Annotated in this window: 89 protein-coding genes, 1 tRNA gene and 2 pseudogenes (2 of these 92 running past the window's edge); 41 read left to right on the top strand and 51 right to left on the bottom strand. The window is 63.5% G+C overall.

What is annotated here, in order from left to right; translation table 11 throughout:
- A protein-coding gene (locus ACSQ3L_RS03060) for a methionine ABC transporter permease (RefSeq protein WP_436158591.1) crosses the window boundary here: on the top strand, positions 1–396 show its 3' portion. It extends 261 nt beyond the left edge of the window; only the last 396 of its 657 coding nucleotides appear in the window; its start codon lies off the left edge, out of view; its stop codon occupies positions 394–396.
- Between the two features lie 187 nt (positions 397–583).
- Here the strand turns inward: ACSQ3L_RS03060 and ACSQ3L_RS03055 are convergent, their stop codons facing one another.
- Complete coding sequence (locus ACSQ3L_RS03055; protein ID WP_436158590.1) at positions 584–790, bottom strand: hypothetical protein; 207 nt, start codon at positions 788–790, stop codon at positions 584–586.
- Between the two features lie 119 nt (positions 791–909).
- On the opposite strand from ACSQ3L_RS03055, the gene ACSQ3L_RS03050 reads away from it, so the two are divergent.
- Positions 910–2,814, top strand: coding sequence for a BTAD domain-containing putative transcriptional regulator (locus ACSQ3L_RS03050; RefSeq protein WP_436158589.1), 1,905 nt, complete (start codon positions 910–912; stop codon positions 2,812–2,814).
- Between the two features lie 243 nt (positions 2,815–3,057).
- Here the strand turns inward: ACSQ3L_RS03050 and ACSQ3L_RS03045 are convergent, their stop codons facing one another.
- Together ACSQ3L_RS03045 and ACSQ3L_RS03040 are read right to left on the bottom strand one after the other, a co-directional pair.
- A complete protein-coding gene (locus ACSQ3L_RS03045) occupies positions 3,058–4,800 on the bottom strand; it encodes a hydantoinase B/oxoprolinase family protein (protein WP_436158588.1) in 1,743 nt (580 codons plus the stop codon).
- Between the two features lies 1 nt (position 4,801).
- Positions 4,802–6,886, bottom strand: a complete 2,085-nt coding sequence (locus ACSQ3L_RS03040; RefSeq protein WP_436158587.1) for a hydantoinase/oxoprolinase family protein — start codon at positions 6,884–6,886, stop codon at positions 4,802–4,804.
- Positions 6,887–7,106: 220 nt separating this feature from the next.
- Here ACSQ3L_RS03040 and ACSQ3L_RS03035 point away from each other — a divergent pair, with 220 nt between their 5' ends.
- The 5 genes from ACSQ3L_RS03035 to ACSQ3L_RS03015 all read left to right on the top strand — a co-directional run bounded on the left by ACSQ3L_RS03035 (position 7,107) and on the right by ACSQ3L_RS03015 (position 13,574).
- The gene (locus tag ACSQ3L_RS03035) at positions 7,107–7,934 is read left to right on the top strand and encodes a ferredoxin--NADP reductase (protein ID WP_436158586.1); all 828 of its coding nucleotides are present in this window, start codon (positions 7,107–7,109) and stop codon (positions 7,932–7,934) included.
- Positions 7,935–8,088: 154 nt separating this feature from the next.
- Positions 8,089–9,138, top strand: coding sequence for a deoxyribose-phosphate aldolase (deoC, locus tag ACSQ3L_RS03030; protein WP_436158585.1), 1,050 nt, complete (start codon positions 8,089–8,091; stop codon positions 9,136–9,138).
- A gap of 71 nt (positions 9,139–9,209) precedes the next feature.
- Entirely contained in the window at positions 9,210–11,582 is a 2,373-nt protein-coding gene (locus tag ACSQ3L_RS03025) for an aldehyde dehydrogenase family protein (protein ID WP_436158584.1), read from the top strand.
- A gap of 192 nt (positions 11,583–11,774) precedes the next feature.
- On the top strand, positions 11,775–12,506 hold the full coding sequence (locus tag ACSQ3L_RS03020; RefSeq protein WP_436158583.1) for an SDR family oxidoreductase: 732 nt from the start codon (positions 11,775–11,777) through the stop codon (positions 12,504–12,506).
- A gap of 222 nt (positions 12,507–12,728) precedes the next feature.
- Entirely contained in the window at positions 12,729–13,574 is an 846-nt protein-coding gene (locus tag ACSQ3L_RS03015) for a fumarylacetoacetate hydrolase family protein (RefSeq protein ID WP_436158582.1), read from the top strand.
- A gap of 157 nt (positions 13,575–13,731) precedes the next feature.
- Here ACSQ3L_RS03015 and ACSQ3L_RS03010 read toward each other — a convergent pair whose 3' ends face one another.
- From ACSQ3L_RS03010 to ACSQ3L_RS02985, 6 genes are all read right to left on the bottom strand, one after another.
- On the bottom strand, positions 13,732–14,730 hold the full coding sequence (locus ACSQ3L_RS03010) for an ABC transporter ATP-binding protein (protein ID WP_436158581.1): 999 nt from the start codon (positions 14,728–14,730) through the stop codon (positions 13,732–13,734).
- A gap of 226 nt (positions 14,731–14,956) precedes the next feature.
- Entirely contained in the window at positions 14,957–16,018 is a 1,062-nt protein-coding gene (locus tag ACSQ3L_RS03005; protein ID WP_436158580.1) for a Gfo/Idh/MocA family protein, read from the bottom strand.
- Between the two features lie 88 nt (positions 16,019–16,106).
- Positions 16,107–16,946 carry a carbohydrate ABC transporter permease gene (locus ACSQ3L_RS03000; protein WP_436158579.1) on the bottom strand — a complete coding sequence of 280 codons (840 nt, stop codon included), beginning with the start codon at positions 16,944–16,946 and terminating at the stop codon, positions 16,107–16,109.
- 223 nt (positions 16,947–17,169) lie between these two features.
- The gene (locus ACSQ3L_RS02995; RefSeq protein WP_436158578.1) at positions 17,170–18,099 is read right to left on the bottom strand and encodes a carbohydrate ABC transporter permease; all 930 of its coding nucleotides are present in this window, start codon (positions 18,097–18,099) and stop codon (positions 17,170–17,172) included.
- 246 nt (positions 18,100–18,345) lie between these two features.
- Complete coding sequence (locus ACSQ3L_RS02990; protein WP_436158577.1) at positions 18,346–19,605, bottom strand: ABC transporter substrate-binding protein; 1,260 nt, start codon at positions 19,603–19,605, stop codon at positions 18,346–18,348.
- Between the two features lie 2 nt (positions 19,606–19,607).
- Positions 19,608–20,567: an N-acetylmuramic acid 6-phosphate etherase gene (locus ACSQ3L_RS02985; RefSeq protein ID WP_436158576.1), complete on the bottom strand. Its 960-nt coding sequence runs from the start codon at positions 20,565–20,567 to the stop codon at positions 19,608–19,610.
- A 198-nt stretch (positions 20,568–20,765) separates the two neighbouring features.
- Here ACSQ3L_RS02985 and ACSQ3L_RS02980 point away from each other — a divergent pair, with 198 nt between their 5' ends.
- From ACSQ3L_RS02980 to ACSQ3L_RS02960, 5 genes are all read left to right on the top strand, one after another.
- Positions 20,766–21,647, top strand: a complete 882-nt coding sequence (locus tag ACSQ3L_RS02980) for a BadF/BadG/BcrA/BcrD ATPase family protein (protein WP_436158575.1) — start codon at positions 20,766–20,768, stop codon at positions 21,645–21,647.
- Positions 21,644–22,426 (top strand): GntR family transcriptional regulator, encoded by a 783-nt coding sequence (locus tag ACSQ3L_RS02975; protein ID WP_027040192.1) that lies wholly within the window; start codon positions 21,644–21,646, stop codon positions 22,424–22,426. The genes ACSQ3L_RS02980 and ACSQ3L_RS02975 overlap by 4 nt, the downstream gene beginning before the upstream one ends.
- On the top strand, positions 22,423–23,475 hold the full coding sequence (locus ACSQ3L_RS02970) for an SIS domain-containing protein (protein ID WP_436158574.1): 1,053 nt from the start codon (positions 22,423–22,425) through the stop codon (positions 23,473–23,475). The genes ACSQ3L_RS02975 and ACSQ3L_RS02970 overlap by 4 nt, the downstream gene beginning before the upstream one ends.
- Positions 23,472–24,650, top strand: a complete 1,179-nt coding sequence (gene nagA, locus ACSQ3L_RS02965; RefSeq protein WP_436158573.1) for an N-acetylglucosamine-6-phosphate deacetylase — start codon at positions 23,472–23,474, stop codon at positions 24,648–24,650. Before ACSQ3L_RS02970 ends, nagA begins: the two co-directional genes overlap by 4 nt.
- Before the next feature lie 162 nt (positions 24,651–24,812).
- Positions 24,813–25,448 (top strand): class I SAM-dependent methyltransferase, encoded by a 636-nt coding sequence (locus tag ACSQ3L_RS02960; RefSeq protein ID WP_436158572.1) that lies wholly within the window; start codon positions 24,813–24,815, stop codon positions 25,446–25,448.
- A 301-nt stretch (positions 25,449–25,749) separates the two neighbouring features.
- Here the strand turns inward: ACSQ3L_RS02960 and ACSQ3L_RS02955 are convergent, their stop codons facing one another.
- From ACSQ3L_RS02955 to ACSQ3L_RS02935, 5 genes are all read right to left on the bottom strand, one after another.
- The gene (locus ACSQ3L_RS02955) at positions 25,750–27,267 is read right to left on the bottom strand and encodes a malonate--CoA ligase (protein ID WP_436158571.1); all 1,518 of its coding nucleotides are present in this window, start codon (positions 27,265–27,267) and stop codon (positions 25,750–25,752) included.
- Between the two features lie 180 nt (positions 27,268–27,447).
- On the bottom strand, positions 27,448–28,194 hold the full coding sequence (locus tag ACSQ3L_RS02950; protein ID WP_436158570.1) for a GntR family transcriptional regulator: 747 nt from the start codon (positions 28,192–28,194) through the stop codon (positions 27,448–27,450).
- 407 nt (positions 28,195–28,601) lie between these two features.
- Positions 28,602–29,279 (bottom strand): ribulose-phosphate 3-epimerase, encoded by a 678-nt coding sequence (gene rpe, locus ACSQ3L_RS02945; RefSeq protein WP_436158569.1) that lies wholly within the window; start codon positions 29,277–29,279, stop codon positions 28,602–28,604.
- Between the two features lie 221 nt (positions 29,280–29,500).
- A complete protein-coding gene (locus ACSQ3L_RS02940) occupies positions 29,501–33,352 on the bottom strand; it encodes a hypothetical protein (protein ID WP_436158568.1) in 3,852 nt (1,283 codons plus the stop codon).
- A 10-nt stretch (positions 33,353–33,362) separates the two neighbouring features.
- A complete protein-coding gene (locus ACSQ3L_RS02935) occupies positions 33,363–35,300 on the bottom strand; it encodes a hypothetical protein (protein WP_436158567.1) in 1,938 nt (645 codons plus the stop codon).
- 489 nt (positions 35,301–35,789) lie between these two features.
- Between ACSQ3L_RS02935 and dnaK the strand changes: the two genes are divergently transcribed.
- From dnaK to ACSQ3L_RS02905, 6 genes are all read left to right on the top strand, one after another.
- Positions 35,790–37,706 carry a molecular chaperone DnaK gene (gene dnaK, locus ACSQ3L_RS02930; protein WP_109667494.1) on the top strand — a complete coding sequence of 639 codons (1,917 nt, stop codon included), beginning with the start codon at positions 35,790–35,792 and terminating at the stop codon, positions 37,704–37,706.
- Between the two features lie 213 nt (positions 37,707–37,919).
- Positions 37,920–39,050: a molecular chaperone DnaJ gene (gene dnaJ, locus ACSQ3L_RS02925; protein ID WP_436158566.1), complete on the top strand. Its 1,131-nt coding sequence runs from the start codon at positions 37,920–37,922 to the stop codon at positions 39,048–39,050.
- 169 nt (positions 39,051–39,219) lie between these two features.
- Positions 39,220–39,825 (top strand): phospholipid N-methyltransferase PmtA, encoded by a 606-nt coding sequence (gene pmtA / locus ACSQ3L_RS02920; protein ID WP_292185745.1) that lies wholly within the window; start codon positions 39,220–39,222, stop codon positions 39,823–39,825.
- Between the two features lie 316 nt (positions 39,826–40,141).
- Positions 40,142–40,738, top strand: a complete 597-nt coding sequence (locus ACSQ3L_RS02915) for an NADPH-dependent FMN reductase (RefSeq protein ID WP_436158565.1) — start codon at positions 40,142–40,144, stop codon at positions 40,736–40,738.
- A complete protein-coding gene (gene pyrF / locus ACSQ3L_RS02910; protein WP_436158564.1) occupies positions 40,735–41,448 on the top strand; it encodes an orotidine-5'-phosphate decarboxylase in 714 nt (237 codons plus the stop codon). Before ACSQ3L_RS02915 ends, pyrF begins: the two co-directional genes overlap by 4 nt.
- An 18-nt stretch (positions 41,449–41,466) precedes the next feature.
- A complete protein-coding gene (locus ACSQ3L_RS02905) occupies positions 41,467–41,754 on the top strand; it encodes a DUF1330 domain-containing protein (RefSeq protein WP_436158563.1) in 288 nt (95 codons plus the stop codon).
- Positions 41,755–42,075: 321 nt separating this feature from the next.
- Here ACSQ3L_RS02905 and ACSQ3L_RS02900 read toward each other — a convergent pair whose 3' ends face one another.
- The gene (locus ACSQ3L_RS02900; RefSeq protein ID WP_436158213.1) at positions 42,076–43,098 is read right to left on the bottom strand and encodes an IS110 family transposase; all 1,023 of its coding nucleotides are present in this window, start codon (positions 43,096–43,098) and stop codon (positions 42,076–42,078) included.
- Positions 43,099–43,365: 267 nt separating this feature from the next.
- Between ACSQ3L_RS02900 and ACSQ3L_RS02895 the strand changes: the two genes are divergently transcribed.
- Genes ACSQ3L_RS02895 through ACSQ3L_RS02885 form a run of 3 tightly spaced genes read left to right on the top strand, consistent with a single transcriptional unit; the run spans position 43,366 to position 44,601 of the window.
- Entirely contained in the window at positions 43,366–43,686 is a 321-nt protein-coding gene (locus tag ACSQ3L_RS02895) for an ArsR/SmtB family transcription factor (RefSeq protein ID WP_436158562.1), read from the top strand.
- Positions 43,683–44,147 carry an SRPBCC family protein gene (locus ACSQ3L_RS02890; RefSeq protein WP_436158561.1) on the top strand — a complete coding sequence of 155 codons (465 nt, stop codon included), beginning with the start codon at positions 43,683–43,685 and terminating at the stop codon, positions 44,145–44,147. Before ACSQ3L_RS02895 ends, ACSQ3L_RS02890 begins: the two co-directional genes overlap by 4 nt.
- 43 nt (positions 44,148–44,190) lie before the next feature.
- A complete protein-coding gene (locus tag ACSQ3L_RS02885; RefSeq protein WP_436158560.1) occupies positions 44,191–44,601 on the top strand; it encodes a GFA family protein in 411 nt (136 codons plus the stop codon).
- A 43-nt stretch (positions 44,602–44,644) separates the two neighbouring features.
- Here ACSQ3L_RS02885 and ACSQ3L_RS02880 read toward each other — a convergent pair whose 3' ends face one another.
- The 7 genes from ACSQ3L_RS02880 to ACSQ3L_RS02850 form a co-directional block, all read right to left on the bottom strand.
- A complete protein-coding gene (locus ACSQ3L_RS02880) occupies positions 44,645–45,718 on the bottom strand; it encodes a D-alanine:D-lactate ligase-like protein (RefSeq protein ID WP_436158559.1) in 1,074 nt (357 codons plus the stop codon).
- Between the two features lie 122 nt (positions 45,719–45,840).
- Positions 45,841–46,722, bottom strand: coding sequence for an SMP-30/gluconolactonase/LRE family protein (locus ACSQ3L_RS02875; protein WP_436158558.1), 882 nt, complete (start codon positions 46,720–46,722; stop codon positions 45,841–45,843).
- Positions 46,722–47,363, bottom strand: a complete 642-nt coding sequence (locus ACSQ3L_RS02870; RefSeq protein ID WP_436158557.1) for a 2-dehydro-3-deoxy-6-phosphogalactonate aldolase — start codon at positions 47,361–47,363, stop codon at positions 46,722–46,724. The genes ACSQ3L_RS02875 and ACSQ3L_RS02870 overlap by 1 nt, the downstream gene beginning before the upstream one ends.
- Positions 47,360–48,301: a 2-dehydro-3-deoxygalactonokinase gene (locus ACSQ3L_RS02865; RefSeq protein ID WP_436158556.1), complete on the bottom strand. Its 942-nt coding sequence runs from the start codon at positions 48,299–48,301 to the stop codon at positions 47,360–47,362. The genes ACSQ3L_RS02870 and ACSQ3L_RS02865 overlap by 4 nt, the downstream gene beginning before the upstream one ends.
- A complete protein-coding gene (locus ACSQ3L_RS02860) occupies positions 48,298–49,065 on the bottom strand; it encodes an SDR family NAD(P)-dependent oxidoreductase (RefSeq protein WP_436158555.1) in 768 nt (255 codons plus the stop codon). Before ACSQ3L_RS02860 ends, ACSQ3L_RS02865 begins: the two co-directional genes overlap by 4 nt.
- Positions 49,066–49,219: 154 nt before the next feature.
- Positions 49,220–50,569: a putative bifunctional diguanylate cyclase/phosphodiesterase gene (locus tag ACSQ3L_RS02855; protein WP_436158554.1), complete on the bottom strand. Its 1,350-nt coding sequence runs from the start codon at positions 50,567–50,569 to the stop codon at positions 49,220–49,222.
- A gap of 147 nt (positions 50,570–50,716) precedes the next feature.
- Positions 50,717–52,516: a GtrA family protein gene (locus tag ACSQ3L_RS02850; RefSeq protein ID WP_436158553.1), complete on the bottom strand. Its 1,800-nt coding sequence runs from the start codon at positions 52,514–52,516 to the stop codon at positions 50,717–50,719.
- A gap of 161 nt (positions 52,517–52,677) precedes the next feature.
- On the opposite strand from ACSQ3L_RS02850, the gene ACSQ3L_RS02845 reads away from it, so the two are divergent.
- From ACSQ3L_RS02845 to ACSQ3L_RS02825, 5 genes are all read left to right on the top strand, one after another.
- Complete coding sequence (locus ACSQ3L_RS02845; protein ID WP_436158552.1) at positions 52,678–53,679, top strand: glycosyltransferase; 1,002 nt, start codon at positions 52,678–52,680, stop codon at positions 53,677–53,679.
- A 3-nt stretch (positions 53,680–53,682) separates the two neighbouring features.
- Positions 53,683–54,057 carry a GtrA family protein gene (locus ACSQ3L_RS02840; RefSeq protein WP_436158551.1) on the top strand — a complete coding sequence of 125 codons (375 nt, stop codon included), beginning with the start codon at positions 53,683–53,685 and terminating at the stop codon, positions 54,055–54,057.
- Positions 54,058–54,128: 71 nt separating this feature from the next.
- On the top strand, positions 54,129–55,073 hold the full coding sequence (gshB, locus tag ACSQ3L_RS02835; protein WP_436158550.1) for a glutathione synthase: 945 nt from the start codon (positions 54,129–54,131) through the stop codon (positions 55,071–55,073).
- Positions 55,074–55,255: 182 nt separating this feature from the next.
- Positions 55,256–56,788, top strand: a complete 1,533-nt coding sequence (locus tag ACSQ3L_RS02830; protein ID WP_436158549.1) for a YifB family Mg chelatase-like AAA ATPase — start codon at positions 55,256–55,258, stop codon at positions 56,786–56,788.
- Positions 56,789–57,079: 291 nt separating this feature from the next.
- Positions 57,080–57,619, top strand: coding sequence for a DnaJ domain-containing protein (locus tag ACSQ3L_RS02825; RefSeq protein WP_436158548.1), 540 nt, complete (start codon positions 57,080–57,082; stop codon positions 57,617–57,619).
- A gap of 43 nt (positions 57,620–57,662) precedes the next feature.
- Here ACSQ3L_RS02825 and ACSQ3L_RS02820 read toward each other — a convergent pair whose 3' ends face one another.
- From ACSQ3L_RS02820 to ureC, 10 genes are all read right to left on the bottom strand, one after another.
- The gene (locus ACSQ3L_RS02820; RefSeq protein WP_436158547.1) at positions 57,663–59,831 is read right to left on the bottom strand and encodes a malate synthase G; all 2,169 of its coding nucleotides are present in this window, start codon (positions 59,829–59,831) and stop codon (positions 57,663–57,665) included.
- A 218-nt stretch (positions 59,832–60,049) separates the two neighbouring features.
- The gene (locus ACSQ3L_RS02815; RefSeq protein ID WP_436158546.1) at positions 60,050–60,817 is read right to left on the bottom strand and encodes a class II aldolase and adducin N-terminal domain-containing protein; all 768 of its coding nucleotides are present in this window, start codon (positions 60,815–60,817) and stop codon (positions 60,050–60,052) included.
- Positions 60,818–60,898: 81 nt separating this feature from the next.
- Positions 60,899–61,543 (bottom strand): urease accessory protein UreG, encoded by a 645-nt coding sequence (ureG, locus tag ACSQ3L_RS02810; protein WP_436158545.1) that lies wholly within the window; start codon positions 61,541–61,543, stop codon positions 60,899–60,901.
- Positions 61,540–61,980: a DUF3995 domain-containing protein gene (locus ACSQ3L_RS02805; RefSeq protein ID WP_436158544.1), complete on the bottom strand. Its 441-nt coding sequence runs from the start codon at positions 61,978–61,980 to the stop codon at positions 61,540–61,542. Before ACSQ3L_RS02805 ends, ureG begins: the two co-directional genes overlap by 4 nt.
- On the bottom strand, positions 61,977–62,648 hold the full coding sequence (locus ACSQ3L_RS02800; protein ID WP_436158543.1) for an urease accessory protein UreF: 672 nt from the start codon (positions 62,646–62,648) through the stop codon (positions 61,977–61,979). The genes ACSQ3L_RS02805 and ACSQ3L_RS02800 overlap by 4 nt, the downstream gene beginning before the upstream one ends.
- The gene (locus ACSQ3L_RS02795; RefSeq protein WP_436158542.1) at positions 62,641–63,234 is read right to left on the bottom strand and encodes an urease accessory protein UreE; all 594 of its coding nucleotides are present in this window, start codon (positions 63,232–63,234) and stop codon (positions 62,641–62,643) included. The genes ACSQ3L_RS02800 and ACSQ3L_RS02795 overlap by 8 nt, the downstream gene beginning before the upstream one ends.
- The gene (locus ACSQ3L_RS02790) at positions 63,231–63,836 is read right to left on the bottom strand and encodes a glutathione S-transferase family protein (RefSeq protein ID WP_436158541.1); all 606 of its coding nucleotides are present in this window, start codon (positions 63,834–63,836) and stop codon (positions 63,231–63,233) included. The genes ACSQ3L_RS02795 and ACSQ3L_RS02790 overlap by 4 nt, the downstream gene beginning before the upstream one ends.
- Before the next feature lie 44 nt (positions 63,837–63,880).
- The gene (locus ACSQ3L_RS02785; RefSeq protein ID WP_436158540.1) at positions 63,881–64,474 is read right to left on the bottom strand and encodes a hypothetical protein; all 594 of its coding nucleotides are present in this window, start codon (positions 64,472–64,474) and stop codon (positions 63,881–63,883) included.
- Between the two features lie 54 nt (positions 64,475–64,528).
- On the bottom strand, positions 64,529–65,017 hold the full coding sequence (locus ACSQ3L_RS02780; protein WP_436158539.1) for a DUF29 domain-containing protein: 489 nt from the start codon (positions 65,015–65,017) through the stop codon (positions 64,529–64,531).
- Between the two features lie 198 nt (positions 65,018–65,215).
- On the bottom strand, positions 65,216–66,928 hold the full coding sequence (gene ureC, locus ACSQ3L_RS02775; protein WP_436158538.1) for an urease subunit alpha: 1,713 nt from the start codon (positions 66,926–66,928) through the stop codon (positions 65,216–65,218).
- 176 nt (positions 66,929–67,104) lie between these two features.
- On the opposite strand from ureC, the gene ACSQ3L_RS02770 reads away from it, so the two are divergent.
- The gene (locus tag ACSQ3L_RS02770; protein WP_436158537.1) at positions 67,105–67,479 is read left to right on the top strand and encodes a hypothetical protein; all 375 of its coding nucleotides are present in this window, start codon (positions 67,105–67,107) and stop codon (positions 67,477–67,479) included.
- Positions 67,480–67,593: 114 nt separating this feature from the next.
- Positions 67,594–68,091 carry a hypothetical protein gene (locus tag ACSQ3L_RS02765; RefSeq protein ID WP_436158536.1) on the top strand — a complete coding sequence of 166 codons (498 nt, stop codon included), beginning with the start codon at positions 67,594–67,596 and terminating at the stop codon, positions 68,089–68,091.
- Positions 68,092–68,105: 14 nt separating this feature from the next.
- Here the strand turns inward: ACSQ3L_RS02765 and ACSQ3L_RS02760 are convergent, their stop codons facing one another.
- From ACSQ3L_RS02760 to ACSQ3L_RS02740, 5 genes are read right to left on the bottom strand one after another with little or no spacing between them, the layout of a single operon-like run.
- Positions 68,106–68,411: an urease subunit beta gene (locus tag ACSQ3L_RS02760; RefSeq protein ID WP_436158535.1), complete on the bottom strand. Its 306-nt coding sequence runs from the start codon at positions 68,409–68,411 to the stop codon at positions 68,106–68,108.
- Between the two features lie 8 nt (positions 68,412–68,419).
- On the bottom strand, positions 68,420–69,007 hold the full coding sequence (locus ACSQ3L_RS02755) for a HupE/UreJ family protein (protein WP_436158534.1): 588 nt from the start codon (positions 69,005–69,007) through the stop codon (positions 68,420–68,422).
- A gap of 32 nt (positions 69,008–69,039) precedes the next feature.
- On the bottom strand, positions 69,040–69,294 hold the full coding sequence (locus tag ACSQ3L_RS02750; protein ID WP_436158533.1) for a DUF1272 domain-containing protein: 255 nt from the start codon (positions 69,292–69,294) through the stop codon (positions 69,040–69,042).
- Between the two features lie 10 nt (positions 69,295–69,304).
- Positions 69,305–69,607 carry an urease subunit gamma gene (locus tag ACSQ3L_RS02745; RefSeq protein WP_095203050.1) on the bottom strand — a complete coding sequence of 101 codons (303 nt, stop codon included), beginning with the start codon at positions 69,605–69,607 and terminating at the stop codon, positions 69,305–69,307.
- Between the two features lie 28 nt (positions 69,608–69,635).
- Entirely contained in the window at positions 69,636–70,481 is an 846-nt protein-coding gene (locus ACSQ3L_RS02740; RefSeq protein WP_436158532.1) for an urease accessory protein UreD, read from the bottom strand.
- Positions 70,482–70,694: 213 nt separating this feature from the next.
- Here ACSQ3L_RS02740 and ACSQ3L_RS02735 point away from each other — a divergent pair, with 213 nt between their 5' ends.
- The 3 genes from ACSQ3L_RS02735 (at position 70,695) to ACSQ3L_RS02725 (ending at position 73,025) form a co-directional block, all read left to right on the top strand.
- Positions 70,695–70,949 (top strand): acyl carrier protein, encoded by a 255-nt coding sequence (locus ACSQ3L_RS02735; protein WP_023760236.1) that lies wholly within the window; start codon positions 70,695–70,697, stop codon positions 70,947–70,949.
- Positions 70,950–70,954: 5 nt separating this feature from the next.
- The gene (locus ACSQ3L_RS02730) at positions 70,955–72,163 is read left to right on the top strand and encodes a beta-ketoacyl-[acyl-carrier-protein] synthase family protein (RefSeq protein WP_436158531.1); all 1,209 of its coding nucleotides are present in this window, start codon (positions 70,955–70,957) and stop codon (positions 72,161–72,163) included.
- A 157-nt stretch (positions 72,164–72,320) separates the two neighbouring features.
- A complete protein-coding gene (locus ACSQ3L_RS02725) occupies positions 72,321–73,025 on the top strand; it encodes a glutathione S-transferase family protein (protein WP_436158530.1) in 705 nt (234 codons plus the stop codon).
- Between the two features lie 23 nt (positions 73,026–73,048).
- Here the strand turns inward: ACSQ3L_RS02725 and ACSQ3L_RS02720 are convergent, their stop codons facing one another.
- The 4 genes from ACSQ3L_RS02720 to ACSQ3L_RS02705 all read right to left on the bottom strand — a co-directional run bounded on the left by ACSQ3L_RS02720 (position 73,049) and on the right by ACSQ3L_RS02705 (position 77,359).
- Positions 73,049–73,396, bottom strand: a complete 348-nt coding sequence (locus ACSQ3L_RS02720) for a hypothetical protein (protein ID WP_436158529.1) — start codon at positions 73,394–73,396, stop codon at positions 73,049–73,051.
- A gap of 86 nt (positions 73,397–73,482) precedes the next feature.
- Positions 73,483–74,103, bottom strand: coding sequence for a nucleoside triphosphate hydrolase (locus tag ACSQ3L_RS02715; RefSeq protein ID WP_436158528.1), 621 nt, complete (start codon positions 74,101–74,103; stop codon positions 73,483–73,485).
- 111 nt (positions 74,104–74,214) lie between these two features.
- Positions 74,215–75,315: a hypothetical protein gene (locus tag ACSQ3L_RS02710; RefSeq protein WP_436158527.1), complete on the bottom strand. Its 1,101-nt coding sequence runs from the start codon at positions 75,313–75,315 to the stop codon at positions 74,215–74,217.
- 229 nt (positions 75,316–75,544) lie between these two features.
- Complete coding sequence (locus tag ACSQ3L_RS02705) at positions 75,545–77,359, bottom strand: methyl-accepting chemotaxis protein (protein WP_436158526.1); 1,815 nt, start codon at positions 77,357–77,359, stop codon at positions 75,545–75,547.
- Between the two features lie 421 nt (positions 77,360–77,780).
- On the opposite strand from ACSQ3L_RS02705, the gene ACSQ3L_RS02700 reads away from it, so the two are divergent.
- From ACSQ3L_RS02700 to ACSQ3L_RS02690, 3 genes are all read left to right on the top strand, one after another.
- The gene (locus ACSQ3L_RS02700) at positions 77,781–78,668 is read left to right on the top strand and encodes a D-alanyl-D-alanine carboxypeptidase family protein (RefSeq protein WP_436158525.1); all 888 of its coding nucleotides are present in this window, start codon (positions 77,781–77,783) and stop codon (positions 78,666–78,668) included.
- A 451-nt stretch (positions 78,669–79,119) separates the two neighbouring features.
- Complete coding sequence (locus tag ACSQ3L_RS02695; protein ID WP_436158524.1) at positions 79,120–80,046, top strand: DUF1003 domain-containing protein; 927 nt, start codon at positions 79,120–79,122, stop codon at positions 80,044–80,046.
- A 257-nt stretch (positions 80,047–80,303) separates the two neighbouring features.
- Positions 80,304–80,380 (top strand) — tRNA-Arg (locus ACSQ3L_RS02690).
- A gap of 489 nt (positions 80,381–80,869) precedes the next feature.
- Here ACSQ3L_RS02690 and ACSQ3L_RS02685 read toward each other — a convergent pair.
- Positions 80,870–81,022, bottom strand: a pseudogene (locus ACSQ3L_RS02685) (GMC oxidoreductase); the annotation flags it as partial.
- Positions 81,023–81,744: 722 nt separating this feature from the next.
- Here ACSQ3L_RS02685 and ACSQ3L_RS02680 point away from each other — a divergent pair.
- Together ACSQ3L_RS02680 and ACSQ3L_RS02675 are read left to right on the top strand one after the other, a co-directional pair.
- Entirely contained in the window at positions 81,745–82,326 is a 582-nt protein-coding gene (locus ACSQ3L_RS02680) for a UbiX family flavin prenyltransferase (RefSeq protein ID WP_436158523.1), read from the top strand.
- Positions 82,296–83,840 carry a UbiD family decarboxylase gene (locus tag ACSQ3L_RS02675; protein ID WP_436158522.1) on the top strand — a complete coding sequence of 515 codons (1,545 nt, stop codon included), beginning with the start codon at positions 82,296–82,298 and terminating at the stop codon, positions 83,838–83,840. The genes ACSQ3L_RS02680 and ACSQ3L_RS02675 overlap by 31 nt, the downstream gene beginning before the upstream one ends.
- A gap of 143 nt (positions 83,841–83,983) precedes the next feature.
- On the opposite strand, the gene ACSQ3L_RS02670 is transcribed toward ACSQ3L_RS02675, so the two are convergent.
- From ACSQ3L_RS02670 to ACSQ3L_RS02650, 5 genes are all read right to left on the bottom strand, one after another.
- Positions 83,984–85,126: a DUF2306 domain-containing protein gene (locus ACSQ3L_RS02670; RefSeq protein ID WP_436158521.1), complete on the bottom strand. Its 1,143-nt coding sequence runs from the start codon at positions 85,124–85,126 to the stop codon at positions 83,984–83,986.
- Between the two features lie 103 nt (positions 85,127–85,229).
- Entirely contained in the window at positions 85,230–92,285 is a 7,056-nt protein-coding gene (locus ACSQ3L_RS02665) for a hypothetical protein (RefSeq protein WP_436158520.1), read from the bottom strand.
- A gap of 362 nt (positions 92,286–92,647) precedes the next feature.
- Complete coding sequence (locus ACSQ3L_RS02660; RefSeq protein ID WP_436158519.1) at positions 92,648–93,871, bottom strand: MFS transporter; 1,224 nt, start codon at positions 93,869–93,871, stop codon at positions 92,648–92,650.
- The gene (locus ACSQ3L_RS02655; RefSeq protein ID WP_436158518.1) at positions 93,868–96,945 is read right to left on the bottom strand and encodes a hypothetical protein; all 3,078 of its coding nucleotides are present in this window, start codon (positions 96,943–96,945) and stop codon (positions 93,868–93,870) included. The genes ACSQ3L_RS02660 and ACSQ3L_RS02655 overlap by 4 nt, the downstream gene beginning before the upstream one ends.
- Positions 96,946–97,116, bottom strand: coding sequence for a hypothetical protein (locus ACSQ3L_RS02650; RefSeq protein ID WP_436158517.1), 171 nt, complete (start codon positions 97,114–97,116; stop codon positions 96,946–96,948).
- 1,638 nt (positions 97,117–98,754) lie between these two features.
- Between ACSQ3L_RS02650 and ACSQ3L_RS02645 the strand changes: the two genes are divergently transcribed.
- The 4 genes from ACSQ3L_RS02645 to ACSQ3L_RS02630 all read left to right on the top strand — a co-directional run bounded on the left by ACSQ3L_RS02645 (position 98,755) and on the right by ACSQ3L_RS02630 (position 113,573).
- Positions 98,755–100,920: a type I secretion system permease/ATPase gene (locus ACSQ3L_RS02645; RefSeq protein WP_436158516.1), complete on the top strand. Its 2,166-nt coding sequence runs from the start codon at positions 98,755–98,757 to the stop codon at positions 100,918–100,920.
- A gap of 3 nt (positions 100,921–100,923) precedes the next feature.
- Positions 100,924–102,369, top strand: a complete 1,446-nt coding sequence (locus tag ACSQ3L_RS02640; RefSeq protein ID WP_436158515.1) for an HlyD family type I secretion periplasmic adaptor subunit — start codon at positions 100,924–100,926, stop codon at positions 102,367–102,369.
- Positions 102,370–102,396: 27 nt separating this feature from the next.
- Positions 102,397–103,107, top strand: a complete 711-nt coding sequence (locus tag ACSQ3L_RS02635) for a hypothetical protein (RefSeq protein WP_436158514.1) — start codon at positions 102,397–102,399, stop codon at positions 103,105–103,107.
- Between the two features lie 1,154 nt (positions 103,108–104,261).
- The gene (locus ACSQ3L_RS02630) at positions 104,262–113,573 is read left to right on the top strand and encodes a calcium-binding protein (protein WP_436158513.1); all 9,312 of its coding nucleotides are present in this window, start codon (positions 104,262–104,264) and stop codon (positions 113,571–113,573) included.
- Between the two features lie 165 nt (positions 113,574–113,738).
- Here ACSQ3L_RS02630 and tnpB read toward each other — a convergent pair whose 3' ends face one another.
- The 3 genes and pseudogenes from tnpB to ACSQ3L_RS02615 all read right to left on the bottom strand — a co-directional run bounded on the left by tnpB (position 113,739) and on the right by ACSQ3L_RS02615 (position 114,925).
- Positions 113,739–114,092, bottom strand: a complete 354-nt coding sequence (gene tnpB / locus ACSQ3L_RS02625; RefSeq protein ID WP_436158512.1) for an IS66 family insertion sequence element accessory protein TnpB — start codon at positions 114,090–114,092, stop codon at positions 113,739–113,741.
- Between the two features lie 220 nt (positions 114,093–114,312).
- Positions 114,313–114,417, bottom strand: a pseudogene (locus tag ACSQ3L_RS02620) (IS66 family insertion sequence element accessory protein TnpA); the annotation flags it as partial.
- 193 nt (positions 114,418–114,610) lie between these two features.
- Positions 114,611–114,925 carry a hypothetical protein gene (locus ACSQ3L_RS02615; RefSeq protein WP_436163373.1) on the bottom strand — a complete coding sequence of 105 codons (315 nt, stop codon included), beginning with the start codon at positions 114,923–114,925 and terminating at the stop codon, positions 114,611–114,613.
- Here ACSQ3L_RS02615 and ACSQ3L_RS02610 point away from each other — a divergent pair.
- Positions 114,854–115,045, top strand: a complete 192-nt coding sequence (locus ACSQ3L_RS02610; RefSeq protein ID WP_436163569.1) for a hypothetical protein — start codon at positions 114,854–114,856, stop codon at positions 115,043–115,045. The two genes, ACSQ3L_RS02615 and ACSQ3L_RS02610, sit on opposite strands and share 72 nt — an antisense overlap.
- Here the strand turns inward: ACSQ3L_RS02610 and ACSQ3L_RS02605 are convergent.
- A protein-coding gene (locus ACSQ3L_RS02605; RefSeq protein ID WP_436158511.1) for a CBS domain-containing protein crosses the window boundary here: on the bottom strand, positions 115,017–115,343 show its 3' portion. Its footprint extends 96 nt past the window's final position; 327 of the gene's 423 nt are visible here — the last part of the coding sequence; its start codon lies off the right edge, out of view; its stop codon occupies positions 115,017–115,019. The genes ACSQ3L_RS02610 and ACSQ3L_RS02605 overlap by 29 nt on opposite strands.

The following is a 115,343-nucleotide window of genomic DNA, read 5'->3' as shown; positions in this document are numbered from 1 at the left end:
GGCACATGGGCGGCCATCGTGCCGCTGTCGATCGCCGCCACGCCCTATTATGCGCGCATCGCCGAAGTGTCGCTGCGCGAGGTCGACCACGGCCTGATCGAAGCGGCGCGCGCCATGGGCGGCAACCGCTGGACCATCATCCGCGAGGTGCTGGTGCCCGAAGCGCTGCCCGGCATCGTCGCCGGCTTCACGGTGACGCTGGTGACGCTGATCGGCGCCTCGGCCATGGCCGGCGCCATCGGTGCCGGCGGCCTCGGCGACCTCGCCATCCGCTACGGCTACCAGCGTTTCGAGACGTCGGTGATGATCGCCGTGGTCATCGTGCTGATCATCCTGGTCTGCGGCATTCAATGGGTGGGGGACAGGCTGGTGGCGCGGCTGGATCGGCGAGGGTGATAAGCCGGCTCATCGCGCCGCCGCGTCGGATCGGCCGAGGCCTCCCCGCCTTCGTCATCCACGGCGGAGCAGCCGCGAAGCGGCGTCGCGGAGACCCGAGGATGACGAAGCACAGGGGGTTTCCGCCAATCACCAACGCATGCGTTCCGGGACGTAACACCCGCGTCGCGACGCTGGGGCGAAAAGTTCAGTAATTGCCGACGTCGTCGTCGGGGCGATGCTCGGGAGTATTCTCCCCGAGGCCGGTCGCCGCGCCGTAGGCCTTCCAGGTGGCGGAGGCGTATGCCTCTGTTATGTCGTACAGGAACCGGCCCAGACGGAACTTCGGCCACTTCAGCGGTTTCTTCTTGAGGGCCTCGCCTGCCTTTCCCAGAACCTCTGTGACGACTGACATTGGTGTTTCCTCTCAGATGTTGTTTAGTTGCGAGAGGCACCATCGAATTCGGGGCGTGAGACGGCTGTGAAAAGCCTCGTGAAAATCGCGGAAAAAACAGAAATTCCGAGCAAACCGCGATGAGCTTGGCGCGGCTCGATCTCCTGGGTGGTTTTCACCTGACGTTCCCGCAGGGGAAAACGTTGGAGGTGCCCGCCAAGAAGAATAGGGCACTTCTGGGCATTCTCGCCGTAGCGCCGAACCAGGAGGCGACGCGTTATAAGCTGGCTGCTCTTCTCTGGAGCGATCGAGGTGAGGACCAGGCAAGGGACAGTCTGCGGCAGGCCCTGGCCGCTATCCGCAAGGGCTTTGCCGAACTGGAAACCGATGCCCTGGCCCTGATCGGGGATCGTATCGCGCTCAATCCGAAATTCTTCACCATCGACGTGGTGGAATTCGTGACTGTAAGCGGGAGCCGTGACGTGGCCGAGCTTCGACAGGCCGCCACCCTCTATACCGGACCTTTTCTTGATGGGTTGAGCACGTCCGACAACGCTTTCGAGGATTGGCTGCGTGAAGTCCGCACCGACCTGTCCTTGCGCGCGATCGATCTGTTCCAGCGCCTGGCTGAATCGGTGAGCGGCACCGAGCGTGTTGCCATTGCCGAACGGCTGGTTGCTCTCGATCCGCTGCGAGAGCCATCGCATGTCGCACTGATGCAGGCACATATCGCCCTGGGTCAGACCGCTCTCGCCATCAAGCAGTATGAGGCGTGCAAGCTGTTGCTGCAGCGCGAACTGAACCTGAAGCCCGGTGACGAGCTTCAGCTATTGCGGCAGACCATCGACGAGCTGTCCAAGCCGCAAACTGGCGACGCATCAAGCCACAGGCCCGTCATTGCAGTTCTTCCGTTCGAGAATATGAGCGGCGACCCCAGCCAGGCGTATTTCAGTGACGGGATCACCGAGGACATCATCACCGAACTGGGCCGATTTGGGGAACTTCGTCTCATAGCCCGCAATTCCTCCCTTGTTCTCAAGGACAGGCTTGCTGACGCTGCCACCATCGCGAAGCAGTTGTCCGTCGATTACCTGCTTCAGGGCAGCATCCGCCGTGCGGGAAACAGGGTCAGGATCTCGTCGCAACTCGTGGAGGCCAGATCCGGCAATCAAATCTGGGCCGATCGATTTGATCGCGAGCTGACGGATATTTTTGAACTCCAGGACGAGATCGCCAGAAGTGTCGCGATCACCGTTGTCGGCACGATCCGAACTTCGGCCGTTGAGAAAATCCGGCGCCTTCCCATCTCCCAGCTCGATGCCTACGATCTGTATCTCCAGGCTCGTGTCCGCATGACTCGCTACGACACCGTGCTGGAAGCAGAGCCCTATCTTGTCAGAGCGATTGAACTCGACCCGACCGTCGCCACGACCCATGCAATGATGGCGATCGTACTCACGGCCAAATGGCTGCTTGAGGGGGACGGAGACACGCTCAAGACCGCTCTCGCCCACGGTCGCCGTGCTCTGAAACTTGGACCGAAACAGGTATGGAGCCATATGGCGATGGGTCATGCGCTCATCTTCACGGGTCAGTTGGACGAGGCGCTGCTCCATCTCGAACAGGCTGTGAATCTCAATCCGAACGAAAGCCGAGCGAGAGCGATACGGGGCTTGTGCTGGAGCTATCTCGGTCGGCATGAGGAAGCTTTGGCCGATCTGGACGTCTGTATCGCCCGTGACCCCCTAAATTACGATTGGTTCTGGGATCTACGCGGACAGGTTCTCCTGGTTCTCGGACGGTATCCTGAGGCGATAGCTTCCTACCGGAATCTCAATTCCTATGCATTTTGGGCACATGCGTTTCTAGCGGTCTGTCATTGGAGAATGGGTGACGAGCAACTCGCCGCTAACGCTGCCAGACAGTGTCTGGCGGCAAGGCCCGGTGCGACCGTAAGCACCATCTTGATCGATCCGTATCGCAACCCGAAAATCCTGGAGGATCTTCGGAGAGACTTGCTTGCTGTCGGCATACCCGATGGATGAATATCAGCCTTCCGCGACGATGTTCGGTACGAGAGGCCGTGCTAACCGCATAGCCTGGCCCCGCGCGGGTCGGCTTGCCGTCGATCTCGATGCTGAACTCGGTGCCAATCGCGGTGTCAGGCGGTTGACGGAGCCGGTCACTTAGCATGAAATGCTTCGGCCCCAGCCGGAACACGGTGAGGTCGTCCATGCGCTGCGGCGATCACGGCGCGGCGAGCGGATCAAGCCGTGCAACTGGCAGAGTTAGCCGGCGCGCTGCTTGTCAGTCGCCGCGCGGTCGACGGCCAACTCCCCTGGTGAGAGGACAACGCCAAACTTTTCGCTGGCTTCCTCCGGCGTATAATATCCTAGCGCCACGTCGCGCTGCACTTGATCGGCGTCCCGCTCACGCGGATCGCCGTAGCCGCCGCCGCCCGGCGTGCCGACGCGCACGCGGTCGCCGGCCTTCAGCGCGATATCCTGCTCCTTGGAGAGGTGCGGCGGCACATGTTCCTCGCCGTTGCGGAAGACGGTGACGGTGTTGACGGCGCCATCGCTGCCGCCGAGCGCGCCTTGCGGGCCGAAACGGCCGTGGTCCATGACGAAGGAGGCGCGAGCATCGCCGCGCAGGATCTCGACCTCGTAGGCGAGGCCGAAACCGCCGCGATGCTTGCCGGCGCCGCCGGAGCCTTCGCGCAGGGCGTAGTGTCGGTAGAGCACCGGGAATGCCTGTTCCATGATCTCGACCGGTGGCGACTTGGAGATGCCGATGGTCGAGCAGCCATTGGTCAGGCCGTCATGGCCTGAATTGCCGCCATAGCCGCCACCGGAGATCTGGTACATGACGTAATCGCGGCCGCGCGCCGGATCGTTGCCGCCGAGCGCGAAATTGCCGCTAGAGCCGGCGGGGGCCGCCGTCACCTTCTCCGGCAGCGCCTGAACCATCGCCGCGAACACCGCCTCGGCGATGCGCTGCGACACTTCCGCCGCGCAGCCCGAGACGGGGCGCGGATATTTGGCGTCGAGGAAAGTGCCTTCCGGACGCTTGACGATCAGCGGCTCGAAAGCGCCGGCACTGATCGGCACATCGGGGAAAATGTGGCGCATGGCGAGATAGACCGAGGACAGGGTCGTCGCCAGCACGCTGTTCATCGGTCCGGCGCAGGGCTTCGACGAGCCGGTGAAATCGAAGGTCAGCGTATCGCCCTGCTTGTCGACGGCGAGCGCTATGGTCAGCGGCTCGTTGACCACTCCGTCGGAATCGACAAAAGCTTTGGAACGGTAGGTGCCGTCTGGAATGGCCGCTATGTTGGCGCGCATCTGCTCGGCGGCGCGGCGACGCAGTTCGGCGATCGCCTCGACAACAGTTTCGTCACCGTAACGATCCAGGATTCCGTTGAGCCGGTCCTGGCCGATCAGCAGTGCCGCTGCTTGCGCCCTGATGTCGCCGATGCGCTGGTCGGCAACGCGGATGTTGGAGCAGATGATGGCGTAGATCTCCGGATCAAGCACGCCCTTCTTGAACAATTTGACCGGCGGCAGCCGCAGGCCTTCCTGCTCGACCGCCGTCGCCGAAGCGGAAAACCCGCCCGGCACCGAGCCGCCAATGTCGGGCCAGTGGCCGGTGTTGGACAGCCAGCAGAAAATCTTGCCATTGCGGTAGATCGGCATGGCGAAGCGCACATCCATCAGATGCGTGCCGCCGAGGTAGGGGTCGTTGACGATGTAGATGTCGCCCGGCTCGGGGGCCAGGCAGCGGCCGTCGGCGATCATCTCGATCACCGTCCTGGTCGAATATTGCATGACGCCGACGAACACCGGCAGGCCTTGGCTGCCTTGTGCGATCAGGGAACCATCGACGGCCGAATAGATGCCGTCGGAACGGTCGTTGGCCTCGGCGATGACAGGCGAGAAAGCGGCGCGAGAGAAAGTAAGGTCCATCTCGTCGCAGACCTGCTGCAGGGCCGCTTGGAGGACCGAAAGGGTGATGGCGTCGAGCTTTTGCATCTCAGGCCTCGCCGATGTCGATGATGATGTTGCCGTCGGCGTCGCAGCGTGCGCGGTCGCCGGGTTCGAGCACGGTGGTGGCGTCCATCTGTTCGAGGATCGCCGGGCCTTCGATGATTGCGTCGAGCGGCAGTTTTTCGCGTGCGTATACCGGCGTGTCGTGCCAGCGTCCGCTGTACCAGACCGGCCGGATTTCGCGCCGCGCCTCGTCGAGCGTTGTCGCGCGCCCCGCCGGGTCGATCAGCTGGAACAGGTCGATCGCCGGGCGCACGCCAGTCACCGAAGTGTTGAGGTTAACGAGGTTGGCGCGGATTTCGGGCAGCTCGACCTTGAAGCGGGCGAAGTAGGCCTTTTCGAAAAGCTGCTGCAGCGTTGCCCGCGTCACCGAAGACGATGGCAGCGGCACGTTGATGATGTGGGTCTGGCCGACGAACTGCATGTCGGCGGAATGCGTGACGCGGATCGTCTCCGGCTTCACCGCTTCCTTGCCGATCAGCTCCTTGCCTTCGTTTCGGTGCCGTTCCAATACAGCGTGAAGCTGGGCTTCATCGAGTATTGCGACCGGCTGATTGATGGTGTTGACGAAGTCGTGGCGCAGATCGGCGACGACGCAGCCGAGCGCGTTGGTGATGCCGGGCCGCGCCGGCACCAGCACTTTGGGCAGGCCAAGCTCGCGCGCCAGCGCCGTGGCATGCAGCGGACCGGCGCCGCCGAAGGCGAACAGCGCGAAATCGCGCGGATCATGGCCGCGCGACACCGAGACCATGCGGATAGCGCCGGCCATCTTCATGTTGCCGAGCCGCAGCACCGCACCCGCCGCCTCGACACCGGACAGGCCTGTCGCCTTGCCGATCTTCTCCTCGAAAATGCCGGTAACGCGCTCTGATGTGACCGGGTTTTCGACCGCCAGCAGCTTCTTCGGCGCCAGCCGGCCAAGCACCAGATTGGCGTCGGTGATGGTCGGCTCCAGACCTCCGCGCCCGTAACAGATCGGGCCGGGATTGGCGCCCGCACTTTCCGGGCCGATCTGGATCAGGCCGGCGGCATCGACACGGGCGATCGAGCCGCCGCCGGCGCCAACCGTGTGCACCGCTACCATCGGCACATGAATCGGCATCGCATATTCGATCTCGATCTCATTCGAGACAGCCGGCTCGGCGTTGCGGATCAGCGCCACGTCGGTCGAGGTGCCGCCCATGTCGTAGGTGACGAGGTTTTCGAAGCCGGCGCGCTTTCCGGTATAGGCGGCGGCGATAACGCCGGAGGCCGGACCGGACATCACCGTCTTGGCCGATTCACGTGTGACGAAACGGGCCGAGATCATGCCGCCATTGCCGTTCATGATCAGGAAGTCGCGGGCATAGCCTTTTGCGCCCAATTCCGTGCGTAGCCGCTCGACGTAGCGCTCTAGGATCGGCTGCACGGAGGCGTTGACCGAGGCAGTGACGCCGCGCTCGAATTCGCGCGCTTCCGACAGCAGTGCGTGGCCTACCGTGATGTAGCCGTTCGGCCAGAGCTCGGCGGCGATTTCGGCCGCACGCCGCTCATGTGCCGGGTTGGCGTAGGAATGCAGGAAATGGATGACGAGGGATTCGCAACCGGCCGCGATCAGCGTCTTCACGGCGTCTCGCATTTCGGCCTCGTCGAGCGGCGTGCGTATGGCGCCCGACGCTTCGACACGCTCCGAGACTTCGAGCCTGAGATTGCGCGGGATGATCGGCACGAAGCTGCCGGTCATGCCATAGGCCTGCGGCCGCGTGCGCCGGCCAAGCTCGATCACGTCGCGAAAGCCGCGCGTGGTGATCATGCCGGTTTTGGCCAGCCGGCGTTCGAGCACCGCATTGGTGGTGGTGGTCGTGCCATGCACGATGAGGTCGATGCCGTCGATCGGAAATTCGGTGGCGCCGAGTGCCGAAACGACACCGAAGGCCTGGTTGTCGACCGTGGTCGGAGTCTTGGCCAGATACACCCGGCCACCGTCGCGTCCATCGATCAGGAGCAGGTCGGTGAAAGTGCCGCCGACATCGATACCGGCGACGACATTTCCCGAGGAATTGCGCGCTTGCGCCGAAAAATTCTCTTTCATCGTCGAAACCCGAAATGCGCGAACTACGGATATATGTCAGTTTGGAAAGCTGTTTTAAGGTAGCACCTTGACGCAAATATCGTTTGTATACTAATAAATTCCCGACACAAGAGCTTCCCGCTTTGGAGTGTGCGGACAGCACGCTGGGACCTGAATGGTTCGAGCGCGCAGGTGAAAGTTTGGCGCCCGCATCCGCAGCTGGGCCAGAAGGTTGGATTTGATGAACACCACATCCGCTCTCAACACCATCGGCGCCCGCCCGCTGCAATTCCCGATTCCGGCTAACGTCTATGCCGAAACCGTCGTCTCGGTGAAGCACTACACCGACCGGCTGTTCTCGTTCCGCATCACCCGTCCGCAGTCGCTGCACTTCCGCTCCGGCGAGTTCGTCATGATCGGCCTGCCCAATGCCGAGAAGCCGGTGTATCGCGCCTATTCCGTAGCGAGCCCGGCCTGGGACGAGGAGCTGGAATTCTTCTCGATCAAGGTGCCGGACGGCCCGCTGACCTCGGAACTGCAGAAGATCCAGGTCGGCGACACCGTCATCATGCGCCAGAAGTCGACCGGCACTCTGGTGGTCGACGCGCTGACCCCGGCCATGCGGCTGTTCATGATCTCGACCGGCACCGGCATCGCGCCCTTCGCCAGCCTGCTGCGCGATCCCGACACCTATGAGAAGTTCGAGCAGGTGATCCTGACCCATACCTGCCGCGACAATGCCGAACTGACCTACGGCCAGGAACTGGTCGCGGCGCTCGAAAGTGATCCGCTGATCGGCGAGCTGACCGGCGGCCGCGTCACGCTCTACAACTCCACGACTCGCGAAGAGTCGGTGCGCATGGGCCGCATCACCGCGCTGATCGGCTCCGGCAAGTTCTACAGCGATCTCGGCATCGACAAGCTCAATCCCGAGAGCGACCGCATCATGATCTGCGGCTCGATGCACATGCTGAAGGACGTCAAGGAGCTGGCCGAAAGCCTCGGCTTCGAGGAAGGCTCGCTCAGCCATCCGGCGACTTTCGTGGTCGAGCGCGCCTTCGTCGGCTGAGGCCTTCGCCTCCGCTCAGAAGTCGGGTTTTGACCTTTCGGTCAAAAAACAAGCTGCTTTCGCAGCCTTTTTCAGCTAAGAGCGCCCTAAGGACTCGTGAAGTACGACTTCGCGGGCTATCTTCGGCACACGTCGCTGAATGAAAGGGCAGGAGATGAGCAGCACAATCCGCGAAGCCGATGTCGGCTCGTCCAAGGTGACGCCTCTACCCTCGCGCGCCGCCGCCAACGCAGCCGTTCCACCGGACCATCGGATCGCGCGCAATCCGGGCATGAAGCTCGACCTCGGCTTCATGGAATCGGTGCGCAGCGTCAACCGCTCGGCGCTGGAGCGCCGCGTCGCCAGCCTGACCAAGCGGCGCTCGATCAAGGCCGACAACCAGGCGGCCTGGCTGTTGCGCGCCGTCGCCTGCATGGATTTGACGACGCTGAATTCCAACGACACCGAGGAACGCGTGCGCCGGCTCTGCGCCAAGGCGATCAATCCGTTCCGCCGCGACATCGTCGAGGGCCTCGGCATAGCTGGCGAGACCATCCGCCCGGCCGCGGTCTGCGTCTATCATCCCTTCGTCGCCACCGCCGTCGATGCCGTGCGCGGCACCGGCATCCATGTCGCCGCCGTCTCCACCGCCTTTCCGCACGGCCTTGCGCCGTTGTCGACGCGCCTGCAGGAGATCGAGGCCTCGGTGCGCGACGGTGCCGACGAGATCGACGTCGTCATTCCGCGCGGGCTGGTATTCGCAGCCAAATGGCGGGAGCTTTACAACGAGATCGTCTCAATGCGCGCCGCCTGCGGTGACGCGCATCTGAAGGTCATCCTCGGCACCGGCGACCTCGCCACGCTGCGCAACGTCATGCTGGCCTCGATGGTGGCGATGATGGCGGGCGCGGATTTCATCAAGACTTCGACCGGCAAGGAAAGCGTCAATGCGACGCTGCCCGTCGGCCTCGCCATGGTGCGCGCCATCAGGGCCTATTTCGAGGAAACCGGCTATCTCATCGGCTTCAAGCCGGCCGGCGGCATTTCGACCGCGAAAGCCTCGCTCGACTGGCTTGTGCTGATGAAGGAAGAGCTCGGCCGGCCGTGGCTGGAGCCCGAGCTGTTCCGCTTCGGTGCGTCGAGCTTGCTCACCGACATCGAGCGCCAGCTCGAGCACCATCTGACCGGTCACTATTCGGCCAATCATCGCCACGCGATGGCTTGAGAGATCTACTCACCCCGATCGGCCATGCCGATCGACCCTCCCCACAAGTGGGAGGGTGAAGGAGGCGCCCAATGAACATTCTCGACCGTTATCACGCCATGGAGTACGGCCCGGCGCCGGAAGCCCGCAACGAGGCCGATGCGTGGCTTGCCGCGCGCGACTTTTCCAAGGCTCTATTCATCGACGGTGCCTGGAAAGCAGCGTCCGGCGGCAAGACGTTCGAGACCAGTGAGCCTTCATCCGGCAAGCTGCTGGCGAAATTGTCCGACGCCAGTGCCGCCGACATCGATGCGGCGGTTGCGGCCGCCGCCAAGGCGCTGCCGAAGTGGTCGGCAGCCTCAGGCTATCAGCGCGCCAAGGTGCTTTATGCCATAGGCCGCGCCATGCAGCGGCATCAGCGCCTGTTCGCGGTGCTTGAGACAATCGACAATGGCAAGCCGATCCGCGAAAGCCGCGATATCGACGTGCCGCTGGCGATCCGCCATTTCATCCATCATGCTGGCTGGGCTCAGGCAATGGACAAGGATTTCCCCGGCCACAAGGGTGTCGGCGTCGTCGGCCAGATCATCCCGTGGAATTTCCCGCTGCTGATGCTGGCCTGGAAAATCGCGCCGGCGCTCGCTGCCGGCTGCACCGTCGTGCTGAAGCCGGCCGAGTTCACGCCGCTGACATCAATCCTGTTCGCCGAGATCTGCGAACGCGCCGGCGTGCCGAAAGGCGTCGTCAATATCGTCCAGGGCGGGCCTGAAGCGGGCGTCGCCATCGTCAACCATCCCGGCGTCCAGAAGATCGCCTTCACCGGTTCTTCCGAGGTCGGCAAGATCATCCGGAAAGCCACGGCCGGCTCGGGCAAGAAATTGTCGTTGGAACTCGGCGGCAAGTCCGCTTTCATCGTCTTCGAGGATGCCGATCTCGACAGCGCGGTCGAAGGCCTGGTCGACGGCATCTGGTTCAACCAGGGTCAGGTCTGCTGCGCCGGTTCGCGACTGCTGGTGCAGGAAGGCATCGCCGATGCCCTGATCGCCAAGGTCAAGACGCGGATGAGCCGGCTGCGCGTCGGCAGCCCGCTCGACAAGAACACCGATATCGGCCCGCTGGTCGACTTGACTCAGCTTGACCGGGTCAAGGGTCTGGTGGCCGAAGGCGCCAGACAGGGCGCCATCTGCTGGCAGCCGGACGCGGCACTCCCGTCCTCCGGCTACTATCATCTGCCGACGCTCGCCACCGGTGTTTCGCCGGCTAATATCTTGGCGCAGGAAGAGGTGTTCGGCCCCGTTCTGGCGACCATGACCTTCCGCAACACCGAGGAAGCGATCGAACTCGCCAACAACACGCGCTATGGCCTCGCCGCCTCGGTGTGGAGCGAGAACATCAACCTTGCTCTTCATGTCGCGCCGCAATTGAAGGCCGGCGTGGTCTGGGTCAACGGCACCAACATGTTCGACGCCGCCTGTGGCTTCGGCGGCTACCGCGAGAGCGGTTTCGGCCGTGAGGGCGGGCGCGAGGGCATGTTCGAATATCTCGCGGCGAAGCTGCCGCTCGGCCCGGTCATCAAGCCGGCGACGATCTCGGCGCAGCCCGTCGAGCAGGCCGACGGCTCAGCAATCGACCGCACGGCAAAGTTGTTCATCGGCGGCAAGCAGGTACGGCCGGACGGCAACTATTCGATTGCCGTCCCCACTGCGAAGGGCAAGCTTGCCGGCGAGGTCGGTCTTGGCAGCCGCAAGGATATCCGCGATGCCGTCTCTGCCGCCCGCGCTTGCAAGGGTTGGCCGGAGGCGACCGCCTATAACAGGTCCCAGGTGCTCTATTATCTGGCCGAAAATCTTTCCGGCCGCGCCGACGAATTCTCGGCACGTCTTGTCCAGCTCACAGGCGTCACAGCCAAGGCCGCACGGGAAGAAGTGGAACAGTCCATAGAGCGCCTCTTCCTCTATGCCGGCCTTGCCGACAAGTTCGAGGGCCGCGTGCACCAGCCACCGGCGCGTGCCGTGACACTGGCGCTGCACGAGCCGGTCGGCGTTGTCGGCATCGTAGCACCCGATGCCTCGCCGCTGCTTGGCCTGATCTCGCTGGTCGCACCGGCGCTGGCCATGGGCAACACGGTGGTCGCGGTGCCGTCGGAACGCTATCCGCTGCTGGCCACCGATCTCTACCAGGTCATCGAATATTCCGACATTCCGGCCGGCGCCATCAACATCGTCACCGGTCGCAGCGCCGAACTTGCCGGCGTGCTGGCCAAGCATGACGATGTCGACGGGCTCTGGGTGTTCGCCGATGCCGAGACCTGCGCGAAGGCGGAAGCCGAGTCCATCGGCAACCTCAAGCGCGTCTGGAGCGGCAATGGCCGCGGCCTCGACTGGGCGTCCGACGAGGCCGCCGGCGACGCCTTCTTGCGCCGGACCGTCGAGGTCAAGAATGTCTGGGTGCCCTACGGCGATTGAGCCCAAATGGCTATCGCGCTCGTGATGGGTGTTCGGACTTGACGCCCGGACTTATGTTCTTTAACGAGAAAAAACATTTTTATCTGTGAACTGGCAACGGCGCAGGCCGCATGATCGCGCTTGACTGGCACATGACGCCTTGGCCAGCCGCCGGTAGATGCGGATGACCCAGGCGGGACGAGGAGAAACAGCATGGCGGATCTGGCAGGCAAGGTCGTAGTCGTCACGGCGGCGGCGCAAGGCATCGGCAGAGCGAGCGCGCTGGCCTTCGCCGAGGCAGGCGCTGTCGTCCACGCCACCGACATCAACGAGACGCTGCTGGCGGAACTCGCCAAAACATCAGGCATCAAGACCCGCAAGCTGGACGTGCTCAACGACGAGGCCGTCAACGCCGCCTTTGCCGAGATCGGTGTCGTCGATGTGCTGTTCAATTGCGCCGGCTTCGTCCATTCGGGCTCGATCCTCGAGATGAAGGACGGCGATCTCGATTTCGCGCTGAACCTCAATGTCCGTGCCATGATCCGCACCAGCCGAGCGGTGCTGCCTGGCATGCTGGAACGCGGCGACGGATCGATCATCAACATGGCGTCGCTGGCCAGTTCGACCAAGGGCGTGCCCAACCGCTTCGTCTACGGCCTGACCAAGGCCGCCGTCATCGGCCTGACCAAGGCGATCGCCGCCGACTATGTCGGCAAGGGCATACGCTGCAACGCCATTTGTCCGGGCACGGTCGAGAGCCCGTCGCTTCAGGACCGCATGCATGCGCAAGGCGACTACGATGCCGCCCGCGCCGCCTTCATCGCACGCCAGCCGATGGGCCGGCTCGGCACGCCGGAGGAAATCGCCGATCTCGCCGTCTATCTGGCCGGCGCCACCTATACGTCCGGACAGGCCTACAATATCGACGGCGGTTGGTCGATCTGATCGCCGGGTCGGAATGATCTCGTGCGAGCGGGATGATCGGATCCTTTCCCGGCAGAGGGGATCGAAGAGTCTGAAAATCCCGCTCCCCTTCTGCCTTGTAGGGTAACCACGCTTGTCCGGGATGAGGTCGATGAGTAGGGTCCGCCGGTTCCTCGAAGGAGCAATCGCCCCGGCGGAAAGTTTGCAAAAGGCCACGAGGCCGCAATCAGGAGAAGGATTTAAATGAAACTGCTGCGCTATGGCGAGGTGGGGAGCGAACGTCCCGGCCTGCTCGATGCGGATGGAACGATCCGTGATCTGTCCGCTCACGTCACCGACATCGGCGGCAAGGCCCTCGATCCGGCATCGCTGGCAGCACTGGCCAAGCTCGATCCGAAGTCGCTGCCGGCGGTTTCCGGCAAACCGCGCCTCGGCGCCTGCGTTACCGGCACCGGCAAGTTCATCTGCATCGGCCTCAACTATTCAGACCACGCCGCCGAAACCGGCGCCACCGTGCCGCCAGAGCCGATCATCTTCATGAAGGCAAGCTCGGCCATTGTCGGGCCGGACGACGACGTGCTGATCCCGCGCGGCTCGGAGAAGACCGACTGGGAAGTCGAGCTGGCCGTGATCATCGGCAAGACGGCGAAATATGTCAGCGAGGCCGACGCACTCGACTATGTCGCCGGCTATAGCGTTGCCCACGACGTCTCCGAACGCGCCTTCCAGGCCGAGCGACAGGGCCAGTGGACCAAGGGCAAGTCCTGCGACACGTTCGGCCCGACCGGCCCATGGCTGGTGACCAAGGACGAGGTAGCCGACCCGCAGAACCTCAAAATGTGGCTGACGGTCAACGGCAAGACGATGCAGAACGGCTCGACCAAGACCATGGTCTATGGCGTCGCCTATCTGGTTTCCTACCTCAGCCAGTTCATGTCGCTGCACCCCGGCGACATCATCTCCACCGGCACGCCACCCGGCGTCGGCCTCGGCATGAAGCCGCCGGTGTTCTTGAAGGCCGGCGATGTGGTGGAATTGGGCATTGAAGGCTTGGGCCAGCAGAAGCAGACGTTCAAGGCTGACGTGTAAATCTGCAAGGTTGCGCTGCCCCCTCATCCGGCCGCTTCGCGGCCACCTTCTCCCCGCTGGGGAGAAGAGGTGAGCGGCGCTGATAATCTCCTCTCCCCTCGGGGAGAGGTCAGCCGAGCGAAGCGGAGGCTGGGTGAGGGGGCTGCGCCGTCAGCCCCTACTTCAGCACCTTCCCATCCGCACCAAACCGATAGGTCTTCGCCGGATCCGGCGTCGCATAAAGCGTCGCCCCCGGCTCGGCATCATAAACACCGAAAATCCGCACCGTGATCAGCCCGGCCTTCTCGCAGTCGAGATAGAGATTGGTGTCGGCGCCGAGATGCTCGGCGTGCACCACCGTGCCCTTCCAGGCGCCGGATTTCGGATCGACGGTCAAATGTTCCGGCCGCACGCCGATGGTCTTGGCGGTTTCGTCGAGGCGGGCGCCGTCGACGAAATTCATCTTCGGCGAGCCGATGAAGCCGGCAACGAACTCGTTTGCCGGCGAATTGTAGAGCTCCATCGGGCCACCGATCTGCTCGATTTTCCCTGCGTTCAGCACGACGATCTTGTCGGCCAGCGTCATCGCCTCGACCTGGTCGTGGGTGACGTAGATCATTGTCGCCTTCAACCGGCGGTGCAGCTGCGCGATTTCCAGCCTTGTGTTGACACGCAGAGCGGCGTCGAGGTTCGACAAGGGTTCGTCGAACAGAAACAGCTTGGGCTCGCGCACCACGGCGCGGCCGATGGCGACGCGCTGGCGCTGGCCGCCGGAGAGTTCGGCCGGCCTTCTTTCGAGATAGGGCTCTAGCGACAGCATCGACGAGGCGATGCCGATACGACGCTCGATCTCGGCTGCCGGCGTGCCGGCCTGCTTGAGGCCGAGGCCCATATTGTTCTTCACCGTCAGGTGCGGGTAGAGCGCATAGGTCTGGAACACCATGGCAATGCCACGCTTGGCCGGCGGCGTCGCCGAGACATCCGCGCCGTCGATCACGACGCGGCCCGAGGTCGAATCCTCCAATCCGGCGATGACCCGAAGCAAGGTCGACTTGCCACAGCCGGACGGCCCGACGAAGACGACGAACTCGCCGTCGTTCACTTCGAGGTTGATGCCCTTTAGCACCTCGACCGGCCCGAAGGCCTTCTTCACATTCTCGATGTTCAGCGAGCCCACGGCAGTCCTCCAAATTGGAATGTAGGCGCGAATGCGCCCCCCTCTGGCCTGCCGGCCATCTCCCCCTCAAGGGGGGAGATCGGCAGCTTAGAGGCCTCGCGCCGCTTTGCAGCGCTAATGATTGGCGAAGACAGGACCGGCATCTAATCTCCCCCTTTGAGGGGGAGATGGCCGGCAGGCCAGAGGGGGGCGCCGTAGAACGCCACCGCTGACGACAATTGCCTGGTCACAATCGCACCGCCTTTCCACTGCGCACGCTCTCGTCGGCGGCAAGGCAGACGGCGAGCGACTTGACCGCGTCGTCCATGTGTTTGGTGAGGTCGAGATCCTCGCGGATCGCTTTCAGCACAAAGGCCTGTTCGAAGTCGCAGAGGTCCTGATGGCCGGGTTCGCCCGCCATCGACAGCATCTCGTCGGCCTTGGTGAACTTCCCGTCCGCACTGGTCGCCGCACTGTGCAGGCGGATGGTCGAGGTTTTGGTGTGGGTGTCAATGTCGTCCGACTTCACACCTTCCTTCATGACGATCGAGACGCAGCCATTGGGCGAGATGACGTCCTTCACGAAGAAGGCGGTTTCCGAGATCATCGGCCCCCAGCCGGCTTCGTACCAACCAACCGACCCGTCGTCGAACAGCACCTGCAAATGGCCGTAATTGTACATCGACGGCGCCACCTCGTCGGTCAGCCGCACGCCCATGCCGCGCACCTCGACCGGTTTGGCGTCGGTGATTTGCAGCATGACGTCGAGATAATGCACGCCGCAGTCGACGATCGGCGACGTCGTCTGCATCAACTGCTTGTGCGTCTCCCAGGTGTGGCCGGAGGATTGCTGGTTGAGGTTCATGCGGAAGACGTAGGGGCCGCCAAGCTTGCGCGCCTCGGCGATCAGCCTGATCCAGGACGGGTGATGGCGCAGGATGTAGCCGATCACCAGTTTCTTGCCGTTGGCCTTGGCGGCCGCGACGACGCGCTTGGCATCGGCCACCGTCGTTGCCAACGGCTTTTCGACGAAGACGTGGCAGCCAGCCTCGAAGGCCTTCACCGCATAATCGGCATGGCTGTCCGAATAGGTGGCGATGCAGGCGACATCGGGTTTTTCGTCACGCAAAGTCTCATCGAAGGAGCGCCTGATGCCGTAGCCCGACAGCCCTTCCGGCAGCGGCACGTCGGAGCGGTTGATGAGTGCTGCTATCTGGAAGCCCGGATTGGTGTGATAGGCCAGCGCATGGCTGCGGCCCATATTGCCGAGGCCGGCGACGACAACGCGGAGTGGGGTTTGCGAACTCACTTAGCGACTCCAGCTATCCGAATTGCACCCGTCGAGGTCGCAGCGCCGGGTGGGGTGAAGGCTCCAACAGAGATTTGTAGGTCCCCGCTCACTTGACGGCTCCGGAGGTGATGCCGCGGATCAGCTGCCGCGAGAAGATGACGTAGAGGATCAGCACCGGCATGATCGCCAGCGACAGTGCGGCCAGGATGGCATTCCAATTGGTGACGAACTGGCCGAGGAAGAGCTGCGCGCCGAGCGTCACCGTCTTGGTTTCTTCCGACGGCGCCAGGATCAGCGGGAACCACAGATCGTTCCAGATCGGGATCATGGTGAAGACGGCGACGGTTGCCATCGATGGCTGTACCAGTGGCAGCACCAGCCGGAAGAAGATGGTGTATTCCGACAGCCCGTCGATACGGCCGGCATTCTTCAGATCGTCGGACACCTGCTTCATGAATTCCGACAGGATGAAGACGGCAAGCGGCAGGCCTTGCGCGGTGTAGACCAGGATCAGCGCCGTCAGCGTGTTGACCAGCCCGCTCGCCACCATCAATTGCAGGATGGCGACGGTGCCGAGGCGGATTGGAATCATGATGCCGAGCGCCAGATAGAGGCCCATCAGCGAATTGCCGCGAAAGCGGTATTCGGACAGCGCGAAGGCGGCCATGGCGCCGAACAAAAGCACGAAGAACAGCGAGGCGACGGTGACGACGAGGCTGTTCTGGAAATAATGGATGAAGTCGCCCTGGCCGATGACGGTGGTGTAGCCGATCAGGTCGAAGGTTTTGGGCGTCGGCGGTGTCAGCGGCGCGCCGAAGATGCCCGCGCGGGATTTAAACGAATTCATGATCACCAGGATCACCGGAAACAGCGCGATCGCCGTGTAGGTCAACAGGATCGCGTGGGCGCCGATGGTGCGGGGCACGGAACGGGTGGCGGTGCTCATTGGGAGGTCTCCTGACGCAGGCTTCCAAGGAACGGCGCCCAGGCACCCCCCTCTGTCCTGCCGGACATCTCCCCCGCAAGGGGGGAGATTGGCTGCGTTGGCCTTGCCGCCCATCTTGCAACGTCGGCGATTGGCGAAAGCAGTAGCGACATCTGATCTCCCCCCTTGAGGGGGAGATGGCCGGCAGGACAGAGGGGGGTGTTCAGGCTCGACATCTCGCCCCTCAGAACTGGTAGCGACGCAGGCGCGTCTGCACGAGGAAGAGATAGACGCAGACGCCGCCGAGGATGATCAGGAACATCATCGTGGCGATCGCCGCGCCCATGTTGGGGTCGCCGACCTGCAACTGGAAGCCGAAGAAGGCGCGGTAGAGGAAGGTGCCGAGAATGTCGGTCGAATAGTTCGGCCCGGCGAGTGCCCCTTGGGCGGTGTAGATCAGGTCGAAGGCGTTGAAATTGCCGACGAAGGTGAGGATCGAGATGATGCCGATCGACGGCAGGATCAGCGGCAGCTTGATCTTCCAGAACTGCGACAGGCCGGTGATGCCGTCGCATTCGGCGGCCTCGATCACCTCTTCGGGGATCGACAGCAGCGCGGCATAGATCAGCATCATCGGAATGCCGACGAACTGCCACACCGAGATCAGGCTGAGTGCGGTGAGCGCATATTGCTCCTTGCCGAGCCACGGCGTGAACAGGCTTTTCAGGCCGACGAGATCCATCAGATGCGGCGCCACGCCCCACAGCGGGGACAGGATCAGCTTCCAGGCGAAACCGACGATGACGAAGGACAGGATGGTCGGCACGAAGATCGCCGTGCGGTAGAAGGCCGCGAATCTGAGTTTCGGACTGGACAGAAGGGCGGCCAGCATGACGCCGATCGGGTTCTGCACCAGCATGTGGATGATGAAGAACCAGACATTGTTCCTCAGCGCGTTCCAGAAGCCCACGGACCAGTTGGGGTCGCCGAACAGCATGCGGAAGTTTTCCAGCCCGACGAAGACCTGGTGCTGCTCGATGTTGCGGAACAGCGACAGCTGCAGCGTGCCGGCGAGCGGCAGGATCATGATCGCCGTGTAGACGAGCACGGCCGGCGCCAGGAAGATGCCGATGTGCCAGCGGAACGGTCTTTTCGGTCTGATATCTGCGGCCATGAGTTCGGTCCCCGCCGTCTCTCGGTTCCAAAGGGTATCGATCTAGATGATGCCTCGATGCACGGCCCGAACATTCCTGCCCGATGCGGCAAGAACAAAGGCCTGCGACTGATCAGCTAGCCTTCCCCGAAGAGAGGGTAAGGCCGGGAGGCGGTGCCGACAATCGCAATCTGAATAGGCGAACTCTGAATGAGGTAGTCCGGAACCGGCCAGGCCTGCGCCCGGCCGGCTCCGTTGCCTGAGCTCTTACTTGGCCGGCTTGTACCAGCTGTCGAGACCGGTCTGCAGCTTCTTGGCCGCGACTTCCGGCGTATCGGTGCCGTTGATGACGTTGGCCGATTCAACCCAGGTCTCGTTTTCGAGGTTCGGCGTGCCGCGCGACAGGATCTGGTAGGTCGAGCGGATCGTCGACTTGCACTTGCCGCGCCAGGAGACGAATTCCTGCGCCAGCGGGTCTTCCATCTTCACCGGCGCGGAATTCAGGCTGAAGAAGCCTGGCAGCGCGTTGGCGTAGATGGTGGCGAAGTCCGGCGAGGCGACCCAGGACAGGAAGGTCTTGGCTGCATCGGCGTTCTTCGAAGCCGCATTCAGGCCCATGCCGATATCGGTATGGTCGGAAATGTAGCAGGTGTCGCCGGCCTTCTCGACCGGCGGCGGGAAGGCGCCCATCTTGAACTGCGCCTGGGTGTTGAACAGGCCGATTTCCCACGAGCCGGCCGGGTAGATGGCGGCGCGGCCGAGCGTGAACAGGTTCTGGCTGTCCGGATAGGTCTGGGCTTCAAAGCCGTCGCCCAGATAAGGCTTCCACTTTGCCAGTTCCTCATACGGCGCGACCCAGTCCTTGTCGGTCAGCTTCTGATCGCCCTTGATCAGCGCCGCGCGGCCGTCCTCGCCCTTCCAGTAGTTGGGGCCGATGTTCTGGTAGCCCATGGTCGCGGCTTCCCAGAGGTCCTTGGTGCCCATCGCCATCGGGATGTAGGTGCCGTCGGCCTTGATCTTGTCGAGCGCGGCGAAGAACTCGTCGCGGGTCTCCGGCACCTTGATGCCGAGCTTGTCGAAGGCGTCCTTGTTGTAGATGAAGCCGTGGATGACCGAGGCCATCGGCACGCAGAAGCTCGCCTTGCCGTCGTCGGTCTGCCAGGCGGACTTGGCCACCGGCGAGAAGTTCTCCATGCCGGGCAGCGCCGAGAGGTCGGCGAGGTTGCCCTTCTTGAACAGCTCAAGCGACTTGTCGAACGGGCGGCAGGTGATCAGGTCGCCCGCCGAGCCGGCGGCGAGCTTGGCGCCGAGTGCGGCGTCATACTCGGTCGGCGCCGATGGCGCGAACACCACTTTGATGCCCGGGTTCTTGGCTTCGAAAGCCGGAATCAGCTTGTCCTTCCAGATGGCAAGGTCGTCACCGCGCCAGCTTTCAATGTTAAGCGTTACGTCGTCGGCATAGGCAACCCCGGCGGAGCCGAGAATGCTGGTGCCCAGAAGCAGTGCCGTCAGTAGTTTCGTTGTCATGCTCAGTCTCCCTGTTGACCTTTTTCAGGCTCGGTTTTGATGAGAACGGAGGCTTTTGACCTCTTGCTCCCCTCTATAGCGGAAAGGGCCGGCCGCAGCTTCTGGCCGGCCTCTTCCAGTATCTTCCGCGCCGCGTCGGCGCTGTCGGCGCCGGCGGCAAGCAGAATGGCGGTCTTGACCGCGCCGCCGCTCTTCTCGAGCAGGCGGGCCGCTTCGTCCGTGCCGCGCCCGCTGACGGCGGCGACGATGCGCGCCGCGCGGTCGCGCAGCTTGATGTTGTCGGCCGTCAAATTGACCATGTAGCCGTCATGCACATGGCCGAGATGGACCGCGGTCAGCGTCGACAGCATGTTGAGCGCGATCTTCTGGGCGGTGCCGGCGCCCATGCGCGTCGAGCCGGCGATCAGCTCCGGCGGTGTTTCGAGCAGGATGGCGACGTCGGCCAGACGCAACAGCAGCGAGTTGCCGTTGTTGGCAATAGCGATTGTGGCGGCGCCCTGAAGCCGCGCGTCCTCGATGGCCCGCACCGCATAGGGCGTCGTGCCGCTGGCGGAAATGGCGATCAGGCAGTCGCCCTTGCCGAGGCCGGCCTTGGCGACCGCTGCCGCGGCCTCCTCGGTATCGTCTTCGGGTCCACCGGCCAGTGTGCGGAAGGCGTCGTCGCCGCCGGCGATCAGGATGGCGATGCGGTCGCGGTGAATGCCGAAGGTGCCCGGTAGCTCCAGCGCGTCGGCCAGCGCCATCAGGCCGGAGCTGCCGGCCGCTGCGTAAGCGAGCTTGCCGCCGCTGTTCAGCCTGCCGGCGATGATCTCGGCCGCCCTGGCGATGGACGGAATGGCCTGGCGCACGACCCTGGCGGCTTCGATCTGCGCATCGGCCAAATAGGAAAGGATGGCGTCCGGGGCCTGGATATCCAGCCCCTCGGCATTCTGGTGAAGCGCTTCGGTGCGCGTTTCGGCCATCCCAGTCCCTCCAATACCAGAACAATACCAAAAAAATACCACTTGTCCACACGCATTAACGAATTCGCTGACCGGAAAACGCTAAGCCGGCGAAATGCCTAGATTTTTCAATAAAATACGGCTTAATCTTTTTGAAACGGAAATTAACCCTTGGCTATTGGTATTTTATTGGTATTATCCGCCCGGAGGAGAAATTACGTGAATTTCGTGCTCGGCATAGATGGCGGCGGCACCAGCTGCAGGGCCGCCCTGGCAACAGCGGATGGCACGGTCGTTGGCCGCGCCAAGAGCGGCGCCGCCAACATCCGCACCGACCTGACCGGCGCCCGCTCGAACATCGTCGAGGCCGCCAGGCAGGCGTTCATCGCCGCCGGGCAGGATGCGGAACTGATCCCGCAAACACCGGCCATTCTCGGCCTTGCCGGCGCCAATGTCGGCACCTACCGGCAGCAGCTCGAAGCGATCCTGCCGTTCAGCATCAGCCGTGTCGAGACCGATGCCGAAATCGCGCTGGAAGGCGCTGTCGGCTCCGGTGACGGCGCCATGGCGATCCTCGGCACCGGCACCGCCTATATGGCGCGCAAGAACGGCAAGTCGCGCGCCATCGGTGGCTGGGGCTTTCAGGTCGGCGACCAGGGCAGCGGCGCCCGCATCGGCCGCGACCTGCTCGAACAGACACTGCTTGCCTATGACGGCGTCCGCGCCGGCTCGCCGTTGACGCAAAGCATGCTGGCCGTCTTCCGCAACAATCCGGAGGACGTCGTCGAATTCACCACCAATGCCAAGCCAGGCGATTTCGGCGGCTTCGCACCCAAGGTGTTCGAGCATGCCGAGAAGGGCGACAGTGTCGCCAACTGGATCCTGGACAGGGTGGTCGCCGATGTCGAGGCCTCGCTCGGCGCGCTCGATCTCGCGGACGACGCGCCGCTTTGCCTGCTCGGCGGGCTGGCCCCGCTCTACGCGCCGCGCCTCTCGGCGCGCTACCGGGCACTGCTGAAGCCGCCGCTCGACGACGCGCTGGGCGGCGCCGTGCAGATGGCGGTCCGCCTTTTCGCCGGACATGCGGAGGCGGTTCGATGAGCGAGGCCGCCGACCAGATCTTCGCCACGCTGAAACATCAGGCGCAGAGCGGCGCGCCGCTCTATCTGCAGCTTCGCAAGAGCATAGAGGACGCGGTCAATCGCGGCCTGATCGGGCCGGGCGACGCGCTGCCTTCCGAGCGCGACATCGCCACCAAGGCCGATATTTCGCGCGTCACCGTGCGCAAGGCGGTGCAGGATCTGGTCAAGGGCGGCATCCTGGTCCAACGGCACGGTTCCGGCACCTTCGTGGCGCCGCGTATGGAGCGTGTCGAACAGTCGCTGTCGCGGCTGACCTCGTTTACCGAGGACATGGCGCGGCGCGGCATGGCGGTGCGTTCGGCCTGGCTCGATCGCGGCCTTTACGCACCTTCGCCCGACGAGATGATGGTGCTCGGCCTGTCGTCGAGCGAACTGGTGGCGCGCGTGGCGCGCCTGCGTATTGCCAACGACACGCCGCTGGCGATCGAACGTGCCTCGCTGTCGGCCAGCGTGCTGCCCGATCCGGCCGATATCGGCTCCTCGCTCTATGCGGCGCTGGAACTGACCGGCAACCGGCCGGTGCGGGCGGTGCAGCGCATCTCCGCCGCCAATCTCGGCGACAGCGACGCGCGCCTGCTGGAAGTGCCGCCCGGTATTGCCGGCCTGCACATCGAACGCATTTCCTATCTGGCGAGCGGCAAGGTGATCGAATTCACCCGCTCTATCTATCGGGGCGATGCCTATGATTTCGTCGCCGAACTGCGGCTGACAGGGCCAAGCGAAGAGGGCCGACCATGAGTACAGAGCCAATCAAGTCGACGGAGCCGACCCATATGCGGCGCGAGATCGAGGAGATCCCGCAAGCCGTCGCCCGCCTGCTCGATGGCTCCGGCGCAGTGCTGACCGAGGCCGGGCGCGGCATCCGCGAGCGCGACCCGCAGTTCGTCGTCACCGTGGCGCGCGGCTCGTCCGACCACGCCGCCACCTTCATGAAATACGCCGTCGAGCTGACCGCGGGCCTGGCCGTGGCGTCGGTCGGGCCGTCGATCGCCTCGATCTATGGCCGCAAGCTCAGGCTCGCCGGCTCGGCCTGCCTGGCGATCTCGCAATCGGGCAAGAGCCCCGACATCGTCGCCATGGCCGAGACGGCACGGGCCGGTGGCGCACTGACCATCGCCATCACCAACACCGCCGATTCGCCACTGGCGCGTGCCTCGGACTATGCCATCGATATCCTGGCCGGCCCCGAGCGCAGCGTGGCGGCAACCAAGACCTTCATCAATTCCGCCGTCGCCGGTCTCGCTTTGATGGCGCATGCCACCGGCGACGATGCGCTGCTTAAGGCACTCGCCGGCTTGCCGGAGCATTTCCGCAAGGCGATCGAATGCGACTGGATGGGCGTGCTGGCCGAAACGATCGAAAAGCAGAAGTCGCTGTTCATCCTCGGCCGCGGACCGTCGGCGGCGATGGCCAATGAGGCGGCGCTGAAATTCAAGGAAACCTGCGGCATGCATGCCGAGGCTTATAGCGCCGCCGAAGTCATGCACGGCCCGCTGGCGCTGATCGGCCCCGATTTTCCGGTGCTGGCGCTGGCCGCGCGCGACGCGTCCGAACCGTCAATCGCGGAAGCCGCTGACAACCTGGCGGCCAAGGGCGCGCCGGTGTTCGTCACCTCCGCACTAGCCCAGCGCGCCGTGCGCCTGCCGCATGTCGCCACCGGCCATCCGCTGACCGACCCGCTGACGCTGATCGTTTCCTTCTACATGTTCGTCGAGGCCTTTGCCCGCCATCGCGGCCTCGATCCGGACGCGCCGCGCAATCTTCGCAAGGTGACGGAGACCGTATGAGCGACCGTTTTGCCCTGACTGGTGCCCGGATTTTCGACGGCGACGACTGGCATGAAGGCCATGCGCTGGTCGTGCGCGACGGCCTCGTCGAGGCTATTTTGCCGACGAGCGCCATCCCCTCGGATGTCCGCGTCATCGATACCGGCGGCGGCGTGCTGACGCCGGGCTTCGTCGACTTGCAGGTCAATGGCGGTGGCGGCGTCATGCTCAACGACCACCCCGATGTCGTCTCGATCGAAACCATCTGCAGGGCGCATGCGCCCTTCGGCACGACGGCGCTGCTTGCGACACTGATCACCGACACGCCCGGCATCACCGCCGCCGCCGTCGCCGCTGGCGAAGCAGCGGCGCTGCGGAAGGTGCCGGGCTTCCTTGGCCTGCATCTCGAAGGCCCGCACCTGTCGGTCGCCCGCAAGGGTGCGCATGATCCGGCACTGATCCGGCCAATGACGGATGCCGACCAGGTGATGCTGATCGCGGCACGGCAGAAACTGCCGGTGCTGCTCACCACCGTCGCGCCGGAATCCGTCGAACCGGCACGCGTCGCGACACTCGCCAAGGCCGGTATCATCGTCAGCCTCGGCCATTCCGACACCGGCTATGCCACCGCCAGCACCTTCGCCGAAGCCGGCGCGAGCGTGATCACCCATCTGTTCAATGCAATGAGCCAGATCGGCAATCGCGAGCCCGGACTGGCGGGCGCGGCCATCGACATCGGCACCTTGTCCGCCGGGCTCATCGCAGACGGCATCCATGTCGATCCCGCCACCATCAAGATCGCGCTCCGCGCCAAGCAAGGTCCCGGCAAGATCGTGCTGGTCAGCGACGCCATGGCGACGATCGGCACCGACATGACCTCGTTCACGCTCAACGGCCGCACCATCTACCGCAGGGACGGCAGCCTGCGGCTTGCCGACGGAACGCTGGCGGGCGCCGATCTCGATATGATCTCGGCTGTTCGATACATCCATCGGGTTGTCGGGCTGGACCTTTCGGAAGCGCTGCGCATGGCCTCGCTCTATCCGGCGCAGGCGATCGGCCAGTCACACCGGCTCGGGCGCTTCGCCAACGGCACGGCGGCCGATTTTGTCTCGCTGTCGGATGATCTCGACATCAAAAGCGTGTGGATCGGCGGCGAAAGGGTTTTTGCAGCCGTTGCCGGCACTTTGCCCTAGGATCAAAACTCAATCAGCCGACCGCCGGAAATGGCCGAGATGGGCGGGTGCCGCCATTCATCTCGTCGACTGGGAACAAGAAAGTGGCGCCAGATCGAGACACCGGCACTGGACATGGCGAATGTTGCGATCCGTGCTAGAATTGGGCCGTTGGGGGTCTTGATGAACGATACCGACTACGTGCTGGGGCATGCCGAGGCGGAACTGCGCCGTCTCAGTACCCAGGCACGACTGATCGATCCGATCACGCGTCGCTTTCTGGAAGCTGCCGGGATCGCAAAAGGTATGCGCATACTCGATATCGGCAGCGGGGCCGGCGATGTCGCGTTTCTCTGCGGCGAACTCGTCGGGCCGACTGGCGAGGTTGTGGGCACTGACCTTGCCCTTGCAGCTGTCGAACGGGCGGAACTACGCGCCAAGAATGGCGAGTCCGGCAGAATCTCCTTCAGACACGGCGATCCGGCTGAACTGAATTTTGACCAACCCTTCGATGCGATAGTTGGTCGCTACGTCCTTCAATTCATACCCGATCCAGCACAGTCGCTCCGACAGATCGTCCGTCATTTGCGGCCTGGTGGGATTGTCGTATTCCACGAACTTGACTGGGATGGCGCCCGTTCGTCGCCCCCGTCGCCAACATACGATCAGGTATGTGGGTGGCTCAGCCGCACAATCGAAGGGGCGGGAGCGCAGGTGCGCCTTGGTGCGCGACTTGCCTCTTTGTTCGAAGAGGCTGGTTTACCCTCGCCGATCCTGAGGTTGGAGGCGGTCATCTCGTCAGGACCACGGGGCGGTTGACGTTGTGCGCCTCGTGACCGATCTCGTGGAGACACAATTGCCGACCATGGAGAGGTTGGGGATCGTGGCAGCTTCGCAGGTCGAGCCCCCTACACTCGCTGACCGTATCCTTTCGGAGATCGGTGCCGGCGGCACGCTGATGGGGCGATCGGAAATAGGGGCCTGGGCCACCAAGCCGGAGTGAACGCACGCGACCCACAATGTTGGCCCTGGAGAAGTCCATGGATGACGTCGATTGGGAGCGGTGTCGTCGGGCTCTCCATCGCCAGGGCGCTCGCCCTGTCGGGCCGTGAGGTGCTTATTAGCCGGCCTCATAGAGCCCCTTGTAGGTGTCGCGCAGCAGATTCTTCTGCACCTTGCCCATGGTGTTGCGCGGCAATTCGTCGACGAAGATCACCCGTTTCGGGTGCTTGTATTTCGCCACGCGTTCGGCGATGGCACCGAGAATCTCGGCCGCGGTGATCTGCGATGCCGGCGCCCGTACGACGACAGCGGTGACGCCTTCGCCGAAATCCGGATGGGCAACGCCGATGACGGCGCTTTCGCTGACCCCGTCCAGCGCGTCGATCTCGCTTTCGAGTTCCTTCGGATAGATGTTGTAGCCGCCGGAAATGATCAGATCCTTGCCGCGCCCGACGATGTGGACATAGCCGTCGGCGTCGATGATACCGAGATCCCCGGTGATGAAAAACCCATCGGCGCGGAATTCCGCTTTGGTCTTCTCCGGCATGCGCCAATAGCCGCCGAAGACGTTCGGACCTTTGACCTCGATCATGCCGATCTCGCCCTGGGCAAGCGGCCTGCCACTGTCGGGATCGGCGATGCGAAGTGTTACACCTGGCAACGGAAAGCCGACCGTACCGGCGCGCCGCTCGCCCTCATAGGGGTTCGAGGTGTTCATGTTGGTCTCGGTCATGCCATAGCGTTCGAGGATCGCGTGGCCGGTGCGCTCGCGCCAGTCCTTGTGCGTCTCGGCCAGCAGCGGCGCCGAACCGGAAATGAACACACGGATGTTTTTCGCTGCCTCACGGTCCAGCCGATCCTGCTGCAGCAGGCGCACATAGAAGGTCGGCACGCCCATCAGGGCGGTGGCGCGCGGCAGCAGCGAGACGATGCGGGCGGGATCGAACTTCTGCTCGAACAGCATCGAGGCGCCAGCCATCAGGATGACGTTGGTGGCGACGAACAGGCCGTGCGTGTGGAAAATCGGCAGCGCGTGGATCAGCACATCGTCTCCGGTGAAGTGCCAGTGGTCGACCAGCACGCGCGCGTTGGAGGCGAGGTTCTCATGGCTGAGCATGGCGCCTTTGGAGCGGCCGGTCGTTCCCGACGTGTAGAGGATCGCCGCGAGGTCATCCGGCCCGCGCGCCACGTCATGAAAATCGGACGGCAGCCGCGAGGCCTGATCGGTTAGCGATCCCTGGCCATCGCGGCCGAGCGTGACGGTGGTGGCGCCTGATTTTTGCGCCAGCACTTCGATGTCGGCCGCCCTGGCCGGATCGCAGACGACCAGGCGTGGCTCGGCATCACCGAAGAAATACTCCAGCTCGGCCAGCGTGTAGGCGGTGTTGAGCGGCAGGAAGACGGCGCCGGCGCGCAGGCAGGCAAGATAGAGCAGCACCGCTTCCGGGCTCTTTTCGACCTGCACGGCAACGCGGTCACCCGGTTCGACACCCAGTTGCAGGAGTGCATGCGCCAGTTGCGCCGAGCGCGCCAGCATATCGCCATAGGTGAGCGAACGGCCATCATCGGTTTCCATCAGCAGGCACCCTGGCGCCGGCATCCGGGACCGGAACGCATCGAACAGATGATTGCTCATGAAGACTTCCCTGGGTGGCGGAACGGCGGGCCTGCGGATGCGCCTGAAGCAGCATGCATCGGCGGCAAAGCGTTCGCGGTTCCTGGCCGCGCCGTCAAGACCGCGGACAGCGTTTCACGCCTGTCGTGGCAATGCCAAAGGTTGCAAGCAATGGGCGGCAAGAGACCACCGGAGAACCCGCTATCGCCGGGCGCGCCTAGCCCTGCCGGCGACCGCCTCTAATTCTTCGCCCTGGCTGAAGCGTTTCATGCACATGGCGGCGGTCAGCTGATAGTGATTGATCAGCGCCTCGACAGCACCGTCGGCATTGCCGTCCAGGGCACATTCGGCGATCAGGCGGTGCTCGCCGAAATCGTCGCGTTGGGCGCCTTCGACGTCATTGGCCATTTGCCGGTAGCGATAGGCGTGATCGGAAAGCTGGTCGCAGAACCCCACCAGCCATTGCGACCGGCAGGCCGAGATCAGCACCCTATGGAAGATGCGGTGCAGCCGCTCCCAATCCGGATTGAGCGAGACGAGGTTCTGCGGCGAAAGACGTGATGCGCGCCCCAGGCGATGCAGCGCCAGCACGAGTTGCTCTTCCCATTCGGCGGTGCGGTGGGCAATGGATTCGCGAAGCGCCCGCTCTTCGAGCCAGCAGCGGGTGCGCGTCAGTTCTTCGAGCTCTGACGCGCTGACCGGCATGATGAAGAAACCACGCTGGTCGTGGCGGCCGAGAAGCCCCTCCGAGGCGAGGCGATTGAGGGCCTCGCGGACCGGGGAAGCGCCGGCTCCATATTTGGAAACCACCCATTCGACCCGCAGCTTGCTCTCGGCTTCAAGAACACCACCGAGAAGGTCGTCACGCAATTGCTGGTAGACCGTGGTGGCAAGCGTGCTTTTGGGTCCTGCACCGTCGTCGTTCAGATTGGCAGCACCGTATGTCAAAGCGACTCCTTGTTCCCAAAACTTGTCTTGGGCAATTCGAGTCCGAAAGCATTCGCCTTTTCGTACTTGTACCATATATCGCCGGCCATCGCGTGCTCAAGCAGAAGATCACGCTATTGTACTTTAGCACAAAGGAATATACGGCATTCCGGCGTTCGATGCTGCAATTTCGCGCATTCGTCGCAACCTGCGGAAACTTAACATGTTTTGTATGCACGCAGGATCGTCCGTTCTTTGTACGCGCGCAATCATCTGTTCTGCCGTGCGTATAGGCGAGGCAGCGAATCGAATCAGTCGGCACTCCACTTCCGGATCAAAGGACAGAGCGTGGCCTTCATGGGCTGGCCACCGAAGCCGCCAGCCGGCAAGTGAGATCAAGGACGAACGCCGAGGGAGAAGGCAGTGGGTTAGCCGGCTGCGTTGTCGGCTGCCGTCCTGATCGCCTGGATGTTTTGCCGGTAAGCTTCGACGCTGTCGCCTTTGAAGATGGCGGCGCCCGCCACCAGCACGTCGGCCCCGGCGGCGGTGACCAGCGGCGCGGTTTCGGCCGAAACGCCACCGTCGATCTCGATGCGGATCGGCCGATCCCCGATCAGCGCCTTGACCCGCTTCACCTTGTCGACAATCGCCGGAATGAAGGCCTGACCGCCGAAGCCCGGATTGACGGTCATGATCAGGATCAGATCGAGCCGGTCGAGCACATATTCGATCACCGTTTCCGGGGTCGCCGGATTGAGCGACACACCGGCCTTCTTGCCAAGGTTCCTGATGGTCTCCAGCGAGCGGTCGAGATGCGGCCCGGCCTCGGCATGCACCGTCAAGCCGTCGCAGCCGGCCTCGGCAAAAGCGGCCAGATAGGGGTCGGCCGGGGCAATCATCAGATGGCAGTCGAAGAAGGCCTTGGTGCGGTTGCGGATCGCCTTGATCACCGGCGGGCCAAAGGTGATGTTGGGGACAAAGTGCCCATCCATCACATCGAGATGTATCCAGTCGGCGCCGGCCGCCGCCACCGCTTCGACCTCATCGCCGAGCCTGGAAAAATCCGACGCCAGCACCGATGGTGCGATCAAGGTCTTTCTGCTCATAGGTCCGGCCTTTCCGAGCGCCCTTTTCGTCCGGCCACTCTATCGACTGCCTAATGCGCTGTGGGTGACTTGTCGAGGGTACCGGCAACAGCGGCTCCACAGCCTGGGTGACGGTGCGGATATTCGATCGCATTGCAACCATTCCCGCTTGCCCCGGAGCCACGACGGGAAAACCCGCCGGATTGCGCCGGCGGGTTTCTGGTCTCGTGTCGAGCAGATGGTTATTGCTCCTGGAGTTTCAGGATTCTGTCTGGAACCGGATCCTGCTGCTGTTCGACCTGCGGCCTGCGCCGCGGCAGCACCTGCTGCAGCAGCAGGCCCGGGTTGAGCTCCAGCGACGGTTGCCCGCGGACCGGCCGGCAGTTCGGATACCGCCCGATCGTGCCTTCAGGGCAGCGCCGCCTGATGATCGGCTGGCACTGGCCATTGATCATCTGCGAGCCCGGTGCGCATTCCACCTCCTGCCTGGGCCTGCGGCATGCGCCGTTGATCACCTCGGTGCCACGCGGACAGACACACTCGCCGCGCTTGTTGTGGACCTGGCCGCGTATGTCGCACTGCTCCTGCGTCGGCTGCTTGCGCCGGCAGGCATTGCCCTGCACCTCGGTACCCCTCGGGCAGACACAATTGCCGTTGGCGTCGTGGACCTGGCCACGGATGGTGCATTGGTCAGGCTTCGGCTGGATCGGGCGGCAAGCGCCATTGCGCACCTCGGTCCCTCTTGGGCAGACGCAGTCTCCATTCGCGTCGTGGATCTGACCACGGATCGTGCACTGCTCGGGCTTCGGCTGGATCGGGCGGCAGGCGCCATTGCGCACCTCGGTCCCTCTCGGGCAGACGCAATCGCCATCGGCATTGTGGACTTGCCCACGGATCGTGCACTGCTCAGGCTTCGGCCGGATCGGACGGCAGGCATTGTCCCTGACTTCCGTACCCCTGGGGCAGACGCAATCGCCATCCGAATTGTGGACCTGGCCACGGATGGTGCACTGCTCGGGCTTGTCGGTCCTGACGCATTTGCCGTTCTCGAGCCCGGTTCCGCGTGGGCAGACGCAACGTCCGTCCTCGGTGCGGATCTGGCCTTCGAGCAGCACGCAGCGCTTCGGCTGTTCCGGCTTCGGCACGATACCACCGCCCGGCGAGCACTGGCCGTTGCGATAGGTGGTGCCTTCCGGGCAGACGCAGCGCCCGGCGTCGTTCAGGACGAAGCCTGCCGAGCATTGCTTCTTCGTTTCCTGGCTGATGGTGAAGGGATGGCAGGCATAGGCCTTGCCGCGATCGCCCTGCACATTGGCCTGGTCGCCGCCAAGCACGTCACCGCCGCCTTGCACCCGCGTGTCGGGAGAGAGCACCCCGACGCAGTTCTGGCCGCTGACATTGCCCTGCAGATTGGCTAGGCGGCCGCCGTCGGGAATGACAACGGTTACATTGTGCACGCGGCTTTCGCCGGCACCGAGCGTCAAATTGGCAATGCAAGACAGCGGCAAGGTCGCCGGCTCCGGCGAGCAGCCGAAGGGCGGATCGATCGAGGTGATCTCAACGCCTTCCAGCCTGCCGAGACCCTCCACGCCGATCGCATCGCCGATGCGGACCGGCCCGGAGAAGGGGGTCGTCCCGTCATTGGTGATGGTGATCTCGAACGAGCAGGGTTGGCCAAGCCTGCATTCACGGTCGCCGGTCTTTTCGACACGGATGGTCGAAGAGCCGCCGCCCTTGGCGCAGGCCTGGCCGATCGGATAGACGATGTCGTCGCCCGGCGCCGGCCCATAGGAGCCGCGCGCGCAGTTCTCGAACGCGCCATTCGCCGAGACAGTCACGTCGAAGTGGCGGCTAGTTCCAGGTGTCATCACGGCCCCGGGAATCTGGCACGACAGCGCGTTGGCCGGAACCGGTCCGCACGCCCATTCCGCGCCGTCAGGGGTGACGGTCTGGATCTGGACGGGCGCGCCGCCGGCCACCAGCGTGGCGGCATCGTTGACCCGCACCGGACCGGTGGGGGCAGCGGTGCCAAGGCTGATGACGGTGATGCGGCAAGAGATGACCGCGGCACCGGCGAGCGAGCCGTTGCACACCTTGGTGATGCGCAGGGTCGGCTTGCCGCCATTGGGATGACGGAAGCGTTCCTTGGCGCAGGCCTTGTTGTTGGTGAGGTCGTTTTCACCGGGGATGGCCTTAGCCACCGCGCAATTCTCGACCGTGTCCGACTGGTAGCCGGCCGGCATGACCGCCTTGACGACGATCGGGGTCGAGGCGCCCGCAGGCAGCGAAATGCCCGCATTGTCGCAGCGGAACTGGCCGGGGCCATTCGGCCCGCATGTCCAGGGCGGGCTCGGGCCGAAGGTCGAGGTGGCTGGCGCGCCACCCGGATAGCTGTCGATCACCGTCAGCGGCCCATTATAGGTCGATGTGCCGTTGTTGATGATGTCGATCACGAAGTAGCAGATGCCGTCGGCCGTGCAGACCGGGACGCGGGCACGCTTCTTCAGGATCAGGTCGACCTTCTTCTCCACCGGCGGCCGGCAGTCGCGGTCACGGTCGCCACGCCGGCAGATCGGGATCGAGGCACAGCCGCGATCGTTTGACTGGCTGCCGAAAAGCGGCTTGCCGCTGGCGTCGTAATTGTAGGTGGCGCAGTTGCGCAAGACGCTGCCTTGCCAGCCTCCGGCCGGCTTGAAGCCGAGCTTGAGGTCGACGGAGGCCCCCGGGTTGAGCGTGGTCACCGGATAGGTGCACGTCATCGGGGTGGCGCCGGGTACGCAGACCCAGGGCGGATTTGGCCCTGAATCGAGCGTCGAGCCGGCCGGTAGCGTAACCTCGTCGAGCACGATCTTGCCGTGGTAGGCACCGGTGCCGACATTGGTGACCCTGATGGTGAAGTTGCAGCCGCCCCCCATCGTGCAACGCGTCACGTTGGCGCGTTTCTCGACTTTGAGGTCCGGCTCCTTGTCCTTGGGCGGGCACCTCTGGTCACGCGGGATGACGATGTCGATGGTCTGCGTGCAGCAAAGGCCCCAGCCTTCCTCCGGACCGGCATAGGTTTCGATGCCGGTGATGATGAGGTGGATGACGTCGCCGGGCGATGCGCCGACGATCTTCCAGTTGAGCACACCGCCGCCCGCCGGCACCAATTGGGTGTCGGGGATGATGGTGATGCCTGATGTGGTCGTCGAGACCTGCACCCACTTGCCGCCCATCTCCGGGCCGACCGGCATGTGGTAGATGAAGGCGCCGCCGCCGGGCACGCAATCGACCGTGCCGCGTTCCACCTTGAAGCATTCCTTGCCCGGAGGTGGCGGTGGCGGGTTGCATTTGGTAACGTCGATCTTGATCGAGGTCTTCACGCCGGTCTTGAAGTCGCCGTCGTCGGGTTTGCTCGGATCCTGCGACGGTATGATGGTCCCGGTGCCCGGCCCGGCCGTCACCTTGATCACGCCCTGGTTGTCGACAGCAGTCGGCGCGGGAAATGCCGCATGATCGATCTTGGCGGTGATCTTGAAGTTGATGACGCGCTCGTTGGGAGCGCCGACGCCGTCGAGATCGGCAGTGGAGATCCGGAAGTCGGAAACAACTGCCGTATCGTTCGGATTCGACGACGTGCTGATCGTTGCACCCGGCAGTGGTCCGCCGGACGAATCCGTGCCGTCGCCGGACACATTGACATTGACGATCTCAAGGCCGTGCGGAAGCTGGTCCTTGAAGTCGACCCGGACCTTCTTCAGCCTGGCCTCGAGGCTCGGGTCGGCAAGGCCTTGCGGATCGCCGCGCAAGCCGAAGCTCAGCGAATAGACGACGTAGTCGCAGCCTCGTTGAGTGCCTGTCTTGGTGAAGAAGGGTACGACCCGGTCGGGCCTCGGAGTGATGACGCGCGAACTGTCGAGATCGAGCTTCAGCTCCGGGGTGATCGGGGCAGCGTCTTCCGCAAAGCCTTGCACCGGGGTGAACATGGCGACCGCGATACCGGCCGCCATCAGCCAGCGCGCGCCGCGCCTGGCGTATGACAGAGGTTTCATGATCGTCTCCATGACGGATGTTTGAGCGTTCGTTGCGAGTGGGGAGAGTGCGAGATTTTTCATCTTCCCCTCCTCAACGTTCGCAGCTGACGGCTGGGGTTCTGAGCGGCAAAGTCATCTTGCAGCAAGGGTAGTAGCCACCCTTGTCCTTGTCGGACTTCCTGTAGAAGCAGAGCCCGACATCGACTGTGTCGCCCGGATAGTGGCCGGTGATGTCGATCGTGTAGGGCTTGCCGGGCGCATGCGACTGCTGGGTGGTTACCCCGACGCCTGGCGTCCTGGACTGGGCCTTGATCGAATCGCCGCCGAAGCCGGCATGGTCATGGAGATAGAGATCGGCCTCGAGGCCGGAAGGCGTGCAGTAGTACTGGACGTCCTCTACGTCGAGACACGGAGGCAGATTGCCGGGCGGTGGGAAGTCCGGCGGGTAGAAGGGGGGCAAATAGCCGCCCGGGATTTCTTCATAATAGCCGGCGCGGCCCTCGCAGGGGTGCCAGACGGCAACGTCGCCGACATGGCCCTCAACCTCCGGGTCTTCAAAATAGCCGTCGAAGTCGACGAACCAGGAGCCGAAGGGCGGCACATTGTCCGGCTTGACCAGCTCTTTCGGCGTGATCTGCACGCCATGCACGGCCAGCGGTCCACCGGCGGCGAGTTGTTCGGCGAAAGCCGGATTGTCGCGCAGCTTGTCGCCCGTGTTGACCAGCGTCTGCGTGCAGACAGAGGTGTCGAGATTGCCGTCGGCGTCATAGCCATATTGCAGGTCGAGGCCGCCGGCCGACTGCCGGTTGGACTGCGGGAAACCGACCGCATATTCCTGCGGCACTTCGACCCAGACCGATTCCGTTTCCGGATCGTCCGGGTTCTCTCTGAAGTAGCGGATGACCTCGCCTTTGCCGGAATCGGCGAATTGGCTGTAATCGTAACGGTTCTCGACCGGGCCGCGTTGGGCCAGGTACATGAAGCCGCTATTGTCGAAGGCGATGTCGGTGACGGCGTAATCCTTGTCGGCCTTGACCGTCAGTTCCCAGCGCGGGTCGTCGGCAAAAGTGCCGTCGCGGGCAATGCCCACCGACCAGATTTCCGACTTTCCGCCGACCGAATAGTAAAGCCGGCCGCCATGGTAGGAAACGCCCCAGACGCGCCGCTCGTCCTGCGTGTAGCCCCAGCTGTCGGGGTCTTCGCTGTCGAAGGCAGCGCCTTGTATGTCCATCACCGAACCATCGTCGGCGATCGGCGCCAGCCCATGCGCCGGACGGCCGGCAACGCCATGGTCGAAGCTGTCGATCAGCCTGCCGTCGGCATCGATGCGATGGATCAGGCCGGTGTCGAGGTCGGAAGCAAAGAACTGGCGGTGAGTGGCGTCGAAGGTGAGATTGCCGATGCCGGGACCGCTGTTGGTGTCGATGTCGGCGAATTTGGAGACCTGGCCGGTGACGCCGTCGATCTTCCAGACGGTGCCCGGCCCACCACCGTTTTCGGTGCCGAACTGGCCATCCATGAAGGTGGCGCCGGCAGCGCCGCGGCGCTGTCGCTCCGGCCTTCCATCATCGTCGGTATCAGGCGTGACGATGCGGATGCCGTGCAGCGAGCTGGCGCCGGCGTAGAGATTGGGAACGCCTGATGGAACGCCGTCGCGCACGCCGTCATCGTAGGTGACGCCGAACACCTGGCCGATCTGCTCCGCCGTCACCTCGAAAGGCGGCGGCGTGTTGACGAGCTGGCCGGCGGCCGGTCCGCCCAGATGCGAGACGTCGAACACGCGCAAGGTGGCGCGGGTGGTGTCGATGAAGGTTTCGTCGATCGGATCGACGCCGGGCGGCAAGCCCTCGTCGAAATTGGGGATGATGGTGCCGGAAAATCCGGTCACCGCCATCGAGCCGGGATAGATGATCTGGGTTTCCTGCGCCTGCGCGGCGCCACCCAGCCACAGGCCGGCGGCGAGCGCCAACACAGCGCGGCGCAGGCCGCCATCAAGAGACGACACGACCGAGCCGCGGATGCGAGACATGACCCTACCCCCCGTAGTCGACGGGAGAACGTCGGGTCTGGCCGCGCAAATCAGGGCAAGGCGCGGCGGTCCGGCTCGTTCTTCCCTGATCGAATTGTCTGCTTTCCTCAAAATCACGATACGCCTGCTCTTCCGCAGGGTCAACGGAATCAACGGAAAACCCAGCGCATCGACCTCGTCCCGAAGGCGGTGGTCGCGCCGAGCTCCTGTTGTTCCCGGAGACCTGGGAGTCTCTGGGTTGATGGTCATGGGGGCTTCCTTTCCGGGCCGCACCATGCGGCACCTGGGGATTAGTCGCAGGCCGAGGTGGAAAGGTTCATGGAAGCCTTGCGCAGAATGCTTGCGCGCGATGCCGCCTGTTCTTATATACGCGCCAAGCCGTTCGGCGCCGGATTGCCGGTTGCCGGAACGGGATTTCTTGTGAACAGGGGCTTTCGTCGGAACGCCTGTACGGGTCCTGAGAGCCTGCTTAGCGGAGAGACTAGAAAAATGGCAAAAGTAATCGGTATCGATCTCGGCACCACCAACTCGTGTATCGCCATCATGGATGGCAAGGAGCCCAAGGTGATCGAGAATGCGGAAGGCGCGCGCACGACGCCCTCCATCGTCGCCATCTCAGGCGACGACGAACGTCTCGTCGGCCAGCCGGCCAAGCGTCAGGCGGTCACCAATCCTGAAAACACCATCTTCGCGGTCAAGCGCCTGATCGGCCGCCGCTATGACGATCCGGTGACGGAGAAGGACAAGAAGCTTGTCCCCTACAAGATCGTCAAGGGCGACAATGGCGATGCCTGGGTCGAGGCCGGCGGCAGGAAGCAGTCGCCCTCGCAGATCTCGGCCATGATCCTGCAGAAGATGAAGGAAACGGCGGAAGCCTATCTCGGCGAGAAGGTCGAGAAGGCGGTCATCACCGTGCCGGCCTATTTCAACGACGCCCAGCGCCAGGCGACCAAGGACGCCGGCAAGATCGCCGGCCTTGAAGTGCTGCGCATCATCAACGAGCCGACGGCTGCCGCGCTTGCCTACGGTCTCGACAAGAAGGAAGGCAAGACCATTGCCGTCTATGACCTTGGCGGCGGTACGTTCGACATTTCGGTGCTCGAGATTGGCGACGGCGTGTTCGAAGTGAAGTCGACCAATGGCGACACCTTCCTCGGCGGCGAGGATTTCGACATGCGCCTGGTCGAGTACCTGGCGGCCGAGTTCAAGAAGGAACAGGGCATCGACCTGAAGAACGATAAGCTTGCCCTGCAGCGCCTCAAGGAGGCGGCTGAAAAGGCCAAGATCGAGCTGTCGTCCACCACGCAGACCGAAATCAACCTGCCCTTCATCACCGCCGACGCGACCGGGCCGAAGCACCTGACGCTGAAGCTGACGCGCGCCAAGTTCGAACAGTTGGTCGACGACCTGGTTCAGCGCACGATTGCCCCTTGCAAGGCGGCGCTCAAGGATGCCGGCTTGAAAGCCGGCGAAATCGACGAGGTCGTCCTGGTCGGCGGCATGACCCGCATGCCCAAGATCCAGGAGATCGTGAAGCAGTTCTTCGGCAAGGAGCCGCACAAGGGCGTCAATCCCGATGAGGTCGTCGCTCTCGGCGCCGCCATCCAGGCCGGCGTGCTGCAGGGCGACGTCAAGGACGTGCTTTTGCTCGACGTGACGCCGCTGTCGCTCGGCATCGAGACGCTGGGCGGCGTGTTCACCCGGTTGATCGAACGCAACACGACGATCCCGACCAAGAAGAGCCAGGTGTTCTCGACGGCCGAGGATAGTCAGTCGGCCGTGACCATCCGGGTCTTCCAGGGTGAGCGCGAAATGGCAGCCGACAACAAGGCGCTCGGTCAGTTCGACCTGGTCGGCATTCCGCCGGCGCCGCGCGGCGTGCCGCAGATCGAGGTCACCTTCGACATCGACGCCAACGGCATCGTCAACGTTTCGGCCAAGGACAAGGGCACCGGTAAGGAGCACCAGATCCGCATCCAGGCATCGGGTGGCCTTTCGGACGCCGACATCGAGAAGATGGTCAAGGACGCCGAGGCCAATGCAGAGACCGACAAGAAGCGGCGTGCGCTGGTCGAGGCCCGCAACCAGGCCGAGGCGCTGCTGCACTCCTCGGAGAAGTCGCTGAAGGAATATGGCGACAAGGTTTCGGAAACCGAGCGCACGGCGATCTCCGACGCGATCGCGGCGCTGAAGACCGCGACCGAGGGCGATGACGCGGCTGACATCGAGGCCAAGAGCCAAGCGCTTGCCGAGGCTTCGATGAAGCTTGGCCAGGCCATGTACGAGGCTTCGCAGAAGGAAGCGGCGGAAGCCGACGCCAAGGCGGATGCCGCCAAGGACAGTGATGTGGTCGACGCCGATTTCGAGGAAATCGACGAGGACGACGACAAGAAGAAGTCGGCCTGAACCGTTTGACGGCAAGATAATGCTGAAAGCCCGGCGGAAAGCCGGGCTTTTTTGCAACCCTTTGCGAAAAAACGGCGGACCTCGCCGAAAAAATGCGGGCAAACCCGCGTCGACACTGGCATCGCGGTTCCATCGCACCTAAATCGAAGCGTCAGTGCCGGCAAGAGACGCAACAATGCTTCAAGACGTTGAGCATCCGGACAGCGGGAAAAAATGAAAGCTGATTTCTACGAGACGCTGGGCGTCCAAAAAGGCGCCGACGAGAAGGAGCTCAAGAGCGCTTTCCGCAAGCTCGCCATGCAGTTCCATCCCGACCGCAACCCCGGCGATCACTCCTGCGAGCACAAGTTCAAGGAAATCAACGAAGCCTACGAGACGCTGAAGGACCCGCAGAAGCGCGCGGCCTATGACCGTTTCGGCCACGCCGCCTTCGAACAGGGCGGCATGAATGGCGGTGCGCAAGGCTTTGGCGCCGGCGGCTTCGCCGACATCTTCGAGGATATTTTCGGTGACATGATGGGCGGCCGCCAGCGCCGCTCGTCGGGCGGCCGCGAGCGCGGCGCCGACCTGCGCTACAACATGGAAATCTCGCTGGAAGAGGCTTTTGCCGGCAAGACCGCGCAAATCCGCGTGCCGGCGTCGATCTCCTGCTCGGAATGCTCGGGGAACGGCGCCAAGCCCGGCACCCAGCCCGTCACTTGCTCGATGTGCAACGGCCACGGCAAGGTGCGCGCCACGCAAGGCTTCTTCTCGATCGAACGCACCTGCCCGCAATGCCAGGGGCGTGGCCAGACAATCAAGGATCCGTGCCCGAAATGCGCTGGCCAGGGCCGCGTCACCGAGGAGCGTTCGCTGTCGGTCAATATTCCTGCCGGCATCGAGGACGGCACCCGCATCCGCCTCGCCAATGAAGGCGAAGCCGGCCTGCGCGGCGGGCCGTCGGGCGACCTCTATATTTTCCTGGCGGTCAAGCCGCACGAGTTCTTCCAACGCGACGGCGCCGACCTCTATTGCAAGGTGCCGATCTCGATGACGACAGCCGCCCTTGGCGGTTCCTTCGAGGTAACGACGCTGGACGGCACGCAGACCAAGGTGAAGGTGCCGGAAGGCACCCAGAACGGACGCCAGTTCCGCCTCAAGGGCAAGGGCATGCCGGTGCTGCGCCAGCCCAATGTCGGCGACCTCTACATCCAGACCGCGGTCGAGACGCCGCAGAACCTGAGCCGCCGCCAGCGCGAACTGCTGGAGGAGTTCGAACAGCTCTCCTCGCAGGACAATTCGCCCCAATCGAGCGGCTTTTTCACCCGCATGAAGGACTTTTTCGAGTCTTTCGGCGAGCGTTGATGCACTTTGGGTCCGCGGAGACCGATTTGCGCCGCGAAAGTCATTGAACCGCGTCACTCCTTGAGACGCGACGAAAATTATCTTATCCACGACATGCGTCCGGCCGCGCCTTGCCTAGCACCGCTCAGATGCTAAGTAACTTTGCGGGGGAACGCTGAGGAGAGCTTGCATGACACGTGGCCCTGGACTGCGGAAGGCGCTTGTCGAAAAGTTCGACGACGAGCTCAAATTCTTCAAGGGCTGGATCGACAAGCCGAAGACGGTCGGCTCGATCGTGCCGACCAGTTCGATCACCGCGCGCAAGATGGCCTCGATCGTCAACCCGAAATCCGGCCTGCCGGTGCTCGAGGTCGGCCCCGGCACCGGCGTCATCACCCGCGCCATCCTGGCCCAGGGCGTGCGGCCCGAAAATCTCTACGCGGTCGAGTATTCCACGGATTTCGTGCGCCATTTGCGGCGGCTCTATCCCGGCGTCAACGTCATCGAGGGCGATGCCTTCAACCTCAACGCCACGCTTGGCGACAAGAGCGGGATGATCTTCGATTCCGTTGTTTCCGGCGTGCCGCTGCTCAACTTTCCGGTGGCCCAGCGCATCGCCTATATCGAGAGCCTGCTCGACCGGATCCCGGCTGGCCGGCCGATCGTGCAGCTGACCTATGGCCCGATGTCGCCGATCCCGGCTGGCCGCGGCGACTACACGGTCAAGCATTTCGATTTCATCTTCCGCAACATCCCGCCGACGCAACTTTGGATTTACCGGCGCGAGGCGCATTAATCCTCCGCGCGGATCGTTCGCGGATCGCCAGTAATCGCCGCATACCTCGGCATTTGGCGTAAACATCCATGGCTTCGTCATCCACGGGCGGAGCAAGGAGCGTAGCGACGCGGCGCAGACCCGAGGATCCATGCCGCGACTTCCGAGTGCGCGCCACGGTGCAGAATTCTGTTCCGCTGCACTCTACGGCCAAGGTCACGGAATGGATCCCAGGGTCTCCGCGACGGAGCTTCGCTCCTGCTTCGCCCGGGGATGACGAAGTGGGCGTTGATTTGAGCCGTTCTTGCCTGTACCTGTCCGGGAACAAGGGTGGCCAATGGCAGTGATCCCGAAAATCCTCGTCTTCGCCGGCTCGGTGCGCAGCGGCGCCTATAGCGGCAGGACGGCCGACGTGGCGCAGAAGGAACTTGCGATGCAAGGCGCCGAGGTGACCCGCATCTCGCTCGCCGACTATCCCTTGCCGATCCTCGACGAGGATTTGGAAAAGGAAAGAGGCGTTCCCGAAAACGCCCAGAAACTCGGCCGTCTCATTATCGGCCATGACGGGCTGCTGATCGCCACACCCGAATATAACGGCTCCATTCCGCCGCTGCTCAAGAACACGATCGACTGGGTGAGCCGGGTGCGCCGGGATGGTGGCCGGCCGGTCAGGCCGCTGGCCGGCAAGGTCGCCGGCCTCTGCTCGTCCTCCAGCGGGCATTTTTCCGGCATTCGCTGCATCAACCACCTGCGCGCCGTGCTGGTGCGCTGCCAGATGGAGGTGGTGACGCCGGAGTGCTCGGTGCCCGAGGGCGGCAATGCCTTCGACGAGGACGGCAATTTCCGTGACGAAAGACTGTACAAATCGATGGAGCATCTATGCCGCACGCTGATCGAAACCTCGCGCATGCTGTCCACCCGGATAGAGACATGATTGCCGGCACCTTGCAGGCCCAATCCATGCAGGAACGACTGATCGTCGGCCTCGACGTGCCGACCGTGAGGGAAGCCGAGCAGGCGGTGCGCGAACTCGACGGCATCGTTTCCTTCTACAAGATAGGCTACCAGCTGGCCTTCGCCGGCGGGCTCGACTTCGCCAGGGAACTGGCAAGCGGCGGCACCAAGGTCTTCCTCGACATGAAGCTGCTCGACATCGACCATACGGTGGCCAAGGGGGTCGAGAACATCGTCAAGATGGGCATGACCATGCTGACCATTCACGCCTATCCCAAGGCGATGGCGGCGGCGGTGGAAGCAGCGCGTGGCAGCGACCTTTGCCTGCTTGCCGTCAGCGTGCTGACCTCGATGGATGAGCAGGACATGATCGACGTCGGCTATGAATACGACCCGCACACGCTGGTGCTCAGGCGCTCCGAACAGGCGCTGCATGCCGGCATGGGCGGCATCGTCTGCTCGGCCGCGGAGGCCGAAGCGGTGCGCCGCATCGTCGGACCCGACATGGCGGTGGTGACGCCCGGCATCCGGCCGGCGGGCAGCGACCATGGCGACCAGAAGCGCGTGGTGACGCCAGGGCAAGCCATCCGCAACGGCTCCAGCCACCTCGTCGTCGGCCGCCCGATCATTGCTGCGGCCAACAAACGGGAAGCGGCCGAAGCCATCCTCGACGAGATGCGCTCGGCATAAAGTTCGGAGACCAAGAAAATGCCCAAGGGATACTGGATCGCTCGTGTCGATGTGCGCGACGCCGAAGGCTACAAGGACTATGTCGCCGCCGCCAAGCCCGCCTTCGACCGCTTCGGCGCGAAATTCCTGGCGCGCGGCGGCGAGCATGAAAAGGCCGAAGGACCAGGCCGCGCACGCAACGTCATCATCGAATTCGAATCGCTCGCCGCCGCGCATGATTGCTACCACTCGCCGGAATACCAGCGCGCCGCCGCCATCCGCCAGAAGGTCGCCGACGGCGAGATCGTTCTGGTCGAAGGTGCCTGAAATCCGCCTGGAGCAGTTTTGACGAATCGCGAGCGTGGCAGACTTGCATAACGCCGAGTGCCTTCGTCATGTATGGACGGCCCCCTGTTGGCAAGGTGCAATTGGCATATTCGGCAGATAGTCTGGAGCGGTCATGTATTCGGCCTTTTGATGCGGTCGAATTTGGACCGCTGGCCCTCAAGGGTTACGCGGATCGGGTTCCAATCATCCACACGCGCTCTTGTATCGCGATGACGAAGGCGGAGTGTCCCGACCCAGGTCCTGACCATTTTGCCGTGCTGCCTTTTGCTCCTTACGCTGTTAAGGGCCTTGCTTTGCGGTTTATGCCGCAGCCGGTGCCCTGTATTCCTGTCCCGAGTTCAGCATTGCCCAGATGATGCGGGCGGTCTTGGCTGCCTGGGCGACGACGGCGACCTTGACCGGCCGCCTGGCCAGCAGGCCGCGTATCCAGGGCGAGCCTCTGTCGGGCTTGGCCCTGACCTGCCGCAACCAGGAACTGGCGCCGAGAATGAGCAGCCTTCGCAAGCCGCCATCGCCGGCGCGGCTGATATGGCCTGTCAATCTGTGCTTGCCGCCGGTGTCGTGGTTCTTGCGGGTCAGGCCGACCCAGGCGGCGAAGTCCCTGGCCGAGGCGAACTGGCGGCCATCGCCGATGGCGGCGATCGTCGCATGCGCGATGATCGGGCCGACGCTCGGGATCGTCATCAGCCGCAAGGCCGCCCGCTGCTGCCTGACCTGAGCCAGGATCTGCTTGTCCAGCTTGCCGATCTCGCCATCCAGCGCCCGCCATTGCCCGGCCAGCGGCAGCAGGCAGATCAACAACGCCGCGGGGATGGCTTCATCGGCCGTTTCGATGAGCTGCAGCAGGCCCTCGATGCCCGCCGCCCCCTTGGCGTTCGCGAGACCCATTTCGTAGAGATGGCCGCGAATGGCATTGGCCAGCTGCGTGCGTTGGCGTACCAGAAGGTCACGCGCACGATGCAGCGCGCGGGCATATTGCTGTTCGACCGTCTTGATCGGCACGAAGCGCATGTCGGGCCGGCTCACCGCCTCGCAACAGGCTTGCGCATCGCGGGTATCGTTCTTGTTGCGCTTGACGTAGGGCTTCACATAGGTCGGCGGCATCAGCTTGACCTGATGGCCGAGCGCGCTGAGCGTGCGGCCCCAATGATGGGCCGAACCGCAGGCCTCCATGCCGATCAGCGCCGGCGGCTGCGCGGCAAAAAACTTCACCACCTGCGCGCGGCGCAATTGGCGCTGCACGACCACTCGCTCGGTCGCATCCACCCCGTGCACCTGGAACACATTCTTGGCCAAATCGATTCCAAATCTGATAACTTGCATGACGGACGGTCTCCTTCCGCTGGGTTCAACACGACCAGTTTGGCACATTCGATGCCGCAAGGGGCCGTCCACCCATCATCCACGGGCGGAGCAAGGAGCGTAGCGACGCGGCGCGGGCTCCGACATCAGGTAATGGCCGGCGCGCGGCCCATCGTGCAATCGACGCCCGAGTCCGAATAGCCGCAACCAACCTTGCGGGGCCGGATAATTGCCGATTGACATGCAGGTATTTACATGCATATTACAACTCACAACAGAGCGAGACCGATGGACGCCGACAAGGTTTTCAAAGCGCTGGGCGACCCGACACGCAGAAGGCTGCTTGACCTTCTGTGTGAGCAGAACGGGCAAACGCTCGGCCAGCTTTGCGATCATCTGGACATGGCAAGGCAATCCGCCACCCAGCACCTCGACCTGCTGGAGGCGGCCAATCTGGTGAGCACGGTCAAGCGTGGCCGTGAAAAGCTGCATTTCATCAACCCCGTGCCGCTGCACGAAGTCTACGAGCGTTGGGTGCGGAAATTCGAACGGCAGCGGCTCAGCCTGCTGCACGACCTGAAACAAGAACTCGAAGGAGACGACCAATGACCAAGGAAACGACCAGCTTCGTCTACGTGACCTATATCCGCTCGACACCGCAGAAGGTGTTCGAGGCCATAATCAAGCCCGATGTCGCAAAACGCTACTGGGGCCACGAGAACGTCTCGGACTGGAAGGCGGGATCGAAATGGGAACATATCCGCGCCAATGACGAACGGACGGTCGAACTCGTTGGCAGGGTCGTCGAGATCTCGCCGCCGACCCGGCTCGTCATCACCTGGGCAAACGCTTCGCAGGCAGACGATCCGTCGAAAACCAGCCGGGTGACGTTCGCCATCGAGGAATACGACACGATGGTGCGGCTGACCGTCAGCCATGACGAGCTCGAAGCCGGCAGCGGCATGGCGAAAGGCGTCAGCCAGGGCTGGCCGGCGGTGCTGTCCAGCCTGAAATCCTTCCTCGAAACCGGCAGTGGCATCGACATTTTCGCCAAGCCGAAATCGGCCTGATGTCCTGCGATATCATGCAGAATCGGGCCAATGGAGAATGACAATGACGAAGCGCTATACCGGCGGCTGCGCATGCGGCGCGATCCGTTATGAAACCAGCGACGAGCCGATCTTCCAGAACCACTGCCAATGCAGCGATTGCCAGAAGCGCTCAGGCACAGGCCACGGATCCTATCTGACCTTCGGCCAGCGCGCCGATATGGCAATTACCGGCGAGGTGAGCACCTGGCGCGTGGCGAGCGCCAGCGGCAACGAAAAGATCCACACCTTCTGTCCAACCTGCGGAACGCCGGTCTTCCTGATATCCGTCGCCATGCCGGAGCTGATTGCTGTCCACGCGGCCAGCCTTGACGATCCGGAACAGTTCAATCCGCAGATGGTCACCTACACGGCCCATGGCCATGCCTGGGACAAGATGGATCCCGCCTTGCAGGCGGTCGAGCGAATGCCGTAGCGAAACGCGTCTGCCGGGTCAGCGCGGATCTGCCGTCGGGCCATTAAGCGCGATGCACCTGGCTTGCAAGCCGGCTCGCGGCGGTTTCTGCCATGGCTTCGGCAAGATCAAGGTCCCATTGCTGGCGGCAATAGGCGCGGAAATCGAAGCAGGGCAGGCCAGGGCAGACCTCGAACTCGATCAGGTGCACCGTGTCGTCGGCCTCCACCCTAAGATCGATGGAGAACACGTCGCGCAGGCCGAGACCGCTCATCAGCCGCTCGGCGATTGCACGAATCCTGGCGTCGGCGACCGGCTGGCTGTCGGCGACGGCAACGAGTTCCGGTTCGGCATAGTGTCCCGTCGCTTTCGCTGCCTCGCCGGTTTCACCGTAGAGCGCCAGACTGTCGGCCATAGTCTGGAAATCGGCGCCTGAATCGACAAAGGCCACGCCAAGCGCTTCGACCCCGGCGTCCGGCACCAGGCCGAGGAAACTGGCGCGCACGTTGCGGCCGGCGACATAGGGCTGGACGACGACATCATCGCGATAGGCCGAAAACACGCGCCGGCTGAGTTCCAAAGCGAGGCCGAGATCGCTGCAGCGCGAATCCGGCCAGATGCCGATCTTGGCGCCCAGCCGATTGGGCTTGACGAACCAGCCGGCGGCAGAGGCCGGCGGCTCGACGAGCCATTGGCCATCGCGCGCAAGACCGGCCCGCGGCACCGGCAGACCTAGCGCGCCGAGCACCGCGCCGGAGCGGAACTTGTCCTGGCAGAGCGCGAATAGCGCATCATCGGAACCAATCGTTTTGAAACCGCCCAGCCTGGCCAAAGCGGGGGCCGCGCCCCCACGGAAATAGGCGATGCCGTCAGTGAGCGTCCAGACCAATGTCGTGTCCGGGTCCGCGCCGGCGAGCACGCTCGCGGCGTCGTCGAGCGCCACCGGCGTGAAAGACAGGCCGCGTGCCTGGCAGGCGCGGCCGAGCGCCTCGAATTCAGCGGCGAGATCGGTCGACTGCGCCAGATAGGAAGCGATTTCGACTGCGCGCTCCGGCGCATGACCGTCGGCGACCAGACGGTCGAAACAGGCCTTTTCCGGCTCATGGACGAGTATCAGTCTTGGCTTGCGGCTCGGCATGAACGCTTCCCGGCGGTAGGATTGCCTACCATCGCACGGTGAAGGCGTCAGGCTCTCGCGAAACCGACACGGCGCGGGCGGTTGCGTGATAACGCACCAACCGACCGTAGAATGGAATTCAATCAGGCGATCAGCACGCGCGGCTCGAAGCGGCCGTTGACGGGGATGTCGAGCAGGAAGGTCATGCCGGCCTGCGGATCGAGCTGGCGCTGCTTCTCGTCCTTGCCTTTCCAGGCGGATGTTACCGCCAGACGATCGGCTTTCCTGCCGACAAAGGCCGGACAGGATGGCTGCGTCACCGGCATCGGGATTTCGCGCAGCAGCGCGCCTTCAGGCGAATAGGCCTTGACCGCCTTGCCGCCCCAGACGGCGTTCCAAAGCACGCCGTCGCGGTCGACGACGGAGCCGTCGACATACCCCTTGGACGAGCGATGGTCGACGAACAGCTTCGGCTCGCCGGCAGGCAGGCCGGTCGCCGGGTCGCAGGCGACACGCATCAGCAGCCCGGTCGACGTGTCGGTGTAATAGGCGAGCGCGCCATCCTCGGTAAAACAGATCGAATTGGAGACCGTGATGTCCGAAAACAGCTGGCGCAGTTCGCCTTTGAAAAACCAGTAGATCGCACCCGCGCCCTTTTCCTCGCCCTTGCCCATCGTGCCCATCCACAAGGCGCCGCAGGGGTGGACCCGGGAATCGTTGGAGCGCGTGACCGGATTGTCGGCCTCAACAGCTGTGTGCAGCGTCAGTTTGTCGGTCGTTACATCGCGGACAAAAAGGCCGGTCTCAGTGGCGATCAGTTGGCGCTTCTCGTCGATGATGGCGATAGCGCTCGCCATCTGGCCGAGCTCATGGATCTTCAGCGTGCCGGAGGCGACGCCCTGCTCCAGCAAAAGGCCGTTGACGATGTCGAACCAGAACAGCGCGTCGGTCGCGGGATCGTAGCTCGGCCCTTCGCCAAGCTGGCAGATGTGATCGGAAAAAACCGAAACGCTCGCTTGGCTCATCATGCGTCTCCGCCGAATGCTGCATCCCAGGCTGTCACCGCGGCCTGAGCCCGCGCGGCCACCTCGTCAACGCTCATGCCCGGCTTGAACAGGCTGGAGCCCAGCCCAAAGGCCGTCACACCCGCCGCCTTGTAGCCGGCAAAATCTCTTTCGGAGACGCCACCGACGGCGCCGACCACCGTTTGCCCCGGCAACACCGCGCGCATCGCGGAGATGCCGGCAGCACCCAGCACGCTCGCCGGGAAGAATTTGAGGGCCGAGGCGCCGAGCTTGATCGCCAGGAAGGCCTCGGTCGGCGTGAACACGCCAGGCATGGTGACCATGCCATAGTGCATCGCGCGGGCCATCACCTCGGCATCGACGTTGGGGCTGACCAACAGCCGCCCACCGGCCTTGTGCAGGCTATCGACATCAGCCGGCGTCAGCACCGTGCCGGCGCCGACCAAGGCTGTTTTCGGAAGCACTTCGACAATCCGGGCGATCGACAAAAACGGCTCCGGTGAATTGAGCGGCACTTCGATCGCCTCGATGCCGGCGTCAAACAGCGCCTGGCTGATAGCGATGGCCTCGACCGGCTTCAGACCGCGCAAGATGGCGACAAGGCCGCGCCTGAGCTTGGGAAAAGGTGCGGTCTGGCTCATCGGGCAACTCCTGACTTGGCGATCATGCCATTCTCGCGCGCGGCTTCGACGAGACCGGCACGCACCGCCTCATCGGCGTCGACGGTCCGGACGTCAAGCCCGGCGAAGCCGAGCGCGGCCTGGTAAAGCGTGGCGAGCGCGCCGGATGCAATCAGGACCACGGGTTCCCCGCCGGCGCCATGCCGGCGGCTGGCCGAGGCGATCTCGCCGCCGATCAGAAGGCCGGACAGGCAAGCGGCGGCATCGTCGGCTTTGAGATCCTGCAGCAGGCCGGCGGCGCGGATGGAAAACAGCCGCGAGGTGACATCGCCGCCTTCACTCAGTGCCGTTTCGCACCAGCGGCGGAAGAATGGATTTTCTGGAGTAACCGGGCCTGGATGTTCGCCGAGCGAATGGCGCAGGATCGAATGCGCGGCAAGTACCGAAAACAACTCGCCGGTCGGCCAGGTGCCGAAACCGGCAACCGCGCCGTCCTCGACCAGCACCCATTTCGAATGGGTGCCGGGCATGCAGACCAGCTGGCGTCCCTTGGCGGGCAAGCCGGCGCCGGCAAGCTGCGTTTCCTCGCCTCGCATGACGTCGGGCGCATCGGCCAGCCGCTGGGCAAGACCCGGAACGATGCGGATGTCGCGGCTCTGGCCAGGCACGCTGGCAGCACCTGCAAGGATGGCGCCGAGTGGCGCCGGCACGGTGACATAGGGCGCTTCGATCCAGCCCTGACGAGAGCCGGCCATGCCGCAGATGATGACGGGTAGCGCATCCGGTGCTCCCATCGCCGCCAGATGCCCTTCGAGAAGGGTCGAAAAGCCCTTTTGCTGCGCGGTGATCAGGCCATCATCGCCACGGCGTTCGGCGAGCACCTTGCCCTGTCCGTCGATCAGCCAGACCCGCATTCGGGTCGTGCCCCAGTCGACGGCGGCTACCGCCGGCGCGCTCACAGGAAACCTCCATCGACGATCAGCATCTGCGCGGTCAGCATGCGCGAGGCATCCGAGGCCAGGAACAGCACCGTGCCGATGATGTCGTCGGGCTGCATTACCTGCTTGATGCACTGCTTGGCGACATGGGCGGCAAGCCCCTGTTCGGTCACCCAGAGCTCCTTCTGCCGCTCGGTGATCACCCAGCCGGGCGCGATGGCGTTGACGCGGATGCCGTCGACGCCGAGCTTGCCGGCCAACCCCTTGGTCAGGCCCAGGATACCGGCCTTGGCGGCCGTGTAGGACGGCATGTCGGGGTGGTTTATGAGATAGGATGTCGAGGTGAAGTTGATGATCGAGCCGCCGCCGGCCCGCTTCATGCCCGGCGCCACAGCCTGCGCGGTGAAGAAATGCGGCCGCAGATTAATGGCCTGGTTGTTGTCCCAGAATTCGACCGTCACATCCTCTACGGCGTGGCGTTCGTCCCATGCGGCGTTGTTGACCAGCACGGTGACATCGCCATGCGCCTCGGCCGCCCTGGCTGCCGAAGCGCGCAAGGCATCGACGTCGCGCAAATCGGTCTTGAGATAGAGCGGCCGCCGGCCGAACTCTTTCTCGATGCGGTCAGCGAGCATCGTGCTCGGGCCATCGGCGATGTCCATGAAAGCGACATTGGCGCCCTGGCGCACAAACCCCTCGGTCAGAGCCGCGCCAATGCCGGAGCCGCCGCCGGTGATCAGCACCGAGGCTCCTTCGAGGTCGGCAAAATGCGCCGATGGCATCATTTCTTTTCTCTCCCAGCGTGACCGGCGCGCATCCTAGCCACGCAAGGCGCGCGGGCAAGGGCGAACCGCCGGATTTCTGGGCTTATGTCAGACAAAACGACAATGCGCCGCACCGGATGGGCGCGGTCGCATCGTCAGGATTGCAGATCGCCGGTCAGATCGCCTTGGCGCGCAGGGCGCCGCGGAAGGAATCGCGGAGATAGCCGAGCGTGGCGTCGGCATCGGCCGGCTTGCCGAACAGATAGCCTTGCCCGCCAGCACAGCCGAACTGCACCAGCCGATCGGCCTGCGCTTCTTCTTCAATGCCCTCGGCGACCACGTCCATGCCGAGCCCTTCGCACATGGCGAGAATGGCGCGGATGATGTGTTCCGACGGCCTATCATCGAGAATGGAGGAGACGAAGGCGCGGTCGATCTTGAGCTTGTCGAAATGGAATTCGCGCAAGCGGCCGAGCGAGGACTGGCCGGTGCCGAAATCGTCGAGCGAGACGCGGATGCCGACGCGGCGCAGATCCTCGACGATCTGCGCGGCCGAGGCCGGGTCGTTCATCAGGCCGGTCTCGGTGATCTCGATCTCCAGCCGGCGCGGATCGAATCCGGTGCGGTCGAGGATCGCCAGTATGTGCAGGCCGGTGTTCTGGTCGACAAGCTGCGAGGGCGACAGATTGAACGACAGGAACAGGTCCTTCGGCCAGCTTCTGGCGGCCTCCGTCGCCTTGCGCAGCACCAGCTGCGATAGCGGGCCGATGATGCCACGCTCTTCGGCGATGGGAATGAAAACGGTCGGCGGCACCGAGCCGAGATCGCGGTCTGTCCAGCGCGCCAGCGTCTCGAAGCCGATGGTGCGGCGCGTGTTGAGGTCGACGATGGGCTGGAAATGCGGCTCCACCTCCCCGGCCGAGACAGCGCGGCGCAGCGCCTGTTCGATGCGGGTGACGCGCTTGGCCGCTTCTTCCATCTCGCGGGTGTAGACGACGACGCGGCCGCGGCCGGAACGCTTGGCGTGGTAGAGCGCCGTCTCTGCCTTGTTGATGAGGATTTCGGTGGTCTCGTCGCCCGAAGAGAACAGCGAGCAGCCGACCGAGGCCGAAAGCCTGGCAGTGCGCTCGCCGACATCGTAGGGCGCCGACAGGATCTCGATCAGCATGCGGGATTTTTCGGCCGCTGCATCCTCGCTGAACACCAAGGGGTAGAGAAAGGCAAACTCGTCGGCGCCGATGCGGCAGACCGTGGAGTGGCCGTCCATCGAGGCGCGCAGCCGCATCGCGACCTGGATCAGGATGTCGTCGCCGGCCTTATGCCCGAACAAATCGTTGATCGGCTTGAAGCCGTCGAGGTCGAGAATGCCGACGGTAAAGGGTGCGGGATCGTCGGCACGGTCGGCGATCAGGCGATCGACCTTGTCGAAGAAGCGGCGATGGTTGCCAAGCCCGGTCAACGGATCTGTGAATGCCAGATCCGTGCTCTCCCTGTTTGCCTGACCGGTGCCAAACGAAGTTTGCATCGGTGTCCCTGTTTTGTGACGTCGGAATTTAGCTTCAGACTGGCAGCAAACCCTTTAGGAAACGTATCCCCAAATCGATTATTCGCGGGTAAAGCGCATTGCCTTCGAGAGGGTCGGCGCGACGCGCATCAAACCTGATGCCGGCCCTCAGCGGTTTGGCCGGACACGATAGAGTTCGAGCGCTGCGCCGCGGGTTTCCGCGATCGGCTCCAGCCATTCCGGCACGCTGCCGCGCATCAGCCCGGCAAGAAAACCATCTGGCGCGGTGAAGGCTAGAAGCTGGCTTTCCGGATTGCCGCGGCACAATGCGACAAGACCGACGTGATCATCCCTGGCGATCGACCTGGCTTGCGCCTCGGAACCGAGGAAAGCGTCGAGCGCGAGCAGGTCTCCCGCGACGTTGCGGTGGTAGGGTCCGGCGAAAACGCGATGCCGGGAGTACACCAGGATCGGCGATCCGAGATTGGAAACGGCAAGCACCGTGGTGCCCGGCATCCGCCCGAGCGCCGCAAACGTGGCCTTGGCATGGCAGGACGGGTCAACGCCAGCATTCTTGGTGGTTTTTGCGCCGGTTTCGAGCGCCGCTGCCGCTGCCTCGGCGGCGCCTGACCAGATCGAGTTCACCGAAATGAGCCAGGCAGCGGCCATCCGCAGCACGGAGCTGCGCGATGGGCTGGCTTCGGCTCGCTGCCGCCATTTGGCGATCCAGGCCGCCAGCGGGATCACCGCGAAGGCAATCGAGAATGTCGAGCCGCGCACTTGCCAGACGCTGACCAGGAACGCCACGACCAGCAGCGCGGCGACAAGGCTGTCCTGGCGCCGCCAGCCGCCACGGCCGAGGCGCAACGCCATCAGGACGATCGCCACCAGCGGCGTGACATAGCGCGCCGCCAGTTCGGCGGGATCCCGGGTGGCGAGCTGGAACAGCGACTGTGCCTCGTCGATGTGATCGAGCCACAGCATCTTCAGGCGCGGATCGAGCCCCACATATGGAGAGGCCAGGCATTGCGGAAACAGCGACAAGAGGACCGTGCCGAGCACGATGCCGAGCAGGCCAAGCGAGATCAGGCGGCGGCCGCGCGTGCGGCCGGCCGCTTCGATAGAAGCCGTGGCCGCAAGGCCAATTCCGGCGAGGGCGGCTACGACAAACTGCACGGTCGAGAAGGCATCGCATTCGACCTGGCCCCAAGCCGATATCGGGATGGTCGTGACGAAGACAAGCGCCGCGACGCCGGCTAAGCCAAGGCCGAAATCCCTGGCAATGAGCTTTTCGCCCGAACCGTCAAAGACAAACAGCGCCGCCACGCAGACGCCGATGGCGGCCACATAAGGAGCGGTTTCCATGCCGACGGCCAGTGTCAGCCCGGCGCACAGACCGGCAAGAAATGTCGCCGACCGGTGCGCGGGCGCCTCTATCAGGAGACTCAGGCTGGCGACGGTCAGCATCAGCTGGACATTGTGATGATCGAGCGCACCAGGTGCGAAGATGCCTATGAAATACAGTGCCGCCGCGCCGACGACGATTGCGGGCAGAACCGCGCCGTTGCCCGCGAAGCTGCGCGCTGCGCGCACGATGAAGACCATGGTCAGGCCGAAAAGCAGCGCCGGCCACGCCACCTGCGCGACGTTCTCGGCAAGCGCGGTGTTGCCTGTCAGGTTCGATACGGCAAGAACAATGGCGGCGATCGATGCATCGACCAGCCGCGACCAGTGCATGACAAAGCCGCCTTCCAGGCCCATCCGGTATTGATGCAGGTCGAACCAGCCCTGGCCGGCCAACAGGTCGCGCACTTCGACCAGCCGCAGCAGGTTGTCATTGTCGCCGCCGGCATCGATCAGCGCTGGGAACCCGGCGCAAGCGTTGACCGCGAGGAAGCCGAGCGTGGCGAGCAGCGCCAACGCGATATCGAACCTCCAGGTGGACGTTCCATCCTTGGCTATGCTCATCCCGATCGCCTTTGGCAGGAATGCCGGGTCTCTGGGACCAATCGACATTCATGAAGTCGGCCTTAAACCTAGCCTTAACGGCTTCAATAAATAGTAAAACCGCCTGAGCGAGCCCTCCGGTCGCGCGACCCGCGTGGTCGACAAGGCTTTCGGAGACGAAAATGCCGCAAGACGTTCGCTACGAACCTGTCATCGCCGTGCTCCTGCCTTGCTACAACGAGGAGCTGACGATCGCCGAAGTGGTGCGGCGGTTCCGTGAGGCGCTGCCAGCCGCCGCCATCTATGTCTACGACAACAATTCGCGCGATCTGACGGCGTTGCTGGCCCGCGCGGCGGGCGCCATCGTCGTTCGCGAGCCGCGCCAGGGCAAAGGCAATGTGGTGCGCCGCATGTTCGCCGACATCGAAGCCGACATCTACCTGATGGCCGATGGCGACGGCACCTATGCGCCGGAGGACGCGCCGCAGCTGATCAACACGCTGCTGACCGAGCGTTCCGACATGGTGGTGGGCACCAGGCGCGGCGTCACCGACGACGCCGGCAGGAACGGCCATGCCCTCGGCAACCGCATTTTCAACAGCCTCTACAAGCGGCTGTTCGGCAGCGATTTCACCGACATCTTCTCAGGCTATCGTGTCTTCACCAGGCGCTTCGTCAAGAGCTTCCCCGCCGTCTCTGGCGGTTTCGAGATCGAGACCGAAATGTCGGTGCACGCCTCGCAGCTCAAACTGCCGGTCAGCGAAATCGCGCTCGACTATGGCAGGCGGCCGGAGGGCTCGTCATCGAAGCTGTCGACCTGGGGCGACGGCGCCAAGATCCTGTGGATGTTCGGCATGCTGATGAAGGAAACGCAGCCGCAGCGCTTCTTCGGCGCCTTTGCCGTGTTCTTCCTGGCATCGAGCCTGTTCCTGATGACGCCGGTGCTGGTCGAGTTCGCCGAAACCGGCCTCGTGCCGCGCATGCCGACCTGGGTGCTGTCGGTCGGCCTGCTGCTGCTGTCGATGCTGGCGGCGATGACCGGGCTGATCCTCGATTCGGTATCGCGTGGCCGGGCCGAACAGAAGCGCATCTTCTATCTGTCGATGCCTTCGGGCCGTGTCGAGCGCAATCGCGAGGCGACGGCGCAAAGGCCGGCAGCGGGCAAGACCCCGCGCGCGGCCTGAACGGTGCAACGTATCGTCCGCTTTGTCTTTGCCGGCGGTGTCGGTTTCGTTGCCGATGCGGCGGCACTCTGGTTGCTGCTGGCGATCACGCCGCTCGGGCCGTTGGCCGCCCGCATCCTTTCGATCGGTTTCGCGCTCTGCGTCACCTGGCTGCTCAACCGCCACCTGACCTTCTCGCCGTCGAGCCGCGGTATTGCGAACGAAGGCGCGCGCTATGGCAGCGTCGGCGTCGCCACCAGAATCGTCAACTATCTCGTCTACTGCGCCATCCTGTTCGCGCTGCCGGCGGCCCCGCCGCTGGTAGCACTCGCCGTCGCCTCGCTGGTCGCCATGACGCTGTCCTTCCTTGGCTACTCGCGGCTGGTCTTCGACCGCTAGGGTGCTGGCCCGATTGGCAGAAGGCCTCGTGACCCTTATATCGCTGTGACCGACTGCGCTGGGGACCTGCCATGAAGCTGAAAATCGCCGTCCAGATGGACCACATCTCCGCCGTTTCGATCGCCGGCGACACCTCGTTCGCGCTGTCGCTGGAAGCGCAGCGGCGCGGCCATCTTCTGTTCCACTACACGCCCGACCGGCTGTCGCTGCGTGACGGCAAGGTGTTTGCCCGCATCGAGGAAATGCAGGTGCGCGACGAGAAGGGCAGCCATTATTCACTGGGCGAGAAGGTGCGCACCGATCTGTCGGAAATGGATGTCGTCCTGCTGCGCCAGGATCCGCCCTTCGACATGAACTACATCACCACCACCCATATTCTGGAGCGCATCCATCCGAAGACGTTGGTGGTCAACGACCCGGCCTGGGTGCGCAACAGCCCGGAAAAGATCTTCGTCACCGAGTTTGCCGACCTGATGCCAGACACGCTGATCACCAAGGATCCGCTGGAGGTTGCGGCCTTCCGCAAGGAGTTCGGCGACATCATCGTCAAGCCGCTCTACGGCAATGGCGGCGCCGGCATCTTCCATCTGCTTGAAGGCGACCGCAATCTTGCCTCGCTGCTCGAAATGTTCGGCCAGATGTTCCGCGAGCCCTATATCGTGCAGCGCTATCTCAAGGACGTACGCAAGGGCGACAAGCGCATCATCCTGATCGACGGCGAACCGGTCGGCGCCATCAACCGGGTGCCGGCCGAGCATGATTCCCGCTCCAACATGCATGTCGGCGGCCGCGCCGAAAAGACCGAGCTGACGGCGCGCGAGCGCGAAATCTGCGCCCGCATCGGACCTTCGCTGAAAGAGCGCGGTTTCATCCTGGTCGGCATTGACGTCATCGGCGACTATATGACCGAGATCAACGTCACCTCGCCGACCGGCGTGCGCGAGGTCAAGCGCTTCGGCGGCGCCGACATCGCCAGCCTGTTCTGGGACGCGGTCGAGGACAAGCGGCGGACGTAGTCCGTTTTCACTTTGTCTTAACCATGTTCTGTTTTTGCAACCGGGCTCTGTTCGGCTGCAACCTAGACGGTTGCATGTTCCTGTAATGTTCTTGATTTGACCGAGGAAGTGTGATTGTCTCCCGGAGGGCCATTCCTGGCCCGATCGCAGGGGCTGGGGCAAGCCTATATCCGGGGGCAAAAATGGTGGCGCGGGTTCGCACGGTCGCTTTCCAGGGCATCGAGGCTGTGCCGGTCGACGTGCAGGTGATGATCGCGCCCGGCAAGGTCAACATGCACATCGTCGGCCTTGCCGACAAGGCAGTGGCCGAAAGCCGCGAGCGGGTGCAGGCAGCACTTCATGCGTCCGGACTGTCGATGCCGTCGAAGAAGGTCACGGTCAATCTGGCGCCCGCCGACCTGCCCAAGGAAGGCAGCCATTACGATCTGCCGATCGCGCTTGGCCTGATGGCCGCACTGGGCGCCATTCCGGGTGACATGTTGGCCGGCTATGTCGTGCTTGGCGAATTGTCGCTCGACGGCACGATTGCCGCGGTCGCCGGTGCCTTGCCGGCGGCGATCGGCGCCAATGCCGAGGGCAAGGGCCTGATCTGCCCGTTCGCCTGCGGGCCGGAAGCGGCCTGGGCGGGTCGGGAATTCGACATATTGGCGCCGCGCAGCTTGATTGCGATTGCCAATCATTTTCGCGGCACGCAGGTGCTGTCGCGGCCGGAGGCCGGCATCCACGCCGCGGCGCGCGACCTGCCCGACCTCGCGGACATCAAGGGCCAGGAGACCGCCAAGCGGGCGTTGGAAGTGGCGGCGGCCGGTGGGCACAATTTGCTGATGATCGGGCCGCCGGGCTCAGGAAAATCGATGCTGGCGCAGCGGCTGCCGTCGATCCTGCCGCCGCTGGCGCCGAAGGAACTGCTCGAGGTTTCGATGATCGCCTCGGTGGCGGGGGAACTCGGCGAAGGCAAGCTGACCGACCGGCGGCCGTTCCGCGCCCCCCACCATTCGGCCTCGATGGCGGCGATGGTCGGCGGCGGCATCCGCGCGCGGCCGGGCGAAGTGTCGCTTGCCCATCATGGCGTGCTGTTCCTCGACGAGTTTCCAGAATTCACGCCGCAGACGCTCGATGCGCTGCGCCAGCCGCTGGAGACCGGCGACTGCATGATCGCGCGGGCCAATCATCGCGTCACCTATCCGGCGCGCATCCAACTGGTCGCGGCGATGAACCCGTGCCGCTGCGGCATGGCCGGTGAGCCGGGCTATCGCTGCCTGCGGGGCGAGCGGTGCCGCACCGACTACCAGGCGCGTATTTCGGGTCCGCTGCTCGACCGCATCGATCTCAGGATCGAGGTGCCGGCGGTCTCGGCCAGCGACCTGATCCGGCCCGACCGGTCGGAGAAAAGTGCCGATGTGGCGCTGCGCGTGGCCCGCGCCCGCACCATCCAGCGCGAACGCTTCGAGCGGCTCGGCGCTACCCGCGCCACCACCAACGCGCATTGCGCGCCGGCGGTCATCGAGGAGATCGCCATGCCTGACGCCGCCGGCCTGTCGCTGCTCAAGGACGCCAGCGAAAAGCTCGCCTTTTCGGCGCGGGCCTATCACCGCGTGTTGAAGGTCGCGAGAACACTGGCCGATCTCGACGCCAGCGAAACCGTCGGCCGCATCCACTTGGCCGAAGCGATTTCCTATCGCATGAGTACGGAGCGGGTGGCGCAGGCAGCGTAGGTCACTTGCCTACTGATGGCCATGCTTGCGTTCGGTTTGGTCCCAGCCGGCGAAATTCCGCGATCACGCCATAACCGCGTCCCTGCGAATCGACCATGTCTGCAGTGCGGCGGACCTGATTGTCCGCTTGGCCGGCGTCCTCACCACCCAACGGCCCCCCACCCGAATGGGCGCCGGCCATTTTCCTCCTCTTCAGCAAACATGGCATCGAGCCAGACTAAAGTCTTGGCTGCCGCATTGGACATTCCTTATTTAGACAATACGAATATGGTTGCGGTTGGGGACCCCGCTATGTTCATCGACTATTACGAAGTTTTGGAAGTTAGCCCGAACGCCAACTCGGAAACGCTGGAGCGCATATTTCGCTATTTTGCGATGCGCTATCATCCTGACAATCGGGAAACCGGGGATGAAGCCCGGTTCAGCGAAATCGTGGAAGCCCACAATACGCTCAAGGATCCGGTCAAGCGCGCTCAATACGACATCGCGTACCGAGACCATGCCGGCCTTCGTCGCGAGTTGACCGAGGAGGCCAGCAGCACCAAAGGCATCGAGCGGGATGTGGTGATCCAGGCCAAACTGCTGTCGCTGCTTTACGCGAAGCGCCGGCACGACGTCACCAATCCCGGGATCGGAGATGTAGAGCTCGAACGCTTGTCAGGCTGCCCGCGAGAACATCTCGAGTTTCATCTCTGGTACCTGAAAGCAAAAGGCTGGATAGCAAGAGTGGAAAACGGGACGATCGCGATTACGGTAGAGGGCGTCGATCGGGCCAACTCCGAACACCGCCGCGATCCCGCCATCCGGCTCCTGGACCATACAGGTTCCTAACGCCTCAGGCTGGAAGCCAGGTCCAAGACCCGCCTGTGCCTGTTCAGCCCTGCCGCGCCTTCAACTCCAGTCGCCGCGCGTGCAACACCGGCTCGGTGTAGCCATTGGGCTGGACGCGGCCCTTTAAGACCAGGTCGCAGGCCGCCTGGAAGGCGATCGAGTTGTCGAAATCGGCCGCCATCGGCTGGTAGAGCGGGTCGCCCTCGTTCTGGCGGTCGACAATGTCAGCCATGCGCTTCATCGTCGCCATCACCTGGTCCTCTGTGCACACGCCGTGATGCAGCCAGTTGGCGATGTGCTGCGAGGAGATGCGCAGCGTGGCGCGGTCCTCCATCAGGCCGACATCGTTGATATCAGGCACTTTCGAACAGCCAACGCCCTGGTCGATCCAGCGCACGACATAGCCCAGAATGCCTTGCGCGTTGTTGTCGAGCTCCTTCTGGATGTCTTCCGGCGACCAGTTCGGCCTTACCGCGACAGGCACCGACAGGATGTCGTCGAGCCTGGCCTTGGGCCGGTTCTTCAGCGCTGCCTGCACGGCGTGGACGTCGACCTTGTGGTAGTGCGTGGCGTGCAGCGTCGCCGCCGTTGGCGACGGCACCCAGGCGGTGTTCGCACCCGCCTTGGGATGGGCGATCTTCTCGACCAGCATCGCCGCCATCAGATCGGGCATCGCCCACATGCCCTTGCCGATCTGGGCGTGCCCGGCCAAGCCGCATTCGAGCCCGGTGTCGACATTCCAGGCCTCGTAGGCGGAAATCCAGGCGGCCTGCTTCATGTCGCCCTTGCGGATCATCGGCCCGGCTTCGATCGAGGTATGGATTTCGTCGCCGGTGCGGTCGAGGAAGCCGGTGTTGATGAACACGACACGCTCTTTTGCGGCGCGGATCGCCTCCTTGAGGTTGACGGTGGTGCGTCGCTCCTCGTCCATGATGCCCATCTTGATGGTGTTCTTGGCCATGCCGAGCAGGGCTTCGACGCGGTCGAAAATTTCGACGGCGAAAGCGACTTCCTCCGGCCCGTGCATCTTGGGTTTCACCACATACATCGAGCCGGCGCGGGAATTGGCGCGGCGGCCGTTCGGCCCGACATCGTGCAGCGCGATCATCGCCGTCAGCGCCGCATCCAGGATTCCCTCCGGAACCTCGTTGCCGTCGCGGTCTGTTATCGCCGGGTTGGTCATCAGGTGGCCGACATTCCTGACCAGCATCAGCGAACGGCCAGGCACGGTCAGCGTGCCGCCGGCGGGCGCGGTGTAGGAGCGGTCGGGATTGAGTTTGCGGACAAAACTCTTGCCGCCCTTGGTGATTTCCTCGGCCAGGTCGCCCTTCATCAGGCCAAGCCAGTTGCGGTAGACGACGACCTTGTCCTGCGCATCCACCGCCGCGACCGAATCCTCGCAGTCCTGGATGGTGGTCAGCGCCGATTCCAGGATGACGTCGGCGATGCCCGCCGGATCGGTGCGGCCGATCTGGTTGTTGCGGTCGATCATGATCTCGATGTGCAGCCCGTTCCGCACAAGCAGCACGGCATCGGGATTGGCGGCATCGCCACGATAGCCGACGAATTGTTTCGGGTTGGCCAGCGTCGTCGAGCCGGCACCGGCACTCAGCCGCAACGCGCCTTGCGCCAGCGACAGACCATTGACGCCGGCCCATTTGCCGGAGGTGAGCGGGGCAGCCTCGTCGAGAAAACTCTTCGTCCAGGCGACGACCTTGGCGCCGCGCGCCGGATTGAAGGCTTTGCCCTTTTCGACGCCATCGGTTTCGGGGATGGCATCGGTGCCGTAGAGCGCATCATAGAGCGAGCCCCAGCGCGCATTGGCGGCGTTGAGCGCATAGCGCGCATTCATCACCGGCACGACCAGTTGCGGCCCGGCAACGACTGCTATTTCGGGGTCGACATTGTCGGTCGACACGCTGAAGGCCGGGCCTTCGGGAACGAGATAGCCGATCTCTTTCAGGAAACCCTTGTAGGCTTCCATGTCGACGGGGGCGCCATGGTCGCGATACCAGCCGTCTATCTGTTCCTGGATAGCGTCGCGCTTTGCCAGCAGCGCCCGGTTCTTCGGGGCCAGGTCGTGGACGATGGCCGAAAAACCGTTCCAGAAGATGTCCGCTTCGATGCCTGTGCCCGGCAGCGCTTCCCTGGCCACGAACTCATGCAGCTCGCGGGCAATCCGCAATCCGGCGATCTCGATGCGATCGGTCATCAGGCTACTCCAGATGAAAGGCTTTGCGGGCCTTTGGCATGTCAGGAGTGCAGGGTCAATTCAGCTTAGGGTGAAGGGGCGTATTTAGGCCAATTGGCGAACGCGGTGGCAACAGCGTCCTTCTCCCCGTTTTCGGGGAGAAGATAGCGGCAGCCAGATGAGGGGCGGCGCGATGCTGAAAGTCCTTTTCTCGCGACGAAGCCAAGAACCAGTTGTCCTCAGTTCCGGTAGGCCGGTTCCTGCTCGTCGAGGATCGCCTTCAGCTCGCTGAGATGGCGTTCGGCCTGGCCGGGATAATCGTCCATCTCGCTTGCCGTCTTCTCGGCGACAGCATCAGACAGCGTGCGCAGTGGACGGCCGGTCCACAGCGCCTTGATGTAGGTCTCGGCGGCGCGCTCGAAATAGAACATACGGTTGAAGGCATCGGCGACCGTATCGCCGATGACCAGCACGCCATGATTGCCCATCACCATCACCTTGACCTTGGGATCGATGAGAAGCTGAGAGCAGCGTTCGCCCTCTTCCTCGAAGGCCAGCCCGCCATAATGCGCGTCGACGACATGGCGGTTGAAGAACATCGCCGAATTCTGGTCGATCGGCGGCAGGCGGGAATCGGCGAGCGAGGCCAGCACCGTGGCATGGATCGAATGGACATGCATGACGCAGCGCGCGTGGCGGACATTGCGATGGATGGCGCCATGCAGGCCCCACGCCGTCGGATCGGGGGCATCGGGGCCGGAGAGCGTTGCTGGATCGTTGGCATCGATCATCAAAAGGTCGCTCGCCTTGATGCGCGAGAAATGCACCTGATTGGGGTTCATCAGGAACTGTGTGCCGTCGTCATTGACGGCCAGCGAGAAATGATTGGCCACCGCCTCGTGCATGTTGAGCCGTACCGTCCAGCGAAAGGCACAGGCGAGATCGACGCGCTCTTCGTAGAAGGGCAGGTTGGTCAGCGTTTCCTTTTGCAGGCGTGCAATGCTCATGGAAAATCCTCCAGTTTTGACAAGAATGCCGTGGCCAGCCCGTCCCCGCAACCGGTTTTGGTTGGTGCAGGGATGGCTATCTCACGCTGCCGTGCCGGCAGCGGCAGCGTTGGCTCGCAGGCCGCCATGCTCGATGATGAAATCGATGACCTCCTGCAGTCCCTTGCCGCGCGACAGGTCGGTGAAGCCGAAGGGTCGCTTGCCGCGCATGCGGCCGGCGTCGCTTTCCATGACATCGAGATTGACGTTCACGTACGGAGCGAGGTCGCTCTTGTTGATGACCAGGAAGTCGGAGCGGGTGATCGCCGGTCCGCCCTTGCGCGGGATTTCTTCGCCCTGGCAGACGGAGATGACGTAGAGCGTCAGGTCGGCGAGATCAGGCGAGAAGGTGGCAGCGAGGTTGTCGCCGCCGGATTCGATGAAGACGATGTCGAGATCCGGGAATTTTTTGTTCATCTGCGCGATCGCCTGCAGATTGATCGAAGCGTCTTCCCGGATAGCTGTGTGCGGGCAGCCGCCGGTCTCGACACCCATGATGCGGTCCTCGGGCAGCGCCTGCAGCCGTGCCAGCATCATGGCGTCTTCCTTGGTGTAGATGTCGTTGGTGACGACCGCGATGGAGAACTCGTCGCGCAGCGCCTTGCACAGCTTTTCGGTCAGCGTCGTCTTGCCCGAACCGACCGGACCACCGATACCGACGCGCAGCGGGCCATTTGTCTGTGTCATGCGGGAAACTCCGTGATGGCGAGGATGGCAAAGCCGGACCCTATCAACAGGCACAGCGGCGAATAATAGCGGACATCGAGCCGCGCGAAAGGCTGTTCCGGCGCCCGCCGCCGCCACCATGGCGTGAAGCCGGCAATGCCACGCCCCAGGAACACCAGTCCGATGAGCAGCGACGTGGCGGCGAGACCCTCCTTTGGGAAAGGTGAAGCGAAGACCCCCATGAGCGCCAGCGGCCACAGTGTCGCCAGGCACAGGCACGCGGCAACGGCAAAGCTGGCGAACGGCGTCGGCATCTCATGGACGCCGCGAAAGCCGACAACGGCGTGGGCGCAGGAAGCCGCATCCTTGCCCGGCCAGATACCGCCAAGGCCCCAATAGACATGCAGCGCGGTGATCAGCAGCAGGACGGCCGAGAGGGCGAAGGCAAGAAAAATCATGAGCGGAACAATCGCGAATACTGGGTTTCATGCTTCATCGCCATGACATCGGAAACGAAGGCGCAGCCGCCGAGATCATCCAATGTAGAGCGCGCAGCGCGGTTGGCGGTCGCTAGGGCCAGTGGTTCGAAGCCGGCTAACAACGTGGTCGCACCGCTCTGGCCAACGATGCCAAGCCGGATCGCTGCCTGGACGAGGTTGGAGAAGAAGGTTTGCAGGAAGGCGGATAGCGCATCCCGAAGGGCAATCGAATTGCCGCCGGCGATGGCGCCGACAGCAACGCAATAGGCGCATTCAGCCGGCAAGCGCGCCAGCACCGGGTTGGGCCAGGCTGCCGCCGCCTTGAGGAAGGCCGCACCCTGCAACATGGTCTCGGTGTGGCGTTCGCGCGAGCCGGCCAGCGCTTCGGCAAGTGCCGCCACTTCATCGAGATCACCGGTACCGCGTGCCCGGCGCCAGCTCTCGGCGAACAGCACGGCGTCGTTCCAGCCCGAGCCCAACTCGACCAGCGTCTCCAGCCAATCGGCCAGGCTCCTGGCATCGGCAATCAGCCCGTCATGCACCGCCCGTTCAAGACCATGGCTGTAGGAAAAACCGCCGACCGGAAAGGAAGGCGACAACCACGCCATCAGCCGCAGCAGGGCGATGTTCGAAGGCTGGTCAGTCATGATCATGGTCGTGGCCGGCATGACTGTGCGAATGGGAATGCGCTTCGCCATGAGAATGGCTGTGTGCTTCCGTGTGGCTGTGCGCGTGCGCCTCGGCATGCGCGTGACCGTGATCATGTCCGCCGGAATAGGCGCCGCGCACCGGCTTGAACGGCTCGGACACGTCGGTCACCGTGGCGCCGAGCCCCTCCAGCATCGCCTTGATGACGTGGTCGCGCAGGATGAGGATGCGCCCGGCTTCGATGCTGGCCGCGAGATGACGGTTGCCGATGTGCCACGCGAGTTCGGCCAGATGCACGCCGTCGCGGGCGCGGATATCGTAGACCTCTTCCGGCGCCGCGACGATCTCGATATGGCCGCCATTCTCCAGCACCAGCCGGTCGCCATCGTTCAGCGCGACCGGCTCGGGCAGGTCGACCAGCACCTTGCCGCCGTCGGCCAGTTCGATGGCGCGGCGGCGCAGATGCCGCTCGTCATGGGCGAGAATGGCACGACCGGACGGTAGGGTGGTCCCGGCAGCGCCGGCGGGCAACACCGAGACGGCGCGTGGAAATTTGGTGAAGTCGGTGTTGAGGTTGAGCTTCATTTCATGGAGCCTTCATTTGCTTGCGCCCTTGCGCGGGCTGGCCGCGCCAGCACGCGGTCGAAATAGGCGTTGACGCGCTCGGAGTCGATCGGGAACCGGCCGGCACGCGCCCAGCCACCCATGTCACCGAGCAGCACGTCGACGGCTGAAAACCGTTCGCCGAGCGCGAACGGCTTGTCGCCCAGCCGCCGCTCAAGCGCCTTCAGTTCCGAGGCGAAATCGTACGCCGCCGCAGGGCCGACATCGACCCGCACGTCCTTCGGCAGCAGGAAGCGGTGGCGCAGCTTGTTCCACAGCGGCGCTTCCAGCTCGCTCTGGGCAAAATGCATCCAGGAATCCATTTCGGCGCGACCGGCTAGGCCTGGGTTTGCGCCCATACCAATGTCCGCGTGCTTGTCGGCGAGATAGACGCAGATCGCCGCCGAATCCGTCACCGTCAGCTCTCCGTCGATCAGGATTGGCACCTTGCCCGACGGATTGAGCACATAGGCTTCCGGCGAGCGCAGCTGAACTTCGACAAATTCATAGGGCTGCCCGAGTTCCTCGAGCATCCAGAGAACGCGGCTGACCCGGGATCCACGCGATCCGACGGCCTTGTACATGTTGAACCCTGCCTTTCCCGAACAAGCTAGACCATCGCGTCCGCTCAGACGATGGTGTCGAAGAGCCGCAGGATGAACGATATCTGATAGATGAGCGCCGCCGTGACGAAGGCGATGTGAAAGCGCCGATCGCGCACCAGGATCGCGATGATGCAAAGCGCGACGAAGACCGGCGTGCGGAACAGATACTCGCTGCCGAAGCGGGCGAAATGCTCCGGCCCCTTCAGCAGCGTGTCGACCACATCCAGCAGATAGGTCGCCGCCAGCAGGCCGAAGAACCAGGCCCGGCGCGAATAGAAGAAATCCTCGTAGCTGGTGTAGTCCAGCATCGAATCGGGAAACAAAAGCGCGCACAGCAGGAACAGCGTGATCGCGTAGAAGATGATGAACAAATATTTTCCGAAGGTCCAGGACTGGATGGCATAGAGGCCGAACTCCCACCACCAGAAATGCACCAGCATCAGAAGCACCGAGGCGACCCAGGCCAGATGCACGGGATAGAGCCGGTACTGGCCGGGATGCTGGACGATGCGCGCCACCCCCGACAGCAGGCGGGCGACACCAAGCCCGATCACCATGCCCATGACGATGCGGATGTGTGGGAATATGTCATGGGCGGAGGCGATCTGCTGTTCCATCGGAGATCAACGGCGCTCCCAGGCTATGCAAAGCATCGCACTAGCACGGATGGTTCATTCGCGAACAAGCTGATCCGACGACCACGGAACGCCTGGGAAAAAATCTTGATCCAGCACGTCTGCAACCAGATAAGGACAATCGGCCGGAAAATCCTCTTCGGACAACCCTGTCTCCTCAGCGGCTTTCAATCTCGCAAAGTCAAACTCGCTGGCGAGTTGCTTGTGGGGATAGTTCTTCAAGCTCGGGCTTTCAGTGATCAGCTTCTTAATCCGGTGCCGCTGTTCGCGGATCGTTAGAAGCCAGCCTGTTTTTCGCCCGTCTGCCTGGAACTGCCATTTAAGCAAATGCTGGAGCAGAGTGCCCAGTCTGCTATCGATCTCTCGTTTATCGCTCCGCCCCAAGCTCTCGATCTCCTCGGCAAGATTCTCGCGGTCGAGGTCGGACAGACGACCTTCGCGCAACAGCGCGCCTTGCTCGGCGCACCACTGAGCATAGTCGGCCTCATAGGGCGTCAATTGCTGTTTGCGAAAAATCTTATTCATGAACTCTATATTGCTCCAAAGAGGCCAGATTTCCAAGTTGGAAGCAAAGGGATGGGGCCATCAGGCGGTCCAACGAAACATTTTCGGCGCTGCGATCGACAAACCATGCACAGTTTGCGCTAGTGGTTGACGAAATGCGCGCATTTTGCGGTCAGAGGAATTTGGCTAAATTCATGAATTTCGGCCAGCGAATCTGCCTCAAAACAGAAAATACCGCTGCGCCATCGGCAGCACGGTTGCCGGCTCGCAGGTCAAAAGCTCGCCGTCGGCGCGGACCTCATAGGTTTCCGGGTCGACCTCGACATGCGGCGTGGCGTCGTTGAGCACCATCGAATGCTTGCCGATGCCGCCGCGCGTGTTTTCGACGGCGACGAACTGCTTGTCGACGCCAAGCCTGCCGTGCAAGCCGGACTCAAGCGCGGCTTTCGAAACGAAGGTCACCGAGGAGTTGGTCCTGGCCTTGCCGTAGGCGCCGAACATCGGCCGGTAGTGCATCGGCTGCGGCGTCGGGATCGAGGCGTTGGGGTCGCCCATCGGGGCAGCGGCGATCATGCCGCCGATCAGCACCATGTCCGGCTTGACGCCGAAGAAGGCCGGGTTCCACAGCACCAGGTCGGCGCGCTTTCCCACCGCGATCGAGCCGATATCCCTGGACAGCCCATGCGCGATGGCCGGGTTGATGGTGTATTTGGCAATGTAGCGGCGGACGCGGAAATTGTCGTTGTTGCCGGTTTCCTGCGGCAGCGAGCCGCGCTGGCGCTTCATCTTGTCGGCGGTCTGCCAGGTGCGGATAGCGACTTCGCCGACACGGCCCATGGCCTGGCTGTCCGACGAGATGATCGAGAAGGCGCCGATATCGTGCAGGATGTCTTCGGCCGCGATGGTCTCCTTGCGGATTCGGCTTTCGGCAAAGGCGATGTCTTCCGGGATCGACGGCGACAAATGATGGCAGACCATCAGCATGTCGAGATGCTCGGCAAGCGTGTTGACCGTGTAGGGCCGCGTCGGATTGGTCGAGGACGGGATGACGTTGGGCAGGCCGCAGACCTTGATGATGTCGGGTGCGTGGCCGCCGCCGGCGCCCTCGGTGTGGAAGGCGTGGATGGTGCGGCCCTTGATGGCGGCGACCGTGTTCTCGACGAAGCCGGATTCGTTCAGCGTGTCGGTGTGGATCATCACCTGCACGTCGTAGTCGTCGGCAACCGACAGGCAGCAATCGATGGCCGCCGGCGTCGTGCCCCAGTCCTCGTGCAGTTTCAGCGAACAGGCGCCGCCCAGCACCATTTCCTCGAGCGCGGCAGGCAAGGAGGCATTGCCCTTGCCCGACAGGCCGATGTTCATAGGGAAGGCGTCGAAGGACTGGATCATGCGGGCCATGTGCCATGGCCCTGGCGTGCAGGTGGTGGCCAGCGTGCCGTGCGCCGGGCCGGTGCCGCCGCCAAGCATGGTGGTGATGCCGCTCATCAGCGCTTCCTCGATCTGCTGCGGGCAGATGAAGTGGATATGCGCGTCGAAGCCGCCGGCGGTCAGGATCTTGCCTTCGCCGGCGATGATCTCGGTGCCGGGGCCGATGATGATGGTCACGCCATCTTGCGTGTCCGGATTGCCGGCCTTGCCGATGGCCGCGATGCGGCCGTCCCTGAGGCCGATATCGGCCTTGAAGATGCCGGCGCTTGCGTCGAGCACCAGCGCGTTGGTGATCACTGTGTCGACGGCGCCTTGCGCCCTGGAAACCTGGCTCTGGCCCATCCCGTCGCGGATCACCTTGCCGCCGCCGAATTTTACCTCCTCGCCATGGGTGGTCAGGTCCCTTTCGACCTCGATGAACAGTTCGGTGTCGGCAAGCCGCACTTTGTCGCCAACCGTCGGGCCATACATCTGCGCATAGGTGGTGCGGGTAATTCTGGCCATCAGCGATTGCTCCCGAAATGCGGTTTGCCGAAATTGATCGAAACCCGGCTGCACATTGTCGCCATCCTATGGTCACGGAATGACCCGCTGGGCGACACCTTCTGATCCCATTTGGCGGTTGAGGTTAGGGGGTCACCCCAAAACGACCGTTTGCCAATCGATGGAAAGGAAAATCCATGCGCAAAACGACAGTTCTTGCCGCTGCCGCCAGCCTGATGTTGGCGGGTGCCGCCAGTGCCCAGCAGCAACCCGCTCAACAGCCCGCTCCAGCGCCGCCCGCGCCCGCGCCCCAGGCTCAGCCGGCCGTGCCGACGATCCAGAGCGTCAACATCGTCGACATTACGGAGCTGCCAAAGGAAACCCAGACGCAGGTCAACCAGGTGATCGCCCAGCGCGGCGATGACGGCTTGAAGAAGCTGCGCAGCTCGATCGACGCCACGCCCAAGGTCAAGTCCGCGCTGGAGGCCAAGGGAATGACCTCGGCGCAGGTGGTCGCTGCCAGCATGGAACCCAATGGCGCACTGACCCTGATCACCAAAAAGGCGAGTTGACGATACAGCGCCGCGGGCCGGTATCCGGCCCGCAAGCCGCGTCGGGAAGGGAACCTTGGCAGGGCAGGAGTCGTTTCGCTTCCTGAGTGCTGAAACCGATCTCGAAAGTGAGCGATGGCCAACCCGACTATTTTGCCTGACGCCCGATGGCTGCATGCGATTGCGGCGGCAGCTTTTTTCGCCGCGATCGTTCCTCACGCCGCACTGAACGCGCAGGGCCTTGAAAGCAGCGAAACCGTCAATCGGATCGTCGGTTCGGAGGTCAAGCAGGAAGAGGCTAAGGCAACCGCCGAAGCCGGAAACGTCACCACGGCGATCGACCGCACGCGCCAAAACATCGGCACCGTCCGCAAGACGTCCAAACTCGACAAGGTCGATATCGTGTTCCTCACCGATGCGGCGCGCACGGAAGGCGGTCCGCCGCCGGCGATCGAGACCAAGGTCAAGCAGCATCAGGACGACATTGCCGAACTGCGCAAGGAGATCGAGGCCAACGCGCTGCTGTTCAATGCCATCCAGTCGCGGCGCGTGCTTGCGCAGGATGTTCTCGCCGTCGAATTCGACGATCCCGGAAGGATCGTCATCTACGCCGCGGCCAAGCCGCCGGGTTGAGCTGCTGGAAGATCTCACAGCTTGCCCATCACCTTCTGCTGGAATCCGTAGACCTCGCGCTTGCCGCCGAGCGGCACCAGCGTGACGTCGCGCTCCTGCCCCGGCTCGAAGCGCATGGCGGTGCCGGCGGCGATGTCGAGGCGCATGCCTCTGGCACGCTCGCGGTCGAACTTCAGCCCATCATTGGTCTCGAAGAAATGATAGTGGCTGCCGACCTGGATCGGCCGGTCGCCACTGTTGGCCACTTTCAGGGTGACGGTCGGCAGACCCTTGTTCAACTCGATGTCGCCGCTTGCCGTAATCACTTCACCAGGGATCATCGTCACCCTCACAGAACGCCGAAGACGAGACCGACACCAACCGCCGCACTTGCCGCACCCGCGGCGCGGGCCAGGCCGCGAAACCGGACGCCGAGACCGAGCCCGGCGGCGATGCCGGTGGCATGGAGAGCCGCGGTGGCGATGGCAAAGCCTGCCATGTATTCGAGTCCACCCGCATTCTCCGGCACCTCGGTGCCATGCGCGTGGCCGTGGAACAGTGCGAACAGGCCGATGATGGCGACGCCGGCCGAGACCGGCAGATCGATCGCCAGTGCCACCAGCAGCCCGAGAGCCACGACCGATGCCAGTATGCCCGGTTCGACGAAGGGCAGCGGCATATGCAGCATGCCGAGCACACCGCCGACCAGCATGACGCCGACAAAGGCCGCTGGCCAGGCAAGAAGCGCCTTGCCGCCCTTGAGCGCGGCCCACAGTCCGACGGCGATCATCACGCTCATGTGATCGAGGCCGGAAAGCGGGTGCATGAAACCGGCCGTGAAGGAGGAGGTCGTGCCGATGCCGACATGGGCATAGGCCGGCATGGCGGCGGCCAGCAGCAGGATCGCCGACAGGCATAGGCGTTTGGCAGGGATCATTCTATTTGCCTTTCGTTTGGCTCGGCTGGTGCTTACGCCGCCTTGCGGGGGCCGCAGCCTTCGGCCTTGAGAACGCGCTTGGTCGACGCGGGATATTTCTTCAGCATCGCTGCCGGGCGGATCGGCCGGGCCGAAAAATTGCCGCCGCAATTAGGGCAGGCACCGCCCAACACCTGTTCCACGCAGTCGGCGCAAAAGGTGCACTCGAAGGTGCAGATCAACGCATCCGCCGCTTCGGGGGGCAGGTCCTTGTCGCAGCATTCGCAGTTGGGGCGCAGCTCAAGCATCTTGTCCTCCTCACCGGATCGGTTCGTGCACGGTCACCAGCTTGGTGCCGTCGGGAAACGTCGCCTCGACCTGCACGTCATGGATCATCTCGGCGATGCCTTGCATCACCTGCGCGCGGGTAACGACATGGGCGCCGGCCTCCATCAGTTCGGCGACCGGGCGGCCGTCGCGGGCACCCTCGACGACGAAGTCGGTGATCAGCGCGATCGCTTCGGGATGATTGAGCTTGACGCCGCGTTCGAGCCGTTTGCGTGCCACGATCGCCGCCATGGCGATCAGCAGCTTGTCCTTTTCCCTCGGCGTCAAGTTCATGCGTTTTCCCAGGCTGGTAGAGACAGGCCTACAGTGACCATAATTTGGGCAACCCCGCCCTTCCATTGAGCAATTCGACGAGTGGAACCAGCCGCTGGCGCAGCTTGTAGCCATCCCCGGCGTAAAGCCTCGCAAGAAGCTTGCCAGATTTCTTCACGCTCCAGGCACTGGCGCTGCCGTGTTCGCCGACGATCTCCAGGACCGGATCGAGCAAGGCTTCGGCCCGCGGCGACACCAAAAGCAGCGTCGCCATGGCGATCGCGCCGCCAGCAACCGCCGGCCGGTCGAGCGTGGCGGCCACATCGGGTCCGATGCGGAAATCCTCGGCGTGAATGAGGGAGCCATCCTGGCGCACGCGCCAGCGGTCGTGGAAAAGCCCCTGCGTGGCGCGTTCGCCCATCGCCAGGCGGCCGAAGACGGCGGCTTCCAGCACCAGCGCCTCGGCGCCTGCGGCAAGCTCGACGTCGAGCGTTCGGGCAAAGGCCGCGCGGTCGAAGACGATGGTCTCCTGCGGTAGCCAGGCAATGCGGCCATTTTCACCGACCGACAAATTGACCCGCACCTCGGCACGGTCGGATGCCGCCCGGTAGATCTTCTCGCAGGCCTGGGTCGTGATCGACGCTGAGGCAGCCGCGCCGACATCCACATTCCAGGCGATACGGTCGCCGCCGGTCATCCCGCCGGCGGTGTTGATCAGCACCGCTTCGAGCGGATCGGCCCGGACAGCCGGCATCCTTATCTTGGCGGCGCCGTCCTGATAGAGGCGCCGCAGGCGCGTGCGGCCGTCGCTGAGAGCACAGGAAAGCCGCGCCACGCCCGCAACGCGCTGCGTTGAAATCCCGCCATGTTCGCCCCTATGTTCAACCGTATCCATGCCCGCACGTTAAGCACTCCGGCGGCTTTGTCGATATGGAGTTCGATATAGCTTGTTGCTTGACAACGTTTCGGTTTCTATAGAGGGAACCACCTTGGTACGGTCATGCTGCCTGGCGGGGGTATAAACGACGACGGCGGCTTGATACCGGGAGAAAAAAGGGGCGCTGCTCAGTTGGCGTCGGGAAACGCGACATAGTGGGGAAGGAACCGAATGGCCGACCAGCTGGCAACGGATATCATCGCGAAGATCAAGGCTCATGCCGAGCCGGGCGGCGAAGAAATCACCACCAACACTGAATTGACCTCGCTTGGTATCCATTCGCTCGAGCTGACGGAGATCATCTTCGATCTTGAGGAAGAGTACGGCATCGAGATCGAGATGAACACGGTCGATGCCTGGAGCAATCTGAAGAATGTCGGCGACATGGTCGAAGCAGTTCGCGCGCTGATCGCGAAAAAAGCCTGACCTGAATGCGGCAGCGCGTCGTCATCACCGGCATGGGCGGCATTTGCGGGCTCGGCACCAGCGCGCCCGCGATCTGGAACGAGATGCGCGCCGGCCGCTCGGCCATAGGCCAGATCACCAGTCCGCAGCTGCATGATTTGAAGGTCAAGGTCGGCTGCGAAATCAAATCGCTCCCCGATCACGGCATCGACCGCAAGCAGACCGTGTCGATGGACCGCTTCAGCCTGCTGGCAACGATCGCGGCCAGGGAAGCCATGCAGCAGTCCGGCCTGGTCTCGAATGAGGCCACCACCTATCGGATGGGCACCGTCGTCGGTGTCGGCGTCTGCGGCTGGGAGGCGATCGAGGAGAGCTATCGGGCTATCCTGATCGAGGGCAAGAATCGCGCCGGGATATTCACCGTACCGAAAGTGATGCCGAGTGCGGCCTCCGGGCATGTCAGCATGAGTCTCGGTCTGCGCGGGCCGGTCTTCGGCGTCACATCGGCGTGCTCATCGTCCAACCACGCCATCGCCTCGGCCGTCGACCAGATCAGGCTCGGCCGCGCCGACGTGATGGTCGCCGGCGGCACCGATGCGCCGCTGGTCTGGGGCATCCTGAAGGGCTGGGAAGCATTGCGGGTGCTGGCGCCCGACACTTGCCGGCCATTCTCCGCCGATCGCCAGGGCCTGTCGCTCGGCGAGGGCGCTGGCATGGCGGTGCTGGAAACCTACGAGCACGCCATGGCCCGCGGCGCCACCATCCTTGCCGAGATTGCCGGCGCCGGCCTCTCCGCCGACGCGTCCGACATCGTCGCGCCGACCATCGAAGGACCAACGGCCGCCATGCGCGCCTGTCTGGCCGACGCCGGGTTCAATCCCGAGGATGTCGACTATCTCAATGCCCACGGCACCGGCACCAAGGCTAACGACCAGATCGAGACGGCGGCGATCAAGCGCGTTTTCGGCGACCATGCCTACAAGCTTTCGGTGTCGTCGACCAAGTCGATGCATGCCCATTGCCTCGGCGCATCGGGCGCGCTGGAGATGATCGCCTGCGTGATGGCGATCCGCGAAGGCATCGTGCCGCCGACGGCCAATTTTCGCGAGGCCGATCCCGATTGCGACCTCGACATCACGCCGAATGTGGCGCGCGAGCGCAAGGTGCGCGCCGCAATCAGCAACGGCTTTGCTTTCGGCGGTACCAATGCGGTGCTGGCCTTCAAGGCTGTTTGATCCCAGCACGTGATCTGCACGCGCGGTCCGTCCCGTTGACTGTTCGTGCACGACGAAACCGTTGCCGCCATATTGATCGTGTCGTGTCGCGCGTTTAATTCTTGGCCGACCCGCCAAAACCGCGCCGCTCGGCGCGAATCCCCATTCAGGAGTTTCCATGGCCGACCTGTCCGCCTTTCCGATCGCAACGCGTTGGCCGGCCAAGCATCCGGACCAGATTCAGCTCTATTCGGCGACAACGCCGAACGGGGTGAAGATATCGATCGCCCTGGAAGAGCTCGGCCTGCCCTACGAGCCGCATTGGGTCAACATCGGCCAGAACGAAAGCTGGACACCGGAATTCCTGTCGCTCAATCCCAACGGCAAGATCCCGGCGATCATCGATCCGAACGGTCCGGACGGCAAGCCGATCGGCCTGTTCGAGTCCGGCGCCATCCTGCTCTACCTCGCCGAAAAGACCGGCCTGCTCATGCCCGTGGACGCAGCGCGCCGCTACGAGACCATCCAGTGGGTGTTCTTCCAGATGGCTTCGATCGGGCCGATGTTCGGCCAGGTAGGCTTCTTCCACAAATTCGCCGGCCGCGAGATCGCCGACAAGCGCCCGCTGGAGCGCTATCGCGACGAATCACGGCGGTTGCTCGGCGTGCTCGACGTCAGGCTGAAAGGCCGCAAGTGGATCATGGACAATGACTACACCATCGCCGATATCTCGCTGCTCGGCTGGGTGCGCAACCTGATCGGCTTCTACGAAGCGCGCGAACTCGTCGGCTTCGACGATTTCGCCAATGTCGCGGCATGGCTGGAGCGCGGCCTGGCGCGGCCGGCGGTGCAGAAAGGCCTGACTATCCCGGCCAAGCGATAGTCGAACCAGCCGACAAAAAATGGCTACTTCGCCTTCGCCTTAGCTTTCGAGCCGCCTTTGCCCATGACCGAAGCGGCGAGTGATGCAGCGCCTCTGGCCGCCACCATGACGGCGCCGGCAGCGACATTAGCCGTGGCCTTTACCGTGCGCATGGCACTGCCGCTCAGCGAATCGCCAGTATTTGCCGGTTTTCTAGGCTTTGCCGCTTTCGGCGCAGCCTTGGCTGCGGCCGGCACCACTTTCTTCGGCGCTGCCTTGCCGAAGGTCGGCTTGGCGTCCTTCGCACGGGCGGTGACCGCCGGGCCGGCGCCTGCCTTGGATTGGGTTGCCTTGCCCTTGGCGGGCGCGGGCTTTCTTGCCTTCTGTGCCATCGGACGGACTCCCTCTTTTGGCAGAATTGCCTTGTCGGCGATAACGGCCTGAAAGTCTTAAGGTTCCCCTTGCGCAATCCGTAGAATCAAGCGGAAAGGCCGATCACCAGATCGGCGGCCCGGCGCCGCGCCAGCACACGCTCGATGTTCGGCATGTCGTTGGACACGATCCAGGCGCGCGCATCCGCCTCGGAGCGGCCATGTCCGTGCCAGCGCTCCAGCAGGCGGCGCTCGAGTTCGTTGCGCGGCACGTCGACGAAGATCGAGAAATCGAACAGCGGCGCCAGCCGCGACCACGGCTCCTCGTCGAGCAGCAGGTAATTGCCCTCGACCAGGATGAATTTGGTCTCGGTGGCGACGATCGAGGCGGCGGCGCGCGAGAGTTCCATATCGCGGTCGAAGACCGGGATGGCGATGTCGGGCTCACCGGCCCGGATGCGCTTCAGCAGGGCCTCAAAACCGGCAAAGTCGAAGGTTTCCGGCGCGCCCTTGCGCGCGCGCAGGCCGCGCTGCTCGAGCACGGCATCGTCATAGTGGAAGCCGTCCATCGGCACGACTTCCGAAGCACCTTCGGGCAGCAGCTCATTCAGCCTTGCCGACAGCGTCGACTTACCCGCGCCCGGAGGGCCAGCAATGGCCACGATGAAGCGGTTTGCCTTGCCGGCGCGTTTGAAGATGGTGGCGGCGAGATGGGCGATTTCGGACATTGGAGCCTCTCTGGCAGGAGCTTCAAATCCACCATGTTCCGCATGATGATTTCGGCCACATCTTGGCGGCAGTTCGTGGAAATTTCAAACCCTGCAGTGCGCAATCCCGCCTCAGGCGGCCACCGACTGGCCAATGCGCAGGAAATCGCTGTCGAAGGGGATTTCCCGCGTCGCGCCGCCGGCTGCCAGCCGCATGCGGCCATCCGCTGTCGTGAGTTCCTGCGGTGGCTCGCCGCCGGATAGGGGCACGGCGCCGATGACATGACGAAAGGAAACGCTTTGGCCTTCGCCCAGCGCAAAGGCGGTCGCGACCCCTTCATGCTTCAGCCAGTTGTCGCCGATCGAGGCGGTATGGCCGACGGCAGCGCGGCCGTCCTCGATGCCCAGCACGCCCAGGTGGCGGCCGCTCCATGGCGCATAGTCGCGCCCGCCATTGCTGAACCACAGCATGGTAACAGGCAGCTCGGCCGGGTTCTTCAGCACCAGCACCAAATCCTCTTCGGCCCGCCGCGCAAGCGCGGTCCAGCCCGGTCCGCCATGATCGGCCTCGACCAGCGTGAGGAAATCCTCACGGCGGTCTTCCATGCGGTATTCAGTGAGATCAAGCGTGCCGCCGCCGGTGGCGGGGAAATGGCTGAGATCGGCGGACCGCGCCGGATAGGCCAGCATGAAGCGCCCGCGTGCGGGATCCGGCTCCAGCGGATCGTCCAACGTCGCGGCGAAACGTTTGGGCGAAAAGGCCAGCCTGCCGCCGCCCGTCATCGCCGTCATCGGGTGATGCGCGACCGAGATCGCGCCATGGCCGCCGGAAAACACATGCTCCTGGTAGAGGAAGGGATGGCCGTCGCGCAGCGTCAGGATCTTGTCGACGCTCGCGCCCATCACTTTGTGCCGCAAGCGGAAGACCGCGCGCCAGCCGTCGTCTGTCGCGGCACTCTCGACGGCGTCCCAGGCGCTGTTGGCCGGCCAGCCATGCAGTGGCGCCTCCTCGACATCGCTGCGCGAAAACGGCGCGCAGAGAAAATCGCCGGACAGTCGGACCGTGCCTTCCGGCAAATTGTCCGGCAGCGTTTCACGCGTATCGACCCAGGGCGCGCGGTGCAGCGGCTTCAACTGCCGCCCGCCGCCCTCGACGACCATGTCGGCGATGTGGCCGACCGTGAGGTCGAGCGAAACCGAAATGCCTTTGGCCTTGATCGTGGGGATGGTCATTGCGCTCTCACCGATTCTGCAGGCGCAAACAGAACCCGTTCGGCGGCGGTTACGCAAGCACCGCGATCGGCAATTTGCATCGCGCACCTTCATCCTCCCCTTGTGGGGAGGGTCGGCGAGCGATCGAAGCGAAGCGGAGATCGTTCGACGGGGTAGGGGTCTAGCGCCGGCGCTACCCCCACCCCGATCCGCTACGCGGATCGACCGTTCCCACAAGGGGGAGGGTGAGCTACTGCCGCTTGTATTCCCGCACCGGCGACTTGGTGTCGTCGGTGTAGGTGACCTGCACCGACATCGACTTCACGCTGTCGGCGATCTTGAAATAGCCCTTGGCGTCGTAGGGGATGGCGTAGGGGTCCTTCTTGTCGCAAGGCGGTATCTCCAGCAACTTGTCGAGTGCTGCACCGTTCAGGCTGTAATGCGCCTCCTTGATGGCGCAGCGGTAAGACAGCATCTGGGTGAAATAGACCAGGCCGTGATTGCCGCCGGCGTCGAAGGCGATCCACGAGGTCCAGAACTGGTCGAGGATCTGCTTGTCGCCCTGCTGCAGCGCTGTATCCGGGTCGAAGTGGATGTCGAATGGGCCGGTCTCGCGGCCCCTGATGTCGAGATATTTGATGGCGATGGTCCCGGCCACGGTACTGTCGGGCATCTCGAAGCTCGGATTGGCCATCGGCTTGCCGGTGGTCTGGTCGTTCATCGCCAGAAAACCGGTGTCGGTGAACGGACCGCTGTCGCCCATGCGCCAGGAGATGGCGGTCGCCGGCTCCGGCAGCGAGATGGTCATCGACCAGCCCTGGTTCGAGCGCATCGGCGTCAGCGAAGGCACGAAGCGGGCGGGGTCGAGCACGTCGCCAAGCGCTGCCAGCCGGCTGCGGCTGCGGTCCAGCCAGTCGGCCAACTGCGTCTGGTCGACGAAATATGTGAGCAGCCCGCCGTCCTTTTCGTAGGCCATGAACCTGGTCAGCGCCGTGGCCTCGTTGCGCTTGTCGGCCAGCGTCTGGGCGCCGAGCCGGTCCTCCGAAAACTCCTGCGCCAGCAGGAAATAGGCCGGGGCGAAATCTGGATTGGCGGCGATGAAGGCGTTGAGCTTGTCGACGCGCTGGGCGTCGTCGAACTGCTGGATATGCACCAGCTTGATCGACAGCGCCTTGCCCTTGTCGGAAAGCGCGCCGAACACCTCGCGCGCGCCGGCCTTGCCGTCCTGCACCCGAAGCAGCGTGGCAAAGCGCGTGTAGGGGTCGATGGCGTCGACATCGAAGCCGGCAAAGGCAAGGTAGGAGCGCCGCGCATTGAGCATGTCGCCGGACAGCTCGTAGACGCGGGCATTGTGGTAGAACTCGTCCGGCCGCTTCGGCTCGGCAATCGCCCCGCCCTGCGCGGCCAAGGCGGCAAACCCCTTGGCGATGGTGTCGATCGAGGCGGCGATCTGTTGCGTCGTCGCTTGCAGCTTCTCGGTCTGGGTCTGCTGCTGCGCCTGGCCGGCGGCCAGCGTCTCGGCCTGCTTCTTCACCTCTTCGGTGGTCTTTTGCACCTGCGCCGTCTGCTGCGTTTGCTGCTGCTGGGCCGAGGCGATCTCGTCGGTCTTCTTCGCCACCGTGTCGGTCGTCTGCTTGACCTGTTCGACCGTCTTCTGCGTTTGGGTAACGGTCTGCTCGATCTTCGCCACTTTTTCGGAAACGATGCCCATCGACTGCTGCAGCCCGGCAATGGCCGGCACCAGGCTGGCGATCACCCCGTTCTGTGCGTTGGTCTGCTGTTGCAGGCCGTAGACGCCGCCGGCGACGGCGGCCGCACTGGTGGCGAAGATCAAGGCCGGCAGCGCCTTGGCCGCCAGCACCAGCCGCAGCACGATGGCAATGGCGATGATGACCGCAGCCACCGAGGCGACCAGCGCGATATAGGCGGCGAACGGCGCCAGCGGATTGAGGATGTCGGAAGCCGCACCCCCGATAAAGGCGACGCCGCCGGCCCATTTTCCGGTGCGGCTGAGCGATGCCCTGATAAGCGAGGGCGCAGCGCCCCCGGCCCCAATATTCGTCATGCCAAGCCCCCAAGCCCTGAGATACCACGCCCTTCCCACGGGAAACGCGGCCTTGGCAAGGAAAGACACGGGAAACGGGCGATTTCGGGGCGGATGGCAAGCTTTCCTCGCCTTGGAAAGCTTGGGTTCCTCGCCCCCACGAATGTGGGGGAGAGGTGGCTCGGCGAAGCCGAGACGGAGCGGGGGAATGGCGCCGGCCGTGCTAGATAAGGTTTCGAGACATTTCGTTTGGAGATGGCGCCCTACGAAATCCCCTCTCCGTCCGCTGCGCGGCCACCTCTCCCCACTTCGTGGGGCGAGGAACCAGATCGATGCCCTCGACAATCCTGGGACTGTCAGCCATTAACCAAATGGACGGCGCTGGTGCGTTACGTTAGCTTCGCCTCATCTCAGCAACAGCTTGACCCGAACAGACTTGCCCTTGTCCAACCTGCGTCCCCTTCCGCTCATCCAGAGAGTTTTTGCTGCTCTCGCTTTGCTGGCGCTTGCCGGCTGCGCGACCACGCCGCCCGACAGCGTGCTGGCCGTGCCGGCGCCGGCGCAGAAATATGCGGCAATCGTCGTCGACGCCGGGACCGGCAAGCAGCTGTTCGAGGTAAGCTCGACGGCGCAGCGCTACCCGGCCTCGCTGACCAAGATGATGACGCTGTATCTTTTGTTCGAGGCGCTGGAGGCCGGCCGCGTCAGCAAGCAGACGCTGATCCCGGTTTCGGACCATGCCGCCTCGCAGCCGCCGACCAAGATGCGCTTTAGGCGCGGCGAGGGCATCGACGTCGATTCGGCCATCCGCGCCATCGTCGTCAAATCGGCCAACGATGTGGCGGTGGCCGTGGCCGAGTATCTCGGCGGCTCGGAGGATCAGTTCGCCGCCATGATGACATCCAAGGCGCGCCAGCTCGGCATGACCAGCACCACCTTCCGCAACGCGTCCGGCCTGCCCGACGGCGACCAGCACACGACGGCGCGCGACATGGCGGTGCTCGGCATGGCGCTGCATCAGCGCTTTCCGCAGCAGTTCCACTATTTCTCCGAAAGCGATTTCATGTTCCGCGGCAGGCTGGTGCGCGGCCACAACGACATGCTCGGCCGCGTGCGCGGCGTCGACGGCATCAAGACCGGCTACATCAGGGCGTCAGGCTTCAACATCGTCACCTCCTACAATGCCGACGGCCGCAATCTGATCGTCGTGGTGATGGGCGCCGACAGCGCCCGCCAGCGCAACGACCACGTCGAAGCGCTGATCCAGCGCAGCCTGTCGCCCACGGTGGACGGCGCCAAGACCAGACTGATGTTCGCCGAGCAGCAGTAGCCCGCGGCGCGATTTGCGCCTTGGTGGTGATGAATAGGAATTTTTTCTTGATCCGTGACGGCAGCTATGCTACTGTTTTGGATATGGTGCTGAGTCGCGCCAATTGATCCACTGGAAACGTGACCCGCCGCAAGGCGGGTTTTTTGTTGCCCGTCGCCCTGCCGCGACTTCAAAGTTCCGCTGCGGTGCAGAACCTTTGCAGACGCTGGCAGGACAGAGGGGGCGCGCTGTCCCGCTAGCTTCGGGGAAGTTCTTCCCGCTCCGCCCGTGGATGACGAAGTTGGGGGCGCTTCGGCCAATCTCGAACGTCACCGCCCTGAGCCCCCGCAAGCCGCCGCCAACGCACCAACCCACATCGCCTCGATCAAAAACACTTGTACTGCCGCGAAATCCGTCGCGATGCTGGCGATGTTGCGGCATACGTCGCCCAGCACCACCAGGAGCCCGCACTATGAGCACCGCCCCAAAAACGCCGCCCGAGCAGGCGGAAGACAACCAGCACGACAGCGGCGGCGAGTATTTCGAGGCGCCGATCGTCGGTGAGCTGGAGGCCGATCCGGTGTCGGACGAGCACTTCGACACGCCCGAAGTGCCGGACTCCGAACCCGCAGGCCCAGGCGCCCACCGTGGCAAGCCGAAGAAAAAACCGTCGGCGATCTCGGGCCGCAAATTCCGCAAGCGCGATCTGGTGCGCATCGACACGCTGCGCCCGAGCCTCGCCGACCGCATCCGGTCGGACCATCCCGACCTGCCGGCCGGCGCCCGCATCAGCCGCGCCGAGCTCGGCCGCTACCGCATGCGCTACATGGAGGAGCTGCTGCAGCAGGAGCACGGCGAATTCTCCGAGCTCGATCGTCAGGTGGTCGAGTCGATCGCCAGGCAAGACACGATTTCCGAAAACTCGGAGGAGGAGTTCGAGGAGCACCGGACCTTTGCCGACCGCGTCTCCGACAACATGGCGGCCTTCGGCGGCAGCTGGTGGTTCCTGATCTCGTTCGGCAGCGTGCTGCTGGTGTGGATCGGCATCAACCTGATTGCAGGCATGAGCACCGCCTTCGATCCCTACCCCTTCATCCTGCTCAACCTGCTGCTCTCCTGCATCGCCGCCATCCAGGCGCCGATCATCATGATGAGCCAGCGGCGGCAGGAGTCCAAGGACCGCCTGCGCTCCTTCAACGACTACCGCGTCAACCTCAAGGCCGAGCTCGAAGTGCGCCATCTGCACGAAAAACTCGACTACCTCATCTCGCGCCAATGGACGCGCCTGGCCGAAATGCAACAGATGCAGCTGGATGCGATGCACGAGCTGGCGGGTGCGAAGAAGCCGAAGCGGGCCGTGCGCGGAAGGCGGGTGGTGAAGAGCGAGGCGGGGGAGTGAGGGGGTTCCTCGCCCCCACAAAGTGGGGGTCCGAAGGACGGGCGAGACCCGTGGCTCGCCCCGGCAAGGTGGCTCGGCGAAGCCGAGACGGAGAGGGAGAGCGCCATATCCAACTAGCGGGCACCCGTGAGAGGACCAACCCACCCGCACTGCGGGGCGCACCAATCTCCAATTGCCCGTTGAAGCCCGCGCCTGCTTCCGCTAAGAAGCCGTGACTTGCCGGTTCACCGGCTGGTTCGTTTTCCGGATTCCGGAAAGCACCCGTAGCTCAGCTGGATAGAGCGCTGCCCTCCGAAGGCAGAGGTCACAGGTTCGAATCCTGTCGGGTGCGCCATTCTACCTAACTGAAATCACTGATCTTTCTGCCATTCTGCGCCGACTCGCACCGGCTAAGTTTTCGGAATTCAGCCGGTTTTTCAGCCGGTTTTGGAGGGTTGGCGGCATTCGGCGTCGAAATCGCGCTTCTGCGGGAATGGGGTTATGCACAAACTGCGGACCGCCCGTCGGAAAGGAAGTGTGTGTGCCAGCAAAGCTAGGCCGGGCTAGGTTTTGACGCCCGTCGCGCCAGTAGGCCTTGCACACCTCCTGATCTGCGAAAAGTGTATCAGCATCCATTTCACATCGCGGACATTGGACGTTCTTGCGATTGAGGTTGTGGGCGCGCCACCTAGCCGGTGGGTGGTCCCAGAGGGTCCCCCTGACCACAGTGCTTTGATGCACAATCATCCCACTTGGCCTTGTTCAATCACGCTGGATCACGCCACTACCCATTGAATCATCCGTTTCGCTTCGTCGATTGGTTGGGATGGGCCGGAAGTCGTTGTCATGCACGCCCTTGTGCCTCTCGAAGGATCAGGCGCGCCGCCTTTTCGGCGATCATCAGAGTTGGTGCATTGGTGTTTCCGCTGGTGATGCTTGGCATGATGCCGGCGTCAACGACACGCAGACCCTGCATGCCCCTGACGCGCAGCCGCGTCGCTTGGGATCGGCACCGACTCGGGAGCATGGCCCTAGAACCGCTTGCCAAGCTTGCTGCGCGCGCTCGATGCCATGCGTGTCCTCTATGCCGGCTCCACGCCGCACTTGGCAGCACGGGTCTCCGCCCCCGCAGCATGTCGAAAAATATTCTGCTTCTGGCACTTGATCTGTGATGGATCCGTGACCGAAACAGGCCCGGTCATCCCTTATGCTCCTGCATTGCCCGGTTCCGTTCTTCCGCCGGGCATTGTCGGAAGAAGAGAAGGCAGACCTTGCCGTCCCAGCCCAAATGTTGTCAGGCTGCGGGAAGATTCCATGACGCGACCGTGGAGCCTAGAAGACAATGGACGATGCGAGATTCACAGTTTCGACGGCAAGCGCGGCAGCGTCCGAGACCCGGAAACCAGATGGTGTGATGGTGGGAAGGGGAGTCACGCGGGCGGCCCGATCATTCATGCTTGTGCTCCTGCTCAGAGGATGCGCGGGCTACGGCCCGCTCGTTCTCGTGCGGACATCAGCCAGCCGACCACAATCTCGTTCTGCCGCTGCTGCGGTTCAGTACAGAGACCGCTGGTTCTGGATCGACGATACCGACTTCGAGTCGAAGGATGCCTTCAGGACGCTGCTGCTCCTCATGCAACTCGGGGAAGGCGGAGCGGACCGCACGAAGGCACCGGTGCTCACGATTGCGGCTTCTGTTCAATAGAACCCCACATCGTCATGCAGCGCCCAAGACTCATCGTCGGCATCAGCGGCGCAACCGGAATCGTCTATGGCGTCAGGTTGCTGCAGGCGGCGCGTGTCCTTGAGATCGAGACCCATCTGGTGGTCACAAAGGCAGGCGAACGCACCCTCGCCTACGAGACCGATCTGACCATCCAAGAGCTCCGAAGCATGGCGGACCACGTCTATCCCGACGCTGATATCGGGGCAGCCATCGCGTCCGGAAGCTTTCCCACCATCGGGATGGTGGTGGCGCCCTGCTCGGTGCATAGCCTGGCGGAAATCGCCCATTCGACCACCGATGGCCTGCTGACCAGGGCCGCGGATGTCTGTCTCAAGGAGCGCCGCCGCCTCGTGTTGCTGTTCCGCGAAACGCCGCTGCATGCGGGTCACATTCGCGCCATGGCGGCAGCAACGGAAAATGGCGCGATCGTCTTCCCGCCCGTGCCGGCCTTCTACACGCGCCCGAACACCGTGGCCGACATCGTGGAGCATACGGTCGGGCGAGTGCTCGATCTGTTCGGGCTCGATGCAGGCTTGGTCCAACGATGGACCGGGCAGCAAACCAGACAACGCTGACGATCCGAATCCGTCCGGCCGCCAAGCCCATCCTGGTGTCTCGCCGATTGAACAGGAAAGGTGCAGTCACGATGCCATTCCAAGATTTCCGAGAATTTCTCGAGGCCTTGCGAAGCGCCGGTGAGCTTCTCGAACTGGATCGCGCCGTCTCGCCGGACCTGGAGGTTGCGAAGGCGATGCGCAAGAGTGCGTCAGTGTCCGGTCCGGCACTCATATTCGGGAATAACGGGACCGCATTCCCGTTGGTGGGCGGTGTCTACAACACCCGCTCTAAAGCGCTGATCGCACTGCAAACGACTGAGAAGGATGTCTTTGACAGGATCCTGAGCGGAATTTCGGCCCGAGTTCCGCCGATTGTCGTGGCGGATGCAGCAGTCCACGAAAATGTCATCACCGGTGACGCAGTCGATATTTCCAGTATCCCCGTGGCGAGATACAGCCCTGATGATGGCGGACCTTACATCACGGCCGGGATCGTCGTGAGCAAGGATCCTGAAACGGGCATTCCTGACATCGGGCACTATCGCTTTGAGGTCATCGACAAGCAGACCATGAGCTTTCTGGCGCTGCCGAACCATCGCTTTGGCCGGCATCTCGCGAAGGCGCGCCGTCTGGGACACACGATTTTTCACGCAGCTCTGGTGATCGGCGTGGATCCGGTCATGGCCTATACCTGCCCGATCCAGGTGCCCGACGGAACCAACGACTTTGACGTTGTGGGGGGCATGCGAGGCGCCGCTCTGGAGCTCGTCCGTTGCCAGACCATCGACGTCGAGGTGCCGGCGCGGGCCGAGATGGTGTTCGAGCTCGAGATAGACTTTACCAAGGAAGTCTTCGAAGGGCCGCTCGGAGAGTTCACCGGATATTACACGCCAGGCTCAAACAAGCCGATCGCGCGCATCAAGGCGATCACGCATCGCAACAATGCCTATTTCCAAGCCCTCCTCACCGGGGTGCCGCCGACCGAAAACCATATCCTGAAGCAGTTGCCCTACGAGGCATCATACTTCGCCATGCTGAAAGCCCAGCATCCAACAGTCACCAGCGTCGCAATTCCACCGTCAGGCGGGACCGCATTCTATGTCGTCATAGCGATGAAGCAACGCTATGCGGGAGAAGCGCGCCACGTCATCCTGACGACAATTGCGAGCAGTCAGCGTCCCAAGATCGTTGTCGTGGTCGATCCCGATATCGATGTTCACAACCCGGACCAGGTTGAATGGGCGATTGCATTCCGCAGCCAACCGGCCCGCGACGTCATCATCGTTGATGGTCTGCCAGGAGGCACCCTGGATCCATCCATCGACGAGTCTCTTCCGCTCAACAAGCGAGTCGGATCCGCCATGGGCATCGATGCGACATTTCCGTTCGGAGCGGACGAACAGAAGGCCGCCGACGTCCCTGCCGGCGAGGCATGCGGCCCGGCAGTGGCCGAGCACGGCCACGAGTTCTTCAAGGTCGCGGATATACCCGGCTGGCAGGACTACGACTTTCCCGAGTTGCAGAAGCGATAGAGAACTGGCGCCCGAGAGAGGCTTCGCGTCCAGACATTACCCGGCGGATGGTAACCCGATATTGGTCGCGTGCTGAGCGTCTCCACCACATCGTCGACTGCGCTCCAGCAGCGACGGCATCCGATAGAACCCCTCAGCAGATCTCAATGAGCCGCGACTGCGGCACGGGATGCCTTGCCCATGCTCTTCCGCCGCAACAACGCGAACGGCAGGTAGCCCAGGGACATGGCAACCACCGGCGAGGCGAGCACCGCACAGTAGAACGCGACGGGCGCCGGCCAGAACAGGCAATAGATGGCCGACAGAGCAAGACATGCAACCGGCGTGGCGGCGGTCGCCGATTGGAGGATCTCCCAATCCGTCGCCGCTTGGTGATTGCCGGCCGCACGGGATCGAAGACGCAGCGCCACGCAGGCGAGGAGCAGCACCACCGTGGCAGCGGTCACTGCGGCGAGTGGCAGGTCGATTTGACCGACGAGTTCGGCACCGACAAGAATGACGGCGATGAGCCCGATCGCGCCTGCCACCCATGCGCCGCGGGCCATCGCCGGATGATCGACGATCGATGACCCTGGTTCGACGCTGCGATCACCAAAGCGAACCACCACCGCGGCACCGAACACCGCCAGCGGCCCGGCCACGCCGGCGCCGATCATGAAATCGGAGTCGAAGCTCTCGCCGGACGCCACCAGCAAGAGAGTGATGACGATGATTCTGATGATTGGAGCGGTCAGCAGCATCGCGAACATATAGGTCATGAACGCCTGGTGAAGCTTGATCTGCCGCTCCTTGATCGCCAGGAACGCCAGCACGGCTGCTGCGAGCACGCAAATTGCGAAGATCAGGAGGATGTTGAAGAAGGGCGGCCCGCTGGTCGTCGCCGCGGAGCCTGTCCGGAACAGAAATGCGAGTGCGGTGATCATGGAAACCGCGACAATGGTGAGCATCAGCCGCCCGGAAAAACGGTGCACGGCCGGCCAGTTCCTGCGTACACGCGCCGAGAATTGCAACACTCCAAGCAAGAGCGCCAACCCGGCTGTGGCCGTGTGTACCAGCATGATCCAGCGGCTGTTGATGTAGGTCGGCAGTTGGTGGTGCACCAGCGATCCCACCTGCGAGTCAGGGTTCAGGCTGATCACCGCGGAGATGGAGTGCAGATACAACTCCGGCGCCCATGAGGCGAAGTATTGCACCATGTATTCGATCGCCATCGGGGCGTAGATAAGGCATACCACGCCGATCGTCGCCCACGCTGCAACACCAACAGTTTTCGTAGATGTCTTCATGGGACCTGATCCGTTTACTCGGTCGAAATTGACAATGTGCATGTCTGCTTGCGGACTGCGCCCGCCGTTCCCTCGCGCCCCGGCCATTGCCGATGCCCTTGCCTCAGAAGTGATAGGCGAACCGGGCGCTGGCCGACTGGCTGAGGAAGGAGTCGCCGACATCGGCGGTGTATTCCCCCTTCAGCTCGAACCCGCCGGCCCGGAACAACTGCACCCCGACATCGATCCGGCCCAGCACCTCCGGCGAGTCGATCTGGTCGCTGAAGGTGCCGTTCGCCGAGGACACGCCGACGAAGCTGGAATGGATCGTCCGCGTGTTGTCCGGCTGGTAGCTCACGCCGAACGCCGCATAGGCCCGCAGCGTGGTCTCCGGGTCCACGTCCAGCCGGCCGCCGAACTCCACCATCGGCGACAGCGCCACGCTCGTCTTGCTGCTGTCGTGGACATCCAGCGCATAGAGATCGTCCCCTTTCTCCTGGAAGCCGGGCAGCTCGCTGTAGACCACGTCGAGATCACCATACGGCCGGATGTACCAGTCGTCGAAGGCGAACTCATAGGCGGCGCGCAGCCGGCCACCGGCCAGGAAGATGCTCGGGTCGCTCTTCAACGTCTCGTCGGCGATGCCGGGGATGTCGACCCGCCGGTAGGATTCGAACGAGCCGCCGGCGAAGGCCATCGACCCGGCGAACTGCCACGGCCCCATGACGCGCTTCACCGTGACCGAGCCGTCATAGGTGTCGCCGTTGCCGGACGAGCCCCCATCGATGGTCGTCCAGCTCTGGCCGAAGCCGAAGGAGGCGCCGAGATACCAGTCGGGGGCGATCTCATGCTGGGCGCCGATCCGATAGGTCGTGCCCGAGACGTGGTAGCCTTGGGTGCTGTTGCCGGTGGAGGACTGGTCGGTCCAGCGCCCGGTGACCTTGGACCAGACGCAGTTGTCCTCGCCCAGCAGCACGTTCTGGTCGACGAAGATCGGGCAGCTCATCGCAGCGCCCAGGATGGTGCTGACCGAATTGGCCAGCGCGATGGACTGGGCGTGGGCCGCCTTGCTCGACCAGGCGTCGAGCGCCGCCTTGTAGTCGCTTCGGTCGGCGATCTGCGACAGCTCGGCGAAGCGGGTGGCGAAGGCCTTGTCCCCGTTGTCCCAGGCCCGGCCATAATAGCCGGCCAGCGAGGACTGGCTGTCGGTCAGGGCCACGCCGTTGGGCTTGAAGTCTGAGCGCGGCGAGAGAGAGAGGGTGTTGCCCGACTGCGCGACATCCCAGTGGAAGAGCTGCACATCCGCCGCCTCGACCGTGGAGACGAGATGCCCCGCCGTCACCACCGGCACCGAACCGGGCAGCAGCGTGATTGCCGTCGGCACGATCCTGCCGTCGAGCGTCGCCGTGCCGTCTACCTGGAGATGGCCGGCGGTCTTGTTCAGCGAGTCGACGGTCACGCCCAGCCGGCCCTCGCCGGTCTGGGTGAAATCGCCGGTGATGGTGGTGGTCTGCGGCGCGTGCGTCCCGGGCCGCCCGACATTGACCGTGCCGCTGTTCACGACATCTGCCGCAACCGTGGCGCCAGCATTCAAGGTGCCATGATTGGTCAGCAGGCCGTTGTTCAAAAGGGCCGAGCCGCCGGTGACGCCGTTCAAAAGGACCGAGCCGGTGATGATGCCGTCATTGGTGAGGTTGGCGAACCCGCCGCCCGAGGCCAGGATCGCAGTGCCGGCGGTGTCCGAGAGCGTCGTGACCAAGCCGCCGGCGTTCACGGTGACCTGATTGCCATTTCCTCCATTTGCGCCGGACGGGCTATCGACCACGATACCGGCGCTGCCTGTACTGGTGGAGGTGGCGCCCGAGCCGCTGCCTCCGACCACGCCGCCGGAGACCGTGACGGCGACCTGCCCGTTCGAAGATGTGCTGGGGCCCGTGCTTTGCGCAAAGATGCCGATGCCGTTTTGACCGGTGGCGAAGACCGAGCCCGTCGACGTGACGGTGACGGCACCGCCCGAGCCCGAAGAACCTGACAGGCCGGACGTGCCGGCTTGAATCGAGCCACCGTTCATGACGAGGCCGCCACCGCCGCCGACGCTCTGCGCGAGAATGCCGACTGCGCCTGCACCGGAGACAAGGATCTGGCCGCCTGCCTGGACATTGACAGTTCCGCCGTTGCCGTTGGTTTGGTACGAGGTCAGGCCGCCCATCGACGTGGTCAGTCCCGGCGTATCTCCCGCTGCGTTCACGAGGCGGAGGACGCCGCCGCCGCCGCCGATCGATTGCGCCACGACGCCATGCGACGCGACGCCCGTCGTCTGGATGTTGCTGCCGCCGGGCAGCGTGACATTGACGGTACCGGCGTTGCCGCTGCTGCTGGTATTACCGCCGAGCGCGAGCGTGACGGGCGTGCCGGTCGTCGAGCCGACCGGCTGACTGGTCACAACGCCGCCGCCGCCGCTGATCGACTGCGCGAGGATGCCGAAGGCATCATTGCCCGTCGTCAAAATGCTGAGAAGGGGCGTATCCACGCCCTGTTGAGGCGCAAAGGTCACCGTGCCGCCGTAGCCGGAGGACGCCGAACCGCCACCGGCCGCGAGCGCCAGCGCTCCGGGTTGCAGCCATTTATCCGCGCTCGAAAAAAAGAGGCTGCTGCCGGCGCCGGCGATTCCACCGCCGCCGGCGATCGATTGCAGCTCCACGCCGTCCGCCGCTGCGCCTGTGGTCACAATCGTGCTGTCCACATATGCGAGGGTAACTGGACCACCTGAACCGCCCTGCCCACCCTTACCGCCAAAGGCCAAACCCACCGAAAGAGTGCCCGCCGCCGCGTCCGAGCCGTCGGCGCCAATACCGCCGCCGCCGCCGATGCTTTGCCCGATCAGGCCGGTCGCACCGAATCCAGCCGTGCCGATCGAGCTGCCTTCGCCGAGATTGATCGACACCTGGTCGCCGGCTCCGCCGCTGCCGCCATTGCCGCCGATCGCCACGTCGGCGTTGACCGTAATCGCCGGGATCCCGCCCGTACCCGTGGCGGCGGCCGAACCGCCCTTGCCGCCGCCGCCGCCGATCGACTGCGCCACGACGCCATTGGCCCAGTCGCCTGCGGTCGTGATGGCAGCATTGAGATTTGCGGTGACGGTGCTGCCGTTGCCGCCGGTTCCGCCCACGCCGCCGATCGTTTGCGTGTAGGTCGCCTGGATAGGCGTGTCCCCGCTTTTGGCGGCCGCAAGGTTGCTGCCCGCTTGTCGTGCATTCCCCACGGTGTCGACCGGACTGTCCGCCGAGGCGTCGGCGCCGGCGGAGCCGGCAAGACCGCCGCCGCCGCCGATCGATTGCGCCAGCACGCCGGTCGCGTCGCCGCCATGGGTGGTGATCGGCGCATCGAGCCCCACAAAAACGGGGGAGCTGTTGCCGCCAGTGCCGCCTTGCACACCCAGGTTGAGCGTGGCGCCTACTATGAAGGCCTTGTCAAGCTGGAGCGGAGCTGCAAAGGCGAACGAATCCCCCTGGGACGCGCCGCCGCCGCCGCCAATCGATTGCGCCAATATGCCGACCCCGCCCGAGCCATAGGTCGTGATCCCGTTGCCGGGATAGAGCTCCACATTCACCGGGCCGCCGGTGCCACCGGGGCCGCCTTTGCCGCCCAGGGCCACATTGACCGTTATGTCGTTGCCGGCGCCGAAAGCCTGTGTATTGCCACTGCCATATCCTGCATTGCCGCCACCGCCGCCGATCGATTGTGCCGTGACGCCATTGGCGAAGTCGCCATAGGTGACGATGGCGGTCGGCGCGCTGCCGCTCGGGTCCGCCGAAAATGTCCCGTCGCTCAATACCGTTCCGCCGAGCGCCGCATTGACGATGCCGCCATTGCCGCCACCGCCGGCTGTGCCGCCGAGTGAGTACGTCACGGCGATATTAATTGAGGTCGTACCCTCTGGAATGGGTGCGGCGGTTCCTATTACGGTCGCCATCGAGGAAGAGTCGCCGCCGGCGCCGCCGCCGCCGCCGATGCTCTGCAGGAGAACGCCGGTCGAGCCCTGGCCGCTGGTTTTGATCATGCCGCCGTTCGACAGTTGAAACTGCGCCGTTCCGCCATTTCCGCCGGCGCCGCCGGCGCCGCCGACCGCCGCGCCGATCGCCACTCCAATCTCCGTCGTGCCGCCATCCGGATCCGGCAAGGGAACAGCGAGCGCGACAGCTTGCGCGGTCGCCGACCCGCCGAGGCCACCGCCGCCGCCGATGCTTTGGACCACGACGCCGTAGGAGTCGACCGGCAAAGGGGTGGTGTTGCAGGGCGGCGACATGCAGAGATTGCCGTTGAGCAGTTGCGGACTCTGGCCCGTTGCGATGGTTTCTTGCTGCACGCCGGCGAAGACGGAGCCGCCGTCGCCGCCGCCGCCTGCATTGCCGCCAGCACCCACGGCGACCGCGACGCCCACTCCGACCGCGGAGGCGAAAGCATTGCCGCCCGTGCCGCCACCGCCGCCGATTGATTGCGCCACAAGGCCGGGCGACTTCGTCCCGACGGTGGTGATATTCGTTTGACTGGTGGTGAGGTTGACGGTTCCGCCGCCGCCGCCGCCGCCGCCGTTTCCGCCGATGGCAATCGACCCAAAGGGCGTAAAGCTGCTTGCATTTCCGGCATTGCCGCCGCCGCCGCCGATCGATTGCAGAAGAACGGCGGGCGAGTAATCGCCTCTCGTGGTGATTTGCACGCTGCCACCTCCGCAAACGCCGCCAGAGCAAAACTCGGCGTTTGCGCCATCCCCGCCGCCACCGCTGCTGCCGCCGACCGTGACCACGCCACCGCTGGCGCCGCCGCCGTCGCCGCCGCCGCCGCCGATCGACTGGACCAGGACGCCAGCCGCTGAGAGGCCGGAGGTGGTTATGCTGCCGCCATAGTAGTTGACGCCAGCGAGGTCGCCATCGGCAGCGAAAGCGCCGCTGCCGCCGACCGCGCCATAGCCAGATGCCCAACCGCCGGCTCCGCCGCCGCCGCCGATCGATTGTGCGACGATACCTTGTGCATTTGATCCGCTCGTCGCGATCGTGCCGAAGTTGGTGACAAGAACGGTCCCGGCCGTGCCGCTCGAACCGCCAGTGCCGCCGTTGTTGTTGAAAAAGCCGCCCGCGTTCCCCCCCGAAGCGCCAGCCCCCGCCAGCGATTGCGCGAGGATGCCGCGGGAATTGTTACCGGAGGTGAGGATCACGCCGTCATTTGTGACCGTGACATTGCCCGCATTGCCGCCGCCGCCGCCGTTGCCGCCCTGGCCTTGATGGCCCGATTCGTCCCCCCCCACGCCGCCGCCGCCGCTGAGGGCCTGCGCCATGACGCCCGAGGAATCGGTGCCGAACGTGATGATGCTCGAGGCGCGGTCGAGCGAGACGGCGACGTTGCCGGTGTTGCCGCCGGCGCCGCCGGCGCCGCCAGTGCTCGTACCCGCGCCGCCCTCAGCGATGCCGCCGCCGCCGCCGACCCCGCCCTGCGACTGGGCGATAATGCCCTGCGAGGCAGAGCCTTGTGTGGTGATGCTGGCCGATTGGAGCGTGACGGTGACGTCGTCGCCGGACCCGCCATTGCCGCCATTGCCGCCATAGCCGTGGCTGAGGCTGGGATCGAAATCACCGCCGTAGCCGCCGTAGCCACCCTGGCTCACGACATAGAGTCCCGGCGAAGTGCCACCATTCGTCGTCAAATCAACAAAATAGCCGTTGGTTCCCGTCAGGGTGATTGAGGTAGCCCCCGCCACATTGCCGCCGCCGCCGCCGAAAGTATCGGTGTTGTGGCCGTCATTGTTCTTGTTTGGATTGACCAGGCCGCCGACGCCGCCGAGAGCGAAGGCCGCAATCGCCGGTGAATTGCTCTCATTCGTCGATATCGTTACATTCTGCGTCTGAGCCGCGACATTGACGCTCGGGCCAGCAGCCGTGCCGCCCGCGCCGCCACTGCTGTAGGCAGAACCAGAGTTGCTGCCGTCGTTCTCTGTGGCGCCGAGGCCGCCATTGCCGCCTTGGCTCAAGGCAAGCAGCCCCGCTAGGCCGGGGCCGCTTGCAGTGACATCGGCGTCGGTGACGGTGATTGTCGGGGCGTACTTGGTGTTGCCGCCGCTGCCGGCATTGGAGTCCTCTTCCTCGCCATTGCCGCCATTGCCGCCGATCGCCTCCGCAGCGGCGCCCGCGCCCATGATGGTCGCGAGAAGACCCGAGCCGATGCCGGCTTGCGGCGGGGTGCCGGTTGCGGTCACCGCGACAGTGCCGCCGCTGGTCAGGGTGACGGAGGCGCTGTCGACGCCGCCGCCGCTGCCGGCGATGGAATAGTTGCCCTTTGCGCCGGTGCCGTTGCCGCCCTGCGACAGTGCCTGAATGCCATAGACGCCGCTGCTGCTGCCTGCGGGATCGGCAGACCAACCGAAGTTGACGGTGACGGGCGCCGAATTGGTGACTGTCGCGAACCCGCTGCCGCCGCCAGTGGCGGCGTTATCGCCGCGGCCGGCATTGCCGCCGATCGACAGCGCCGCGATGCCGGCAAAGCCATTCTGGCCGCCGCCACCCTGCGTCCCAACCGCAACATTGATGGTGCCGGTATTGGTAACCGTCAAGCCGGCGGAAGAGCCGCCATTCCCGCCTACGGTTGAGTCGTAGCTGTTGAAACACTCGCTGTTGCAGCCGCCATGCCCCCCCGCGGCAAGGGCATAGAGGGCGGCGCCGTTCATGACATCCGCATACGGCAAGGAGATCGTGATCGTACCATTGTTGTTGACGTTCAGCGGTGCCGTCGCGAAGCCGGCATTGCCGGGGTTGCTGCCGCTATAGCCATCGCCCCCCACCACACTGGAATAAAGACCCGTGACAGTCGTGTTCGCAGGCCAGGGAGAGCCTGCAGTTTGCAGGATGAGCGACCCGTTGTTGACAACCTGCAATCCGGCCGCAACGGTGCCCGCCGGTGCTGACTGCGTCCCCGCCGGGGCGTTATTTTTGAAAATTGCCGAAGAATTGTAGAGGAAAATCGAACCGGTCGGATCGACGGTCGCCGTCGTCCCCGCATTCACATCCACCTCGTAGTAGGAGCCGTTGGTGCCCTCTTGAAGAAGCGGGGTCGAGTAGCTCCCAGTGGGAAACGTGCAGGTGCCGCCGGAAAAAGTGCAGCCTTGCGTTTGCGCCATGGCCTCGGTCGGCATGGCGAGCCAGATCGCCGGAGCAAGAAGCCCGGCGCAGGCGCCCGGCAGAAGGACGTTCTTCCAGTCTGGCATCGGCGTTCTTCCTTCCAGCCGCCTATCGACGATTTCCGCCACTGCCTGCAGAAGGAAATCCCTGCACGTGGCCGTCTCCGAAGGTTTGAAATCTGACGGCACGATAGGGCGACAGCACCTGCAAACCCGTCACGGATGCATCACAGATTACCGGAACGAGAAAATTTTCTGATTATTTGACGCCGCCCGGTCGGCCGGGCGGCTGGCCTATCGTAGAACAGCCGGAAATGCAGGCATAGGTTGGCCGACAACGCCTCGCGGCTTAAGCCGGTCGTGGCGCTGTCCCGGGACTAGGGGCGGCGGCTGGACAGCAGGACCATCGATCCGGCCAGCACCACCACGGACAGGGCCGTGCCCAGGCCGAACAGCCAGGCGTAGCCGAAGCTGTCGGCCAGCGTTCCCGACAGCGCCGACCCGAACAGAAAGGCCGCATACTGGGCGCAGGCCAGGATGGTGAAATCGGTGCCCGGCTGGGTGGGCGAGGCCACGTCCATGAACAGGCTGAACAGCACCACCAGCTCGGTGGTGCGGATCAGCGTCTGCAGCGCCGCGGCCCCGAACAGCAGCGACAGTCCGGGCAGCAGATGGGCGGCATGCAGGGTGAAGACCAGGCAGGCCAGCACCCTGAGCGTGCCGACCAGGCCCAGTGCGACCGCCGGCCCGCGGCGCTGCAGCAGCCAGGCCAGCAGCACCGTCCCGGCCAAGCCGGCGACGGCGGCCGAGACGCCGGTCAGGGTGGCGATGGTGTCGAGTCCGACCCCGGCATCGACCAGATACGGCGCCTCCATCGGCTTCATCAGCCCCTCGCTGGCCCGGAACAGCAGGGCAATCCACAGCATACGCCGCGCCTCCGGCCGCTGCAGGAAGGCCGAGACCCTCGGTTGCAGCGTCGGACCGGCCGTGCCGCCGCCATGCGGCGCCTCCCGCATCGCCGGCACCGCCGCCAGCGGTAGCAGGCACAGGCCGGCGATGCCCAGCACCATCGCCGACCAGCCGAACTGGTGGTACAGGAGGAGGCCGACGCTGCCCCCGAGCACCGCGCCGGCGGCCGCGGCGCCGCTCTGCACCGCATTGCCCGCGGCCCGTCGCCCCGGCGCCAGCGCCAGGGTGGCATAGCCATCGGTGGCGATGTCCTGGGTCGAGACCAGCATGGCGATGGCGAAGGCGATCGGGATGAAGCCGGCGATGTCGCCGGGCCGGATCAGCAGCAGCGCCAGCACCGCCAGCACCACGCCGATCTGGGTCAGCACGATCCAGCCGGCCCGGTGCGCCCGGGCGACCGGGCGCATCCGGTCGACCAGCGGTGCCCACAGGAATTTCAGCACGCCGGGGAGCGCCAGCAGGCCGAGATACCCCAGCGCGGTGCGGGTCACCCCTTCCTGCCGCAGGATCGGCGGCATGGCGGTCAGGAACAGCGAGACGGGGATCGCCTGGGCGAGGTAGAGGCCGGTCAGGACCAGCAGCAGCCGGGGCGGCCCGGCGTCGACGGGATCTGAGGCGGCGACCGTCGTCATTCCTGCACCAGCCCGGCCAGCGGCCGCGGCAGGCGCAGGCCGGGCACCGCGGCGCACAGCCGGCCGGCGCGCAGCGCCGTGGTCGGCTCGGCGGGATCCTGCGCCAGCAGCAGCTCGGTCCCCGCCGCCGCCAGCTGCGCGTGCAGCCGGTCGCGCGCCTCGGCCACCGGCGCCAATCGGATGCCGGGCAGCAGCGGGCCGCGGACCAAGCCGAGCGCCAGGTCGAAGGCGGCCAGCCGGCCGGCCGGCTCCGGGTCCTGCAGCGCCGACAGCGCGGCGCGCAGCCGCGCCACATCCGTCCGCACTTGGTCGGGCGCGAGGCCGATATGGTCGTCCTCGTGCCGGATCGAGCGGGTCCCGATCAGCTTGCGCAACCGGTAGATCGTGGTGCGCAGCGCCGGGATGGCGCGGTCGCCGTCCAGCTCCGGCCATAGCTGGTCGGCCAGCTCCTCCTGCACCCAGCCCTCGGCCGGCCCGGCGACGAGGCACCACAGCAGTTCCATTGGCTTGCGCTGCGCCTTGCCAGTGCTCATGGCGACGCGGGCGCCGTCGGCTTGCACCGTGAAGCCGCCGAGGGCACGGATCTCGACCGGGAAGGGCCACAGCTCATGCGCGCCGCCCTCCGGCGGCGGCAGGTCCCATAGCGCGATCACCCGCCGCGTCGGCTCGGCCTCGGCGCCGGCGGCCAAGGCCTGGTTGGCCAGCCGGGCCAGGGCCGGGCGATTCATTCCGGCGATCCGGCGGAACCCCAGGCGGCCGGCCGCCTCGGCGACGCGGTTCCAGGGGCCGGCGACATCGCCGCCCCCGGCCGCGGCCAGAAACGCCTCGGCCAGGTCGGCATGCAGCAGGAAGGTGGCGTTGCCGGTGCGCGCCGCGACCTGGCGCAGCGTCTCGACATGCGGCCGCGCCGCCTCGTCCCCGGCTATGGCGTGGGCGGTCGCCAGCACCAGGCTCTGCACCGCGACCTGGTGCGGCCCGCCATAGCGCCAGGCATAGTCCAGGGCCTGCCCGCCCTCGGCGATCGCGGTCGCCATGTCGCCGGCGCTCAGCGCCACGACGGCGCGCAGATGGTGCAGCCCGATGAAATCGGTGCGGCGCCAACGCTGCCGGGCGCAGGTGGCATAGCGCTGTAGCATGGCTTCGGCCGCGGCGCCTTCGCCCGCGGCCGCCACCGCATGGACCACGATCCAGAAGGCGTTGGTCAGGCGGTGCGAGACGCCGCGGTCGCCGGCGAAGGCCACCACCTCGTCGGTCAGCCGGCGCACCGCCGCGTCGTCGGCGTCGAGATGGGCCTGGGACAAAGCGGCGTAGTACCAGGTCATGACCGACATGGGCGCCATGCCGCGCTGCCGTGCCAGCCCCTCCAGCTGGCCCAGGAAGGGGCGAGCGGCGGCCAGGTCGCCGCGCCACCAGATCAGGTGGTTGGCCAACACGCTGCCCAGCAGCAGCTGGATCGTCGGCGGCAGGAAGGGCAGCGCCGTCTCGATCCAGCGCCGCGCCTCCGCCGCCCCGGAATGGTCCGGCCAGCCGATCAGGATCGATATGCAGCGGGTGGCAACCAGGGTCTGGAGGGTCGCGGGCGGCAGCGCCTCCAGCCGCGGCAGGGCAGCGTCGATCTCTTCGATCAGCCGCGGCAGCTCGCGGAAGTCGAAGAAGTCCCATAGCACCGCCCGAGCCTCGCCGTTCAGCGCCAAGGCGTATTCCAACGGCGCCGTCTCCGGCTCCAGCGACCGGCGGATCTCGGCCAGGATCCGCTGGGCCTCCCGCGGCTCGTAGGGCAGTCGGGCGTAGGCCAGCCAGATCCGCGGCTCCGGCTGGGCCGCGACCTCGGCCGGGAACAGCTCGATGGCGTCGCGCAACTCGCGGTTGCGGCCGGTCCGCGACAGCACCTGCGCCTGGTCCAGCACCAGCCGCAGCGCCTCGTCCCCGGCGCCAGCGGCGAGCAGCAGGCGGGCGGCCGCCAGCGTCTCGCCGCTCCGGCCGAGATGCCGGGCCGCGAGCATCCGGGCCCGGTCCAGGACGGGCGGCGGCAGTTCCTCGGCGGCAGCCTGCTCCAGCACCGCCTGGAAGGCGTCCTGCTTGCGCAAGGTCCCGCCGGGCAGGCGCGAGACCAGCCCGCCGGCCTCGGCGAGGCGGTCCAGCACCGCCGGCGCCTCGGTGCCGCCCAGCTCGGCCCATTCGGCGGGGCCGCCCTGCTGCAGGAAGGCCGTGGCCAGCAGCACGCGCCGGTCCGCCGCCTCGTCTTGACCCCGCGTGCCGGCCTGCAGCAGGGCGGGAGTCAGCGCTGCCAGGATGCCGGGCATCCAGCCGCCGGCCCGCCGCAGGCAAGCCAGGAACAGGTCCCGCGCCAGGGCTTGGCCGCCGCCTGGCAGGTCGCGTACGAAGTCCGGGTACTCGTCGGCGGCGACGCGCAGATCGGTCAGCAGCATCGGCGGCGGCCCGGACACGGGGTCGGGCGGGTCGAGGCGCGACAGGCAGAGGACGCGGTCCTCCGGCCGCAGCGCCGCGGCGAGGATGGGCAGAAGCGCGACCATCACCGACTCGGGCGGTGCCCGGTGCACGTCGTCGAACACGATCAGTCGGGGGCCGGCCTTCCGGTCCGCCGGTCCCGCGGCGAGCCAGCGCCGCGCCACCTCGATGATCTCGGCGACGGCCCGGGGCGTCGGGTCGGGCGGGATGTCGGTGCCGAAGCCGTGCGGCAGATCGAGGAAGCCGCCCAGCGTGGCGAAAAGACGCAGCGGGTCGGCGTCTGCCTCGTCGACGGCGTACCACAGCACTGCGGCGCCCTCGACCGGATGCCAGCGCGACTCGGCCCAGGTGGCGGCCAGGGCGGTCTTGCCGGTGCCGGGCGCGGCCGAGACCCACAGCGAGGCCCGGGCCGGCGCCTGCTCCAGCCGCTCGAACAAGCGGGTGCGCAGGACCAGCCCCGCGGCCGACGGCGCGGTCGGGGCGTCCAGATCGCGGGTGTCGTCGCGCCGGCCCAATGCGTCAGGCGCGGTCGCGAGACCCATCGGCCGCAGGATCGGCGTCGTGTGGACATTGAGACCGCCTGACTCGGGGTTGCGGCCGAGCATCTAGAGCAGGCCCGATTGATAGGAGGTCACCGCCAGCCCAATGTCGAGCGACCTCAACCTCGCCACCAGGCCGGTCGACATCGGATAGCCGAGATCGGGGGTGCCATCTGCTGGTGACTCACCGGTCAGCTGGCCGGGATTGCCCGCAACTTCGCCGTCGCCTCTCTCCATTATATTTTCCTTGATTAGGAATCAATAATAAGTCTTTGAGAATGCAGCATAGCTACGTCGAGGCACGATACGTTGATCGCACCTCCAGACAATGCCTCGCCGCTCTTGGGATGCTGAGGAACGACAGCCTTTTTCTGTGCTGTTGCTTCAGGGCAACAAACAGCAATCCAAGCTGTGATGTAGCCCTTGCATTGTCGGCTACCTGCTCCGGATCCTGCCGACCGGCCATGAGACTGCTCTATGACGACCCTGGACTTGCGGCCTGTCGTCAACGGCGTCTGCTTTTGGCTCGTGTCAAGGACACCTTCAACGGCCGACATTGGGCGCAAAGCGGCCGTCTACATCCGATGCCTCCAAATTATCCTTAAACCGAATCTAGTGTCCCAATTTGTCCATAAGCACCCGCAATTCGGGCTGCGGCGCGACCCAGAAAGTTCGAAAAGCTTCCAGGAACCCCAGGCGAACTAGACGGCGAGTCGGACAACAAGGTCCACGGATATTGCAGCGAACGTCCCCTAAGGAGCGGTCAATATCGTCGGCGAAAAAGCGTTCGAATGGGACCGTCGGCGGCTCCGTCGTGGGAACGAAAAAAGAAGAGAAGCAGAACGTTCGTGTGCGATTTTTGCACACGGCCTCCCACAACTCTTTGATCTTATTTACAAATCTGCCCCGTCCATCATGGGACGGTGACGGATGATGGCGCGTTTTTGGCAGACGTCGCTCGATTGGGCGGGCGACGAATTGCTCTCCGACAGCCTTGAGCAGTTGGACGGATCCCCTCCAGACCAGAATACGCCCTATAGGCAACTTCGCTGTACATGCGAGCGGACCTTCTAACTTGCCAGAAAGGCAGCTATGTCTTCTTGCGCCTCGCATTATGACGCAATCTGGCGTCATTTAATGGAGAACTGGCGTCCCCGCAGGATCTAGTAGCCACCCCTGTTGGCATGCTCGTTTCCGCCGTCGAGCTCGCACTCCTGCCTCTGGGGCGAAACGGTATCACTTGTGCGGATGGTGCCTCGCCACGCATCAGTGCCGCGATATGGTCGCCCACTTGGTTCGCCATATCGATTAACGAGCCATCCACGCGTTTCAGGATATAACCTCCGGTCACCCCGCTGAGCCGATGTCCTAGCATCGCTGCAATTGTTGGAATCGTTGCCCCGAGCTGCTCCGCAACGCCCGCGAAGCTATGGCGCAGACTGTGTAAGGTCACGGCATCAAGGGGACCAGACTCAGGGACGCTCCTGGGATAGGGATCTAAGCTTGCTTCACACTTCTGTCTTATACCCTAATTTTGGGGCAATGCCGAGATAAATACCGCTAGCCACTTGAGTCCTCCATCGGACTCCGCAGGACTGCCTCCCGAAGGCGCGGATTGACTCAGGCTAAGACGGCATCCCTCCGCTACACCCAGCGCGACCACGGTCCGCTCACGTTTCTGATGACACATGCGGTTGAGCGAGCGGTGCCAATTTCTATCAAGAAGCAGCATGTATATTATCTACTGATAATATACATGCTGCTTCTAAACATTTTTCGAAAACGTCGACCTTTGTACTTTCCTTGTCCGTATTAGTTGGTCTAGGGTTCCAAAGAAGAGGGAGAAGCAAATCCTTCGTCACTGCCGGGGGGCAAGTGGGAATAGCCATACCTATTGTCGTGCGCCTGGACAGTGGTGTCATCTGCTTGACGCTGATGACGCAGTATTTGCGCCAGCCAGCCGACCCAGACGCCATTCGTCACGACCTCGGTCTTGGCGAGCGCCTTGCCGATCGTGTGGACATCGTACGGGCAGCGAAACGGCTGAAGCTGAAAGCCAAGATCGTCAAGCCGTCACCGAAGCGGCTCGATCGCTTGCCACTGCCGGCGATCATCGAAAAGGCCGACGGCAGCTTTGCGCTGCTGGCGGCACTATCGGCGGGCAAAGTCCTGCTGCAGGACCCGCAGACGGGCGCACCCCAGGAGCTTTCGCGCGCCGACTTCGACGCTCTGTGGAGCGGCTTTGTCGTGCTCGTCACCAGCCGCGCCTTTGCGCAGGGCTTTTCGCGGCGTTTCGATTTCTCCTGGTTCATCCCCGAAATCATCCGCTACCGCTGGATCTTCGCCGAAGTGCTGCTCGCTTCGTTCTTCGTGCAGTTGCTCGGGCTGATCTCGCCGATCTTCTTCCAGCTCGTCATCGACAAGGTGCTGGTCCACAACGGCCTGACCACGCTGGAAGTGCTGGTGATCGGCCTGTCCGCCGTCTCGATGTTCGAGGTGCTGCTCACTGGCCTGCGCACCTACACCACTATCCACACCACCAGCCGCATCGACGTGGCGCTGGGCGCAAAACTGTTCCATCATCTTCTCGGCCTGCCGATCGCGTATTTCGAGGCCAGGCAGACCGGCCAGACCGTGGCGCGCGTGCATGAGCTGGAAAACATCCGCGCCTTCCTTACCGGTTCGGCGCTCACCGTGCTGCTTGATGTGCTGTTCCTCTTCGTCTTCCTCGCCGTCATGTATCTCTACAGCCCGTGGCTGACCGTGATCGTCATCTGCTCCATCCCGGCGTATGTCATCCTGTCGATGGCGGTGACGCCGGAGTTCCGCCGCCGCATCGAGGAAAAGTTCAACCGCGGCGCCGAGAACCAGACGTTCCTGGTCGAATCCATCGTCGGCGTCGAAACGTTGAAGGCGATGGCGGTGGAGCCGCAGATGCAGCGGCGCTGGGAGGACCAGCTTGCCGGCTATGTCGGCGCCGGCTTCCGCACCGCCAGGCTTGCCAATTTCGCCTCCAACACCGCCCAGCTCATCTCCAAGGCGGTGATCGTCGCCACCATGTGGTTCGGCGCGCGCGCCGTGGTGTCTGGCGACATGACCGTCGGCCAGCTGGTCGCCTTCAACATCATGGCCGGCCGCGTCTCTGGTCCGGTGCTGCGACTGGCGCAGCTGTGGCAGGATCTTCAACAGGTGCGCATCTCCGTCGACCGACTGGGCGACATCCTCAATGCACCGGTCGAGATATCAGGTGGTGGCGGGCAGGGCTCGCTGCGCAAGATATCGGGCCATGCCGCCTTCGATCATGTCACCTTCCGCTACAGGCCGGGCGAGCGCGAGATTCTGAGCGACGTCTCATTCCAGACCGAACCCGGCGAGATCATCGGCATTGTCGGGCCATCCGGTTCCGGCAAGAGCACCGTCGCCAAGCTGCTGCAGCGCCTGCATGTGCCCGAGCGCGGCCGCGTGCTGGTCGACGGCGTCGACCTGGCGTTGATCGATCCGCGCAGCCTGCGTCGGCAGATTGGCGTCGTGCTGCAGGAGAACATTCTGTTCCGGCGCACCGTGCGTGAGAACATCGCGCTGGCCGACCCGGCGCTGCCGCTGGAGCGGGTGATCGAGGCGGCAAAGCTGTCGGGCGCGCACGACTTCATCCTGCAGCTCAAGTCGGGTTACGACACGGTGCTGGAGGAGCGCGGCTCCAACCTCTCCGGCGGCCAGCGCCAGCGCATCGCCATTGCCCGTGCGCTGGTCACCAACCCGCGCATCCTGCTGTTCGACGAAGCGACCAGCGCGCTCGACTACGAGTCGGAATACATCATCCAGCAGAACATGCGGCTGATGGCCAAGGGCCGCACCGTGTTCATCATCGCGCACCGGTTGGCTGCCCTGCGCGACGCCACCCGCATCATGACCATCGAGGCCGGCCGCATCACCGAGCAGGGCACGCATGAGGAGCTGTTGAAACTCAACGGCCGTTACGCTCAGCTCCACCGGCTGCAGGCCGAGCAGCGCCCCTCTACCCAACCCCAGGCGGCGGAGTAGGCGATGGGGCGCTATTGGCAAGCGATGAAAGAAGGCGTGGCGCGCGAGAGCGAAGCCAAGCGCCCGAAACTCAACCGCGACGAGCGCGCCTTCCAGGCCGCCGCGATCGAGATCCTGGAAACGCCGGCCTCGCCGGCTGCCCGTATCTTCTCGGCGCAAATCATGCTGTTTGCCGTCGGCGCATTGGCCTGGTCATGGTTCGGCCGTATCGACACCTACGCCACCATCCAGGGCAAGCTGATCCCGATCGGCAAGGTGCAGGTCATCGAGCCGCTGATCATCGGCACGGTCAAGGCGCTGCATGTCAAAGCGGGCGACCATGTCGCGGCGGGCGATATGCTTATCGAATTAGAGCCTGCCGAATACGCGGCCGAGCGACAGAAAAATGCCGGCAACCTTGCCGCCGCCGAAGTCTCGAAGGCACGTCTGCAAGCGCTGATCGATGCCGTGGCTGGTCGTACGCCATCCGCCGAAGTCGACCTCACTGCGCCGGCAAACGCCCCGCCGCCACTGGTCGAGTTGCAGCGCCTGCAGATGCGTCAGTCGCTCGCCGCCTATCAGTCCGAGCAGGACAGCCTCGAAGCCGAGATCGCGCAGAAGCGCATCGAGATCGAGCGCGCCGGCAAGACGCTGGTCGAACGCCGCAAGCTGGTCCAACTCGCCGGCGACAGACTGGATGTTTACGTTCAACTGGAAAAGCGCCAGGTCGGCATCAAGACCAGCACCATCGAGGCGCGCCAGGGCGAGCAGGATCAGTTGATGGCGACGGTGTCCGACGAGGGCCACATCGCCGAGCTCGAAGCCACGGTGAAGACGCTTGCCGCGCAAAAGCGCGCCCGCCGTGACGCCTATCTCGACAAGATCGCCACCGAACTGATCGAGATCGATCGTTCGATCGGCGTGCTGCAACAGGATCTCGCCAAGGCCGAGCTGTTCGAGCGCGCCAGCTTGCTGAAATCTCCCGTCGCCGGCCGTGTCCAGCAGCTCGAAGTCAACACGCTGGGCGAGGTCGTGCAGACCGGCCAGAAGCTGATGGTGGTGGTGCCTGACGGCACGAAGCTCGAGATCGAGGCCATGCTGCTCAACCGCGACAAGGGCTTTGTCCATGAAGGGCAGGAGGTGCGCGTAAAACTCGAAGCCTTTCCCTTCACCCGCTACGGCACGCTCGATGGCAAGGTGCTGACCGTCTCCAACGACGCCATCCCCGCCGGTGCCCCGCAACAGCCATCAGCGGCCAAGGAAGAGACAGCGCGCGACAGTGCCGGACCCCTGGTGTTCCCGGTGCGCATTGCGCTGAACCAGACGTCGATCCGCGTCGAGGGCAGGGATGTCGTGCTGACGCCGGGCATGTCGGTGACAGCGGAGGTGAAGACCGGCAATCGTAGGGTGCTGGAGTACCTGCTCGATCCGCTGATGGAGATGACGGACGAGGCGTTCCATGAGCGGTGAAATTGCTCAAGATCGGAAGCGATTGGCATGCTGACATTAAAAGAATTGCTGAAGGCAGACACCAGTGCTGTTCCTATAGGAGAGTATAGGAGATTGATGAGTTTCATCAATTTAACTTACGCTCCAGAGGACGAAGAGAGGGAAAAGCAACTATATTTGATGTCATACCGAATGCGTATATTTCTTACCTCGACAGTGTTAATGGTGTTATCCACCGCCATATTGTCTCTTATTGTTCTGGTTTACATTCATGAGGGTTGGTTCTCGCAACGACAATACGCAATATTATCCGCCATTTGGCCTTGGAGCGTGAATGGGCAAGGTCCGGGCGAGCAATTAAATCGAGAAAATCAGGCCATTTATACAATCGGTTGCAGTGCAACTTTTGTTCTCTGGGCTACCTGGGTGGCGTGGAGATTCTACCGAGATGTCGCGGATCGGGGGGCGTTCTTTCGTCGTGAATCCGAGGATGGTGGTCTACATCTATATTCAAATATATTGAAAATAGCCTTTTTTTCATTCCTTGGGTCTGTCTTTTTCTTCTTCATCTTATTGCTCCCACCGTTCGGGTTTTCGTCGTTGTTCGTCCCTTCAGCGCAAGACAGTGTCTATGTTTATACAATGAAGAAGTGCTCAATAATGGTTTCTGGATTTTGGTTGCTTGGGTTTTCATCTATCTTGGTATCCATATGCATCAAGCATGCATGGAAAAATAGAGAGGGCGGAGAAAAATCATGACCGAAGAGAATCGAGAGTCATTGGCTAGCAAAATGTTCGCCTTTGCATTCGCAGCTGACGACGTAGCTGTAGGTATTGCTGCTTCAACGATCAAAGACGTCAAGGAAGCGATAGGTACGTTCAAGACCGTTGGAAAAATTACAGGCGTCTTGGGAGTAAGTGTTTCTGGTTTGTTTGGTGCGGCAACAGGCTTCAGTGCTGGTTACAGTAAAGGTGGCCTGAAGGGCGGTTTGATAGGTGGGACCATCGGAGCCGCCAAGGAAGCGCTAGCTGCTAGGTTAGCTGTCATGGCAACAGAAGCTACCTTCGAATCTGTTGCCGAAGCGGCGGCGGTTGAATTAGGCGTTGCGGCAGAGGCAGCCCTCGGCTCTGCCGCGTTAGCAGCAGGAATAGCGGGATTCGGAACAGCCATTGGCATCGGAGCCGGTCTAGGCATCCTTGGTGCAGTGTTCGATTCAGCGCTGGAAAACGGTGGCGTAGCTGATCCTAGTTATCCCTCATATTCTAAAAATTCTTCTTCGGCACGGGTGTCGATGGAGCCCCCTCCAGGTCCTGGAAACGAAACCAACGCGCTTGATGTGCTTGCTGCCACCAGAGCTTTGCCGAATGCGCCTAGCACTAGCAATTCTGCAGCCGATCCGCGGGCACCAGATCGGTCGTCGAATCCCGGAGGTGGGCAGGGGAGTCAGCGAGGTGGGAGTGAGGCTGGCGGAAACAACAACGCTGGTGGAAGTGCAAGCCCTGGTGGCAGCGTCGGTGGCGCGCATACCGGGAGTCCAGGCAACGGAAGCCCTGGAGCCAGTCCAGGGGCCTCTCACCAGAGCGCGCCAGGGAACAACAGCAGCCACGCCCCCGGTACCAGCACGGGGGCCTCTCACCAGAGCGCGCCGGGGAACAACAGCAGCCACGCCCCCGGTACCAGCACGGGGGTCTCTCATCAAAGTATGCCGGGGAGCACTAGCGGCCATCCCGGAACCAGTACGGGAGTCTCTCACCAAAGTATGCCTGGGACGCACATTACTCACGATATTGAGCACGAGGTCGATCACTCGCTTGATGGTCCTGGGGGGCGTGGCGGTAGTACAGGAGAGTCTCACCAGAGTTCTCCCGGGGCAGGCGGAACTGGCGCTGGCACCGGCGGCGGCAATGGCCAAGTGGGCGATCACGGCACCGCTGGTGTTCCTATCCTTCTCGACCTTTCCGGCAACGGCCTTTCGATCAATCCGCTGTTTTCATCTTCGCAATTTCTAGACCTCGACGGCGACGGCTATCAGCATCGCACGGCCTGGGCGGGCGCTGGCAACGGCGTGCTGGTGCTGGATGCCGATGGCGACGGCAAGATCAGCCGCTCCAGTGAATTCGTCTTCACCGAGTGGGATCAGACGGCGACTAGCGATCTCGACGCGTTGAAAAGCGTCTTCGACACAAATCACAACGGTCTGCTCGATGCCGGCGATGCCCGCTGGTCCGAATTCAAGGTGATGGTCGATGGTCAGCTGGTGTCACTGGCCTCGCTGGGTATCGCCTCGATCGGGCTGACGGCGACCGGCAGCGGCCAGAACTTTGCGGATGGCTCGGCCATCACCGGCACGTCGCAGTTCACCCGAACCGACGGAACCACCGGTGCAGTCGGCGATGCCGTGCTGGTGTCAGATGCAGACGGCTATATCATCAAGACCGCCACCGTAACCAATGGCGATGGCTCGAAGACCACCACGCTTGGCGGCTACGACAAGGATGGCACGCTGGCGTTCCAGAATCGAATTACGCTCAGCGCCGACAGACTTTCAACGACGACTCAGTTCGACGATGACGGAAACGGCACTTACGACCGTACGCAGATTGACACCGTTGCATATCAGCCCGCACCTCCGCCGATATCCTATACTCCACCGATCTCCGCCGCCGACATTGTCGGAACCGACGGTGCGGATCATCTGGTGGGGACGGCAGGCAATGATGTCATTCGTGGCGGGGACGGCAATGACACCTTGTATGGCAAGGACGGCGATGATTTTCTGATCGGCGGGGGCGGTACCTACAACCAAGCCGATTATGACGGTTCGTCCGCGGATTACACGTTCACAAGGAACGCTGACGGCTCGATAACGGTCGCAGGTGCGGCCGGTGTGGACACTTTGGTCGGAATCGGTGGTCTTTGGTTTGCTGACGAAGGGGAAGGAGGCCAATGGTACTCGGCGGAAGCTCTGGCACCAACTCTGCCTTCCCCGCCGCCAGCAGCCTACACGCCGCCGATCGCCGCCAGCGACATTGTGGGGACCGACGGTGCGGATCATCTGGTGGGAACGGCAGGGAATGATGTCATTCGTGGCGGCGATGGCAATGACACATTGTATGGTAAGGACGGCGATGATTTTCTGATCGGCGGCGGCGGTACCTACAACCAAGCCGACTATGACGGTTCGTCCGCGGACTACACGTTCACAAGGAACGCTGACGGCTCGATAAGGGTCGCAAGTGCGGCCGGTGTGGACACTTTGGTCGGAATCAACGGTCTTTGGTTTGCTGACGAAGGTGAAGGAGGCCAATGGTATTCTGCTGAAGATCTGGCGCCGACACGAACTGGACAGCAACATTCGCGCACAATCGCAAATTTTGCAGCCGATGGTTCTTTGATCGACAAGACGGTCGTCACAACGAGTGGTGATCTTAGGACAGTCACCACTACGCTTGACCAGGACGGCGATGGCGCCGTCGATCAAACACAAGTGTTCATGAGAAATCTCGACGGGTCGACCGCGACCACGATTTCGGAAAGCAGCGTCAACGGCACTCTGCTCCGCAAGGTAACGACCACGGCATCGGCCGATGGCCTGACGAAAACGGTGCAGAGCGATTCGACCGGCCGCGGCGTCTACGATCTCGTCAGCACCGAAACCACGGTTGTCGCCGGCGACGGCACGCGCACCAAGACGGTCACTGAAACCAGCAGCGTCGGCGCCTTGATCGACAAGGAGCAGACCGTCACCAGTGCCGATGGCCGCGCGCGCACCGTCTCGCACGATCTTGACGGCAATGGCACCTACGAAACCGGCGATGTCACCACCATCACCGGTGGCGCCGGTGGTGCTGTGGTCACCACGGTCTCCACCTACAGTTCGACCAATGTGCTCATCGGGAAAACCGTCGCCACCACCAGCAGCGACGGTCTGGCCAAGACGGTCTCAACGGATCTCAATGGCGATGGATTGTATGATCTCGCCTCGTCCGACGTAACGGTGGTTGGCGCGGGTGGCAGCCTGGTGGAGACGCAGCAAGTCAAAAGCGCCGACGGCACATTGCTGTCCAGTTCCGTCACCAGCACCAGCGCCGACCGCAAGACGATCTCGATCTCCACCGACGCCGATGGCGACGGGCACGTCGATTCACTTAAGACCATTGTGATCGACGAGGACGGCGCCACGAGATCGACCTTAAAGACATTCAATGCCAACGGATCGCTCAGGAGCAATCGCGTCGACGTAACCTCGGCCGATGGCCTGTCGCTGAGCAGCTATGTCGACCTGGATGGCGATGAACAAGTCAGCGAGGCGAGCAACTATGACCTGACAACCTTCGATGCTACCGGCAACCGTACTCGCACAGTGTCGGTTTTTGACGCCACCGCCGCGCCGGTCTCGAATTCGGTCACGACGACCAGTGCCGACAGCTTGACCCAGACTGTGCGCGAGTATCTCGACGTCGACGAAATCGTGGATCGCACGACAGTGACGACGACCGCGCTTGGCGGGGACGGCAGCCGGACAGTTACAACCACTAAGACCAGCGCCAATGGCGCGCTGCTTGCCAAATCCGAAGTCAAGACCAGCGCCGACCGCAAGACGACCACCACGAAGATCGACGCAAACGGCGACACCAAGATCGACCGGACACAGATCGACGTCGTCAATGCCGATGGCAGCCAGGTCACCACCGCGTCCGAGACTGACAGCAGCGGTGCGCAGCACGCCAAGCGAGAAACCACGATATCGGGCGATGGCCTGACCCAAACCGACAAGCAGGACGTGAATGGCGACGGCGTCTACGACGCCGTGACCCAGGCGGTGACCGTCATCGGTTCGAATGGCATACGCACGACCACGATCTCGCAAACATCGAGCAATGGCACGTTACTGGCCAGGACCATCTCCGCGGTATCGGCGAATGGCTTGAGTATCGATACACAGACCGATGCCGACGGCAACGGCGTGATCGACGGCAAATCCAGCGACATCACCGTGCTCAATGCGGACGGTTCGAAGACCCGGACGGTTTCGGAACTGACCGGCACTGGCGCGCTGATTGGCAAGCTCACCACTGTTACAAGCGCCAACGGCCAGACGGTGACGACATCGAGCGATCTCGATGGCGACGGGCTTGTCGACACTGTTTCGTCCGATGTGAAACTTCTCGGTTCCGGCGGCAGCTCAAGTGAGACCCTGCAGGTGAAAAGCCGTGATGGCTCGCTGCTGTCGTCCTCAAAGATCGACACCAGCGCCGACCACGAGACGATTTCGATTGCGACCGATTCTGACGGCGACGGCCATCCGGATTCGGTCAAGACCATCGTTATGGATGCAACTGGGGTTACCACATCGACCACCAGCATATTCAATCCGAACGGCACGCTCGTCGGCAAAGTCCTCGAGCAGACTTCGCCCAGCGGTGCGTCACGAACCACCAAGACCGACCTGAATGGAGATGGCGTCTATGACGTCGTGGTCACGGATGCGTCTGCATTCACCGAGCACATGCGCACGCTGACGACCAAAAGCGCCAACGGCACATTGATTGGCACCACAACGACCACGGCCAGCGCTGACGGGCTGCTCAAGACGGTGAGTGACGACATCGATGGCGACGGCATGACCGACCGCTTGACGACGACGGCCATTGCGCTTGGTGCCGACGGCGGCACAATAGTCAACACGTCGACGATGACCCGCGGCGGCGGCTTGCTTAGCAAAACCGAGGTCAATACCAGTGGCGACGGCAAGACGACAACGACCCGGATCGACTCGAACGGCGACACCAAGATCGACCGGCTGCAGATTGATACGGTGAATGCGGGCGGCAGTTACGTCACCACCATATCGGATACGGATCGGAACGGCGTGCAGCATGCCAAGTCGGAGAGAACGATCTCCGCCGACGGCCTGATCATGACCGACAAGCAGGACCTCAATGGCGACGGGGTCTATGATGCGATCACACAGGCAGCTACGGTCATCGCCGTCTCTGGCACCCGCACAACGACGACCTCGCAGACATCGACCAACGGCACGCTGCTGTCGCAAATGATCGCTACGGTGTCGGCGAATGGGCTCAGCATCGACACCCAGATCGATGCGGACGGGAACGGCGTTGTCGAAAGCAAGTCCAGCGACGTCACTGTTCTCAATGCGGATGGATCGACGACCAGAACCGTTTCGGCGTTTGCCGGCACCGGCGCGCTGATCGGCAAGGCCATCTCGACAACCACCGCCAATGGCCTGACGTCGACGATCCAGGCCGATCTTGATGGCAACGGCACTATCGATCGAACTCTCACCGCCGTGACCGCGCTCGCCGCGGATGGTTCGAAGACGGACACGGTTACTGTCGTGAACGGCAATAATGTCCAGATTTCCCGTCTCCAGCAGACGACGGGTCGTGATGGGCACACAGTCACGACAACGAATGATGTGAACGGCAACGGGAAGATCGACGAGACTCGCTCTGTCGTCCTGAATGCCGACGGCTCGGTGACGGAGATCATTGGGACCTTTGCCAACAACATCCTGACATCCAAGGCGACGCACACTGTCAGCGCCAATGGCCTGTCAAGCACGCTCGCGGCCGATATCGACGGAAATGGTACGATCGATCAGTCGATGACCGATGTGATCGTTCTCAACGCCGACGGCAGCAAGACCGAGACAATCACCAATCTCGATGCAGCTGGCGCCGTGAAAGACAGGACGATAGTCGTCACCAGCGCCAATGGCCTGAGCAAGTCGGCGACCTGGGCGGGGGTCGGTTCGACCACCAGCCGCTCCAAGACCGACGTCACCGTTCTCAACGCCGATGGCAGTACGACCCAGACCGTCGACTACAAGAAGGCGAACGGTTCGTTGGAAAGCCGGACTGTCGCCACGGTGAGCGCCGACAAACTGACGACGACGGTTACCACGGATGTGAACGGCGATGGCGCAGTCGATCTGACGAGCACCTCCGTCAGGGCCGCCGACGGCAGCGTGACGACAACGACAACCGGACCCGACACGACGGCCAACGCAATAGGGACTGGCGCCTACACGACAGCGCCGTCCACCATCAGCAAAACGACAACGATCAGCGCGGACGGGTTGAGCACGACAACCCAGTATGGATCGACTTCGGTCAACTACATGCCGACGATGACCGCCAAGGCCACAAGCGAAACAGCGATTGGGCTTGATGGCGCCAGCGTTGCGACCATCAAAACCTATCAACGGAATGGTTCGGGAACACTCGTTCTCAGCGACCAAACCAGGGCAACGACTGCAGGCAACGGGTTTTCGACCACCAAAGAGTGGGACGTGAACGGTGACGGCACCTACGACCGCAAAGAGACCGACGTCACGGTTCTGAACGCCGATGGCTCGACGGTCTCTACCCTCAGCAAATTCGAGGGTTCCACGCTGGCGAGCACCTTCGTTACGACGGCGAGCGCCAACGGTCTGTCGGTCACGACGAACTGGGATATTTTCGGATCAAATCCGTTCAGCCAGGATATGACCGATGTGACAGTGATCAATGCCGATGGCACGAAGACGCGCACTGTCACGAACCTTAAGGCAGATGGTTCGCCATTGTCCAAGTTCGTCACCACAACGACAGTTGATGGCAGAGTGGCAACCACGCAAGAAGATATCGATGGCGTGGTCGGCTTTGACCGGACCACGACCGACGACGTCAGGAAACTGGCCGATGGTGCAATCGTCGAAACTGTCAGCAGGCTCACGACCGCGGGTGTGCTCCTGGACCGCGAAATCACGACGACGAGCGGCGATGGCCGGACGATCACGATCAACCGGGATGCCAATGGCGACGGTACCATTGAGCAGACCGAGTTAACGACCAAGGCCGTCGACGGCTCCTCGACGACTGTCATCACCGATTTCAGCGCGGCAAATCAAAAATCGAGCACAACCAAGCTTACGACAAGCGCAGACGGCCTGCTGATCACGTCGGAATGGGATTTCGATGGCAACGGAACCGTCGACCGAACACGGCGGACAACCGGAACCCGTCTTGGAAATGGCCTAGCGGAGAGGAAAACCATCGACCTGGTCACGCCTGCCAATACGTTCGTCAACAAGAGTACGACCTATACGAGTGACGACGGTCGCAGCAGTTGGACTGGCGTGGATTATGACACCAGCGGTGACGGCTTCGACAATCTGCACAGTACGATTGTCGCCGCGGATGGATCCGTAACGGAGGGATTCTACAACAGGAGAACGGATGTAGCGTTTCTTGCTTCAGGCGGTGTCTATTACAAACAAGCAATCGCCCCGCAAATTATCGTTCAGACGAGCGCTGATGGCCGGACGACGAAGTCCTATTATGACTACAACGCAGGTGGACCAAACCCGATAAACGCGGCCACTCCGAGCTTGGCCGGCTACGAAATCACGGCCGTTTCTCACAAGCAAATCGATGGCTCTGTTGTCACCGAGATACTGGAGCATCAGCAATGGGACGGACCCGTCATCGGCAAGGGCATCATGACTGTCAGTGCCGACGGTCTGACGACGACGCTGCTGAAGGACGCTGACAACAACGGCACCTATGAGCATCAGGAAACCGCCGTTACGCGCATCGACGGGTCGGTGCAAAAGGTGGCGACTGACACCAATATTAGCGGTGCGGTCGCCCAGACGGTGACCACCGATGTTAGCGCAAACGGGAGATCGGTCCACAGCGTTACGAGGGACGGTTCCAACCACCGAACGGAGGACGATCTCGTCAAAGCTGATGGAACCGCGGTTCAAACTGCTTTCGTCGGTGCCGACGAAGCAGTCCGGTCCGTCTATACAGTCGACAAGGACGGAAAACTGACCAGCGGAACCATCTACGATCCAAAGAACACCGACCCTTGGACACGTGTTGAGCAGAGCTACTCTGGCGGCAAGAAGACACTCGAGAAGCAATTTATGGACGATGGGACTCGGATCGACATCATTTTCGATGCCGCGTCGGGCAAGCAGGTGCAGGCGACGACCTATGATGTGTCAAACCGCGCAACTTCGCAGGCGAACTACACCAATGGCATCCTTGCCACCAACGTCTTCTACGATCCGGCGAATGCGCAGACCTGGTCGACAGTTACCCAAGTCTACAATGCAGCTGGCCAAATGACCAACCAAACCGTTGCCTTTGACAATGGCACGCGCTCGCAGACAAATCTTGATCCGGCCAATGTCGCCTCCTGGCGTAGCGGCTATTACGAATACGATGCCGCAAACCGCCCGACCTATGAAAAGACGGTCCAGGATGACAGCACCTCAAGGGAGATATTTTCCGACCCGGCGAACGCGCAGTCTTGGTCGACAATTACCCGGCTTTATAATGCAGCTGCTCAAAAGACCACCGAAACCGTTGTCTATGACAATGGCACGCACTCGCAGACATATCTTGACCCGGCCAATGTCGCCTCCTGGCGTAGCGGATATTATGAATACGATGCCGCCAACCGGCTGACCTATCAAAAAGTGGTTAGCGACGACGGCTCGGGTAGCGCAAATACCTATGATCCCGCCGGTGTGGCAGCCTGGTCGCGGATCGATCAATATTTTGATACTGCCGACCGGTTGTACTACCAAAATGAATTCTATGATAACGGAACCCGGACGGCGATCACCCTGGATCCGGGCAATGCCCAGCCATGGACGCGGGTCGTGCAGTATTTCGATACATCCGGTCGCATGACCTTCCAGAATAATGAAAATGATGGCGGCACCAGCACGGCCTACACATTCGATGTGACCAACGCGCAGAGCTGGTCTTCCATCCAAAACAACTACAATACGGTTCACCAGCAAATCCTGGAAGTCGACATATGGGATGACGGCACGCGGGCTGAGTTGACCTATGACGGCCCAACACAATATGTGATGGGGATCAAACGGTTCAATGCCGGCGGCACGCTGACCCAGACGCTTAATGCGGATCAGGCGGAAGCCGAGTTTGCCTACGACGCACTTCAGAATTTTGACTTGGCCTATTACCTTCAGGCCAATCCTGACGTGGCTCAAGGCTGGCAGAATGGGTCAGCCAAGCGGCACTTCATGATGTACGGATGGAAGGAAGGACGCCTGCCTAAAGCGGGATACCATATGCCGGCCCGGCATACGCTCGATCTGTCCACGACATTTCCTACCATCTTCAACCCGCCGGCGACTGGCGGGGGTGGGGGAGGGAACGGGGATTCACATGGACACGGACCCGTGGCGTTGGATCTCAACGGCGATGGTCAGATCGAGTTGAGTCAACTTGCTTCTACCGCTGACGACTGGGCTCTCCATTTCGATTGGGCGGGCGATGGGATACCGCAACAGACTTCCTGGATAGGCTCTGGCGACGGGTTCTTGGCAATCGACCTGGCGGCTGACGGCTCGGTCGGCGCGGATGGCGCTATCACCCAGGCCAAGGAACTTCAGTTCAACCTTTGGGTCGGCGACAGCACAACAGTATCTGATCTGGAAGGCTTGAGGCTTGCGTTCGACAGCAACCACGACAATGAGTTCGACAACCAAGATGCCCGCTGGAACGAATTTCGGGTGTTTCAGGACGCCAACCAGAACGGCGTTTCCGAAGCCGGCGAACTTAAGACGCTTGCGGAAGCTGGCATTACCCGTATCGGGCTTATATCAAATCCGGAAGGGGCGGTTCAATACGACGACGGCTCCAAAATGGTGGGCACAAGCTGGTATGAGACCACAGAACATGCAAGGAACCTGGTCGGAGATATCACCCTGGTCTCCCGTTTCCAGGGAACCGCCGGCAGCAATACGATGGTCGGCGGCGCAGGCGACGACCAGTACCAATTTATGATCGGGCATGGCGCCGCCACCATCGTCGAATCCGGCACTTCCAACGACAATGACGAACTCGATTTCGGCGCCGGAATAGACTGGAACGAACTCTGGTTCAGCCAGCAAGGCAACAACCTCGTCGTGTCGGTCCTGGGAACGACGGACAAGGTGACGATCAACGACTGGTTTGCCGGCCCTGGCAATGTCGTCGAGACCATAAAGTCCGGCGACGGCAAGGTGCTACATTCGCCAGATATGTCGACCTTGGTTGCCGCCATGGCCGGCTTCGATCCGGCGACATCACCTACCGGATCCGGCATACAGCCCAATGATCCAAGGTTGGGCAATTCGAACGAGGTCGGCACGATCGCGGCGGCCATGCAGCAGTCCTGGATGGCGGCGTAATCATCTACAATAAGTTTCAACCGGGTCATTGAGGCCCGGTTGAATTCTATGAGCGCGCGCGGCCGCTCTACAAGTCTGGCACTTCGTGAATGTCCGAAGGCTGCGCGTTGCTCAGATCCAAAACCCAAGGATTCCGGGCTTTCCGTAACGGTCGAAGCGCCGATTTCAGCCGGCCAGGGCAGGCTTCCGAACACGCCCGGATGCGCGCCAGTCGATGCCCTCGATCAGCATCGCAAGCTGCGCCGGCGTCAGCGTGATCGAGGCATTGAAGCCGGCCATCACCGGCCACGCGAAGCTCCTCTGATCGAGCCGTTTTGTGAACAGGCACAGGCCGTTTCCATCCCAGAACAGGATCTTCAGCATCGACGCCTTCTTGCCCCGGAAGGCAAACAGATGGCCCGAGAATGGGTCCTGCTTCAGCGTTTGCTGCACCAGCTTGGCGAGCCCGTCGAGACCTTTGCGCATGTCGGTATAGCCCAGTGCCAGATGCACTTTCACGCCCGCGGGAACGATCATCATCTTCCTGTTCCTCCGCTTTCGAGATGCTCACGAACGGAATCTGGATCGCTGCCGGTGGGCGCGAAGACGCCCGGCCGTCAGGCAGATCGATCGCCGTCATTCCATCCGGCGGCTGCACGAGGTCACGCAGCAGAAGTGCCGCTGGCGTGCCCTCAGTCAGTGCGACGGGCGCAAGTTTCGCGCGCTTCTTCTGCGCCACGCCGAACTGCACGCGCCAGCGGAACAGCATGCCCGTGACGATCCCGTGCTTGCGCGCGACCTGCGAGACGCTGACACCAGGCTGGTCGCTCTCCAGCGCGATGGCATGCTTTTCCGCGTTGTTCAAGAAGCGCCGGGCACGTTGATCGTGATCGAGCGTGATCTAACAGGCGTGAGTGGGATGGTTGTGCACCAGGATTATCGTGCTGTTTTGCTTCGAGACGAATTCTCCATTCAGATGGCCACCATCAGCGAATGTCGTTATCGGTGGTTGCGCCTCCCCGCAACCAGTTTCGTCATAATACCCTAACCGTCCCGGTCTAACCGGGGCGGTTTCTGCGGCAACTCGATTTGGGCGAACTGCTCGCCGCCTCAAACTGGGCCAGGCGACCAGTCGCAGCCGCATCGCTGGCATTTCGTGGATCACCCAGCTTTTCGCCACGCTGCTTCCGGGCTGCCAGTTCGGCCCGAATCCGTTCGGAAATTTTCCGGCGCTCCTTCCTGGCCAGTGCGGTGTAGAGGTGCAGCATTAAGGGTCGGCGTCGGCCCCGAGTTCTGCGACGATGAACGACACGCTGGGCCATCAAGTCGGCAGTAAACGCGACGTCGCGCGCGAGGCGGTCGAGCTTGGCCACGAGGACCGGACATTTCTGCCGGTTGAGGTCTTCGATCGAGAGCATGGGCAAAGCCCGACGGATATCGACTATCCGCCGGGCGAGCCGCCCTTCAGTGGTGATGGGCGGATACGGTCTTGACGTATTCGGACACAAGTTCCCTCGGCGCCGACTGGCCAACGTCGCCGACGCTGAGGATGCCGACCATCCGCATACTCTTGTTGATCACCGGCAACCTACGGATTTTCAGTTCCTCCATGTGCCGCATGGCCTTGGCCAGATCGTCGTCTTCGCGGCAGCAGTGAATGCCGGTCGTCATGACATCGCGCGCCGTCGCGGTGCGGCTGTCGAAACCGTCCTCCGCCAGTCCTTTGCAGACAATGTCGCGGTCGGTCACCATTCCGATCAGCCGGTCGTTCTCTCCGATGGGAATCGAACC

The organism is Mesorhizobium sp. LjRoot246 (assembly GCF_964254115.1).
Classification (GTDB): Bacteria; Pseudomonadota; Alphaproteobacteria; order Rhizobiales; family Rhizobiaceae; genus Mesorhizobium.
This window is presented reverse-complemented; position numbering and strand designations above follow the sequence as displayed.

Excerpts from the sequence above, each read along its gene's own strand:
- ACSQ3L_RS03055 (WP_436158590.1), bottom strand. The coding sequence starts at position 790 with ATGTCAGTCGTCACAGAGGTTCTGGGAAAGGCAGGCGAGGCCCTCAAG.
- ACSQ3L_RS03050 (WP_436158589.1), top strand. The coding sequence starts at position 910 with ATGAGCTTGGCGCGGCTCGATCTCCTGGGTGGTTTTCACCTGACGTTC.
- ACSQ3L_RS03045 (WP_436158588.1), bottom strand. The coding sequence starts at position 4,800 with ATGCAAAAGCTCGACGCCATCACCCTTTCGGTCCTCCAAGCGGCCCTG.
- ACSQ3L_RS03040 (WP_436158587.1), bottom strand. The coding sequence starts at position 6,886 with ATGAAAGAGAATTTTTCGGCGCAAGCGCGCAATTCCTCGGGAAATGTC.
- ACSQ3L_RS03035 (WP_436158586.1), top strand. The coding sequence starts at position 7,107 with ATGAACACCACATCCGCTCTCAACACCATCGGCGCCCGCCCGCTGCAA.
- deoC (WP_436158585.1), top strand. The coding sequence starts at position 8,089 with ATGAGCAGCACAATCCGCGAAGCCGATGTCGGCTCGTCCAAGGTGACG.
- ACSQ3L_RS03025 (WP_436158584.1), top strand. The coding sequence starts at position 9,210 with ATGAACATTCTCGACCGTTATCACGCCATGGAGTACGGCCCGGCGCCG.
- ACSQ3L_RS03020 (WP_436158583.1), top strand. The coding sequence starts at position 11,775 with ATGGCGGATCTGGCAGGCAAGGTCGTAGTCGTCACGGCGGCGGCGCAA.
- ACSQ3L_RS03015 (WP_436158582.1), top strand. The coding sequence starts at position 12,729 with ATGAAACTGCTGCGCTATGGCGAGGTGGGGAGCGAACGTCCCGGCCTG.
- ACSQ3L_RS03000 (WP_436158579.1), bottom strand. The coding sequence starts at position 16,946 with ATGAGCACCGCCACCCGTTCCGTGCCCCGCACCATCGGCGCCCACGCG.
- ACSQ3L_RS02995 (WP_436158578.1), bottom strand. The coding sequence starts at position 18,099 with ATGGCCGCAGATATCAGACCGAAAAGACCGTTCCGCTGGCACATCGGC.
- ACSQ3L_RS02990 (WP_436158577.1), bottom strand. The coding sequence starts at position 19,605 with ATGACAACGAAACTACTGACGGCACTGCTTCTGGGCACCAGCATTCTC.
- ACSQ3L_RS02985 (WP_436158576.1), bottom strand. The coding sequence starts at position 20,567 with ATGGCCGAAACGCGCACCGAAGCGCTTCACCAGAATGCCGAGGGGCTG.
- ACSQ3L_RS02975 (WP_027040192.1), top strand. The coding sequence starts at position 21,644 with ATGAGCGAGGCCGCCGACCAGATCTTCGCCACGCTGAAACATCAGGCG.
- ACSQ3L_RS02970 (WP_436158574.1), top strand. The coding sequence starts at position 22,423 with ATGAGTACAGAGCCAATCAAGTCGACGGAGCCGACCCATATGCGGCGC.
- nagA (WP_436158573.1), top strand. The coding sequence starts at position 23,472 with ATGAGCGACCGTTTTGCCCTGACTGGTGCCCGGATTTTCGACGGCGAC.
- ACSQ3L_RS02960 (WP_436158572.1), top strand. The coding sequence starts at position 24,813 with ATGAACGATACCGACTACGTGCTGGGGCATGCCGAGGCGGAACTGCGC.
- ACSQ3L_RS02955 (WP_436158571.1), bottom strand. The coding sequence starts at position 27,267 with ATGAGCAATCATCTGTTCGATGCGTTCCGGTCCCGGATGCCGGCGCCA.
- rpe (WP_436158569.1), bottom strand. The coding sequence starts at position 29,279 with ATGAGCAGAAAGACCTTGATCGCACCATCGGTGCTGGCGTCGGATTTT.
- ACSQ3L_RS02940 (WP_436158568.1), bottom strand. The coding sequence starts at position 33,352 with ATGAAAAATCTCGCACTCTCCCCACTCGCAACGAACGCTCAAACATCC.
- ACSQ3L_RS02935 (WP_436158567.1), bottom strand. The coding sequence starts at position 35,300 with ATGTCTCGCATCCGCGGCTCGGTCGTGTCGTCTCTTGATGGCGGCCTG.
- dnaK (WP_109667494.1), top strand. The coding sequence starts at position 35,790 with ATGGCAAAAGTAATCGGTATCGATCTCGGCACCACCAACTCGTGTATC.
- dnaJ (WP_436158566.1), top strand. The coding sequence starts at position 37,920 with ATGAAAGCTGATTTCTACGAGACGCTGGGCGTCCAAAAAGGCGCCGAC.
- pmtA (WP_292185745.1), top strand. The coding sequence starts at position 39,220 with ATGACACGTGGCCCTGGACTGCGGAAGGCGCTTGTCGAAAAGTTCGAC.
- ACSQ3L_RS02915 (WP_436158565.1), top strand. The coding sequence starts at position 40,142 with ATGGCAGTGATCCCGAAAATCCTCGTCTTCGCCGGCTCGGTGCGCAGC.
- pyrF (WP_436158564.1), top strand. The coding sequence starts at position 40,735 with ATGATTGCCGGCACCTTGCAGGCCCAATCCATGCAGGAACGACTGATC.
- ACSQ3L_RS02905 (WP_436158563.1), top strand. The coding sequence starts at position 41,467 with ATGCCCAAGGGATACTGGATCGCTCGTGTCGATGTGCGCGACGCCGAA.
- ACSQ3L_RS02900 (WP_436158213.1), bottom strand. The coding sequence starts at position 43,098 with ATGCAAGTTATCAGATTTGGAATCGATTTGGCCAAGAATGTGTTCCAG.
- ACSQ3L_RS02895 (WP_436158562.1), top strand. The coding sequence starts at position 43,366 with ATGGACGCCGACAAGGTTTTCAAAGCGCTGGGCGACCCGACACGCAGA.
- ACSQ3L_RS02890 (WP_436158561.1), top strand. The coding sequence starts at position 43,683 with ATGACCAAGGAAACGACCAGCTTCGTCTACGTGACCTATATCCGCTCG.
- ACSQ3L_RS02885 (WP_436158560.1), top strand. The coding sequence starts at position 44,191 with ATGACGAAGCGCTATACCGGCGGCTGCGCATGCGGCGCGATCCGTTAT.
- ACSQ3L_RS02880 (WP_436158559.1), bottom strand. The coding sequence starts at position 45,718 with ATGCCGAGCCGCAAGCCAAGACTGATACTCGTCCATGAGCCGGAAAAG.
- ACSQ3L_RS02875 (WP_436158558.1), bottom strand. The coding sequence starts at position 46,722 with ATGAGCCAAGCGAGCGTTTCGGTTTTTTCCGATCACATCTGCCAGCTT.
- ACSQ3L_RS02870 (WP_436158557.1), bottom strand. The coding sequence starts at position 47,363 with ATGAGCCAGACCGCACCTTTTCCCAAGCTCAGGCGCGGCCTTGTCGCC.
- ACSQ3L_RS02860 (WP_436158555.1), bottom strand. The coding sequence starts at position 49,065 with ATGATGCCATCGGCGCATTTTGCCGACCTCGAAGGAGCCTCGGTGCTG.
- ACSQ3L_RS02855 (WP_436158554.1), bottom strand. The coding sequence starts at position 50,569 with ATGCAAACTTCGTTTGGCACCGGTCAGGCAAACAGGGAGAGCACGGAT.
- ACSQ3L_RS02850 (WP_436158553.1), bottom strand. The coding sequence starts at position 52,516 with ATGAGCATAGCCAAGGATGGAACGTCCACCTGGAGGTTCGATATCGCG.
- ACSQ3L_RS02845 (WP_436158552.1), top strand. The coding sequence starts at position 52,678 with ATGCCGCAAGACGTTCGCTACGAACCTGTCATCGCCGTGCTCCTGCCT.
- gshB (WP_436158550.1), top strand. The coding sequence starts at position 54,129 with ATGAAGCTGAAAATCGCCGTCCAGATGGACCACATCTCCGCCGTTTCG.
- ACSQ3L_RS02830 (WP_436158549.1), top strand. The coding sequence starts at position 55,256 with ATGGTGGCGCGGGTTCGCACGGTCGCTTTCCAGGGCATCGAGGCTGTG.
- ACSQ3L_RS02825 (WP_436158548.1), top strand. The coding sequence starts at position 57,080 with ATGTTCATCGACTATTACGAAGTTTTGGAAGTTAGCCCGAACGCCAAC.
- ACSQ3L_RS02820 (WP_436158547.1), bottom strand. The coding sequence starts at position 59,831 with ATGACCGATCGCATCGAGATCGCCGGATTGCGGATTGCCCGCGAGCTG.
- ACSQ3L_RS02815 (WP_436158546.1), bottom strand. The coding sequence starts at position 60,817 with ATGAGCATTGCACGCCTGCAAAAGGAAACGCTGACCAACCTGCCCTTC.
- ureG (WP_436158545.1), bottom strand. The coding sequence starts at position 61,543 with ATGACACAGACAAATGGCCCGCTGCGCGTCGGTATCGGTGGTCCGGTC.
- ACSQ3L_RS02805 (WP_436158544.1), bottom strand. The coding sequence starts at position 61,980 with ATGATTTTTCTTGCCTTCGCCCTCTCGGCCGTCCTGCTGCTGATCACC.
- ACSQ3L_RS02800 (WP_436158543.1), bottom strand. The coding sequence starts at position 62,648 with ATGACTGACCAGCCTTCGAACATCGCCCTGCTGCGGCTGATGGCGTGG.
- ACSQ3L_RS02795 (WP_436158542.1), bottom strand. The coding sequence starts at position 63,234 with ATGAAGCTCAACCTCAACACCGACTTCACCAAATTTCCACGCGCCGTC.
- ACSQ3L_RS02790 (WP_436158541.1), bottom strand. The coding sequence starts at position 63,836 with ATGTACAAGGCCGTCGGATCGCGTGGATCCCGGGTCAGCCGCGTTCTC.
- ACSQ3L_RS02785 (WP_436158540.1), bottom strand. The coding sequence starts at position 64,474 with ATGGAACAGCAGATCGCCTCCGCCCATGACATATTCCCACACATCCGC.
- ACSQ3L_RS02780 (WP_436158539.1), bottom strand. The coding sequence starts at position 65,017 with ATGAATAAGATTTTTCGCAAACAGCAATTGACGCCCTATGAGGCCGAC.
- ureC (WP_436158538.1), bottom strand. The coding sequence starts at position 66,928 with ATGGCCAGAATTACCCGCACCACCTATGCGCAGATGTATGGCCCGACG.
- ACSQ3L_RS02770 (WP_436158537.1), top strand. The coding sequence starts at position 67,105 with ATGCGCAAAACGACAGTTCTTGCCGCTGCCGCCAGCCTGATGTTGGCG.
- ACSQ3L_RS02765 (WP_436158536.1), top strand. The coding sequence starts at position 67,594 with ATGGCCAACCCGACTATTTTGCCTGACGCCCGATGGCTGCATGCGATT.
- ACSQ3L_RS02760 (WP_436158535.1), bottom strand. The coding sequence starts at position 68,411 with ATGATCCCTGGTGAAGTGATTACGGCAAGCGGCGACATCGAGTTGAAC.
- ACSQ3L_RS02755 (WP_436158534.1), bottom strand. The coding sequence starts at position 69,007 with ATGATCCCTGCCAAACGCCTATGCCTGTCGGCGATCCTGCTGCTGGCC.
- ACSQ3L_RS02750 (WP_436158533.1), bottom strand. The coding sequence starts at position 69,294 with ATGCTTGAGCTGCGCCCCAACTGCGAATGCTGCGACAAGGACCTGCCC.
- ACSQ3L_RS02745 (WP_095203050.1), bottom strand. The coding sequence starts at position 69,607 with ATGAACTTGACGCCGAGGGAAAAGGACAAGCTGCTGATCGCCATGGCG.
- ACSQ3L_RS02740 (WP_436158532.1), bottom strand. The coding sequence starts at position 70,481 with ATGGATACGGTTGAACATAGGGGCGAACATGGCGGGATTTCAACGCAG.
- ACSQ3L_RS02735 (WP_023760236.1), top strand. The coding sequence starts at position 70,695 with ATGGCCGACCAGCTGGCAACGGATATCATCGCGAAGATCAAGGCTCAT.
- ACSQ3L_RS02730 (WP_436158531.1), top strand. The coding sequence starts at position 70,955 with ATGCGGCAGCGCGTCGTCATCACCGGCATGGGCGGCATTTGCGGGCTC.
- ACSQ3L_RS02725 (WP_436158530.1), top strand. The coding sequence starts at position 72,321 with ATGGCCGACCTGTCCGCCTTTCCGATCGCAACGCGTTGGCCGGCCAAG.
- ACSQ3L_RS02720 (WP_436158529.1), bottom strand. The coding sequence starts at position 73,396 with ATGGCACAGAAGGCAAGAAAGCCCGCGCCCGCCAAGGGCAAGGCAACC.
- ACSQ3L_RS02715 (WP_436158528.1), bottom strand. The coding sequence starts at position 74,103 with ATGTCCGAAATCGCCCATCTCGCCGCCACCATCTTCAAACGCGCCGGC.
- ACSQ3L_RS02710 (WP_436158527.1), bottom strand. The coding sequence starts at position 75,315 with ATGACCATCCCCACGATCAAGGCCAAAGGCATTTCGGTTTCGCTCGAC.
- ACSQ3L_RS02705 (WP_436158526.1), bottom strand. The coding sequence starts at position 77,359 with ATGACGAATATTGGGGCCGGGGGCGCTGCGCCCTCGCTTATCAGGGCA.
- ACSQ3L_RS02695 (WP_436158524.1), top strand. The coding sequence starts at position 79,120 with ATGAGCACCGCCCCAAAAACGCCGCCCGAGCAGGCGGAAGACAACCAG.
- ACSQ3L_RS02680 (WP_436158523.1), top strand. The coding sequence starts at position 81,745 with ATGCAGCGCCCAAGACTCATCGTCGGCATCAGCGGCGCAACCGGAATC.
- ACSQ3L_RS02675 (WP_436158522.1), top strand. The coding sequence starts at position 82,296 with ATGGACCGGGCAGCAAACCAGACAACGCTGACGATCCGAATCCGTCCG.
- ACSQ3L_RS02670 (WP_436158521.1), bottom strand. The coding sequence starts at position 85,126 with ATGAAGACATCTACGAAAACTGTTGGTGTTGCAGCGTGGGCGACGATC.
- ACSQ3L_RS02665 (WP_436158520.1), bottom strand. The coding sequence starts at position 92,285 with ATGCCGACCGAGGCCATGGCGCAAACGCAAGGCTGCACTTTTTCCGGC.
- ACSQ3L_RS02660 (WP_436158519.1), bottom strand. The coding sequence starts at position 93,871 with ATGACGACGGTCGCCGCCTCAGATCCCGTCGACGCCGGGCCGCCCCGG.
- ACSQ3L_RS02655 (WP_436158518.1), bottom strand. The coding sequence starts at position 96,945 with ATGCTCGGCCGCAACCCCGAGTCAGGCGGTCTCAATGTCCACACGACG.
- ACSQ3L_RS02650 (WP_436158517.1), bottom strand. The coding sequence starts at position 97,116 with ATGGAGAGAGGCGACGGCGAAGTTGCGGGCAATCCCGGCCAGCTGACC.
- ACSQ3L_RS02640 (WP_436158515.1), top strand. The coding sequence starts at position 100,924 with ATGGGGCGCTATTGGCAAGCGATGAAAGAAGGCGTGGCGCGCGAGAGC.
- ACSQ3L_RS02635 (WP_436158514.1), top strand. The coding sequence starts at position 102,397 with ATGCTGACATTAAAAGAATTGCTGAAGGCAGACACCAGTGCTGTTCCT.
- tnpB (WP_436158512.1), bottom strand. The coding sequence starts at position 114,092 with ATGATGATCGTTCCCGCGGGCGTGAAAGTGCATCTGGCACTGGGCTAT.
- ACSQ3L_RS02610 (WP_436163569.1), top strand. The coding sequence starts at position 114,854 with ATGAACGACACGCTGGGCCATCAAGTCGGCAGTAAACGCGACGTCGCG.